Genomic DNA, 115,343 nt, shown 5'->3' with positions numbered 1-115,343 from the left:
GACAGAATTTACCTGCAACCTGGTTTCATTGAGATGGTGTTGCAATTGCATCAGAATAGCGTCACTGTTTTCCCTGGAGCGTTGTATCTCCCTGATGGTTTTTTCAATTTCATCAATTTCCCCCCGTATCTGATAGTACTCTTTTTCCGCTTCGTTAACGGCACTTTCTATGCGCTCCTTTTCGCTATACATTTCAATTAACTCATCCTCATCCGATTCAGAGGTTTCCAGAAGCCTTTTGATCTCTGATTCATTGCCTTTTAACTCCAACTGGTTTTTACCAATTCGTTCATAACTATTATTATAAGTATCCTTTTTAAAACCTATCTCCTGGGTAATGCTGTCGACTTTGTTTTGTCTTTGGTGAAACAGGATGTTTTCCTGGTTGTAGGCAGAGGATTTTTGATTAAGGGTGTCATTTTGGGCTGTGAGGTCTTCTTCTAAAAAATGAAGTCTTTCCTCGATATCCTTCAACTGATCGTTTTCTTGTTGTACCTGTGGCCTTAGGGTGGCTATTTCTTCTGACAGGCCTTCCAAACCTGCCAATATATCTTCTTTTTTGTTGGCATTGCTGCTGAGCATTTCTTCAAACTGTTCATGCTTGGTTTTGAAGGATATGTACTCTTCATTGATCCGGTTTATTGCCTGCTGTAAATCTTCGAGAAGGTCTTTTTGTGTACTTTCTTTCAGCTTCTGGCGCTCAATTTGCTTTTCTTCCAGACTTTGCCTGATCTTTTCAATGCTTGAAGACAACCTCTTAATCTCTTTGCTGAGTTTTTCCAGGTTTTTTGCCCTTCCGATTCTTTTTCCTTCAAAAAGCCCCACCGAGCCTCCTGATAAACTATGTTTTCTTTTGGTAATCTTGCCACTTTTTGTAATGAAAATACTGTCGTTATCACCAGTAATCAGGTCATATTCGCCAGGTACGATGTAAACATTATCCAGCATCCATGCGATAAGTTTTGCGTATTTGCTTTCATATTCGACAATTTCAGTGGCAGGTAAGGCATTGTTATAGATTTTTCCTGCTGAGGGATGAAAATCTTTAAAACTTTCCAGCACAAAAAAGTTGGCCTTTCCTTTGGCCGCCTCACTTAACAGATTGATCGCCTTGTTAGCTTCCTCAAAGGTATTGACGATATAATAATTCATGTAAGGCTCCAGGTAGTTTTCAATCGTGATGCGATAGGCGGCCGGACAAGTAAGTACATCGGATAATAATGGGAAGTTTTTCCCCCATTCCGCCTGCTTTTTGAGAAATTTGATCGCTTCAGGAAATCCTTCGAGGTTATCTACCAGCGACTTGGTCAGATTATATTCATTTTGCAGGGCATCCAGCTTACGGCCTTGCCCGGTTAACTCGTCTTTGATTTGGCCGATGGTTCTGTCCAGTGATTCCACCCTGCCCTGAAGGTCTTCTTCCTCGGCCTTTATCTTGTTAAGCCGGTCACTTTTTGAGGCCAGATCAGCAGCCAGTCTTGTGGCCCTTTCCTCAAATTCAGCAAGGTTAGCACTTTGTTGTGTCGTGTCAGTAGTTGCTTTTTCCAGCTCTTGTTTAAGCGTAGAAACCTGCATTTCTTTGATTTCCAGTGATTTAGTGATCTGATAAACGGCGTTCTGCTTGCTTTTGTAGAGGGTATTGATTTCGTTTATCTGCTCCTGGCTTTTGCTGCTGTTGATTTTATGGTGATCGTAATCTTCTTTTAGGGTTTCGAGGTTTTTTTCTGTCTCTCTAAGCAGCTTTTCTGCCGTTTCTTTTTCTGTTTCCAGGCTTTTAATACTAAATGCCGCTCTTTCGTTGCTCTTTTTGTCTTGTTCTATTTGCTCTGTGAGACGATCGCTTTTGTCGTTTAAGTAACGTAACCGCTCATTTTTGATCTTCTTGTCACTTTCGTATTGCCTGATTTTATTGACATGTTCATTTAACGTTTTTTGCCTTGAGGCCAGGGTTTTTTCCCTGGTAATCATAGACGCTTTGGACTTTTCTACCAATGTCTCCTTCTCGGTAATCTGCCTGTTCAGGCTGATTTTTTTATCATTTTCAGCTTCAGTCTGTCGATCGAGTTCAGACAGCCGTTCCGTATGCTTGCTAAAAGATTTTTTAGCATATTCAATGCTACAGTTTTTATAATCCTCTTTAATCTGAAAATAGCGCTCGGTTTGTTTGGCCTGGCGTTCGAGTGACTTCATGTTTTTTTCGATCTCAAAGAGCAAATCTGCGACTCTTTCGAGATCGTCGTCGGTGCTGGAAAGTTTTCTCAGGGTTTCTTTCTTCCTGACCTTGAATTTTGAAATGCCTGCTGCTTCTTCAAATAAGGTACGCCGGGAGTTGTCCTTGTCATTCAGAATATCGTCTACCATTTTCAACTCAATAATGGCGTAGCTGTTGGAAGATATCCCTGTATCGAGAAACAGGTTGGTAATATCTTTCAACCGGCAGGTAACACCATTCAGCAAATACTCGCTTTCCCCGGATCGATAATAACGACGGGTAATAGTTAGCTGTGAATACTCGGTAGGCAACAGATTTTTGGTATTGTTAAATGTCAGGGACACCTCGGCCATTTGCAGGGCTTTGCGATGCTTGGTGCCATTAAAAATGATGTTTTCCATCTTTTCGGAGCGTAACATCCTGGTTTTTTGCTCGCCCAGCACCCACCTGATGGCATCTACCACATTGGATTTACCACAGCCATTGGGCCCGACAATGCCTGTAATCCCATTATCAAAATTTATGATAACCTTATCACCAAAACTCTTGAATCCCTTTATCTCTAATTTGATTAGTTCCATGCAGCCTTTTTTTTGCAAAGACAACAAATTTAAAATTATTTTATGAATTTGTTTCCCGGCCATTCAGAATAAATTTCCACTACCTGAAAACATAAACTGTCAAAATCGTGATTGTCATATTTTTATAATCGAAATAATCATAGTACATTTAACAGTAATTATGGATGATTTATCGACAATATTTTATATCATCGTAGCGATCATATATGTGATCTATTCAGCTATGAAAAGGGGAAAGCCAAAAAATTTGCCCCAAAACGGCCCGGATTCGCCGATTCCCGGTGATTTTGGAGAAGTAACCCAGGAGTCCCCACCGGGGAAAACCCAACGCCGTCCAAACTTTGAAGATCTGCTCAGGGAGTTTACTCAGCAGCAGGAACCGGAGGTGAAAGAAAAGGAAATAGCCGAAGAAGAGATTGACCAACCCGAGCCATTCTTCGAAACGGAAAGACCATTTGTTGCAGAAAGCAAGAAATCATCGGTTTATGATGAATTCCAAAATGTTGAAGTAAGTGAAGTGGATGTGCTTCGAGCTCCCTCCGTTTTTAAAGCCCAGGAGGACTACAACGGGAAGGATACAAGCAGGCTGGGTGTCGACATCAGGGAAATGTTGAAAAATCCCGATGGATTGAAAAAAGCCATTCTTCTTAACGAGATTATCAGGCCAAAATATTTTTAGTGGTTTTGGGGAAAGGTGACAACAACTGATGGGAGGGAGCCACCGGGATCGACAAACCTGGTTAACCAAGGCTAAATGTAATTGGTATCACCATCCTGACATTTACAGGAATACCACGTTGCCTTCCAGGTATCCAGTTTTCCGCATTTTGAATTACTTTTTTGGCTTCCTCATCGCAACCGGCTCCAATGCCTTTAATGACAGTTACATCGCTTAAACTACCGTCTTTTTCTACCACAAATTGCACAAAAACTTTTCCTTCAACACCCTTACGACGGGCCCCGGTTGGGTATTTAAGCCTTTTTCGTACGTAATCATAAAATGACTCCATACCATCCTTGGGAAAGGGCTGCTTCTCAACGATTGTAAAGACCTCATCCTTGACAAGGGAAGTCTTTTTGATGCTTGTTCCGGGCTTAGGGGATATTAAATCATGCATATCATTGTCTTTCCCTGGTATATTTCCAATTTCAGGAGGCCTGTCAGTATCCTGACCGGGCAGAGATGCATGTTCAGGCGATTCTTTGGAAGACAGGAGGTCCTTATAAGGGTCTTTATGAATGCTTTCTACGAGCGCCGGTGGTAAAAAGCTGCGGTAGACCAAATCAGAGGCCGCCCCCTGGTTAACACCCACCCCCATAATAAGTGTAAGTGACACGACCAGAGGTAATGCCATCAACAATTTATATAAACGGGTTTTTTTCCCATTCATTTTAATCATATCGATCCGGCGGTAGGCCTGCGATTTGTTAAAATAACTACCCATTGACAAATCCATTCGCTTGAATAGCTGCCTGACGATCAACTGGCCGTAGTGATAACCGTCAACGGTTTTGAGTACAAGGTTATCAGCGATGAATTCGTGGGTATCGGTAATGGATTTTTTGTATAACCTGATCAACGGATTAAACCAAAACAGCGCCCCGAGTATTTCGAAATAGATAATATCGTAGCTGTGCTTCTGTCTGATGTGGACCAATTCATGGTTTAAGATCTGCGATCTTTCCTGATCGGTAAATTCAATGCTGTTATCCCAGAACAAATATTTGAAAAATGAAAAAGTTGGCAATTTTCCGTCTGTATTGATCAGGTAGCAGTCTTTCCAGTACTTTATGTTGCACCTGTTGTGGGCAATAATCCTTTTTATCGCTAAAACCTGGATTAAAAACCTTCCAAGGAAAAGCACCACCCCGGTAAAGTAAATACCTGATAAAATTCCAGCCAGGCTAACATCAAACCAACGGGCTACTCCTTCGGAAACAAAGGTAATTTCCGGCAGATATATCACAGGGATTATGCCGGCTTGCTGCCATAGGGATGAGCCGAATAACCAATAAAAATTTACCAAAGGCAATGATAAAGCCAAAACAGAGGAAACCAGTAAGTAGGCCCTGTTGTATTGAAAGCAGGTTTCCCTCTTTAGAAAAACAAAGTAAAAACCATAGAAGATCAACAGGCAAAATGCCGACTGAAAAACATAGTTAATGACACTATTCATTTTTTTTCTTTTTTAGGTCGTCTTCCACTAATTTCATCAATGCTTCCACTTCATGGATATCCATATCATTGGATTTGGCAAAAAATGACACCAGACGCTGAAAGGATCCTTCAAAATAGTTGCCTACAAAGTTCTTCAGATAGAAGTTCTTATATTTGTCTTTGCCAATCAAGGGAAAGTATTCATGTGTTTTGCCATAGGCTTTATAGCCTACAAACCCCTTTTTCTCCAGAATTCTGACAATGGTGGAAACAGTATTGTAGGCAGGTTTTGGTTCCTCCATTTTTGCTAAGATGTCTTTGACAAACCCTTTTTTTAATTCCCATAGAATCTGCATTACCTGTTCCTCTGCTTTGGTGAGTTCTCTCATAGTTAAAGGTTAACGGCTTAACGTAAAATTAAAGATAATATTTATCTGAAAGAATTAAGCATCGTCTAATTTAAAACCGATAGGGATTACCATCCTGACTTTCACGGCCTCGCCGCGTTGTTTCCCCGGGATCCATAAGGGAGAATTTTTGACAACTTCCACCGCGGCTTCGTCACAACCTCCACCAATGCCTTTGATGGCTTCTACATGGGTAATCTCTCCAAAGTCGTTGACAACAAACTGTACAAAAACCTTTCCCTGGATGCCTTGTTCCCTGGCCGACCTGGGATACTTCAAATTTTCGGTGACGTATCGGTAGAAAGCACGCATGCCTACTGTCGGTGCCGGCGGTTCTTCAACAACTGTGAAAATATCATCTACATCCTTCAACATGGCCATATCCTTTTGTGTAATGCCAATCGTGGCAATAGCCGCAGCCATTCTCGCCCTGTCGTCGATGGTGATTTCCTCGATCGACTGCTTTTGATAATCACGTAAAATGAAAACGGCCCGGGGAGGGTCACCCTCCTGCAATTCGGTGACTTGATAGCTGTGGGCATTGTACTTTTTCATGATTTCGTCAATCACGAATTGTGCTTGCTGGTTTTCGTCATTTTTTTCAGACCATTCATCATTGATTTTTTCCATGCTGCTAAGTGGTTCATCCTGACAGGCGGTAATAAGCAGCAAACAAATGATAATTGAGCAGATAGTTTTCATGGCTAATGTTTTTAATGATAAAGTAAACTACCTTACAAACATAAAACTAATAATTTAGTTTTAAAACTAAAATCATAGTTTTGTTCTTAAAACTTTAGTTGAGGTAGACAAATCCTGCAATCCTTTGTAAAATCAGTCCTGGGTAAAAGCAAAGCTGATAATATTAGCGCCCATTTTTAAGGCTTGCCGCCTTACTTCTTCAGGGTCGTTATAAATAGATTGGTCCTCCCAGCCGTTTCCGAGGTCACTTTCATAGGAATAAAAACACATCAGCCGGCCTTCGTACATTAATCCAAACCCCTGGGGAGGTTTTCCGTCGTGTTCGTGGATTTTGGGTAGGCCTTCGGGAAATTTAAACCGCTGATGGTAGATGGGATGGTTATAAGGAAGTTCAACAAATTCCAGTTCGGGGAATACCTTTTTCATTTCTAACCGGACAAACTGATCCAGCCCATAATTGTCATCAATATGCAAAAAACCACCGGATAGCAGATATTTTCTCAGGTTTTGAGCCTCACTTTGAGAAAAAACCACATTGCCGTGACCAGTCATATAGACATAGGGATAGAAAAAGATTTCAGGGCTTCCGACGTCTACTACTTTATCCTGTTCCTGTATGCTGGTTTTGATGTTTTCGTTACAAAAGGCAATCAGATTGGGGAGGGCAGTTTTATTGGCATACCAGTCACCACCACCATTATACTTTAATTTGGCAATCTGAATCGAGCTTCTTTGTGCCTGGGCAACTTCAGAGATTGCCAGCATGATGAAGACAGTGATGAGCAAGCATTTCTTCATATGGAAAGTTTTAAAAATCAATACGAACCACACGCAAGATAGTTGATTTTTTTTCACTTATTACATGAAATAAAGATAGTATGGTTCTTCAAACTTACAATCTTCAAAGGTGCTGGCCTGGGTATTTTGAAATAATATTTATTTTTGTTTTATCTTTAGAATTATTATTATTATTTCTTGTATAAAATCCAAAGCCCATAAACCGAGTTTTACCTGGAGTTTCACGTAATTTATGCCGGATTTCTGTTGGCAAAAACCAAATTCATGGAAAATCCGGAAAATTTGATCAGGAAAAAATAAGATCTTAGAAAATTTTATATGGATCAATCAAAAAAGTGCACATTTTCGGTAGTGGTTCCGGTTTACAACAGCGAACGGTCGCTGGAAGAGTTGTATCAGAGGCTTTCAGCTACCTTCGAAAAAATGGGAGCGTCATTTGAGGTCATTTTTGTCAATGATAAAAGTAGTGACACGAGCTATGCCGTGCTAAGGAAAATCCACAAGCGCTATCCTGAAAACACGACCATCATAGATTTGCTGAAAAATTATGGGCAACACAATGCCATTATGTGCGGTTTTAACTACAGCCGTGGCGCGTATGTGATCACGATCGATGATGACCTGCAAAATCCCCCGGAAGAAATCCCCGCTTTATTTAAAAAACTGGAGGAGGGTTATGACGTGGTCTTTGGAATTCCGGAGGAAAAAAACCACAAAGCTTATAAAAACCTGGGAAGTTTGATGATTCGAAAGTTGAACCGGAAAATCTTTCATCTGAAAGACAAAATGAGCTTTTCCAGTTACCGCATAATACGAAGAGAGGTCGTTGACGAAGCCAAAAGTATTAAAACACCATTTCCTTATATCTCGGGAATGCTTTTGACAATAACCACCTCGGTGACCAATCATAAGGTAGAGCACCTGGCCAGGAAATACGGCCGGTCAAATTACAACCTGGCTAAATTAATACACCTGTCGTTTAACCTGTTAATAAATTACTCCTCCATACCGCTCCGGATAGTTGCAGTTTTTGGCTTTACGATTTCTATCATTTCATTAATCATTGGTTTGGGCTACATTTTCAAGCAACTGTTTATCGGCAAAGCCCCCGAGGGATGGACCACGCTGATCGTCTTTATTTCTTTCTACAATGCCCTGTTTTTAGTTTTCTTTTCTATTCTCGGTGAATACATTTCAAGGTTGCTCAAAGAGTCTTCAAAAATCAGTCAATTTGTGGTAAGAACAGTACATTATCGAAAGGGATCGTCTGATCCACGTCAGGAAGTGGCTTCTTCGCAAATAAATGTAATTGACGAATGAAAAAAATCTTGATATTGGGAGCGGGTGTCTATCAACTTCCTTTAATCAAAGCTGCTAAATCCATGGGATTAGAAGTGGTCGTTACCAGTGTAAAAGGTAATTATCCCGGATTTGCGCTGGCTGACCGGATATATTTTGAGGACACCACCGATGAAAAAGAAATATTTAATATTGCCAGGAAAGAAAAAGTCGATGGCGTTTGTACCTCAGGAACCGATGTGGCTATGAAATCACTGGGCCTGGTGGTGGACGAACTGGGATTGGTTGGCCCATCCTATCAGGCAGCAATGGCCTCTTCTGACAAGTTGGTCATGAAGTTACTTTTTCAGGAAAATGGCATTAAGAGTGCTGAATTTAGAAAAATCAGTAATTTACATGAATCCTATGAGGCATTTGATGCTTTACAAAAGCCCGTTATATTCAAGGTACCGGATAGCTCGGGTAGCCGGGGGACAATAAAAGTAGAGGATAAATCTGAGATTCCTGAAGTCCTCGAGAAATTAAAACAAGTGACTGCCAAGAAAGAATTTATTGTAGAGGAGTTTATTGAAGGAATAGAGTTTGGCGCCCAGGCGTTTGTACAAAACGGTGAGATTTTGTTTGTCTTGCCCCATGGTGACATGTTGCACCAGGGAAAGACTGTGGTGCCTGTGGGGCATTACATGCCATTTGAGATGTCCCTGCCAGACCTGCGTGAGCAGATGGAAAAAGCTGTCAGGGCATTGGAAATGGATCATTGTGCCATTAATGCAGACCTGATTTTAAGAGACGGAGAGATTTATTTTTTGGAATTGGCGGCAAGGGCCGGTGCGACCTGTTTGCCTGAATTGGTTTCCATTTATTATGACATCGACTATTATGAATTAATCATCAGGGCTGCTATGGGAGCGCGTATCTCTCAACAGTTTTGTGGAAATCAGGTTTGCGGAGCAGAAATTCTAAAAGCCCCTAAGTCAGGGATTATTACACAGGTGGATCTGAAGGTGGAACCGTCTGACAAGATAGTAGACTGTTCGCTGGACTATGAACCGGGTGATAGCGTGAATAAATTTGAGGTCGGGCCCGACCGGATCGGCCAGATTATTGCTAAGGGAGACAGTTTGGAAGAAGTATTTAAGACCCTTGAAAAAGTAAAAAAACAAATCCATTTATCCATTCAATGAGTTAGATGAAAATACCTTTTAACAAGCCGTATTTTACGGGAAACGAAACCAAATACATTGAGCAGGCAGTAAAATCCGGCAAAATATCCGGGGATGGTATTTTCACCAAAAAATGTCATGAATTCTTTCAGGAAAGATTTGGGTTTAAGAAGGTTTTGCTGACAACCTCCTGCACCGATGCGCTGGAAATGGCGGCTATATTGATCGATACCCGTGCAGGGGATGAGGTAATCATTCCTTCTTATACTTTTGTTTCTTCAGCCAATGCTTTTGTGTTGAGAAATGCCAGAATTGTGTTTGCCGATAGTAACCATGAAAACCCTAACCTCGATATCAGGCAGATCGAGCCGCTTATCAATGAGAAAACAAAAGCCATTGTGGTGGTTCATTACGCCGGTATGGCCAATGATATGGAGAAAATCATGGAATTAGCCCAAAAACACGGATTATATGTCATAGAAGATGCCGCCCAGTCCATTGACAGCTATTATTTAGAGCAGCCTCTTGGTAGCATAGGTGATCTGGCTGCGTTTTCATTTCATGAGACCAAAAATATTATTTCCGGCGAGGGGGGAATGTTGGTTATTAATAATGATAAATTCATGGACCGGGCAGAAATTATCAGAGAAAAAGGTACTAATCGCTCCGCATTCTTTCGCGGTGAAATTGACAAGTATGGTTGGGTCGATATAGGTTCTTCGTTTTTGCCTTCCGACGTCACAGCGGCCATTTTATTTGCCCAACTGGAGAATTTGGAAAATATCCAGCAAAGGAGAAAAGAAATCTGGGAAAATTACTACCGGGGTTTATCAGCCCTGGCAGAAGAAGGTTTTATCAAATTACCGGTAATTCCCGAATACGCCACCAATAATGCGCACATGTTTTATATGCTCTGCCGTACGGAAAAGGAGCGTAAAGGCCTGATAACTCACCTGAAAAAGAAGGAAATATTGGCAGTTTTTCATTATTTGTCCCTGCATAAGAGTACCTATTTCCATAAATTTCATGACCAAAGGCCGTTGCCCATGACTGATTATTACAGTGATCATCTTTTGCGCCTGCCATTTTACTATGATTTAAAGCAAAGTGACCAGGATTTGATTATTGATTTGATCTGCCAATTCTATCACAGTTGCTAAAACATCCAACAGACAACAAATGCAAGAATTATTCAAAAAAAAACCTTATTTGTCGGTAGCGCTGGTATTCTTTATTGTCTACATTTTTTCGTTAACATTCGTGTATGTCGAAGGTGATGATGCTTCTACCGTAGCTTATCATGCCTTGGGAAGGGATGCTGATTTTCAGGAACCCTACAGTCCATACCATGGCATGATGGATTTTGTGCTTGGCTTTTTGCCGGCCCATGAGCCCTTGCTGAGGTATGTTTCCATTACCTTATCGGCAATTTCAGCCCTGATTTTTGTAATACTATCGCTGAAACTGATTGCCGCCTGGGTTCCCGGGGAATCACATAAAAATCTTGTCTATTTCATTCCGTTGTTACCGCTGATAGCGCCTGAATTGTTGTTTTTCGGCCTGATTTATATGCCCTCTACTTTGGCGATGTTGCTGATTCTGACCGGGCATTTAATGGCCAGGCAGGCTTTTAGCGAATCTGATCAAAACCCCTGGAAGTTCATCCTTTCCCTGCTTCTGTATGGCTTGGGTGCATCTTTTCGCTGGGATGTGGCCATTTATGGCATTGTCATTTTTGCGGATATCTTTTTTGTTGTATGGAATAAGCAACAATGGAATTTTCCTAACCTGCTAAAACTAGGAATATGGTCCGTACTGGCCATTGTTTCCGTAATCCTTTTCATCTATATTTCAGGATACCCACCTACCAGGATCGTTGAGGTGATTACCTGGGCCAAGGATTATCTGGGGGCCAAAGAAGGTAGCACTTTCAAGCGGATTGGCGTATTAATTTCATTGCTGACGCCCGCTTTCCTCTTTTGTTTGGGGGTTGGATTGATCAGGTTGATTGCTGAAAAAAAATGGCCGTTTGTAATTCTGGCTGTAGCCGGCTTTTTGCCAAAGATTTATCTGGGCTTCACCTATTTACCAAAAGCGCTTATCATGGTGTTGCCTGGTTTGTTTCTGGTCGTCTATTATGGTTTTGATTTCATTTGGAAAAAAAGCGCGTCCTATCTGAATTATGCGGATGGAAAAGTTGCCGTGGTTAAAATGCTGTTTTTATCGATAGTGGCTCTTCCCTGGATTGTGGGGGTTAAAATCAACACAGGCACTAGTTCCAGGGGTCCTGGGTTTGAAATCAGTTATAAAGAAAACTCAGATTTTGATAAAACCAAATCGCTCGACACCAACCTATCCATTAGTGGTATAAAACCGGGGGTGTTCTCAGGAGGCTTTCCCATCCCAACCCCTGAGGGGCCACGACCGGTGTGGGGTTATGGTGCCGTTTTTATGGGTGGCTGGCGTGCTTTGGTGAAAGGTATAGATAATGAAAGGGACCAGGTGATTTTGTTATCACAGCAAGAAAACCTGCCTGTACTGCAAAATAATGACTACAAATTGGTGCTCGTCAACCTGTTACGTAACGGATATGTTGAACCCAGGCCTGTTTTTGAGCATGATCTTTACAAAGTCAGAACCTTAAAAAAAGACGATTCCACCATGCAGTTGTTTCACATTAAGTCACAGGAACTCAACCATCAATCAACCTTGCTACAAATCAGTGAAATGATTGGCCACCGACAATTTATTTGCTGGTTTTTATCTGGTTCGGACATCATCGGCTTAAAAAATACCTATCCGGGGCAGGTGCAGATCCTTGGGCCCTTCTCAGCCAGATTTGATCTTAGCAGCCTGAATTAACTATCATGTTTTCAATTATTTATGGAATAATGGCTTTATCCTTACATGAAGGTTAATATATTTTCTTTAAATTATATAATATCCTAATTTTGACTGGCTTTTTTATGGCCGGATAGTAAGTCTGATTTGTATGCTACTTGAATACTTTCATTTCACCAGATACATCAAGCCGACCTGGTACTTCAATCTCAAACCAACGAAGGGAAATACCCCTTACTGGCTTGAATACAATCAATTAGAGGCTAATGAAAAAAGTATTATCGAATATGACGGTACCTTTGACAGCCATAGTGCCACACTGCTTGACGCGGCTTTTCAGGCGTGGAACAGAGGTATAATGTCCCATCAACCTCAAAAAGCGCTTACACGGGAAAAGTTAGTTGACAAGCCCAGCCTTACTGATAATTACAGGTTTGTGCGAAAGTATTTTAACCCGGCCTGGTCATTATACATTCTGTTTTTGAGGTTAATAACCTTCCATAACCCATTCAAAGAGTTGCCGGCTTTTTTTAAAGGTGCCAAAACAAGCAAGACCCATCTGTTCAGTCCGTTTCACAAGCATGAAGGTTACTTATCATACAAAGCCCGTATTTTAGAACAAAAACCTGGTGTCAGTATTATTCTCCCTACTTTAAACAGGTATAAATACCTTAAAGATGCCTTGCTGGATCTGGGTAACCAAACCATTCCACCCCATGAAATCATCGTAATCGACCAAACCGATAACCCCGATAAGGCCTTCTATGATCAGTTTCCGCAATTACCGCTCAAGCTGATTTTTCAGGATCAAAAGGGGCAGTGGCTTGCCAGAAACAGGGCCATTCAGCAATCGGTTGGTGATTATATACTCATGTTTGACGACGACTCCAGGGTTGATCCTGACTGGACCGCTGAACATTTGAAAGGCCTGGAGTATTTTAATGCGGATATTTCCGCAGGGGTATCCTTATCGACTGTAGGAGCTGCCATACCTGAAAACTACAGTTATTTCCGCTGGGCTGATCAATTTGATTCAGGCAATGCAATGATCAAAAGAAACGTGTTTGAAAAAGTGGGCCTGTTCGACCGCCAATATGACGGGCAGCGAATGGGTGACGGTGAATTTGGTTTACGGGCCTACTTGAATGGATTTTTAAGCATTTCGAACCCTTATGCCAAAAGAATTCATCTCAAGGTGCCAAGTGGAGGCTTAAGGCAGATGGGCAGTTGGGACGGCTTCAGACCCAAAAAGCTCCTGGCCCCGAGGCCTATCCCTAGTGTATTGTTCCTCTTTAGAAAATATTTCGGAAAAAAACTGGCGATTTATTCCCTGTTGAATTCAGTACCCCCCTCCATTATGCCCTACAAATTCAAGCGAAACAAGTTCATGCTGCTGCTTGGGGCAATCATCAGCATCTTTGTATTCCCGCTGGTTCTGTTTCAGGTCAACAAATCCTGGAAATTGTCGTCCAAAATGATATTTGAAGGAGATAAAATTGAATGGCTCAGCTAACGCATTCCCTTAAAATCCTGCAGGTCATTGATCGTCTCGATGCCGGAGGTGCCGAAAGGGTGATGGTCGACCTTTCCAATATACTATGCAGAAACGGACACCTGGTAACTACGATAGCAATTTTAGATCATGGACTTCTTGGAAATGACCTGGACAAGAACATTACAAAGGTGGATCTTAGGCGCACTTCACGGTTCAGTTTCCGGCCCATGAGGACTTTAAGCCGCCAGGCAAAAAATCATGATATTCTCCATGTTCATATGCGCCATAATTTGAAATATGTCTGGCTGGTTAAAATGCTGTTTCCGTTTAAGGCCAAAATTATTTTTCATGATCATTATGGAAAAATCAATGTTGACCAGACTGTTCCAGTCTCGCTAAAATGGGCTCTGGGCAAGGCTATCTATATCGGTGTAAGCAAACAACTGGCTGACTGGGCCAGGGAGAAAGCCGGACTGCCCTGGGATCAGGTGTTTTATTTGTCCAATATTATCATCAGAAAAGATGTGAAAACGCCTTCAGTTCCGGAAAGCGAAGGTATAAGGCTGGTCATGGTATCAAACATAAGAAAAGAGAAAAATATTGAGTTTGCCATAAAAATAGCTAAAAAGTTATCGGAAAACGGAGAGACAAATTTAACCATCTATGGCCAGATTGTGGATCGGGGCTATTATGATCAGTTGAAAGGCACCATAGAAGGTTTGGGAATAGCCGACAGGGTCAGCTTTGTACATGATTGTATGGATATACAGCCTGAATTACACCGGTACAACCTCGCTATACACACAGCAAAATCCGAAACCGGACCCCTGGTGCTTATTGAATATCTATGCCAGGGATTGCCATTTATCAGCTTTCGAACCGGTGAAGTAATCGATCAACTAAAGGAAGAGATTCCGGATTTCATTACAGACAATTTTGAAGCAGATGCCTGGATACAACGGATCAGACACCTACAATCCATGAACAACAGGGAGGAACTGGTTAATCTGTACAGAAAATATTATTCCGCTGAAAACTACTATCGACGATGCATGAAAATCTACGAAAAAAGCCTGACCTGTTGATTGTATCGGATACGCCTATGTGGCAGGTGGATGGTAAAAATCTGGCATTTGAGCCCGTGGTCAGGGAGATAGAGAATTTTTATCCACTTTTCGACAAGATTACCTGGATAGGCTTTAAACACGAAAAAAATAAGATGCGGGATAGTGCGGTAACACTGAAAAATGCCCGTGTAAAGTTTGTATTTCTGAATAATATTGGTGGAAAAAGTTTAATCGGCAAGTTGAAAATTCTCTTGAAAATCCCTGTTTACTTTTACCGGGTTTACCACCATATTAAAAAACATGATGTCATACATGCCAGAGGGCCTTCCATTCCGGCTTTTTTTACTTTGATGATTGCTGATTTTATCACCAGACCGGTGTATTGGTACAAATATGCCGGTAACTGGGAGCTTGAAAACCCACCGTTATCCTACAAATTGCAAAAAGATTATCTCAAGAAGCATAAAAAAGTAATAGGAACAATTAACGGCTACTGGCCCGGACAGCAAAAGCATTTGATCAGCTTTGAAAACCCTTGTTTTACCGGCCGGGAATTGCAACAGGCAAAGGAAACAGCGATTTCCAAATCATTTTCAGGAGACTTGGATTTGTTGTTTGTTGGGCGGATTGAAGAACGAAAAGGCTTTGACCGGTTGCTAAGTGCTTTGGCGGACTTCAAACCGGGGTCAGGTCTGGGTACCGTCTATTTTGTTGGTGGGGGGATCAAAAAAGCGCATTTTGAAAAACTGGCGGAAGAGATGCTGGCTATCGATTATGTGTTTACCGGTCCCCTTAAGCGTGAAGCGTTGAATAATATCTATAGTAAGGCACACATTTTTTGTTTACCTTCCCTGTCAGAAGGTTTTCCAAAGGTGCTGGCCGAATCGGCGTCCTTTGGTTGCATACCGGTTGTGTCTGATTTGTCCTGCATCGGCCAGTATATCATACATGGCAAAAACGGGTTGTTACTGAAGGAGATTTCTCCTGAGGAAATCAGGGAATGTCTGGTATGGATACTTGCGCATAGGGAAAGTTTAAAGGCTATGTCACAGCGTGTTAACGGAATCACGGATAAGTTCACCTACGAATACTATAATGAGCGCATCCGGAATGATATTTTAAGCCATCTGGCTTAATTATAAGAATTAAAGTTATTACACCTTACAATTTTTATTAATTTTGAAAGTGTAATTATGAGAGAAGTTTGCAGGAAGTAATCTCCTGTAGTTTTGAATATTGTATTCGATGCAAGAAAACAAATTTCAGACGCTGATAATATTGGCCCTCCATGCCGTGATGGGCTATGTATCGATTCAATCTCCTCTGTTTTGCATGATATGGGGTGTTGCCATTCTGGTAATTGGCCTTTACGTGATTCTCAAAAACAATAATGCCAATAATGAAGCAGCCCTTTATGCTGCCTACTGGGTAGGAATGGAGATTTTGTTGCGTATGAATAAAGGAAGCCTGACCTACGAAAGCGGTAAGTATGGCGTAATTATACTTTTAGTAGTGGGACTTATGGCGGAAGACCGTCCATTCAGATTTCCAAGGCATTTTCTGGTGTTTTTTCTATTGTTACTACCTGCACTTACGGTAATTGAATTTGAAAGTGCCAGCAGGGCCAGGAAAGACGTATTATTTAACTTATCCGGGCCTTGCAGCCTGGTGGCTTCCGCGGTCTATTTTTATAAAAGGGAAATGACCCAGGCCCAGCTAAACCAACTATTTTTATTTTTTATTATGCCCATATTCGCCCTGGCCGTGGTACTGTTTTTCAAAACCCCGGACCTGAGCGAAGTGACTTTTACACTCAATTCCAACAGGGCACTATCCGGTGGTTTTGGCGCCAATCAGGTTTCGACAGTGCTTGGGCTGGGGATATTTATTGTGGGACTTTCGCTGTTTTCCGGATATAGGATGACGGGTTTCAATGTGATCGATGTTGGATTGGTGGCCCTTTTTGGCATAAGGGGCCTGCTGACCTTTTCACGAGGTGGTATAATCACCGCCATAGGTGCCCTGTTTGTGGCCATATTTATCTTTGCCACCAAAGCCAATAACCCTCAGTTGGTCAAAAAACTATTTGTTACAGGCATCTTCGTCATACTTGCCGGATTGATAGTTTTCAATTATACGAATGAACTTACCGGGGGCTTTTTGAAAAGGCGCTATTCCAATGAGTCGTCTGTGAATGGGAAAAAAAGGGATTTTACCACCGGCAGATTAAAGATATTAATGTCCGAGCTGGAAGCTTTCGGCGAATATCCGATTCTGGGGGCTGGCATAGGTATGGGGAAATATTACCGTGTGAAACATGGAAGCAAAGCCCTGGCCTCACATACAGAGTTTAGCAGACTGCTGGCCGAACATGGTCTTTATGGACTACTGGCCCTATTGATACTTTTATTTAGTCCACTTGTTTATTACCTGCAAGCCAATGACCTGTCAAAGCCTCTGGTGGCGGCATTTACCATATTATGTTTTTTAACAATGACCCATGGCGCCATGAGGTTAGCCATGCCGGGGTTTTTATATGGTCTGATTTTCATACATTTACTACCGTCAACGGATGATTCTTTACATCGGGAACAAACTTAGCCGCCATGGTTTTACCCCTACCAATGTCGAGACTTTGGGTCCCAAACTTCAGGAGCATTTTGAAGTTTTACTGATTTCTGACAAAAAGAACAAAACCCTAAGGTTTTTCGACGCCATTTTTACCACCGTTAAGTATCGAAAAAAGATCAGCCTTGTTTTCATTGACACTTACAGCACCAGCAATTTTTACTACACACTGGTAGTAGCTGTTTTATGCCAGTTTTTTAAATTACCCTACATTCCGATTTTGCATGGCGGAGGTTTGCCCGGCCGTTTAAGAAAATCGCCTGTATTAAGCAAACTTGTTTTTAAAAAAGCAACCGCCAATGTCTCCCCTTCCCATTATTTAATGGAAGCCTTCGGAAATCATGGATACCCCGTAGAATACATTCCTAATTATATAGATACTGAAAAATATCCTTCTGCCGTCAGAAGCCATCTAAGACCATGTCTGCTGTATGTTCGTTCCTTTCATAAAATCTACAACCCTGAAATGGCCGTTAAAGTGCTGAAGGAACTAAGTATCGATTATCCGGAAATTGAACTCTGCATGGTGGGGCCGAACAAGGATGGTAGTAAAGAAAGGGTAGAGCAATTGGCTGATAAACTGGGAGTTGGCGATAAATTGACCATTACCGGTAAATTGAGTAAAGAAGCGTGGATAAAACTATCTGACAGGTACGACATCTTCATCAATACCACCGATTTTGACAATTTGCCGGTAAGCATCATCGAGGCCATGTGCCTTGGCTTTCCTATCGTATCTACCAATGCCGGAGGTTTGCCGTATTTGATAGAAGATAATGTTGACGGCATGCTGGTAAATGTTGGTGACAACCTTGCCATGGCTACCTGTATCAAAAGGCTTTTGGAAGATGCGGATTTTGCCGGAAATATGTCCAAAATGGCTATCCAAAAAGGTAAATCCTTTGATTGGAAGCACATTAAAGGACAATGGGATAAATTGATAGGCCGTGTTGCCTTAAAGGATAAGTTAAAAGTATTATGATGTCATGAATATATTTGAGCTGACATTGAAATTTCAGGGTTTTGAATTGGCCAGGGCTGAAAAACTCCTGCAATCCATTCTGGACAAATCATCATCTGATTTGTACGAGTGGCAGGAAAAAAAGAAGTGGGAAATATTCAGCCATCACTATGATCACAACCCTTTTTACCGTAAAATCATTGGCCCCGAAAAACCTGAAAAATGGGAAGATGTTCCCATATTAAACAAAAAGGATCTGCAAAAACCGATAGATGAAATGATGGCAGCAGGTTACAACCGGAAAAATGTTTACCTGTCCAATACATCCGGATCCTCAGGCCATCCGTTTTTCTTTGCCAAGGATAAATTCGCCCATGCCCTTTCCTGGGCTTTGATCAAGCATCGATTCAGCCAGTACGGCATAGGCCTGAATTCATCGCAGGTTAGATTTTATGGTATCCCTTTAGACAAGAAGTCTTACCTGGCCGAAAAGTTAAAGGACCGGCTGTCAAACCGGATACGATTCCAGGTATTCGATTTATCAGAAGAAGTGTTGCATGAGTTTGTTAAAGTTTTTAAAACCAGAAAAATAACCTATATCTATGGCTATACAAGCTCAATTGTTCGTTTTGCCAGGTACCTCATGGAAAAAGGGACCATCTTAAAGAAGATTTGTCCCACCCTGAAAGTTTGCATTGTCACTTCAGAATTGTGTACCGATGAAGACAAGCGACTGTTGGAGGCTGCATTTGGCATACGGGTTGCTATCGAATATGGCTCATCGGAATTAAGCGTGATGGGTTTTGAATTTCCGGACGGCCAAATGATTTGCTCTGATGAAATTACTTTTTTCGAAAATGTGCCTGAATCGAATGGCACCACCCGTTTACTTTGTACTTCACTCTTTAATCGAGCTTTTCCGCTTATCAGGTACAGCATAGGTGATTCGGTAGACTTTGATTTCAACGCGGAAGGCCGTAAAATCATTACCAGGATCAATGGCAGGGTGAACGATTTCGTTAAATTGCCCTCAGGCAAGGTAGCGGCAGGATTCACTTTTTATTATGTTTCAAGGAGTATTCTGGAATCCACCGGCTGCTTACGAGAATTTGTGGTGAGGCAGACTAAGCTCGATACCTTTGTTCTGGATGTAGTAGCTACTGAAAAACTTTCCGAAGAAGAGATCAAAGACATCAGGGAAAAAATGGAAATGTACCTGGAACCGGGCCTGAAAATTGAAATTAACTATGTAAACGAAATTGCCCGAAAAGCCAGCGGCAAAATTCAGCACTTTTACTCTGAGCTTGAAGTTTAAAATACTTTTGGATGAAGACTTTGTTAATATGCCATAAAGATTCGCTTTTATCCTATCGTGGTATTGCCTGCTGGTTAAATGCTTTTTCAGACCTTGCGGGTATTGTGGTGATCGAGGAGAAAAAGCATAAAAAAATGGACAGGATAAAGAAAGAAATGAAAAGAAGCGGGTTGGGAGGGTTGATTGATGTCTTCCTGTTCCGGTTTTATTACAAATTTACCCGTCAGCGTACCGATCATCGCATTGAGCAGTCTATACTTGATCAGGTGAAAAAAGCGTATGGGGAACCTGATTTTGACAAGATCGATCAAATTACTGTCCAAACACCGAATGCCAGGGCGGCTGAGGCGTTTATCAAAGGCAAACAGCCTGACTTCGTGATAGCCAGATGTAAGTTTTTGCTGAAGGAAAGGGTTTTTTCTATTCCGGAATTTGGTACTTATGTATTTCATCCGGGTATTTGTCCGGAGTACCGAAACGCCCATGGTTGTTTCTGGGCAATTATGAACAAAGACTATGAAAATGTTGGTATGACCATGCTTAAAATTGATAAGGGAGTGGATACCGGACCTATTTTTGGATATTTCAGTTATGACTATGATCCGGTAAAAGAGTCACATGTCACGATTCAAAGCAGGGTGGTTTTTGATAATCTGGAAGGGATCAAAGACAAGTTCACGGAGATTTACAACGGTACAGCCCAGCCGTTGGTGGTAGATAAGAACAGAAGATCAAATATCTGGGGCCAGCCGAGGCTCACTAATTTTTTGCGGTGGAAATGGCAAAAAAAATAGAGACAGGATCATGAAAATCACTTCGCTACTCTATCACGACGTCATTGAGAACGGAAACTTCCGGGAGAGTGGTTTCAATGGTAGCGGGCCTGATTCCTATAAACTGGATTTACCGGATTTTAAATCCCATCTGGAGGTCTCAGCCCCAAAGCTGTCAGGACAGGCTGCCAGGTTTAATGAATTTGTGAAGGCCGGACGTGTTGATGCGGAAGTGTTAAGGTTGATTACCTTTGATGACGGCGGGGTAAGCTTTTTAACCCGCATCGCGCCTTTGCTGGAAAACTATCAGGCCACAGGCCTATTTTTTATCGCTACCGGATTTTTGGATACCGATGGTTTTCTAACCAAAGCGCAGGTCAAAGAACTGCATAACCGGGGTCATATTATCGGCTCCCACTCACATTCTCATCCAAAAATTATTTCTAACCTGTCATACAAAGAGCTGCTGACCGAATGGACAACCAGTAAAAATATGTTAGGCGACATAGTGGGAGAGGAGATACTTACCGCTTCTGTGCCGGGGGGATTTTATTCCGGACAAGTGGCACAGTCTGCTGAGGAGGCAGGTTTTAAGGTGTTGTTTACCTCCGAACCTACCAATAAAGTGGAGATGGTGGGCCGTTGTTATGTGGCCGGCCGGTATAGTATCAAACAAAATGACCCTCCGTCAAAAGCAGCAAAAATAGTCAATCATGACCTGTTTTTCTTTGCAAAGGAATTTCTTTACTGGAATCTGAAAAAACTACTGAAAAATTCTCTTGGGAACAATTATTTAAAATTAAGGGAGAAACTTTTAAGATGACACTAAGTGTAATATGTCCGTGCTTTAACGAGGAAGCATATATCAGGGGATTACTGGAGTTTTTTATTTCAGCAAAACCTGTGGAAAAAGAGTTAATACTTGTTGATGGTGGTTCCCGTGATAAAACAAAATCAATTATTCGGGAATACCAGCAAAATCACCGCAACATTTATTTACTCGATAATCCTGAAAAAATTGTTCCCTATGCGCTGAACAAAGCCATTCCTTTGTGCAAAGCTGATAAAATTGTCAGACTGGATGCACATACCAAATACGCACCCGATTATTTTGAAAAAATCATCGAAACATTTGAACATGTAGAGGCAGATATTGTTGGGGGCCCTACAAGAACAGCGTGTAAAGCCCCCTTTCAGTGTGCAGTGGCCTATGCGATTTGTACGCCTTTTGGGGTAGGAAACAGCCAGGTGCACAATGTGACCTACGAAGGATACAGTGATTCCGTCACTTTTGGCTCCTGGAAAAAGGAAATATTTACCGAAGTGGGCATGTTTGATGAAAGACTGGTAAGAAACCAGGACGACGAATTTCATTACCGTGCCAAAAGCAAAGGTAAAAAGATCTATCAAAACCCAGCCATCAAGCTGTGGTACTATCCAAGAAGCAACTTAAAGGGTTTGTTTAAACAATACTACCAATATGGCTTGTTTAAACCGATGGTACTGAAAAAAGTAAATTCGGAAATCAAGCTTCGCCATCTGATTCCCAGTTGTTTCCTTCTCTATTTTATGTCACTTCCACTTGCCGTTATTTCACCGTTATGGTTGATCCCATTGGCCTTATACCTGTTGCTCGATGTCTTTTTTTCCCTGCGGGCCAAAGGAGGTCTGAAGGTGAAACTGGCAGCTTTGCTTGTGTATCCTGCATTACATGTTTCTTATGGGGCTGGCTTTTTAAGGGGGTTTTTCAGAAAATAATGCCGGTCTTATGAGGCAAACACCCGCAGGGCCACTTTCATCGAGTTTTTAAAATTTACACATGGCAAATTTAGATTTTACTTAAATTTTATCTGTCTATCCCCTATACTTGCGCTGTATAAGGTGAGTGAAACATTGAAGACCTAAAAAAAAATATATGATTCCATTTTCCCCGCCGTATGTAGACCAGGATGTGATTGACGAGGTGACTGATTCCCTTAAATCAGGCTGGATCACTACGGGTCCGAAAGTAAAAGCGCTGGAGCAAAAGATTGCAGCATTTGTAGGTATCGATGATGTACTTTGTGTCAACTCCTGGACCAGCGGTATGATGCTCATGCTCCGCTGGTTTGGAGTGGGGGAGGGGGATGAGGTTATCGTACCTGCTTATACCTATAGTGCCACTGCGCTGGCGGCCATGAATATAGGGGCTAAACCCGTAATGGTTGATATTAAGGATGATTTTAACATCGATGTTGACAAAATCCGCGAAGCGATTACAGAAAAAACCAAGGTTATTGTACCAGTAGACATAGCAGGTTGGCCCTGCGATTACGATGCCATTAATTCCCTGGTGCAATCACCGGAGATTGTCGGTAAGTTTCGCCCAGTCCATGAAATACAGAAAAAATTGGGCAGGATCCTGGTAGTGGCCGATGCCGCACATTCAATTGGCGCCAGCTACAAGGGCAAAGCGTGCGGACGTCTGACCGATGTCACGATCTTTTCACTACATGCTGTGAAAAATGTCACTACCGCTGAAGGCGGAGCGATCTGCCTTCATCTGCCAGCGCCTTTTGACAATGGGGAACTTTACGATTTCCTGAGGGTTTTTTCCCTTAACGGTCAAACCAAGGACGCATTTACCAAAACGAAAGCGGGCGGCTGGCGTTATGATATTGTGAGCCAGGGACTGAAAGTCAACATGCCTGATGTTTGTGCAGCTATAGGGCTTGTTCAGATTCAAAAATATGATGAGCTGCTGCTTCAGCAAAGAAGAGATGTTTTTGAGCATTACAACAGGCTTTTTGCTCTCTTCTCATGGGCTGTTCTGCCACCTTTCCGGGAAAATGCTACCTTATCTTGCTGTCACATCTATGCTTTGAGAATCAAAGATATCAGTGAGGAGCAAAGAGACGCGATCATTGAAGCTGTTTCATCCAGGCAAATTGCTGTAAATGTACATTTTGTCCCCATGCCTATGCTGTCCCTTTTTAAAGACAAAGGTTACGAAATCGGTGATTATCCCAATACCTATCAGCAATACAAAGGAGAAATCTCCCTGCCAATTTATCCCCAGTTAACCGGAAAAGAGGTCGAGATGGTAGCAGGAGCAGTAGTTAATGCATACAATACAGTGATATGTTAAAAAGGTTGTTTGACATCGTATTTTCGTTATTACTTATCGTACTCTTGCTTCCTTTGTTTTTGGTGATGGCCATTTTAGTGAAGATAGAATCGAGGGGGGGCATTTTTTACCTGCAAACACGGGTAGGCAGACAAAACCGGGACTTTAAATTGTTCAAATTCAGAACTATGTATGTCGATGCCGATAAGAAGGGATTACTTACAGTAGGGCACCGCGATAGCCGTATTACCAGGGTTGGCTACTACCTGAGAAAATATAAGATCGATGAACTACCTCAGCTTTTCAATGTTTTATTTGGTGATATGAGCGTGGTTGGACCCAGGCCGGAAGTTAGAAAATATGTGGATATGTATGATACAAGACAGCAAAAAGTGGTGATGGTCAGACCAGGAATTACCGACTTTGCCTCTATTCAGTATGTAAATGAGAATGAATTGCTCAAAAATGCAGAGAATCCGGAAAAGCTTTATATAGATGAAATAATGCCTGCCAAGCTGGAACTTAACCTGAAATATATTGAAAGCAGGCATTTCTTCAAGGATTTAAAAATTATTTTGCTAACAGTCAAAGCCATATTCACCTGAAAATTTAGTTTATCATTTGATCATTACCATGTACCGGAAAGTGTTTAAGCGACTTATGGATTTATTGATGGCTTCGCTATTAATCATCATGCTTTTGCCTGTTTTTGCAATTTTGGTGGTAGTTAATTACTTTGTGAATAGAGGAAGTGTTTGGTTTGTGCAACGCAGGATAGGGCTGAACGAAAAGGAATTTACGTTGTATAAGTTCAAAACCCTTTTAAATAAAGGCACAATCAAAGGCGCAGTCATAGAAGACCCGCTCACCCATAACCCCATGATAATGACCCGTTGGGGCCGGTTTATGAGGGCCTACTCGCTGGATGAAATTCCGCAATTGATCAATGTTGTGCGCAATGACCTTAGTTTTGTGGGGCCTAGACCATTGCTTCCGGAATACCTGGGTTACTATGATCAGCGGGAAAGAAAAAGGCATCAGGTCAAGCCAGGCATCACAGGGTTGGCCCAGGTGAAAGGGAGAAATATGCTTGACTGGCCGGAAAAGCTGGCTTATGATGTGAGATATGTTGAAAACATTTCATTTTTACTGGACATGAAAATATTAGCCGATACTATGTTGCAGTGGTTCCGGCCCTGCAAAGCAACGCTTGAAATATCACTCATCGACTACATAAGGCAATCAAAACAAAACATAAAACAGTTTTGATCCGGATCCCGATAGTATTTACCATGACCACCGGCAGTAATTTGGCTGTTAAAAAGTTTATCACCAATTTTCATCCTTTATAAATAACTGGAATGTCAGAATTCAAAATAAAGCTTGTTCCCCCTGATATCGATGTTGAAACGTTAAGGCAATTACCTGATCTTTTTGCTGAAGTTGTGACCGATCCCGGCAAATCGCTCCGGAGATTTGAAGATTTGTTATGTGAAAAATTGGGTGTTTCCCATGCTTTAGCCGTAAATTCCGGTACCTCCGCGTTACACCTGGCTTTACTTTCGCTTGGCATTAAAGCCGGTGATGAGGTATTGTGCCCTTCTTTCACTTTTGCGGCTACCATCAATGCCATTTCCTATGTAGGCGCTACCCCGGTGATTATTGACTCTGAGCCCGATACCTGGAACATGAACCCGGAGATGGTCGAACAAGCATTAAAGGCACGCTTTAAGGTAAATAAAAAACCACGGGCACTTTTACTGGCCCACACCTATGGGATGCCCGCTAAACTGGATGAAATCGTTAAAATTTGTAAAGCCCATGAAATCCCATTAATAGAAGATGCCGCGGGATCGTTGGGGGCACAGTATAAGGACCGGTACCTGGGAACTTTCGGTGATGTGGGCATTATTTCATTTAATTACAACAAGATCATTACCACCGGTGGTGGTGGAATGTTGTTGACAAATAACCCGCATCTTAAAGACCAGGCATCTTACCTAGCTACCCAGGCCCGTTCTTCTGCACCTTACTATGTTCACAATGAGGTCGGTTATAACTATCAGATGAATGGTCTGGCTTCGGAGCTAGGCATTCTGCAGATGGATTCACTGGATACCCGGATTGCCAAAAAACGGCTTATATTCAATAACTACCGGAAAGCATTTAGCGCATATGAAACCATAAATTTTCAGGAAGAAATGCCCGGTTTTTATTCAAACAGATGGCTGACAACCATAATTTTTGACCGGTACGATACGGCGGGAAGCCTAAAAAATTACCTGGAAAAGAATGCTGTGGAAGCCCGGCATTTATGGAATCCAATGCATCGACAACCGGTCTTTGAGCATTTCCCCGGTTATATCAACGGACAGTCCGAAAAGTTATTTAAACATGGTCTTGCCCTACCCTCGGGTACTGGTTTGACTGAGGCCCAACAGATCCGGATAATCGAACTTGTGCAACATTTTCTAAAAACTTCATAATATCATAATATGGACTTTTACTATTTTTATTATAATTTTTTGGTTATTTTGCAGCGTTGAATCAGTAAAGTCTGCTTATGCCTGATTGCTTGTTCATCGCAATTCAACAGATTACAGGTTAAATATTTATAGCTACAAACACGGTTTATTCAATAAATATTTGTACAGACAGTAAAATACCAAAGTAAGGTTTTACAGGATTATTCAGCAAAAAAACAACTGATATGTGGTAATCTGGCAATGAATTAATAATGCATGTATAAAATTATACAAAGTCTTAGGATTCTTCCGAGGTGGATTATCTTACTCATTGATCTGGTTATCCTTTTCTTTGCGGTACTATTCGGTTATTTGCTAAGATTCGATTTCGACCTTAACCGGCTGATTTATGAAAATTTCTGGCACGGTGCCCTGTTATTTATGTTCAGCGGTGCCCTGTCGATATTTATTACCAAAAGCTATGCCGGCATTATTCGATTCACTACGATACAGGACGGCTTAAGAATTGTCTATATGGCCACTATGGCCACTATGATTACCCTGATTGTCAATTTAATCTATCTTAATTTTGACATTTCAATAATTCCCAGGAGTGTTATTATCATAAGTTTTTTTAATACGGTTATATTCCTGTTCTCCTACCGGCTGGTGGTAAAATACATATTTTCCTATTTTACCAATTCGATACACAAAAGGTTAAACATTGTCATCTTTGGGGCTGGTCAATTTGGGCAGATTACCAAACAGGTGGTAGATCAGGATACCTCGTCAAATTCGAAGGTTGTGGCCTTTTTGGATGATGACCCCAGGAAGATCGGTAAGGCGATCAATGGGGTAAAAATTTATAACCCCAGAAAAGATCTGGCCCAGTTGGTTTTGAAGCTGGATGTCCATGAGTTAATTATTGCTTCTTCCGAGATTTCCCTTGAACGTACCAACGAAATTGTGGACCGGTGTCTGAAACTGGATGTAAAGGTCAGAAGTGTTCCTCAGCCGGATAAATGGGTAAAAGGCGAATTAAGTGTAGGCCAGATCAAGGAAGTAAAAATTGAGGATCTGCTAGGCCGCGATTCAGTGGAGTTGGATAATGTACACGTACGTGAGCAATTGAAAGAACGCCGGGTGTTGGTTACGGGTGCCGGAGGATCCATTGGCAGTGAAATTGTCAGACAAGTGATACGCCATGATCCCGCGACATTGATTTTGCTCGACCAGGGAGAAACGCCGTTATATGAAATTGAAAGGGAAGTCAGGGCCTATAAGGGCAACATGGATATTTATGTAGTTATCGGTGATGTGAGAAATAAAAACCGGATGGAAACTGTTTTTGATCGATTCAAGCCCCAGGTCGTCTACCATGCTGCCGCCTATAAGCACGTACCTATGATGGAAAATAATGCCACCGAAGCTGTTTTGTGCAATGTACGCGGAACCAAATGTCTGGCTGATCTCGCGGTGAAGTATCATGCAGAGAAGTTTGTGATGATATCTACTGACAAAGCGGTTAACCCTACCAATATTATGGGCGCTTCAAAAAGAATCGCGGAAATATATGTACAGTCACTGAGTACCTTTCTTTTGAAAGAAAGTAATAAAAGAACCGCATTTATTACGACCCGGTTCGGAAACGTTTTGGGCTCTAACGGGTCAGTGATACCACTTTTTAAAAGACAGATAGCCAAAGGCGGTCCGGTAACGGTTACCCATCCGGAGATGACAAGGTATTTTATGACCATCCCTGAAGCCTGCCAGCTTTCATTGGAGGCGGGAGCCATGGGTGAAGGGAATGAGATTTTCATCATCGACATGGGCAAGTCGATCAAGATAGTCGACCTGGCCCGAAAAATGATACAGTTGTCCGGTAAAGAGCTTGGCAAAGATATTGAGATTGTCTTTACTGGTTTAAGAAATGGTGAAAAGCTGTATGAGGAATTACTCAACAATAAAGAGAATACTATCCCGACCCATCATCCGAAGATACTGATCGCAAAAATCAGGGAAGAAGATTATCAGGAAGTAAAATTCAAGGTAGACGAGCTTATCCGGATTGCCCGAGGTGGGGATGAACTGGAAATGGTTAAAAGAATGAAGCAAATTGTCCCTGAATTTATCAGTAACCAATCCAAATACGAGGAGTTAGATAAGAAAGTCATCGATCTTTAGCGTCTGTTTTGTTGCCCTTACAAGTTTCCTGATATTAAATTCCGGTGAGCTATGGTAGCAGAGGCCTTTGTTACACAACGTTTTCGACAAAATCCTTTGTGTCTTGGTGCCTCCGTGGTGAAAAATGGTTAACCACGGAGGCACCAAGACACAAAGAGTCACAGAGGTTTTTGCCTTACGAACCTGATGCGCATTTCACCTCTGTGATTCACCAGTTCACCATGGTTATTCTACGACTCGGAAAAAGATCCGGACCGATTCTTACGGAATCTTCGTTTTGTCGGATGTACTAACATGGTGTCATTTAAAATCTGATGACGAAATGAAAAAATACTTTACTATTCCGGTAGCCTTATTACTATTGAACATGGGTCCTGCACTGGCGCAGAATCTGAATCCTCCGAAAGATGGTGCTGCTATTAGGTTAGTGAACAATAAGATAGAAGTTTCGCCTGCAAAAGAATATACAGTAGATATCTGGTTGGTGAAATCCAAAAGATATGCAAGCCGTGAGTTTGGAGGGTTACAGGCCAGGGGACCTGAGGGAGTTAATGTTTCCTTTGAGCCCAAAGATAAGCATAAGGATGTATTTTCTATGAAAATCAAGGTGGCTGAGGAGGCCTCGCGTGGAAAATTTACAATGATGATCAAGGGCATGGGTGAGAACTCGCAAAAGGTGAAATCCTCTGTAGTTTCTCTTGTTGTTTCAGCAGGCACCATGGTGGGCGTAGAGGAAAACTAAAAACGGATTTCTTCAAGAGTCATAATTATTAAATTATTCTGTACGTATAATTATAATTAAAAAGTAATCCCTGATTGCCAGGGATTACTTTTTAGTTTATGGCGATTTGATTACGGTTTCAAATGACGTACTTTTACAGTGTAATGAAGCGTTCCCTTAAAAAATATAGCATCAGGCTGGGGGTATCGATCCTGATATATTTGTTTTTTAAGATTACAGCAGCCCAGACACCGGGAGAGATGACCACTTATAATTTGAATTCAGCCATTCTCTCTGTTTTGACGGTTTTAGTGGTCTTAGTCATTTGGGAAGTCTGTGATTTGGTGAGCAATTATTTTGTGAAAAAGTACCCTATTGAAATTGTCAGCAATAAACGGCTGATTCAGCTTTTTACCACTATAACTATTTTTACTTTTCCTTTGGTTGTTTTATACATTTACTTTGAAAATTACTACATCAAAGTCTGGCTGGCTTACATCGAACAAAGTAATATCAGCACTCAATTTTGGTCTGAAACCACCAAAGCCTTTGTTATAACATGGCTTGTCATAGGATTTAAAGTTTTCGGACTTTATATCAATCACTCTGCCCAGGTTGAGCGCGACAAGGCGCACATGCAGAAAGAACTGCTTCGCTCCAAATATGAAAGCTTAAAAAGCCAGCTTAACCCGCACTTTTTATTTAACAGCTACAGCGTGTTATCCACTTTAATCCATCAGGATCCGGATCTGGCATCAGATTTTTTGAATCAGCTTTCCAAAATGTACCGGTACATTTTGAACAATAAGGAAAATGAGATGGTTAGCCTAGATCAGGAATTTAAATTCCTTAATTCTTACTTATTTTTGCTTAAAACCAGGCATGAAGAGGGCATTGTCATAGAAAACCAGGTAAAACTGAATACGGCCAGATATTTCGTGCCCACCCTGGCCCTGCAAATGCTGATTGAGAATGCTATCAAACATAATACATTTTCGGTGGAGCGCCCTTTGCTGATCAAGATTTTCAACGAAGGGGAAGACTATCTGGTAGTAAGCAATGAAATCAGAAAAAAGGACGGCACGGTAAGTTCTACCAAAGTAGGACTGGAAAACATTTGTAAACGGTATAACATTCACTCGGAAAAACAGGTGGTGGTTAACCGGAATAATAACTTTTTTACTGTAAAATTACCAATTTTACCTTCTCTTAATACGATATGACGGAAATTGTGATTGTAGAAGACGAACGATTGACGGCAGAAAGGCTCCGGTCCCTGGTTTTGTCATGTGATGACGATTTCAACGTAGCGGCCATGTTGCCATCTGTTAACAAGGCCAGGGAATGGTTCCGTGGTAATTCTCCACCGGATTTGGTTTTTCTCGATATTCAGCTTAGTGACGGGACATGTTTCGATGTACTGAAAAGCATTGACTCTTCACCGCCGGTCATTTTTACGACAGCCTACCACGAATACGCCATGAAGGCATTTAAGTTTAACAGCATTGATTATTTGCTCAAGCCTATTGACAAAGAAGAATTGCAAAAGGCAATTAACAAATTCAAATCTTTAAATCCGGTACAATTTACAGTCAGGGACATAGCGTATGATAAATGGAATAACATTATTTCAAATAACCACAAAAGGCGTTTTCTGGTTAAACTGGGTGATCAATACCAGAACGTGGATGTGCAAGACATAGGATTTTTTCAATATGAAGAAACCTCCACTTACCTTGTAACCTTTCATGGAAAAAAATTACCCATTGATTATTCACTGGATCAGTTGGAAGAGTTGCTTAACCCCATGGATTTCTTTCGCGTAAACAGGCAGTTTTTGGTTCACATCAACGCCATTAGCCAAATCAACACTTATTTTAACAGCCGTTTACTGCTAGCCCTATCACCGCATAGCACCCAGCAAGTGATCGTCAGCCGCGACCGCGTCCCCGACTTCAAAAGATGGATGGATTGTTGAACGCGTAAAAATGAAAATAAAAATGGAAAGTGAGCCCCACCACTCAAATTTTTCATTTTCATTTTCATTTTTATTGCTAACTTTCTCTGATTTGTCCGGTTCCTTGGATGGTCCATTTTTCGGTGATGAGCTTTTCGAGGGCAAATGGTCCGCGGGCGTGAAGTTTTTGGGTAGATATTCCAATTTCCGCCCCCAGGCCAAAAACACCGCCGTCTGTGAAGCGGGTGGACGCATTGGTGTAGACGGCTGCCGCATCTACTTCATGAAGAAACCTTTCCAGGACTGAAGTATCTTCGGCGATAATGGCTTCCGAGTGTTTTGAAGAATATTTTCTAATGTGGGCCAACGCTTCATCCAAATTTTTCACCACCTTGACAGAACATTTGAAATCCAGAAATTCCCGTCCGAAATCTGACGCCACGGCAGGTTGCAGAAGTTCATATCCGGCATGCTGCAAAATAGTGAAGGCAGTAGTATCGGCAAAAATCTCTACGTTGTTTGCGCTCATGCCTTCTGCGATCATCGGTAAAAAGGCCGCTGCCACCTCTTCTTCCACAAGGATGGTGTCAAGCGCATTACACACCGATGGGCGGGACACTTTTGCATTGATGACAATTTCCCTGGCTTTATCCAATTGTGCAGTTCCGGAGACAAAAGTGTGACACACACCGGCACCGGTTTCAATGGTAGGTACTTTGGAATTGTCCCTTACAAAATCAATCAACTCCTGGGAACCTCTCGGTATGATGATATCTATAAACTTTTCTGCTTCCAGAAGTTCCTTGACAAATTGACGGTCAGTGGGCAGTAGTTGAATACAATCGGCCGGTATACCGTGATGACTTAAGGCATTGTGGATTAGTTCTACGAGGATTTTATTCGAATACAAAGCATCTGATCCACCTCGCAGCACCGCGCAATTGCCTGATCGCAGACAAAGAGCGGCAACATCTATGGTGACATTGGGTCTGGATTCGTAGATAATGCCGACAGTACCCAGGGGGACGGTGACTTTTTGAATGCGTAATCCATCTGAAGTAGTGGTTTCATATAACAACTTACCCGCAGGATCGGGAAGGTTGGCCACGTTTTTGAGTCCGGTGATGAGGTCATCGATGCGGTTATCGTTAAGCACCAACCGGTCTTTTTTAGGGTTGCCATCGTCCATTCTCACCACATCTTTAGCATTTTCGCTAAGAATGATATCGCGATGCTGATCAATTTCCAGCGCCAGCGCCAAAAGTATATCCTTTTTGGTTTGATCCGATGCTTTCTGAATGGCAGAAGCAGCCGAGATAGTTTTTTCCAGTAAAGGAATGATCGTATCCTGTGTTGTCATCATTTGATTAAAGGGTTTACAACAATACAATGTCCGGGCCGGAGGCTATTTCAAAGGTATTGTCTTTGATTTTTTCAATAATTTCCTTTGAAGAAATGCTGGCCCGGGCTACGGCCAATGAATTCCCCTGCCCATTCTGAATTTCAAAGATTTCGCCCTTTTCAAAATTCTCAATAATTTTAGTCACAGATATTACCCTCAGGCTTGTGCCTTTTAACAAATCGGTGACTCCCTCTCCCGCGATTTGAACCTTGCCGGTTACCAGATTTCCACTGCTCAACCACTTTGTTCTTACATCGGGTGAAATGTCTTTTTGAGGATCGAACAGCGTTCCTGTATGATCTTCCAGCGCTTTAAGAATGCCGTTTTCAGTCTTTACACCAAAAATAGTGGTTTTTATCCCCATTCTGGTAGCCAATCTGGCAAATGTGAGCTTCGATACCATACCGCCCAACCCCATCGAACTGCGTTCTTTGTGTGCGAGAGAAAGTATTTGCTCATCTATCTTGTCAATACGCCTGATAATTTTGTTGTCCTGATCCATGAGTCCGGGCACGGAGGTTCCAAATAATAAATTGGAGGCCCCAAAGCCAACGGCAATCAGGGTGGCAAGCTCATCGTTGTCGGAAAACTTCAATTCAAGGTTGCTGACTACGTCATTTTCGTTGGCTATCGGTATAATGTCGTTGGCCCATAGTTCTTCAAAAGTTTCCCTGAGTTGATTAAATTGTGTCGGGTTTGAAAAATGTTGCCTTTCGCAAAGGCTTTGGGCGATGGCCATGTCGTAGGGCGCAAAAAACTGCGCATACTTATTCAATAAAAGCGGGTTACCGATCGCTGCGGCTGCCTTCCTTTCCGTAATTTTTCCCGAATAGTTTTTAAGCAGGTTTTTACCGGTGCCAACCGCCCCGGAAGAAACTATCGCTATGCGGTATCGATGGTGAATAATGGCTAACTGCCTGACAATATCAACCATGGTTACCTGGTCAAGATCACCGTTGTCTTTGGTGATTGAAGCAGTGCCTATTTTTAATACCAGGATGGGTTTCTTCATCGCTTACACATTGAATGAATCGGCAATTTCTTTAAAAAATTATAACTTTCCATAAAATCTCCACATTTTTAGTGATTTTTCAATTTTAGATACTGATATTTAACATTATGGCAAATGGTAATTTCCCTAGGGTTACTTTTTCAGTTTTATTTTATTAATTTAATAACGCTATGGAGATGGAAGGGAAACAGATAACCTATTGAGATTTACATTAACACATAATTTTCAGCGGCAGCTATGAAATTTATCAGGCCGGCTTCTTTGCCATCGACTTGGTCAGTATTAACCATTATTTTTCTGGCCGCAATATTTTGCTACTATTATTTTGTGGAAGTGAAACGCAAGGAGGACTACCTTGTTGGCAGGAATTTCCGGGTCCTGAAGCGGATAAATGATAATTTAAGTAAGGCCAATGAAAATGTCATTAAAAACGCCCGCAATATTTTTGATTACAGTTGGTCCGAAACAGGAGGGACAGTCCATGTGGATAGTCTGGCTAATTTATTCAAGGCCTATGGAACCGATATCACCGACCCATCATTCCGTCCGCTTTCCCCGGAAGATAACGACGCTGCCGGCCGTGTGAATCAAAGTAACATCATTTTCTATAACAATAAGTATTATCTCGATTACGGTTTGCCAACCCGGGCAGGGGATTTATCCGATTATGAACTGTCCTTCCGGTTTCCTTTTCAGTCCCTGATCGATCAATCAATGGTGAAAGATGTTTTTCAGGAGTTTTTGGTGATTTACGGTGATAAACTGATCTATAACGCAATTCCCGTTATTCTTAACAAAAACAGACTCGACTCCCTTTTGAGCAATAACACCTCCAGGTTGTCCCTGGGAGGCAGGGATTACAAATCCTTTACACAACCTTCTCTGATGAAAATTGATGGACAGGAGCTTTATCTGGTAGGGTTGGCCGATATGAAAAGGTTTAACAATGAAAAATACAGTATTTCTGTTTATGCCGTCATTATCATTTTTTTTATTTTGTTTTTACTGGTATTGGGGTATCCTTTTTTTAAACTCCGGCTGATTGGCCCTTTGGAAAGAATAATCCAGGGTGATGTGGTTCAGGCGCTGATTTCTTTTGTGCTGGGATCATCAGTATTAACCATTTTTGTCATCGGTATTTTTGGACATTATGAGGAAAACCATGGCCATGTATCCAAAGAGTTACAAGAACTTTCAGCACAAATCAAAGATAGTCTGGATTTTGAGCTGAAACATGAGATTCTTCCGCAACTGGCTGACATTAACAACCAGTTGAAGGCCGCCGGCACCCGTCCGAACCTGAATCTTGACATGCTTGACCCGGGTAATTTTGGATATAAAAACCTCGAGTTAATATTCTGGATGGACCAAAACGGTTTTCAAAAAGAAAAGTGGTCTGCCACCTCGTTAAAAACACCCTATATCGATGTAAGTCAGCGCGATTACTTTAAAAGAATTGCCGATAGCAGCTTTTGGATAAAAGGGGGATATCCGTACTATCTGCAATCCATAAAATCATGGAATACCGGGAAAAACTATGCCGTTGTATCCACCCCTTCCGGAATCCCCGATTTACCGGTCAGTGCCGTCACTGCCGAATTACATGCTTTAAACAAGCTCTTGTTGCCACATGGATTTGGATTTGCCATGATTGATGAAACAGGCGAAGTATGGTTTCACTCGGATGAACATAAAAATCTACAGGAAAACTTTGTTGAAGAATGTGACCAGGATGAAAACCTGCTGGCACTGCTTTTTTCCGGAAGATCAGGCCAGATAAATGCAAGATATCATGGAGCCAATACTTTCATGCAGGTGGATCCGGTAAAAGATACAAGCCTGACTTTAATAACATTTGTAAATACAGATTATTACCGCGCCCCTTTCGACCAGATCATCAGCCTTACCTTTTTGCTGAATCTTTTTCTTTTTGTCTTTATCTTCTTCTTGTTTTTTATCAGCAGAATTGTTGATTTTTATCCCCGCAAACTGGCCGGTAATTCGTTTGATTTTACACTTTTCCGACCCATGGTCAACAAATCATTCCGTTACATTTTTGGTATAGCCATCAATATATTCAACCTTTCGATGCTGATTTATCTCACGCGCATATTTTATGCCGATCCGGCGGTTGTTATATTTTTACTGGTCATCTCCTGCCTGTACCAGGTCATGTTTTTATATTTTATCATGAAAAAAGACGCTTTTGCGCGCCTGTGGTTGTACAGAAAATTTTTTCCTGATAATAAAAACCTGGTTTATGATGACCAGATTGACGGATTTTTGATTGTTGCGAGCGGTTTGATTATAGCTGTCAACGCTTTTGCTTTTTTTTTCTCATCCAAGATATCACTACGGCCGTCAAGCTGCTGGCCTATCAGGGTATGCAGGGACTGTTTTTTATCACCATGTTCTTTGAAAACAGAATGCCCAAAATAAAGTACCGGTACCTGAAACTGGTCTTCAAAAATTATCAACTTAACCACAACCTGTTTTTTGTATCCAGTATCATCTTCATCAGTGTATTTCCTGCCTACCGATTCTATCAGATTGCCCATGACTATGAATTGGACCATTTTATCAAACATGCACAAATTCAGTTAGCCAAAAATATTGACAACAGAAATTTGTGGATAGAGAACAAATTTTCAAACCGTAAAGGGATATCAAAGACCGATCTGGAAAAATTCAAGCAAAGAGGTATGTTTGTCAAGGGCTTTTATAAAACCGAACTTATCGACCAGCTACCCCGTCAGTCACAATTTGTGAGCACAACTGGTTTTGATGCGGTTTTTTCTTTTTTACGTATCCCATATCACAGGATTATCAAAGACACCAAATTTTTGAAATTACACAGCGACTCTTTGCGAAGTCTGGCAACTTTTTACCTTTTCCGGGAATCATTGACCAAGCCTGGGAATTCCCCCCTCAGGACCGGGGGCCGGAGGAAAAAGTCATCCTTAAATATGTGTCACACAATCATATAACCGATACGTTGACCCTTGCTTCTACGCCCAATAAGATACATTTTTCAGATATGCGGATTTTCGATTCCTACATAATAATGATCGCATTGGTACTTTCCGGAATTATATTTTTTTCTATCTTGTTTAAGTTCGGCCTGAGAAGGTTTCTTGGCATGGATATCAGGCAGAACCGGTTGTCCAGCAAGTTTGACACAGCGCTTGTCGGAAACTGGTTTGAGCATAAAAACCTTTTTATGGTGGTTCCGCCTTATACGAGAAAAGAAACCCTCGAGTGCAAGCTGACCCAATGGGTTTCGGCCAATGTTAAAACAAGAAAAGACAGCTCCGGACCGGCTTCTATCACATCCATAGACCTGAACGCTCATCCTTCAGGGGAGCAGTACGATACGCATATAGAAGAAATAGAGAAGTCGGTAAACAAAAAAAACATTTTTATGCTCTATCATCTGGAATCCGTCATCCGTCATCGGACTGACAGGGATTTACTGATGGATTTTTTGGAAAAGCTTATATACCATCACAATGTCGCTGCCGTGGTGATTACCTCTTCTCATCACACCAAGAAGATACAGGAATTGATTTATGAGTCGGAGAAATCTGAGTTGGGGGAATCTGAAGTGAAGCTTCGCTTTGCAAGGTGGAAGATAATACTGAGCGGATTTTGGAAAATATATTTGCCTTTTCAGTCAAAGGCAAACCGGAAGTATAAACGGCAGACAGAGCCTTTGGTATTGGCAAGTCATGATTTGCTGGAATACGAACTGAGCGCGGGCGAGTACCTGGAAACTATCAAGAGTAGTTTGGGGCAATCCAATTTATACAGAATGGAGTCTACTGTAAATTCGGAGCGGCAGACCGTATCCTTCAAAGAAGATATTATCTTAAAAGTGCAAAGTCTGGCCGATAATTACTATCATGCCCTTTGGTCCTCGTGTTCTAAAGCCGAAAAATATGCCATGTACGATTTGGCCGTTGACGGGCTGATTAACACAAAAAACCGGGAAGCCATTTACATGCTGATGAATAAAGGGATTTTAGTGAAAAGGGGTACCCTGAAGTTCATGAATGAAAGCTTCAGGAATTTTATCCTGACTATTATTAATCCGGACGATGAGTTTAAAATGCAGATGGAAATCAACAGGTTAGGGACCTGGTCCAAGTTTCGTACCCCTATCTTGCTAATCATTGTTGGAGCGGCATTTTTTATTGCCTTTGCCCAGGAGGCATTATTTAATAAAATCCTGGCCGGGCTGACTTCTGGGCTGGCGCTGGTGCCATTGATGATGAAATTAAATACGTTGTTAGGTATTCCTGCTGCAAAATCTGATAAGCAAAACTAAATGATGTTGCGTAACACCGTACTGAAACGCTAAGAATACAGGGGTAGGTGGAATCCCCCTGTAACCGGCAACCCGAGCCCCTCTAAAATCTCCGCTTATGCTTCATTTTCATCACCTCCTTATACATCTTTCCCATCGCCTTGTCCTTTTTCCTTTTGTTCGCTTTACTGGCTTCAAATCGCTGTGATTCCCTTTGCAGCTTTCCATAGTTTTTCAAGGACAGCGCATCAAGTTGCCCTTCTTCAATGGCCTGCAAAACGGCACAGTCAGGTTCATCCGTATGAGTACAGTCCGTGAAACGGCAATTTTCAGACAAACTGTCAATCAGCCCGAAGGTTTGCCCGATGCTTGCCGCATCCTCTGTCACACCAAGCTCACGCATGCCTGGGGTATCGATGATGAGGGGGCCATTGTGAAGTACAAACAACTCACGGTGGGTGGTGGTGTGTTTCCCTTTTTGGTGTAAGCTGCTGATTTCACTCGTTTTCATCACTGCTTGTTGCATCATTGCATTAATTAAACTCGATTTACCGACCCCTGAAGAGCCGACCAGGCAGTAAGTTTTTTGTGGTTTTAAACTTTTCAATAAATCTAAGGCTCCATTTTTGACAACTGTTGTAGCGGTCATCAGGGGAACACCAGGTAATCGTCGGCCCACATGCGAGATAAGTTCGTTAAGTTGATCACCGGATAAAAGATCAGTTTTGTTAAAGACCAGAACCGGCCCGATATTTCCCGCGTGACAGATAGAAATGTACCTTTCCAGCCTGTTCAAATTGAAGTTCTGGTCAACCGATTGAACAATCAGGGCATGGTCAATATTTGCAGCAATAAGCTGTGAATCACCGGTACGTTGAACGGCCTGCCTTTCCAGTTTGCTATACCTTGGCAGCACCTGATAAATGAGATACAAATCATCGGAGGCGATCAGCAACACCCAGTCACCTACTACAGGTAAATCAGTTTTAGCTGATGCACTATAACGAAGATTTCCGGTGATCACTGCTCTTTTATTTCCCTCCCGGGTCAAGACGATGTAACTGTCTTTATGCTGTTGTGCCACCCTGCCTGCGGAAAACTCTTCTAAATTATTTTTTTTGATATATTCGATAAATGCCTGGTTAAAACCCAGGACGAATAAATTATTCATGGGTATTTATTTGTTATCGATAGTAAAAAAAGAAAAGTGTAAGTGAGTCGCGCAAAGATTACTATCAGGCATGTGCATGCCCTTAAGCCCTGGACAGGTGATGAATCTTTGCTAGGCTACAATTATGTAGCTGGCAAAGGTGAATCGATATGAAAATTTATCTTTATACATAAAATATAAAACTAAAGTCTCTAACGGGAAAATAAAAAAAATGTTTTTGGTTTTCATTGCTATTTTTTCCGAGATGCATAATCGGTAAAATAGTTTTTAAAATCTTACGTTATATAATATTTTTAAAGCTGTTAATAAGGTAAACTATCATTCTTATTACTTAAACTATGTTGACATCGTATTTTAGGATATTTGATTTATTCAAGGTTAAACTAAAGCCATTTCTGTATGCTGTCATTGTTCTGACAGGCGCTCAGTGTCATATCGCAATAGCTCAGGAGAAGGAATCACCGGCTTACGACCGTGAACTTTATAAACCCCAATTTAAGCCCATCGACAAAACCAAAGTTGAAAGTGGTACTGAACTGGTCATTAAACTGGAGGCGTCCAATAAGATGAAAACGAGCCTGTACTATTCTTTTTCCTGGGATTTTGGCGGGGTCATTGACCAGGAAGAGAACCTGTTTAAATGGACGCCGGGCTCTGAGGATACAGGCATATATCCCATTATTTTTACAGCAAAAGATCCGGTAACAGGCCAGGAGACCAACCAGCCTGCTATAGTTGAGATCATTGAGAGGCGCTATGAGCCCTCTCTGAAGGTGATTTCAAGCTCTAAATCGCTGAAAGGATTTATCACATTGGATGAATTGGAAGAATTTGCCTTGATTATTCAGGCGAGCGACAGGAATCAAAGGGAGCGTTTATACCTTGATTATTTTATTAACAATAAACCAAAGCTGCATCTTCCCAATGCTACTTTTGAGGTAAATGACCGCAGAGCTACTTTTATATGGAGGCCGGACAATGATCAGGCCAAGCAACGGACATTTAACATTACTTTCCAGGTAAGAGATGAAACGGATTTGATATCGAGAATCAGCTATCAGGTGCTGGTGAACGATATCGATCACCCTCCTGTATTCAGAAATCCGACAAAAGACTATTACATCGACGAAGGTAAACAGCTTACGTTTTCCGTCAAGGCCACTGATCAGGATGATGATGCCATATTTTATGACATACAAACCCCCGACATCAAGCGCGGTGATTTTAGCTTTAATCACCAAACCGGTAAGTTCCAGTGGATGCCTGACTTTTCGTATGCCAAAGCCAAAACGCAGTATGATTTGGTTTTTAGTGCTTCTGATGGTATGTTAACAGACTTCGATACCATCAGTATCAGGGTCGATCCCAAAAACTACCCACCGAAAATAGAACCGATGGCTGAAAAAGTAGTGAAGGAAAATACCGCGCTGGTCATTAAGCTGGATGTAGAGGATTTGAATGGAAATGAAGATCTGATACTTACGGCAGAGGCTGAATTCGATGGCTTTGAGTTTGATGATGAAAAGGGGATTTTTTCGTGGAAACCGCCCTTTTCTTTTGTTAATGGTTTTGATAAAAGAAAGGTTACTGTAAAGTTCACTGCTTTTGATGGTCAGGCAGAAGATGTAGAAAGGGTGACCATAACCGTTTATGACCGGGAAGACCCGGAGAAACTGATAAAAAATTACCAGGCCAACCTGAGACTGGCCCAGGATATGGATATAAGAATTTCGGAGATCAATCGACATCTGGAGACCAAGGTCAAAAAGAAAAAATTCTGGAATACCTTTTTTGACGTTTCGACCGTGGTGCTTGGCGCTTTTACAGGGGTGGCCAGTTCATCTCTGGTAGGTGACTCCTTTCGCCAGACTGCCGCGCCGATAGGCTCAGCTATGACTACATTGATAGGCTTGAACGCAATACTGGATAAAGAAAAGGCTAAGCCATCCGAATTAAATTGGAAGATGATTACTTTGCAGACAGATTTAAACCGGTCGACCAGCGCTATGATGAGGAAGTATGGTGAGGAACCTTCGCCAGAGATTACGGATAGTTCAGAGTTCAAAAAGGATCTCAGTGAATTTGAAAGGACGGTAACTTCTAACGAAATTGAAAAAGATAAGCTGGTAGTCGAGTATACGAAACTGAAAGGAAATTAAAAGGGGTTGTCTCAAAAGTGAGATGGCCTTTTTTAACACCAAATATCCTTTTGTTGGATACAGGTTGAATGTTTTTTTTTCTCAAGATATGAGTAAAACACCCTTTGTTTTCTATCGATTCTCAGTGAGATTTTAACCAAGCAAAATAATATTTGGCAAAAAAATTAGAGGCTCCCCTTTTGAGACAGCCTCTTCTTATATTTTAATTGATCAATTTAAATCCTACACTGAGCGTTAACAGTCTATTCCGCTGATCGGTTTGGAAAGTTTGTCCGAATACTGTCAGATCATCGCCAAAGGAGCTGAGGTTTCCTTCCCATTTAAGATCGAGCACCAACCGGGAAATGTCTACTCCAAACCCTACCTGGTAACCAATTGTAGCATCGTTATAACTCGACTTCACGTCCTGGGTTGCCCCGCTAAAATCTGATTTGGCATCGGCACTTAGCAATAAACTTGCCGTAGGTCCGGCCTGGACTCTGAATATTTTAAGAATTTTGGTGCCAAACATGACCGGAATGTCCAGTTTATTATATTCCAGATCAACCACCTGATTGGTAACATTGGCCCCATTTTCCGAAATCTGCACCTGGCCATCTACCGAGGTAAACAAGGCCTCCGGCTGTACAAAAAATCCTCCAAGAGAAAATCTCGTAAAAACTCCTGCATGAAATCCCAACTGGGCGTCCCTTTCTTGGATAGCATCGATGTTATCCGAAAGCTTTAACTTGGAGGAGCTTAATCCGATCCTGGGTCCTATGGTAAAAAACTGACCGTAGCTTATGCTAGTGATCATTAAGGCTATTATTACTAAGGCTAATTTTTTCATTGTTTTCATTTGTTTATTTGCCGTTTGGTTGATATTACGTTAAATCGTTTTAAATATTGTAAACTATAATCAGCTTTTCCAAATTCAAAAAGTGTGCCTAAATACAATATCTATGATGTGCAAACCGCCCCAAAGGTTGCAAATTAATACAAAAAAAAATGAATAAAGTTCAAAAAACAATAATTCTTCCCCCTATTCTTTTTTCAAAAAAAAATAAAAAATCGCCTGTACCCTTGATATTTTAGTAAGGAATTTGCCCATTTTCAGAATCTGAATCCCAAATTGAGGCGAACATATTGATGATCTGTACCGCCCCTGACTTCCCGGGAAAGCAGGTGATAACTGATCGCCGCGCTAACCCTCCAGGTGCTCCACTGTACACCATATTTACCATGATAAACCCAGGGAACGGCTTGCCGCGTATGGGGACTTTCATTTCCGATCCAGTTTCCTTCGATTAAGCCATTGTAGTAAACATACTCAATGGCTGCACCCGCAAAAAGATAAATCTCTGATTTTTTCGCAAAAGGTCCATTTTCCAGATCACCACCGGAAAAGGTCGAAAGATTGAGAGGCAGGAATTTTCCGACCCTGACCAGGCCTTCTTGTTTCACATTGGCTGACAAAGTGCCAAGATTTAATTCCGATGTGGATATGAAATTCATGATTTTTGTCTCGAACCATTGTCTGGCATGCTGTAAATGCAAATTAACTACAGGGCTGTTAACAATCTGATTTTCCCACCCCCTCGGTTTGAATACATCGATCTGCCGGTGCCACCATTCCTGCAAATTTTGTCCCCCGGCCCATGGTCCTGAAACGCCCAAGGTTACATCTGCCTGAATAAACTGATTTTTGGGAATAAAAAGTCTCACCCCCCCGGATAGTGTCAAGGTAGAAGCATAGGGCCGGTCGTGCCGCTGTTTGTCGTAAAAAATGATCTCAGAGGGTGTATAAATCTTGTGTTGAAGACTACTGACCAGTATAGCCTTTTCAACCTGCCCGATTAAAAAAAAATCATTGATATGAATAGTACGATTCCATTTTAAAATAATTCCGTTGCTGTAGTACTTATCTGTTGCGGCAAAATTAAACCGGTCATTGTCAACCTGCGCGGCAATTTGATGGGTAGGCGCGTGCTGCCCATACAGCCCTGCAGGCCTCAAAAAGTAAACTAAAACAACGCAAAGAATTAATGACCTGATCATAAATCTGCTTATCACATAAAAATGGTAATGATTTACAACAATTTCATTTAAGATAATTGTTTATTTTGGCCCGGGTAATGTATCATTGAAGATAATTGCAAAAGAAATTGAAAATTTGACTGCTGAAAATCAATTAAGGGAGCTTTTGAATAAAAGGGAGTTAAAAGGTAATATAAGGTCGCTGACAACGACCTATTCCCTGATTGATTTTTTTTCCAACGATTATTTGGGGCTGGCCGGAAGCCAGGAGCTGTGGCAAATGATCAGACAAAACTACGATGCACTCGGCTCCAAAAAGAACGGTGCCACGGGGTCGAGGCTATTGTCAGGGAATTCAGCTTATTGCGAAGACCTGGAAAGTTACCTGGCCTCAATTTTCAAAGCCGAGGCCACCCTGCTTTTCAACTCCGGTTACAGCGCTAACCAGGCTGTTTTATCCTCCGTTCCTCAAAAAGGAGATACGATTATTTACGATGAGCATATTCATGCCTGTATCAAAGAAGGGGCCAGGCTGAGTTTTGCCCGGCAGTATTCATTTAAACACAATGATACAGTTGATTTGACGAAAAAACTTGACAGATCGGAGGGTAATATTTTTGTCGTGGTGGAGTCGGTTTATTCGATGGATGGTGATGCGGGGCAAATACAAGAAATTCTGGCAGTTTGCAGGGCATACGGGGCCAGTCTGATTGTGGATGAAGCCCATAGCACAGGGGTTGTGGGAGCAGGTGGAAATGGTCTTGTATGTAGTTTGGGGCTGGAAAAAGAGGTTTTTTTGCGCATATACACTTTTGGCAAAGGCATGGGGGTATACGGAGCCTGTGTGGCCGGGGCACAACTGGTAAGAGATTACCTGATTAATTTCGCCAGATCCTTTATATACACGACAGCCCTGCCGGCCCATAGTCTGGTGAGCATCCGGTCGGCTTTTGATTATCTGCAGGATCATCTCGTATTGCAGGACCAGCTTCATACTATTGCAAACTACTTTGACCTGAAGGCCCGGGAACACTCTTTTAAGAACTCCGGAAATTATTTCCTTTGCAACAAAAGTGCCATAAAGGCCTTGATGGTACCTGGTAATCACAAAGCCAAAGCGTTGGCCATGTCCCTTCAGGCCGAAGGATTTAATGTCCGGCCAATACTATCGCCTACGGTAAAGGCGGGTGGAGAAAGGATCAGGATTTGTTTGCATGCTTTCAATACCAAAAATGAAATTGACCAATTTTTTAATGTATTATATAAAAATGCTTTATGAGTAAATATTTTGTTAGCGCCATAGGAACAGACTCCGGAAAGACGGTGGTAAGTGCCATTATCAGCCAGGCTTTAGGGGCTGATTACTGGAAACCCATTCAATGCGGCTTTCCTCGCGATCTGGACACAGTACGTATGCTGGTACAGGACCCCCGTAGTACTTTTCATGAAGAGCAATATTTGCTGAAAACTCCGGCTTCACCACACGCCGCGGCGAAAATAGATGGTGTCGAAGTAGCTGTTGACCATTTTAAATTGCCTTCGACTGACAATAACCTGGTTATAGAGGGTGCCGGAGGATTGCTGGTACCTTTGAACGATGATGAAAACATAGTAGATTTAATTATCAAATTTGACGCGGAACTGGTTTTGGTATCTGATCTGTACCTGGGGAGTATCAATCATACACTTCTGAGTGTCGAGGCTTTACAAAAACGAAACCTGAAAGTAAAGGGGATCATTTTTAATGGTGAGGAAAACAAAGAAAGTGAGTCGATCATCTTAAAACGGTCCGGTTACAACTGCCTGTTAAACATTGCCAGAGAAGATAAAGTCAATCCGAATATGGTGGGGCGCTATGCCAGAAAGCTAAAAGAAAAATGGGAAATCTGATTCAACGGGATAAAAATGTGGTATGGCACCCATTTACGCAATGGAATGCCGTGCCGGACCCAATCCCGGTAGTAAAAGGGGAGGGGGTATATTTGTACACAACAGACGGCAAAAAGATCATCGATGCCATTTCTTCGTGGTGGGTAAACATTCATGGTCACGGTAACAAGACAATAGCAGAAGCAGTAGCCAGACAGGCTGCCACACTGGAGCATGTTATTTTTGCCAATTTCACCCATGAACCTGCTATTGAGCTGGCAGAAAATGTTTTATCCATTCTGCCGCCGGAGCAGTCAAAGGTTTTTTACTCTGACGATGGTAGCACCTCTGTAGAAGTCGCCCTCAAGATGGCTTTTCAATACTGGTATAACCAAGGAATAAAAAAAACCAAGGTTATCGCTATCGATGGGGCTTATCATGGGGATACCTTTGGCAGCATGTCTGTAGGAGACAGGGATATTTTTGTGGAACCATTTGCCCCTTTTTTGTTTGATGTGGAAAGTATTCCCTTTCCAACGCCGGATAATGAAGATCAGGTGCTATCGGTATTTGAGGATATTCTCCGGTCGGGAAATGTGGCTTCTTTTATTTTTGAACCGTTGCTTCAGGGTTCCGGGGGAATGAGAACCTATGATCCGGGAATGCTGGACAAGTTGATTGCCATGGCCAAGGCCAATGATGTGATTTGTATCGCCGATGAGGTTTTAACCGGTTTTGGAAGAACAGGTAAGCTTTTTGCCAGTCTTTACCTGGAGCACAAACCGGATATTTTTTGTTTGTCAAAGGCATTAACCGGAGGTACATTGGCGTTGGGTGTAACCACCTGCTCACAAAAAATCGTAGAAGCTTACCGGTCTGAGGAAGCGGCAAAAACCTTTTTTCACGGTCATTCCTTTACTGCCAACCCGATTGCCTGTGCTGCTGCCAACGCCAGTTTTAAACTACTGATGGAAAAAAGCTGTCTGGATAATATCCAAAGAATAGCCGCACAACATGCGCAGTTTAACGAATGGTTACAAACACAGCCGGGCGTGAAAGCTTCAAGATGCCTTGGAACCATGCTTTCCCTTGAAGTGCAAACACCGGGTGAGACTTCGTACTTTAATGAAATCAGACATCGTGTGTTTCCTTTTTTTGTTGAAAGAGGTGTTTTATTAAGGCCTTTGGGCAATGTCATTTACATTTTGCCACCTTACATCATTGAAAATGAAGAGCTTGAGTATATCTATGATGCGATAAGGCAGTTTTTGGCAGACCTTCCGTAAGATGATTGTGCATGTTTTATCCGTCTGATTTAAGGGTTAATTTTTGAAAATTCCGGTGATTTAACCGCTTGCTTTTGTCCCAGCCCACCCAGATGTGGGCTGTCTTTTAAATATTGCATGCCTGAAAATTTTATCGGCACTTTTTCGTACCGATAGGTGTCTTTGAGTGTTTTGGTAAAGTTATTGTCTCCCATACTTACGTCGGCGTCTTCCATGGTCAACTGACAGGGGTGTTCATACCCTGAGGCATGGGTGATCTCCAGCATTTCCTGTTTGAGGGTTTTGATGTAATTGGCAAAACGTTCCGATTTCAGGGTAACATCAATTCCTGATTGTAACCATTTGCTTTGGGTGGCGATTCCCGTAGGACAACGATTGGTATGGCAAACCTGGGCCTGGATACAACCGATCGACATCATAGCTTCCCTGGCAACGTTAATAAGGTCGGCCCCCATGGCCATGGCCATCAGGGCATTGGCCGGGAAGCCAAGTTTGCCCGAGGCTATGAAAACCGTACGCGCTGCTATACCACGCGCTGCAAAAATCTGATATACCTGGCTAAAAGCGTAGACAAAAGGAAGTGCGACATGATCGGCAAATGAAGGCGGTGCCGCACCCGTTCCACCTTCACCCCCGTCTATGGAAATAAAATCAGGGCCCCTGCCTGTTTCTTCCATAATTTCTGCCAATTCTTGCCATTTATCAAGTTTTCCAACGGCGGATTTTATACCAACGGGCAAACCTGTGTTTTGCGCGATGTTCTCAACAAAGTCCACCATTTCAGGAATGGTTGAAAAGGCCGTGTGATTCGCGGGGGATAAAACATCTTTTCCCATAGGTACTGTTCTTATCCTGGCGATTTCCTTAGATATTTTAGAAGCGGGCAATACACCTCCCTTTCCGGGTTTGGCGCCTTGCGACAGCTTTATTTCAATGGCTCTCACAAACGGGTTGTTTTTAACCAGTTCCACCATTTTTTCTATCGAAAAATTTCCATGCTCATCCCTTACCCCAAAATAGCCTGTCCCCATATGAAATACCACGTCGGCACCATTTGAATGGTAGGGTGATAACCCACCTTCTCCTGTATTGTGGTAACAGCCTGCCTTTAACGCCCCTTTGTTGAGTGAGTCTACCGCCCGTGCCGACAGCGAACCATAGCTCATGGCCGAGATATTTACTACCGAGTAGGGTTTATAAGGTCTTTTACGTCCATTTTCCAGGCCCATCACCTTAGCACAAGGTATAAATGACTTGTCATGGAAATTCGGATGATTTTCCCCCACATGAAAGGGAATCATGCTCGGATTGATAAAAACATGGCCTGGCGCATGAATATCCTGATCTGTCCCGAAACCCTCATAGTTATTTTGCTTTTTGGATGACGCATAAATCCAGGACCGCTGGCTGCGGTCAAAGGGTAATTCTTCGCGATTATTGGCTACAATATACTGACGCAGCTCAGGGCCAATTTTTTCCAACATATAACGGATATGACCGACCACGGGATAGTTGTGACTGATGGTATGTTTCTTGTTAAAAAATACATCCCTTACTGCAATTAAAACCAATACTAAGATGACATAACCCCACCAGGGAATCATACCAAAGATATTTAAGTATATTTCCATACAACGAATAATTAGTCTTTTGTTCCGGCCAATGCCGGAATCCCTATCATGAAAACCGTTCCACTGTGCGTTGAACTTTGTACGTGTATGGTACCATTTAACTTATGAACCACTTCACGCACTATATACAACCCCAGCCCTGAGCCATCTGAATTGAAACTCCCCCGGTAAAACATATCAAAAATGTTATCCAGGTGTTCTTCCTTTATGCCTTCACCATTGTCCTCAACTACAATATCTACCTCCCGGGAGTTTCCTTCGACCGTTATTTTCAGAAAAGAATTGGTCTCATCCCTTTTCCGGTATTTAATGGCGTTGGAAATGATATTACCGAAAACAAGCATTAACCTGCCTTTATCGGAGATAAAATCCCCCTCCACATTGACACTAACTACTAAATTTAAGTCTCCGGCCCCATCCATGTATCGGCGCAAGGCAAAAGACTCATTAATAATGCCTTTAAAATCGATAACATCTGAATCGATCTTTTTGTTTTCATTGATGGAAAAAGCCAGGATATCTTTTATGTAGGAATTTAATTTACCAACACTCCATTCAATTTTTTCTATGTATTCGGTAGATTTTTGGTCATTCAGGTCCAGTTTCATCAGATTGACCAAACCTAAGATGGAAGCAACGGGCGCCTGGATGTCATGAGAGATGCTGTATGTAAGTTTGTCAAGTTCAAAGTTCTTTTTATGAAGTTCTTCATTTTTGGCTTCCAGCTTTCTTTGTGCATCCTTCAACATGGTTATGTCCATGACGGTGCCATTTAACCCAATGATTTTATCGCTTAAACCATTATAAGTGGGCTTTATTTTCACCAAAAGGTTTTTATGCTCATTCTTTTTGTTCATAGCCCTTACTTCGAAGGTGTATATGACCGGTTTATTAACAGCCTGAGAAAAAGTATCCGTTACCAGTTTCCTGTCCTGAGGATGGATAAACTCCATAAATTCTTCATATTCGGGAATTTTGTCATCTTTTTCAAGGCCAAAAATTTTTCTTTGTTCATCTGACCATTCAGTAACCTGCGATTTGAAGTCATATTTCCAGTTTCCAAGGTTCGCCATTTTCTGGGCTTCGCGGAGTTCCGTACCCTGAGCCTGTAGTTTTTTCTCCGTGGCGATTTTCTCGTCGAGTTCCTTTTTTAAGGCAGCGGTTTTGGCCTTTACCACTTTTCTTAATGTTTGAATCCAGAAAACCGAAAGAACCAGTAAAAGGAGCAATGACAAACCTACCCATTTAAGGATTTTAACTGCGATGGAGTCATCCTTTTCCCCAAACCATTTGACATAGATTTTAGAATATCTGCCTGATTTCTTCAGTATTTCCAATCCCAGGTTAATATCCCTGATCAGATCCAACCTGCCTTTGGCGGTGACAAACGACAATTCCAGGGGAAATATAACCGGTCCTACCGGTGACAATTCAACCCGGTCACTTTCAGCGATAAACTTGTGGGCCCGATAGCCACTAACCAGGGCATAATCGAAGTTTTCCCTGACCAGCCGGTTCAATGCCTCCTGTTCGTTCATGGCCGTAGCTACATTTAGTTGCAGTTCGCTTTTCCTCAAAAGATCTTCCAGAAGCGAACCGTTTTCCACAATGACCGAGGCGCCGACGATGTCTTCGATTTCCTCAATTTTTTTTTGATTATCCATTGTTATCAACTCGTGAGGAATTACCGCGTGGGAATTGGCAAATTCAAACTTTTCGCTCCTTTCACTGGAAAAAAACATATCTGTGACATCGATTGATTTTTCGTACTCGAGCCTGTGTTTGGTTTCTGACCAGTCGTTCAGTTTAAACACAACCTTAAATCCCATCTCCTCCCCAATGGCAGTAAACAGGTCTATATGAAAACCGTCGGGTTGTCCTTTTGCATTGATAAATTCATAGGGCGGATAAGATTTGTCACCGCCATAAACCACAGTTTTACCGTCTTTTTTTTGACTATGAACGGCATATTGAATACTCATCAGAACTATTAAAAGGCATACCGTTTTGGTTGGGTCGAGGTAATACATACGATCGCACTTAAATAATAGCTTTTGTTACAGAATCCTTGTTGTAGTTTTTTGCTACTACTGAAATTAAGGCAAAAACTTGTAAAAGAAAAACCTCTGCCAACGGCAGAGGTTTTAAAATCATGTGGGTTGTTGTTTTTACCCTGTTATTTTTCCAGAATTTTAAACTCTACTCTTCTGTTCAACTCCCTGCCATCGATTTCATCGTCATTGCTCACCATGGGCCTGTCTTTTCCATAGCCGATAGTTTTCAGCCTGCTTCCGTCAATTCCATTTTCTACCAGGAAGTTATACACTGATTGAGCCCTTCTTTCAGACAACGCCTGATTATACTTTCTGGTACCAATATTATCGGTATGACCGGAGATTTCAATTTTCATGTTTTTATTTTCTTTTAACAAATTAGCAAGCCTGTTTAATTCCGGCGTGGACTCGGATTTCAGGGATGCTTTGTCAAAATCGAAAAATATATTGTTGAGCCTGATGGTAACCTCTTTTTCGATAGGAACCAAAATAAGGTTCTGTGTAATTTCAGCGTATTCGGTAACGTTTTCAAGGTCTACATTCTCATTAATGGCCACATAACCGGCAGCTTCGGCCAGGTATCCGTATTTTTCCCCTGAAGGTAAAAGTATTTGGTACTCCCCGGTCACCGGATCGGAGTTTACAGTGCCTATTTCTTCTCCATCGGGAAGTTTCTCATAGAAGATCCGGGCGCTGATAGGTTTTCGGGTTTTTCTGTCATATACCTTTCCTTTTACCAGTATGACCGCTGTAGGTCTGAACAGGTCAGGCATATTGATGGAAAAAATATCTGCGTCGTTTTCTGATACACTTCGTGAAAAATAGGCATTTTCCCCCTTGGGATCAATATTGAAAAATACGTCATCACTGACAGAGTTAATTCCCGGCCCGAGATTCTCAGGTTCGGACCAGTTTTCCCAGGTATCATCCAGTCTTCTTGCCACATAAATATCTGCGCCACCATAGCCACTATAGCCCTTTGATGAGAAGTAGAGGGTTTTATCATCCGGTGCTAAAAATGGAGACGATTCTTCGCTGGCACTATTTACATTGTCTCCCAGGTTTTTAGGTTCCGTCCAGATTCCGTCGTCTTTCAAAAAGCTTACATACAAATCCCTGTCGCCTTTTGTGTCTTTTCGGTGCACCGACATCATCAGGACTTTTCTGTTGTTTGCCAGGTAATATCCAACCCTCGGTGAGAGGTTGTAGTCGTTTTTGATTTCCAGGGCCATCGGTTCCTCCCATCCCTCACTGGTTTTAGTACTGACCGAAACCCCGGCTGTCATCTTTCCGCTTTTTCCGTACCTGTTTCCAAGAAGCAAAATGGCGGTATTTCCATCAGGGGTAATGGAAGAAATAAAGTTAGGGCCGTCATTATTAAGCGGGGCGCCAATGTTTTTTGCTACTCCCCATTCTCCTGTCGTCTTATCTTTTTCGGCATACCAGATGTCTTCGATATCGTCTGCACCGCCTACATTTTCAGGGTGATTTTGCCGGCTGAAATATAGCAAATCCCCTTGTGGTGAAATCAGGGGTTTAATTTCTTTGTAAGGGCTGTTGACGTTTTCACTCAACCGCTCTGATCTTAACTCAGTATTCAACCCTTCGGGCAGATTCAGCTCTATCCTGATAGGCTCCTTTGAATCACTGATACCCACAGCGTCGATACTGTTGTACCCTTCGACTTTTGAGCAATCCATTATTATTTTCAGGGCATGCACCTGGTAAGACGTCCGGTCGATGAAGATATTCAATAGTCTTCTTGAAAGGTTGATCGGTGCAGGCAGCAGGGAAAATACAGAGTATTCTTTATTGTTTTCGTCGTACAGCAAGACCTCACTTACGGCACTTGGGTTGAGGGATTCTGCAATCGCTATTTGTTGCACCCTGATTGGCGTATCAAACCCCACCTTAATGAATTCGACTTTATCCGGTTTTTTAGGGAGCCATGCATTGGGGTTGTCTCCTCCTTCGGGGTAAACGTTAGGTTTGTGAAGTATTTGCGACGCAGCATATTCGACCGGGGATAACTGCGAGCTAAATTCTATTACCTTGGTAGCCCAATGCACGGTAGGTATTTTTTCCTGAGCCCTAGCAAAGTGCATGATGACAAGGCAAATAACAAAAAATGTAATTTTTCCTTTCAACATGTTTCTGTCTTTAATAATAGTAACAATTAAGTCTATTTATCCGAAAATTAAAAATATTGACAAAAATTCAAGATTCATGAAGTCTGCAAATATTACATCATAAGGTTATTAATTCATATTTAACCTGGTTAACCCTTCACCTGAATTGCAGTACCTCGATCATTACTATCGACATCAAAGATTAATATCTTGATAAACAATAGATTTAAGTAGAAATCACAGGTCGAAAATACAGCTATTAATCTGAACAAAATATGAACAATATTTGAACAAAACTACCAAAAACCGTGAAAAAATCTTTGCACGCACAGAATTTTATAGGCTGCCTTTTGTTAACGGACTGATTTTTAGCTGTCGATAAAGCCAGGGCTTTTTATAATTTCAAGATAAATCAACCATAAAACGGTTAAAAATCACATAAAATTGATCCTGAAATGCCGGTATTCTCTGTGCCTATGGGCGAACCGGCAGGTATGACAACGGGTTTTGCAGTTCGCTGATACTCAAAATCGTTGATGTATTTTTCAACAATGGCTTTCGTATGTTTTAAGAAGGCAAACTGGTTTAAGTCCGGGTTTTTCCTGATTTCCTGGCTCATCCATTTATTCAGGTCGTCCAGTTTCAAATAACAGATCGCCCGGGTTTGGTGAGTAGCGGCTTCGTCGATAGCCAGGTTGATTAAATGTTTGATAACCAATTTATTCACCATCCTTTGGATCTCACCACTCAAACCTTCGTCCACACCCGCTTTCAGGGTTCTGTTAACAATGTCGTCAACCAGTTCAGAAAACCCTGGCAAATTTTCATTTCTGCCATTGTATTCGATCATCCTGGCGGCGCGATGGGGGTGAAGCAGCAGGCCGAGTACCCGTTCCGCTACACTTTCAGCAGCAGACAATGGATCGAAAGCAGGGCCTGTTTTGGCATCGAATGTTTCCCGGTTACGGCTGTAACCGAGCGGCCGGGGAGGGATTTGACTGATGATATTCTCTGAAATTAACAGGGATTCCGGCTTCAATGTACTTAGTACCGCGTAAATAGCTTTTTTTTGCTCGATTGCCGGAATCATCTCCGTGATTTGTTGCCCATCATTCCTTAATGCATAGGTGTAATTCAGTCCTCCTATGAGCTTTACCGCTGCTTCTATCTGATAGCGATGCATCAGGTAAACCGGTACCAGGACTTCTTCCAGTGTAGCCATGGGATCACCGGATTTAATATTGCTTGAAGAGAATTTTTCAAGTACGGCTTTTCGCACATTCATGACCCTGTTTAATTCATCGGCCGCACTGTAACCGTTGTCCCATAGATGGGCGTAAGGGTGGGCACCCCCCTGAGGTCTGGCATCCTGATCGGATATAAATAAAATTCCTTCGCTGCGGGCCTTATCGAGTATTTGTTTTAACCGGGATTTTTCATCGGTTTTTTTAGGGAAATCCTGGTATCCGTAGGCAATGGCAACTTTGTCCCAGGCCCCTATTTTGTCGTCGTAGGCTTCACTTACATCTACATGGCCGGCACTGTCTAACCTGACATAGGGGTGAGGGTAGTCCATCACCGAGCTTCTGTCATTTACACTTGCAGCGAAATTGTGGGCCAATCCCAGGGTATGACCGACTTCATGGGCTGACAATTGTCTCAATCTGGCCAAAGCCATTTCCCGCATGGCTTTTGGAACAGGTTTTCCGGTTTCATAAGGTGTGAGTAAACCCTGTGCAATCAAAAAATCCTGCCTTACCCTAAGTGAGCCCAAAGTGACATGTCCTTTAATGATTTCTCCTGTTCTGGGATCGCTGACCGAGTTGCCGTACGACCAGCCGCGTGTCGCCCTGTGAACCCATTGAATCACATTGTACCGGATATCGAGTGGATCCACGTCTTTTGGGAGCATCCTGATCTGAAATGCATTCTTGTATCCTATATCCTCAAATGCCTGGTTCCACCAACTTGCGCCTTCAATTAAAGCCGATTTAATGGGTTCCGGGGCACCTCGGTCAAGATAATACACGATTGGCTCCATGGGCTCACTTACTTCTGCCTCCGGATTTTTCTTATTCAACCGGTGCCTGTTAATAAATCTTTTAACAATGTTTTCATGAATCGGGGTGGCAAAATCCATATAAGATATGCCAAAATACCCGGCTCCCGGTGAAAACTCCCTCGGTTGATAATCATCGTCCGGCAGTTCTATGAAGCTGTGATGTTGTCTTACGGTAATGATATTGGGAGTAGGTACCACCTGGCGGACATAATTGCCGGCAGCATTTCCGGAAAATGTCAGTATGGCCTCGAATTCCGAATTTTTAGGAAAGGCCTTCGTACGAGGCAGGTACATGGCGCTTTTGCTTGCATCGGGTTTGTAATCTCCCTGACCCGTATTTTTGAGCCTACCGGTTACCCCGTGGGCATCTCTCATCAGAAAAGCGCTGGCATCGACCAATAGTTTACCGTCCTGTTCAGCCTCAATTTTAAAACCCCACAATACCGACTGTGCAAAAGCTTCCTCCACTGCCTGTCTTTCGTCAGGATTGTCACTGATGGCACGGTAATCATAATTAGGCTGAACCAGCAAAAGCTTATTCCCACTCCGGAAGAACCTTACTATCCGGGTATTTCCCAACTGGCCCCTGTCAAGGCCAATATCATTGGAACCTACCCCCGCTGAAAGAGCATTCACATACAAAAACTCCTGGTCAAACTTGTCGACTTCCAACCATACGGTTCCATTTTTATCATCCCAATAGAAGTTAAAGTAACCTTCGTACTTCGCCATGCCCGTAACCTTTTCTTCAATGGTACCAACGGTGACTTTTTTCTTCTGGGCTGATGCTAGTATTGAGCAGAACAAAAAGAGTAAAAAAACAGGAAATCTTTTTTTCATACTTGTGGGATACCTTCGCTCGTACATGTATCTGAAACCAAATATAATAAAAAAAAAATCACATTTTTCATAACAGAGGCTATTAGGATCACTGGGAAGAATTGTCAATTTACAATAGACAATTGGTTTTTGGGGGAGGTAGGGAGTGTGGGGGGAATGTGAGGCGTATTTAGCAACTATAGGTGGTAGCACAGAATCAATCATGAATCCTGCAACTCCTCTCACCTACCTGACACCTCTCACCTCTCTCCTGACTCCTGATGGAGGTGCTACTTTTCCCTGAGCCAGGTTTGAGATCTTCCGATCCAGGAAAAACCTATGTATCCACGGACGATGAGGTTATCGTTTTCGACCCATATTTTGCATTTATATACTTTTCCGTTTTGTGGATCGAGGATGGTGCCACCATCCCATTCGTCCCCGTTTTTTTCCAGGTTTTTAATTATTTCCATGCCCAGGATTTTTTGATCTTTTCTGGGATCATCGTCATCGCATTGGTCACAGACCGCGCCCTGTTTTTTTGGGTCTGTAATTTTGACAATTCTACCAAATACTTTATTGTCTTTTTTAAAGATTTCGACCACCGATTTTTTTTCACCCGTTTCATCATCGACAGTTTTCCATTGGCCCAGTATCGACTCCTGACCGTAAGTCCGGGAAATTATTAGTGACAGCAGGAGGCATGTCCAGAATACTTTAGTCATAAAAAAAATTTTTATCAAAGTAACAAAAAAAATTTTAATTAGATGCGTGTGACTATCAAATTTTGGCTTATTTACTGGTAAGCTATTGTTGATGAGGTAATGATGAAAATGGGTATGACCCGTGCCCCCTCGAAGGCAGAGCCGTCAGTTTAAGAAAAAATATCTTATGGCGCGAGCGTCCGGGGCTGTTGCACAACTTAAGAATATGCCTGTATTTATTTTACCGGCGAAAACCGCTGTGTCTCTTTGTGCCTTGGTGCCTCTGTGGTCAAAAAAGGAACACCACCAAGTTACCAAGGCACAAAGAGCTTTGCCGAAAACGTTGTACAACAGCCCCGGACGCTCGCGCTATTAATTATTTTTGTATGTGTTTAAGCAATTGAGTATTATATACCTGCAAGGGTTTGGGCTGACAGATATGCCCTCGAGAGGGGAGTCAAGTAATGCTGAGCTCCGGTGAAGGGACTAGTCATCCTATGATTTATTACCATGACTTCCGGTGAAGTCTGTTGAATTCAGAAGAAAATATTGTGTAAAAGATTTTGTTAACCGGTTGTTAACCAGTTTCTTTAGTCACTAATGTTTCTTTCGGCCGGAACGATTTTAAGGGCTTCGGTATTTTTTGGGTTTGGTATACTTTGTTCCGAAACCTGCCTTTCGGTTACTTCTTTTTCGTTGGTTAACGAAGTGTGATGCCCGGAGTTAACAGAAATGTGGGGAGCGATAATTAAGGCTACGATAGACATCAGCTTGATTAAGATGTTCATAGAAGGACCAGAGGTGTCTTTAAAAGGATCACCAACAGTATCTCCTGTAACAGAGGCTTTATGGGCCTCGGATCCTTTGTATTCCATTTTACCATTTATTTCCACCCCTTTTTCAAAAGATTTCTTGGCATTGTCCCAGGCACCGCCGGCATTGTTCATAAACATTCCCATTAAAACCCCTGAGACAGTCACTCCGGCTAACAATCCCCCGAGAATTTCAGCCGAAGAAGCATCATTAAAAACATCTCTGAAGCCAAAGCCCACGATCAAGGGTACAATCAGGGCGATCGCACCCGGCATAATCATTTCCCTGATAGAAGCCCGTGTCGAAATATCGACACATTTTTCATATTCCGGTTTGGCCTTGTACTCCATGATACCAGGTATTTCTTTAAATTGTCTTCGTACCTCATTCACCATATCCATAGCGGCCCTGCCGACAGCGGCGATGGCCAGGGACGAAAATATAAACGGAATCATTGCGCCTACAAATAGAGCGCCAAGCACAGGTGCTTTATAAAGGTCGATGGTATTAATACCTGCAATTCCCACAAAAGCAGCAAATAGAGCCAGGGCTGTCAATGCTGCCGAGGCGATGGCGAAACCTTTACCCGTGGCCGCTGTGGTATTTCCTACGGCATCGAGATTATCGGTTCTTTCTCTTACCTCTTCGGGTAAACCGCTCATTTCGGCGATACCTCCGGCATTATCTGCAATAGGTCCAAAAGCGTCGATCGCCAATTGCATAGCCGTAGTGGCCATCATACCGGCAGCGGCGATGGCAACTCCATACAACCCGGCAAATGTGTAGGAAGCAACAATTCCTGATCCCAAAACAATAATTGGCAATACGGTAGATTCCATTCCCACGGATAGCCCTCCGATGATATTGGTAGCGTGACCGGTGGAAGATTGCTTTACAATGGAGTTGACAGGTCTTTTGCCCATGGCTGTGTAATATTCGGTAATAATACTCATCAAGGCCCCCACAACCAGCCCTACCACTATTGAATAGAAAACATCCATGCTTGTAAACTCATACCTTCTCATGGCAAGGTTTTCCGGCAACATCCAATTTACCAAGAAAAATGAGGCAATGGCAGTTAATACAATGGATGACCAGTTACCCAGGTTTAAAGCATTTTGCACACTGTCGGTTTCATTTTTAACCTTTACAAACCATGTTCCTATGATAGAAAACATCAGACCTATGCCTGCGATGAGCATTGGCAGCAAAACCGGAGCTATTCCACCGAAGTTATCATCGGATACAATTTCCCGGCCCAATACCATGGTAGCTAAAATTGTGGCCACATAAGAGCCAAATAAATCCGCTCCCATACCCGCAACATCGCCTACATTGTCACCTACATTGTCTGCAATCGTCGCAGGGTTACGGACATCGTCTTCAGGTATGCCGGCTTCCACTTTTCCAACAAGATCGGCGCCTACGTCTGCGGCCTTCGTGTATATACCGCCACCGACACGTGCAAACAAGGCTATACTTTCCGCACCCAGGGAAAACCCGGCAAGGACTTCCAGGGCTTTTTCCATTTCCCGGCCATTTACCGCACCCCCCTGGCTGGTAACGTATACATTGTAAAATACTATGAATAAACTTCCCAATCCGAATACGGCCAATCCCGCAACACCGAGTCCCATTACACTCCCCCCGGTAAAAGATACTTGCAATGCTTTTGATAAACTCGTCCGTGCCGCCTGGGTCGTTCTCACATTGGCCTTGGTAGCGATATTCATGCCGATCCATCCTGCAAGTGCTGAAAAGAAAGCACCGATAACAAACGAAATGGCAATAACAGGGCTCGAGGTCTCTACTGTTGTACCGGAATAAGCCAACAAAATCCCGGCAATGATAACGAAATAGGTAAGAACTTTCCATTCCGCCTTAAGAAAGGCCATGGCCCCGCGGGCAATATAACCTGCCAGTTCTTTCATATTATCGTCACCGGCATTTTGTTTTGACACCCACAGTGATTTTATAACCATAATTACCAATCCAACAATGCCAAGAGCCGGAATCAAGTAAATCAAATTTTCCATATTGTTCGCTTTGCTTAAAAGAATACTTTTTCTCTCAAAAATTAAAAGAGCCCACCTGGAGTGGGCGCAATCAAAAAACTTGCGCAAAGATAGGATTTCAACTTTGATTATGAAATAAAAAATGTCAAATCTCCTGCATATTTAGTCAGGAAAACCCATAAACTCGTCTAACAATCGGATGAAAGATTTGATTTCCAGGAAAATAGCTACGGTAAAGAGACTTTCCTGCACATTTATTCCCGCAATTTATCCAATAACCTGTTTAGATCCGCCAGCTCACTGTTTGAAAGGTTTTTGGTGAGCTCATTTAGTTTAAAACTGATCTCATCCATTTTCTCAAGAAGCGCCAAACCCTGCTCCGATATGGTAATCTCCGCGGCCCGCCGGTCATTCACAGATATATTGCGATTGATTAACTGTTTGACCCTGAGCCGCTTTACTATCCGGGATGCATCTGACATTTTATCAAGCATTCTTTCTTTTAATAGATTGATGGTCGCCGGTTTTGGGTATTGCCCCCTCAGAATACGTAAAACATTGTATTGCTGCCTGGTGATATCATAAGCCTTGAAAAAGTCATTCATTTTGGCAATTATATAATTGTTGGTATACATAATGTTGATAACTGCCTTTTGATTTTCACTTTGAAATTTGGGCTGGACTATCTCCTTTTCTAAGCTTGTCATGACTCAGAGTATTTAAATTAGGTTACCGGACAAAGTTGTCCGGCATGAATTTTCCAGCAATATACAGATATTTTATTTACTGTTTATAAAATCTAAAAACTCCTGTCTGGTTCTTTGTGCTGTAAATTTACCACTAAAGTGTGCCGTTCCTGTGGTGCTGCTGGTATCACCTACACCCCTGGAAGAAACACATAAATGGGTAGCATCGATGACTACGGCTACATCTTGTGTTTTGAGGGCATCTTTCATCGCATTGGCAATCTGTACGGTTAGCCTTTCCTGCACCTGTGGTCTTTTGGCGTAGTATTGTACAATCCTGTTGATTTTTGATAGCCCAATCACCTTACCACTGGAAAAATAACCCACATGGGCTTTACCATATATAGGAACAAAATGATGTTCACAATTTGAATAAAAGGTAATGTCCTTTTCAACCAGCATTTCATCATATTGATATTTGTTGTCAAAAAGCGTAATGCTTGGCTTATTGGAAGGGTTCAGCCCACTAAAAATTTCCTTAACATACATTTTGGCTACACGATCAGGTGTGCCTCTCAGGCTGTCATCATTGAGATCCAATCCCAATGTTTCCATAATAGCTTCAAAATGTTTGGAGATTTTCTTTATTTTGGTTTCATCATCCATCTCAAATGCGTCATCCCTCAAGGGTGTATTATAGGAATTCACGAACTGTATTTCGTCTGCCTCAACATGATCTCCTAAGCTCCTAATTCGCGGGGAATTCAACGAAATTTCTTTCTGTTTCATATAGTTTGATTTTTAAATCGTGTTTTGAATCGATTTTTGGTCTGAGAATTTTCCATATCACCATAGCGATGTTTTCGGCAGTGGGGTTAAGGTTTTTAAATTCCTCAGTGTCTAAATTTAGATTTTTGTGATCGAATCTGGCCACGATGTTTTGTTTAATAATGTCGCTCAGCACCTTCATATCCATGACATAACCCGTTTCCGGATCAATTTCACCTGTAATTTGCACGATCATGTCGTAATTGTGGCCGTGATAATTTGGGTTATTGCACTTGCCAAACACCTGTTGATTTTTGTCATCAGGCCAGGCAGGGTTATGTAATCTATGCGCAGCGTTAAAATGTTCTTTTCTGAATACTGAAATTTTCATACTCCTCGAAAACGTTTTGACTGGCAAATTGTTTGTAAAACTTGCATTTTATTGTAGTACTTAACAAACTTTGATACCTGTCGGGTTCTAAAAAATTAAACGAATATAAATGTAATTGGATGATTTGCCAAGATTTGCCAATTTACCGGGGTATTGTGGACCAGTAATCATAGTGTAGTCATAGTATGACTCGAAGTCATACTATGACTATAACGAAGTTAGTTCACCCTGTAAAAAACCAAAAAACATTCCTTTCGTTAGCAAACTAACTATTTAAAACCTAAGTTTGCCCACAAAAATTTAAGTTACATCCTGAAAAAAGATATTGCGGTTTGACTATTGAAGAGATTAAAGAACGTATTTTGTCCTATAAGGCTGCCGGCAAGAAGATTTTTACCACTTCTTCCTTTCAGACACATAGTATTGTATTGCTGCATATTATCAGTGAGACAGACAACAGCATTCCGGTTTACTTTTTAAATACGGGCTATTTATTTCCTGAAACATTGAAATTCAGGGATCAGATCAGGGATATGCTCGATCTGAACGTTGTAGATTTACAATCTGTAATTCCCAAATCCATGCAAAAGGACCGGGATGGAAAATTATTCTTTGTTTCTGATCCGGATCATTGCTGTTCCATTAACAAAACCCAACCCCTGGAAAGCATACTAGCTTCACATGATATCTGGATCAATGGTGTAAGGGCTGATCAAAGTGCGGCCCGTAAGGCGATGAAGGTTGAGCAGTCTGCCCCCTTTGGTGTTACGAGGTTTCATCCTATGTTGGAATGGAATGCGAAATCCGTTTATGAATACAGAAAAAAACACAATTTGCCCAGCCATCCGATGGCGTTAAAAGGATATTTCAGCGTAGGATGCGAACCCTGTACGCGCAAGATCGATCCTGCCATGCAGGAGCGTGAAGCCAGATGGTATGGCATGCATAAAACCGAATGTGGATTGCATACGGAATTAATCAATAAGTAAGGCACAAAGGGGCGCAGCGGTTTTTGCCGATGAAAAAATACAGGCATGTTCTTGAGTATTGCATCGGCCATTTTCGGCTTGCGCGATTTCTTAATTTTGGGTGTGTCGAGGGGGATTTTGTCGGTAGAATATTGATAATTAAAAAGTTACATTTTATTATATGAAAGTTCTAATTACAGGTGGGACAGGTTATCTGGGAACGGAATTGGTGAAATTGTTGACAAAAAATGCCTTGATCACCGAAATAGTAGTTTATGATAATCTGAGCCGAAATAATTTTAATCTGTTTTTGGGACATAAAATGGAAAACCACGACAAAGTCAAGCTTGTGATTGGTGATATACTGGATTCCAGGTTGCTTAAGAGACAACTGAAAGGCGTGAGCGTGGTTTATCATTTGGCAGCCAATGTTACTACGCCTTTTTCCAATACGGATCCGCATTTTTTTGAGCAGGTAAACCACTGGGGAACAGCGGAGTTGGTTTATGCTATTGAGGAGAGTGAAGTAAGCAAAGTGGTTTACACCAGCAGTACCTCAGTCTATGGTGCCTCGAAACAGTCGGTAAGCGAGGATTCCATCCCTAACCCCAGAACATTTTACGGCATATCCAAAATGAGGGGTGAGGAGCACATTATGCGGTTAAATGACCGTCTGGACACCTATATCTTACGCTGTGGAAATGTTTACGGCTACAGCCGGAGTATGCGTTTTGATGCGGTCATCAACAAATTTGTATTTGAAGCAAATTTTAACCGCCGGATTTCGATTAACGGCAAGGGAAATCAATCCCGCTCTTTTATCCATATTGATAAGATTACCAGGGTTTTGAATGATATAATTTTCAGCCAGGTACCATCCGGAACCTACAATATAGTGGGCAAAAACCTGGCAGTACTGGATATAGTCGATGTATTAAAGGAGATTTACCCCGATCTCGAATTCAGCTTCGTGAATCAACACCTGAGCCTCAGGGAAATTAAAGTAGACCCCCACTCAAAACTCGACGCCTTCCTAACCATCCCCCACGACGGCGACCTCAAAAATGACCTAATAAACTTCAAAGAAAGATTCTCCTTCTAATTTTCATTTTAATTAATTTCCCCCCTTCCGCCTGTATTCGACAAACGCATAAGGGTACTTATTCTTTTCATCGGGCTCAAATTCTTCCCTGGCCACTTCTAACCATTTATTTGCGTCAATTTCCGGAAAAAAAGCATCTCCGTCAAAGGTAGATTTGATTTCCGTAATAAACATTTTATCAGCCAGCCCGATAGTCTTTTCATAAATTTGAGCCCCACCAAGAATATAGACCTCCTCCTGACCTTCGGCTGCTGCAATCGCAAAAGCCTGATCTATGTCATCTACCACCCAGCAACCATTGGCCTCGAATGTCGGATTTCTGGTGATGATGATCGTCGGCCTTCCGGGAAGGGGTTTGTTCCCGATGGAAGCAAAGGTTTTGCGGCCCATAATGACCAATTTTCCCCGTGTTTTATTTTTGAAAAATTTCAGGTCGGCCGGCATGTGCCATACCAGGTCATTGTCTTTGCCAATTACATTGTTATCTGATTTAGCAGCAATAATTGTTTTTATCATAGTTTGTTACCTCTTAGAAACGCCTCGGTTTTCATCCGTTTTTTTCCCTCGACCTGCAATTCACAGACTTCTATGAGCTGGTCAGCGGTTTTGAAATAAAGATGATTGTCTTGTGTTACATAATCACCCGGCCGTATCAGGTTTAAACTTTTCCGGCTGATTTCACTCTTGTATATTTTGCATATTGTGTTTCCGATATGGGTCCAGGCGGCAGGATAGGGTGATAAACCCCTGATGAAATTATGGATTTCCCCGGCCGTTGATTGCCAGTTGATGCGGCAGGTTTCTTTAAAAATTTTCGGTGCCTTTTTTTGGGTTGCTTCCAAATACTGTGGTTGGCTGACATAATCGTTTTTCTGTATGGCTTTAACTGTTTTAAGCACCAGTTGAGCCCCCTTATGCATAAGCCTGGTGTAGAGGCTTCCTGCGTCGTCTTCCGGAAATATAGTTTCTTTTTCCTGAAAAATGATATCGCCAGTATCTATTTCGTGCCTTAGGAAAAAGGTGGTAACGCCTGTTGCTTTCTCGCCGTTGATAATGGCCCAATTGATCGGAGCCGCACCCCTGTAGTCAGGCAGCAGGGAAGCATGCAGGTTAAAAGTGCCTATTTCAGGCATATTCCACACCACCTCAGGCAACATTCTGAAAGCAACCACCACTTGCAGGTTGGCCCGGTAGCTTCGGAGCAACGAAACAAATTCAGGGTTTTTGAGGTTAGTTGGTTGCAGTACCGGTATATTCCGGGACTGGCTGTAGGCCTTTACGGGTGACACAGCCAGCTTTTGACCGCGGCCTTTGGGTTTGTCTGGTGCGGTAATGACGGCAACAATGTTAAAGCCATTTTCTACCAAAACCTTTAAGCTAGGCACCGCAAAATCGGGAGTGCCCATAAAAATAATTCTCAATTCCTGCATGCCATCAACTTTCGGGATATAATAAATATTTTTTCCGGATTTTTTTATAGATTTCCAACTCCTTCTGCCAGGTTTGCCTTATTTCTTCTTCTGAAAGCCCTGCGATTATTTGCTGTTGCAACTTGTCATTTCCTGCAAGTCTGGTGAATGATTTGATAAAAAACTTGTCTTTCTCCGGAAACTTGTTGTACGCGTCGATCAAATAAGACAACGTAAAATCCAGATTCCCTTTCTTATTTCTGAGATCTATCCCCCAGCACAATTGGTTTTCCAGTTTCGGATACTTCGACACACCTTCTATGCTTCTTGGGGTAAATGAAAATGAACCGAATACCGGATCCGGATAGCCTATTACCTGAAAAGGGAAATCAGTACCACGGCCAATGCTCATAACCGTTCCTTCAAACAGGCAAAGGGTAGGGTACAATCTGGCAGCCTGGTCATTAGGTAGATTTGGTGATGTCCGGATTGGCAGAGAATAAGGCTTTTGGTGGTTATACTCACTGCATTTGATAACAGTTAACCGGCATTTTGCGCCATTTTCCAACCACCCTTCACCATTGATCATTTGGGCTAATTCACCCACCGTCAGGCCATGAACAATCGGTATCTCGTGCATCCCCACAAATGTCCTGAACTGCGGATCGAGTACCGGACCATCAACATAGTGGCCGTTAGGGTTTGGCCGGTCAAATACCATTAGCTCCTTACCAAATTCGGCGCATGCCTCCATGATGTAATGCATGGTGCTGATGTAGGTATAAAACCGCGCCCCAACATCCTGTATATCAAAAATAATAACGTCCACGTCTTCCAACATTTCCTTTGTAGGCTTTCTGGTTTTTCCGTACAACGAGACCAACCGAAGGCCTGTTTTTGGATCGGAAGTATATTCCACTTTTTCACCATCTGCCGCCTCACCCCTGAATCCATGTTCGGGGGAAAATATTTTAACAATCTCAACCCCCTTCTGCAACAGCGTATCCACCAGGTGTGACGACCCCACCAGGGAAGTTTGGTTAACAGTGAGTGCAATTCTTTTGTTGGCAAGTGCAGAAAGGTATTGGTCAAAATGGGCAGCCCCAACCATAATAGGTTTTTCTGCCGGTTGCCCGGAGTCCTCCCGGGCGGTGTTACTTTCCACCTGCCCGCATTGCGTTAGAAGAAATATCAAAAATAGGTTTAAGAAAGCAAGTTTGATTTGCATAGCATTAAATTTTCAACCTTTATAATTATGTTTATCTTTGCGTCGCTCATTATTGTTCAAAATTAATCAATATTTGAATCTCTCATATTTTATATCCAAAAGAATTAATAGGGCGCAATCAGGCAGTTTCTCGGCTATCATCTATAAAATAGCCATAGCAAGTGTAGGAATTGGCCTGGGGGTTATGATTATCTCCTTTTTAATCCTTGGAGGGTTTAAAAAAACTATCATCGAAAAAAACTTTAGCTTCTCGGGCCATCTGAATATCACAAAATTTACCTTGGGAGGGGGAAGTTATGAGGAACAGCCTATTTCCAAGGAAAGTGCGTTTTTTAAAAATTATCGACAATATGAGTTTATAGACCATTTACAGGTGTTTAGCTACAAATTTGGTTTGCTCAAAACCGAAGAGGGTGTTTCCGGTGCCTTGCTTAAAGGGGTTGGTACTGATTTCGATACTACGAGGTTTAATAAAAATCTGGTTGAGGGGTCTTTTATAAAAAGGAATGATTCGTCCTATTCGACTCAGGTTGTCATTAGCCGCATGATGTCCAGGAAATTGCGATTGCAGGTAGGGGATGAAGTGGTGATGTATTTCATTCAAAAACCACCAAGACCCAGGAAGTTGCTCGTAAGCGGCATCTATGATTCGGGGCTGGAGGAGTTCGATGACTCTTTTATCATCGGGGATATTGCTATGATACAACGGTTAAATGGCTGGGAACAAGATCAGGTGGGGGGCTTTGAGCTTTTCATCAAGGACTTCGAGCAGCTCGCTATGGCCAAAGAAACTATTGACCGTGATCTGGACTTTGACCTTTATGCCCACCAGATTACCGATCAGTATGTCCTGATTTTTGATTGGTTGACATTAATCAACCGGCAGGTTTATCTATTTATTGGCCTGATATTATTTGTCGCCTGTTTTAACATGGCTTCAATCCTCCTGATTCTCATCATGGAGCGCACCCAAATGATCGGCGTCCTGAAAGCCCTCGGAGCAGACAACCTGCAAATCAGAAAACTATTCATTTACAATGGGGTGCTAATTGTCTTGAAAGGTTTGCTGATCGGAAATATTTTAGGCATTGGGTTAGCCTTTCTTCAATATCAATTCAAGCTCATACCCCTCGATTTTGAGAATTATTTCATGCATTACGTCCCCATCGAATGGAACTGGGGGGTAATTGCAGCACTGAATGTACTGACTTTGGTAGTGGTTTCTGCTGTGTTGATCATTCCTTCGGTAATCATTTCAAGAATTCAACCAATCAAATCCATCCGTTTCGATTAACTAAAAACTGTCAACTCAGGCTATGTAAAAACAACAATGTTCCAAACATTGACCAGATTAAATGCTATTTGTTAATTCCCCCCTCCCAACCTGAGAATATTTTTTAAACCAACTCCTGATTTTCATCTGAATGACTCCGAAAATAGCTTCTTTGATGATGCCCTTCGACATTTTTGAAGTGCCTTTTGACCGGTCGGTAAACGTAATGGGCACCTCCTTGATTTTGAAGCCGTGTTTCCAGGCCAGAAATTTCATTTCGATCTGAAAGGCATAACCGATAAATTTGATTTTGTCCAGTTCAATAGTCGCCAGCACGGCCCTTTTATAGCATTTAAAACCTGCGGTAGTGTCATTAATCGGCATTCCGGTAATCATTCTCACATACCTGCTCGCAAAATAAGACATGAGCACCCTGGTGATAGGCCAATTGACCACATTGACACCGGTAATATACCTTGAACCAATGGCCAGATCATACCATTGTTTTTCACAAGCCTCTTTTAATCTTGGCAGGTCGGCGGGATTATGTGAAAAGTCCGCATCCATTTCGAATATGTATTCGTAGTCCCTGTCCAGTGCATAATGAAATCCAGCGATATAGGCAGTGCCCAGGCCCTGTTTTTTTTTTCTTTTGAGCAGGTGCAGGCAACCTTCAAATTCAGGTTGTAGTGACGCCACTATTTCCGCCGTCCCATCCGGGGAGTTATCATCTACGATCAGGATATGATATGAACCCCCCAAAGCAAAAACCTCTCTAATGATCGCTTCTACATTTTCTTTCTCGTTATAAGTGGGAATAATAACTAATGAATTGCTCACGCTCGCTGTTTAAAAAAATTAAATGGCAAATTAAACAAATAATTGTAATTAATGTTTGATTTTGCAAAACATTCGATTTCAAAGGGCGGTGGTGGATAGTTAACTTTTGTGGGTGTTTTTTGATGAAATTTTAACATCTTTGCAAACCCAATAATTAACTATAGATTTTGGAGACTACATCTGTTACAGCTATTAATTTTTCCCTTAAAAAGGCCATTTTCGATGCCTTTAAGGAAGTATTTGACCACGAGTTGTCAAACGGCGAAATAGCCCTCCAACCTACACGGCGGGAGTTTGAAGGTTCACACACCTTTGTGGTTTTTCCGTATTTGAAAATTACCCGGAAATCACCGGAAGAGTCCGGGACACTCCTGGGAAGTTATTTGGTGGATAACACTGACATCATTAAAAGCTTTAATGTCGTAAAGGGTTTTCTGAACCTGGAATTGGAAGACAAGCTGTGGATTGAAGTGTTTGGCCAGATTGCGGCCCAGCAAAACTACGGAATACAAGAACCAACCGGCGATGAAGTAATGGTGGAATATTCATCTCCCAATACCAATAAACCTTTGCACCTGGGCCACCTCAGAAACAATTTTCTGGGTTATTCGGTGGCAAAAATTCTGGAAGCCAGGGGAAACAAGGTACACAAAGTGCAAATCATCAACGATCGCGGCATCCACATCTGCAAATCGATGGTTGCCTGGCTGAAGTATGGCAATGGTGAGACACCTTCCTCGGCCGGAATTAAAGGGGATAAACTGGTTGGCAACTATTATGTAAAATTCGATCAGGCATACAAGGCACAAATTGCCGAATTGGTGCAGGCGGGCCATGACAAAGAACGGGCTGAGAAAAATGCCCCTATTTTGCTGGAGGCCCAGGAAATGTTGAGAAAATGGGAGCAGAGAGAGCCGGAGGTTTACCGGCTTTGGGAGACAATGAACGGCTGGGTATACAATGGCTTTGAGGCATCGTATAAAGCGATGGATGTTAGTTTTGACAAATTATATTATGAGTCGGATACTTTTTTGCTTGGAAAAGACGAGGTGCTGAAAGGACTGGAAAAAGGTATTTTTTATAAAAAAGATGATGGCTCCGTATGGGTGGATTTGACAGATGAGGGACTGGATCAGAAGATTCTGCTGCGATCTGATGGTACTTCGGTATACATGACTCAGGATATCGGTACAGCCATTTTAAGATTCAGGGATTTTCCCAAAATCAAGAGCCAGATATATACGGTGGGTAATGAGCAGGAGTATCACTTTAAGGTACTGTTTTTAATTCTTGCCAAACTGGGATATGAGTGGGCCAAAAGCTGTTACCATCTGTCTTATGGCATGGTGGATTTGCCTTCGGGAAAAATGAAATCGAGGGAAGGCACGGTGGTGGATGCCGATGATTTGATGCAGGAAATGGTTGATACCGCTGCTGAAAGAACCAAAGAACTGGGCAAAATTGACGGATTTACTGAAGAACAGGCCGCAGCGCTCTATGATGTGATTGGGCTAGGGGCGCTTAAATATTTCATATTGAAGGTGGACCCCCGGAAAAGAATGCTTTTTAATCCTGAAGAATCCATTGATTTTCAGGGAAATACCGGCCCATTTATCCAATACACGTATGCCAGGATTGCCTCCATCCTCAGAAAAGCGGATCAGCTATCAATCACGGGCAAACCGTACAAAATATCCGTATTACACCCTGTTGAAAAGGGGGTAATCATGATGTTGAATGATTTTCCTGAAAGGCTGAAGCTGGCGGCCCAGGAATATGCCCCATACATCATTGCGCAATATGTTTACGATCTGGCCAAAGAATACAACCGGTTTTATGCCGAAGTTTCTATCTTTAACGAAGAAAATAAAGATGCTTTGTACTTTAGGGTTGCATTTTCAGAGGTGGTGGCCAGAACAATAAACACGGCAATGGGGTTGTTAGGTATCAGGGTACCTGAAAGAATGTAAACAGGTTTAGCATTTGTATTAAATAAATTATCAGTGGGAAAGCCTGCAAATATCAAATCCTGGATTTCAGCATTCAGGCTAAGGACGCTGCCATTGGCCTTGTCCAGTATTGGCATGGGAAGCTTTCTGGCTGCTTCCATCCAGCGGTTCAATGTCATCGTTTTTCTTTTGAGCGCGATGACAACGATATTTCTGCAGATTTTATCAAATCTGGCCAATGATTACGGGGACAGTGTCAACGGGGCAGATCATATCCACAGACAGGGGCCTTCACGCGCTGTACAGTCGGGGCATATCTCACCGGATGCCATGAAAAGAGGAATTATGGTTTTTGTGATGCTTTCCCTGGCCTCCGGTATTTACCTGTTGTACATAGCGCTGGGATGGAACCTGAGGACTTTTGTCTTTTTTCTGGTGGTAGGTTTGGGAGCTATCCTGGCGGCAATGGCCTATACCATTGGCAGAAAACCGTACGGTTACATGGGCTTAGGCGATTTATCGGTGCTTTTATTTTTTGGAATTGTCGGTGTAGCAGGCTCTTTTTATCTTCATACAAGGTTTATTGGCTGGGAATACATCTTGCCTGCTTTGAGTTGCGGGCTTTTTAGCATGGCAGTGCTGAATGTGAACAACATACGTGACATCGAATCAGACAAGCTGGCAGGAAAAATGTCGATTCCTGTCCGGATAGGCAGGAAAAAGGCTGTGATGTACCATTGGGTGCTGTTGATTTCAGGAATTCTTGCGGCTTTGATCTTTACCTCGTTAAATTTTAAATCTTATTTTCAATTGTTGTTTTTGATCACGATTCCTTTATTACTGAAAAATGGCGTAGCAGTTGAAGAAAATACGGAACCCCGTCAACTGGATCCTTACCTTAAGCAACTGGCCCTGACTACCTTGTTATTTGTTTTGACCTTTGGGTTCGGATTGCTGATTTAATCATGAACAAGACTTGCAAATTACCAGGAATTGATTTAAGATGATTTTGATCATTTCCGTTGATCAATTAATAATATATTTTTCGATGCAAAATTAAACGTAAACTTAATAATGGACAAAATATTAGTACCCATTGATTTTTCAGAAGAGTCTTACCATGCGCTTGATTTGGGCTATCAGATGGCCAGGAAATCAAATGCAAGACTCATATTACTGAATGTGATAGAACATCCCACCGGCCAAAATTTCAGTGCCACAGGCGATTCCATGCCCAGGGATTTTGAAAATAATGTCTATATTTTACAACTCATTAAAAAAGTTAAATCCGATCTTACCAATATCGTTGAAGATCCTCAATACAGTGATATCGATATCCGCTTTGAAATTCAGGTCGGCAATCCGTACCGGAGCATTGCATCCACTATTGCGGATCATGATGTCGAACTGGTGGTAATGGGCACTAAAGGATCGAGCGGTCTGGATGAGCTATTGATAGGCTCTAATGCTGAAAAGGTGGTGCGATATGCCAAATGTCCGGTAATTACCGTCAAGAGTAAGGTAAATATTACAGATATAACCAACATACTGTTTGCCAGCAGCTTCACCGAAAACAATGACAAGATCATCGATTACTTAAAAAAATTGCAAAAAGTTTTTGTTGGAAAACTTCATCTGCTAAAAGTCAACACCCCCAACAATTTTGAGCGGGATAAGTTGAGCAACAACCTGATGCAAAAATTTGCCAATGATTACCAGTTGGAAGATTATACCCTGAATATTTATAATGAACTTTCCGAGGAAGATGGGATTTTGCAATTTGCATCGGAAAAAGATGTCGATATGATTGCCCTGACAACACATGGAAGAACCGGTTTGATGCATCTGTTGAGTGGCAGCATCGCCGAAGACATTGTAAATCACGCCAAACGGCCCGTTTGGACTTTGAATATTAACAGATAGATAGTATCATTAAGCTTTATTGATATATTGTCTGATTATGAGTAAAAAAAATAATCGTAAAGGTAGATCCGGAGTGGTTTTTTCAACCAATCCGGATTTTGACTATACCTATGAATCTGAGATGGAGGAAGCCACTTTGCCACCGGAACGGCAAAACCTGAGCGTTATGTTGGATAAAAAAAAGCGTGGCGGCAAGCAAGTTACCCTTATAGAGGGATTTACAGGCACCAATGAAGATTTAAAAGCCCTTGGGAAAATGCTGAAATCGAAATGCGGCGTAGGCGGAACAGCCAAGGATGGCGAGATTTTGATTCAGGGTGATTTTAGAGACAAAATTTTACAGACACTGCAGGATAATGGTTATCATGCCAAAAAAGTGGGTGGTTGATTTGTATTGTATAAAATAACATTATATTTGCAGTCAAATGAGTGAGCTGAATAGATATCCTACCTTTTTTAAACACGATTTAATCGTAATTGCTCGCCATGATCGTCATTCCTCGTAAGAGGAATTCATCGTATATATCGTCAATGATTCACAGGAATATACTGTTCGGTTTGCTAAACCACCGATAATCTTTTATTACAATCTATCATAACATGTCTGAAAAAATTAAACTAGCCATACAAAAATCAGGGAGATTAAGTGATGATTCGCTTAAATTAATCAAGGAATGCGGGATCAACGTTAACAATGGAAAAGGCAAACTCACGTCCATAGCCGGTAATTTTCCGATGGAATTCCTTTTTTTGCGGGATGATGATATACCGGGATATGTAGCCGATGGGGTGGCTGATCTCGGAATTGTGGGTGAGAATGTGGTGTTGGAAAAGGAAAAAAATGTCCAGGTAATTAAAAACCTGGGATTTGCGCGTTGCCGGCTTTCGCTGGCGATACCGAAGGACAGGGAATACACGGGTATAGCATACTTTGACGGTCTTAGTATAGCTACTTCTTACCCCAAAATTTTGGGCCGGTTTCTGGAAAAAAACAACCTGAAAGCCGATATCCATGAAATAAGCGGTTCGGTGGAAATAGCACCGAATATCGGGTTGGCTGAAGCAATCTGTGATTTGGTAAGTTCGGGAAGTACCTTATTTACCAATGGGCTGAAGGAGGTAGAGGTACTCATGCGTTCGGAGGCATTATTGATTGGCTCACCTGAGCTTAATGCCCGCAAAAAGGAGATATTGGACCGTCTCCTGTTCCGGGTCAATTCGGTACAAACCGGGGAAAAGAACAGGTATATCCTGCTTAATGCCCCCAATGCGTCACTTGACAAGATTATTAGTATTATCCCGGGCATGAAAAGCCCGACTGTTTTGCCTTTGGCGATTGAAGGCTGGAGTTCCGTTCATTCGGTGATTGGCGAGGGGGAGTTTTGGGAAGTGATAGAGCAGTTAAGGGCTGCAGGCGCACAGGGAATATTGGTGGTACCGATTGAGAAGATGGTGATATAATTTGAAAAAAACGTTATGATGCAAATAATAAAGTTTCCGGAAAAATCCTCATGGGAAAACCTGTTAAAAAGACCTGTACAGGACGAGAGAAAGCTGGCGGCGCTCGTCGAGCCTATTTTAAAGGAGGTGAAAGAGGAGGGAGATGATGCGTTGATCCGGTTGAATAAAAAATTTGATGGATACGATTCCAAGGAACTGATTGTTGCCAAAGAGGAAATCGACCAAGCGGAAGATGCCCTGAGCCATGAGCTGAAAATGGCCATTTTGATGGCAAAGGATAATATTTCCAGGTTTCATGAAGCCCAGCAGCAGGAAGAGCTAAAGATAGAAACAGCCCCGGGAGTTTTCTGTAGCAGAAAAAGTGTAGCCATTGAAAAAGTGGGGCTTTACATTCCAGGCGGAACCGCACCACTCTTTTCCACGGTTTTGATGCTGGGAATTCCAGCCGGGATCGCAGGTTGCCATGAAGTGATACTATGTACGCCCCCCGGTAAAAATGGTGAAATTCACCCTGCTATTCTTTACACAGCCCGGTTGGTAGGTGTTGATAAAATTATTAAAACAGGTGGCGCACAAGCCATCGCGGCCATGGCTTACGGAACAGCTTCCGTGCCACGTGTTTATAAAATATTCGGGCCTGGTAATCAGTATGTTACCATAGCAAAACAATTGGTGAACGCTGAAAACACAGCCATTGATATGCCCGCAGGCCCTTCTGAGGTGGCTGTTTTGGCTGATGAAAATGCCATCCCCGAATTTGTTGCAGCAGACCTGTTATCACAGGCCGAACACGGCGTTGACAGCCAGGTGATACTGGTGAGTACTTCCGAAGCAGTCATAGAAAAAACAAAGCTTGCCCTGGCCGCACAATTGTCCCGTCTGCCAAGAAAGAAAATTGCTGAAGAATCCCTGAACCATAGCATGGCCCTGTTGGTGCACAACCAGGAAGAGGCTTTGGCATTGCTGAATCAATATGGACCGGAGCATTTGATCCTGGCTGTGGAGCATGGTATTGAGGTAGCCAAAAGCGTCACCAACGCAGGCTCGGTTTTTATCGGCAATTTTTCACCCGAAGCAGTGGGTGACTACGCCTCAGGTACTAACCATACCTTACCTACCAACGGATTTGCCCGAGCCTATAGTGGCGTGTCTTTGGACAGTTTTGTTAAAAAGATCACCTTCCAGCAATTAAGCAGGGAAGGTATTAAAAGCATTGGAAAGGCAGTGGAGCTTATGGCCGAAGCCGAAGAGCTCATGGGCCACAAAGAAGCCGTTTCCGTACGCCTGAAATACTTAAATGATGAGGGTGATGTTTAATGTACATAATATTCTTCGCAGTCATCTAAAGGATTTAGTGCCCTATTCCTCGGCCAGGGATGAATTTTCGGGCCGGGCCAGCATTTATCTCGATGCCAATGAAAATGCCCTTGGCTCGACTGTCAGTGAAGCTTATAACCGGTATCCCGATCCCTATCAACACAGGGTCAAAGAAAAGCTGGCAGCAATAAAAGGCGTGGAGCCCGGGCAGATTTTTTTAGGCAACGGAAGTGATGAAGCTATTGATTTGTTAATCCGGGCTTTCTGTGAGCCTAAGGAAGACAATATCATGATTTTTCCCCCAACTTATGGCATGTATAAGGTGTCTGCTGCGATCAACAATATAGAGACTGTATCGGTACCTTTAAAGCCAGGTTTTACTATAGATGAAAACCGGGTTTTTGATCATATCGATCCTCATACCAGGTTAATCTTTATATGTAATCCCAACAACCCGACAGGTAATTCCCTGGACGAGGGGCCAGTGATTAATTTACTGGAGCGCTTTTCCGGCTGTGTGGTGGTAGATGAGGCCTACATCGACTTTGCACAGCACACAAGCTTCATCAGGTACCTTGAAAAATACCCAAATCTGGTGGTGATGCAAACCTTTAGCAAAGCCTGGGGACTCGCGGCGCTGCGATTGGGCATGGCATTCGCCCATGTTTCAATTATCGATATCCTGAATAAAATCAAACCGCCTTATAACATCAGCGGGCTGACCCAGGAAAAAGCCCTGGAAGCCCTCTCCAATGAGTCTTTAAAAAACAGGATGGTCGAAGCTATCCTCAAGGAACGTACAAGGTTAATCGACCAATTGGCAGGACTCGCTTTGGTGAAACACATTTATCCTACAGATACCAATTTTGTATTGATCAAAGTAGATGATCCCCAGGGCGTGTATCAGTATTTGTTGAAAGAGTCGGTAGTGATCAGGGATCGTTCAACGGTGCATTTATGTGAGGGGTGCCTGAGGATTACGGTGGGCACAGGGGCTGAAAATACTACGTTAATACAAAAGCTGGCGGCGTATACCGGGTAAGGAATACCGGATTTGTTTTATTTTGTCATATTTGAAAATGAAAAAAGTGTTATTTATTGACCGGGACGGTACCATTATTGTCGAGCCGGTAGAAGACGAACAGGTTGACTCCCTGGAAAAGCTGGCATTTTTGCCTAAGGTTTTGTCCAACCTTCGCAGGATAGCAGAGGAGACGGATTTTGAATTGGTGATGGTTACTAATCAGGATGGTCTCGGTACGGAGTCATTTCCGGAGGAAACCTTTTGGCCGGCTCACAACAAAATGTTGAAAACGCTGGAAGGAGAAAATGTCCACTTTTCCGCGGTCCACATTGACAGAACTTTTCCCCATGAAAATGCACCTACCAGAAAACCTGGCACGGCCCTTTTGCAGGATTACCTCAAGGGGGATTATGATTTGAAAAATTCCTTTGTGATCGGTGACAGGCACTCAGACCTTGAACTGGCCAAAAATCTAGGTTGCCAGGGCATATTCATAGGAGAGGGGACGAATAACGACGCTTCACTGGTTAGTACCGATTGGGACGAAATCTACCGTTTTCTCAGGCTACCTCCCAGAAAAGCCACTGTTACCAGGCAAACGAAGGAAACCAATATTCACATAGAACTCAACCTGGATGGCAGTGGCCAGACAAAAATCAGCACTGGTTTGGGTTTTTTTGATCATATGCTCGATCAGTTGGGTAAACACTCGGGTAGTGATTTGAACATTACCGTCGAGGGTGACCTGCATATCGATGAGCATCATACCATTGAAGATACCGCCCTGGCTCTGGGTGAAGCATACAGGCAGGCGATAGGCGCTAAAAAGGGCATTAAGAGATATGGATTTTTATTACCTATGGATGATGCCCTGGCTCAGGTCGCTATCGATTTTGGCGGAAGGCCCTGGATGGTATGGGATGCGACGTTCAAACGTGAAAAAATAGGGGAGATGCCGACCGAGATGTTTTATCATTTCTTCAAGTCTTTCTCAGATACCTCGCGCTCCAATTTGAATATCAAAGTATCAGGCGATAACGAACATCACAAAATAGAGGCGATCTTTAAGGCGGTAGCCAAAGCCATAAAAATGGCTGTATCGAGGGATATAGAGCACATGGATAGCCTGCCATCGACCAAAGGAGTACTTTAAACGCGTAGCCGGTTTTTAAATTGTGATGGGCTCATATTATGTCATTTTGTCGCAATTCTGCTGTTGGCAATATAATTGTCTTTAATTAAGCATGGCAAAGTTTAGCGAAATAATAAATAAAGATAAGCCGGTGCTGATTGATTTTCATGCGACCTGGTGTGGGCCTTGCAAGATGATGGCTCCGATGCTGGAAGAACTAAAAGGCAAGGTGGGGGATAAGGCTTCGATCATTAAGATCGACGTGGACAGAAACCCTGACCTTGCCACCAAGATGGGAATCAGAGGGGTACCCACCCTGATGTTATACAAAAATGGAAAGGCATTATGGAAAGGGTCGGGGGTAAGGCAGATTTCGGAATTGGAAGCGTTGATTAACGCAAACCTGTAATGGCAAGGGGCTGTTAGTCTAAGATAGCATGGCTGTTACACAACGTTTTCGAGAAAACTCTTTGTGTCTTGGTGCCTTTGTGGTTCACCATTTTTCACCACGGAGGCACCAAGACACAAAGAGGTGCTAACCTATATGGTCAATGAAGGAGTTGACATAGTAAAGGGTAAGCGTCGGGATTAAATTTTTATGTGCCATCTATTAGTTTGTCCAATGCCTGCCGGGCAAGTAAAAGTTTTTGTTCTTTTTCCAAAACCACGGGCCTGGCGACCCGTACCTTACAATCTACCGCTGGGCAGCGTTCGCATGTCTCATTTACCTCGCGGATAGCAATCGTTTCATCGTTGAAAAACTTAATGGTCTTTTTCAACTTCGGATTAACCATCAGTCCCAGGGATATGCTATAATTAACATCCTTAGTGCCGGATTTTGGCAGCGCCATTGCAATGATCAAATATTCATTTTTACTGCCAATATACTGTGATTTTTGGATAGCAGCCAGCGGGCGTTTGTATGCATTGTTTTGCTTTAATGCCGAAAGGTCGTCAAATATCGTCAATGACACCCACCTGCGGCAGTAATGTTCGTTGAGCACGGTAGCGTGGGGGTTATGAAGGCCGGCTAAGTGCATCTCTTTGCTTAAATTGATGTCATTTTCTCCTTCGATTTGACTGAATCGCAAAAAGAACAATTGCTTCAAACCGAAATACCTGGGGATTAAATTGGTTAACCGGTGCATGAACATTTCAGGGGTGGCGTAGTAGTTCGCAACCATGGCAGAAAACTTTTCTTCCGACCAGTGGGGCTCATTTAAAAACAATTTCAGATCCTTCACCAATGCATCTTCCTGAATGATAATCGCACTCGAAAAGTAGGAAACCTTGAAATTATTGAGCACCTGGTCAAAGGATTTTACCTCGATGGCAGGGGTCGAGTAATCCCTGGTTTTAAATTTTAGCCATATATAACCCAGCTCTTTACCGAATATAAATGCGCGTTGATTGGGGGTAAGGTTTTCATTCATAATCAGCAGGGGGCTTTTGCCGGGAATAAGCACGGCACGCAAGTCCTTGAGATGGCTATGATTGGATTGCAGATTGAAAGATATTCTGTAACCATACTCATTTTCCAGGATCTTTTGCAGGTGCTGCCCCGACAATTTTTCACTTTGAGACACGTGGTGCGATTTCAAGAACTGCCGGGCTTCATTTTCCAGGTCTTCAAAATAGTTTTCATGCATTTCCTGATAAGACCGCAAAACGGCATGATAAAAGTTTTCTACTCTCAGACCATAATTCCGGCCTATCTTTATCAGCGTGCTTACAAGGGCGTTGAGTTTGGTAGGCGCGGTGGAAAGCAATTCCAGCAGGTATCCGGTATCGACCCCAAAGACATCTAGTGGCAGTTCATTAATAATATTGGAGCGAATCAGGTCAGCAATGGGGGCGAGTTTTTTGCCCAACTGCAATGAAACCATCCAATCATAACTTACCTCAAAAATCTCTGCCAATAGCGCTATTTTATCAGCTTTGGGGTATTTTTTGCCTTTTTCAATTTCATTGAGATAGGAGACCGAAATTCCTGACTTTTTCGATAATTCACCCAGCGAAAGCCCATGATCGAGCCGTAACTGCTTCACTTTCAGTCCAAAAATCAGCTTTAAATTCTGTTGTAAAGACATTTTTTTGGTTTTAAGAGATGAATAGTTGTACCTGCGAAAATGATTTTTTCGCGAAAATATAAAAATAGCGAAAAAATATGAACAGCGAAAATTCGCTTTTTTATTTTTTTCGCTGATATTAATTTTGTGTCTGTACTTCGAAACAAAATTTTAATACCATGACAAGACAAGAGAAAGTTAATAAGATCATCGGCGATTGGCACCATAATCCAAGATGGAAAGGCATTGAAAGGCCGTACTCGGCATGGGATGTTGTGAAACTTCAAGGCACAGTGGATATTGCCTATACCCTGGCAGAAAACGGTGCCAAAAGATTGTGGGAATTGTTAAAAAAAGAACCCTTTGTGGCAGGGCTTGGAGCCCTGACCGGTAACCAGGCGGTGCAGGAGGTACAGGCGGGCCTGAATGCTATCTACCTCAGCGGCTGGCAGGTTGCCGCAGATGCCAATTTAAGCGGTAACATGTATCCTGACCAAAGCCTGTACCCGGCCGACAGTGTGCCTAATGTGGTGCGAAGAATTAACAACGCTTTGTTAAGGGCCGACCAAATCCAGGCCTTGAATGAAGAGGCAGATATTCACTGGATGGTACCTATCGTCGCCGATGCGGAAGCCGGATTTGGGGGGAACTTAAATGCTTTCGAGTTAATGAAAATGATGATCGAAGCCGGTGCCGCGGGCGTTCATTTTGAAGATCAGCTTTCATCTGCTAAAAAATGCGGACATTTAGGTGGCAAAGTATTGGTGCCCACACAAGAAGCTATCAATAAGCTGGTTGCGGCCAGGTTAGCTGCCGATGTACTCGGGGTGCCTACCCTGTTGATCGCCAGAACAGACGCTGACGCAGCCAATTTGATTACCTCGGATGTCGACCCCAGAGACCACAGGTTTATAAAGGAGAAGCCCAGGAGCAGTGAAGGATTTTTCCATGTGAGAAACGGGATTGAGCAGGGTATCGACAGGGCCATTGCATACGCCCCTTTTGCCGATTTAATCTGGATGGAGACCTCTAACCCTGACCTCGGCTACGCCAGGGAGTTTGCCAGTGCGGTTCATGAAAAATATCCTGATAAAATGCTGGCCTATAATTGTTCTCCATCCTTTAATTGGGCCAAACACCTCACCGTAGCGCAAATGGAAATTTTCAGGGAGGAACTGGCTGAAATGGGCTATAAATTTCAGTTTATCACTTTGGCAGGATTTCATGCCCTCAATACCAGTATGTTTGAACTGGCCACTGCCTACAGAAAAAGGGGAATGGCCGGGTACTCCGAATTGCAGGAACGGGAATTTGACCACCAGAAAAACGGTTTTAAGGCAGTGAAACATCAATCATTCGTAGGTACCGGATATTTTGACGAGATTCAAAACACCATAACCAACGGAGCTGCTTCAACCACTGCGTTGGAGGGTTCTACTGAAAAAGAACAGTTTGCATAGTCTGTAATTGAATAAAGGCGGCGGTGGCCTCTGAGGTTGCTGCCGCTAGACCTTTTCTTCCTGCAGGGAAGGTAATTGGATTTTTTCAGTTAAACTTTCTTCAAGTAAATCCGCCCAGGTTTGCATGTACAAGACCACATCATCCCTTACATTATGTCTGAGATGACGTTTTGAGGACGTTATTTTTTTTAAAACAAGGGGGTCTGACAATTTTTCGAGATGTCCGAGATCCTGAATATCCAGACCGGCTTCCAGCATCTGGCTGATAACAAGGTCGAGGGGCTGGCCACTATTGACGCAATAATCCATGCTTTGCTCAGTCCAGTCACCGTATTTTCGCATGGCGTACTCATGGATTTCGGCTTTTGAAAGCTTTGTTATTTCCTGGGCCAGGTGACCACAATTACAGGAGCCCATGTGTCCCCATTGGTACTTTGTGCCTCGCCGGATCACCCTGGCGGCCCTTCGGATAGCAGAGATCAGTTCAAGGTTTGCTTGTGCCATAATCTTAACTTTATTCATTAAACCGGGAAACCCTAAAATAGTTCTTTTTTCTGTTCTTTAATAAATCCTATTTTGATTTTTATATCACAATTTTGATATTTGGCCTACAATAATCAAAAAGATAATTATGGGTAAAGGTGACAAAAAGACCAAAAGAGGCAAAATTGTGAAAGGCAGCTTCGGTGTAAGAAGGCCCCGCAAGAAAAAAACCTCCGGTGGCGAACAAAAGGGAAACGAAAATAGTGACAAGAAACAATAAAGTTAAATAAAACATTATCTAAAGGGCTTATCCCGGGACCTATGAACAAGTTTTATTTTTTAAATGGGGAAATCCTGCCTGCTGCCGATACAAAGCTGCATATTTCGGACCTGGGCATTCTAAGGGGAGTAGGCATTTTTGACTTCTTCAGAACCTGCCGGGGAAAGCCTGTTTTCATTGAGGACTATATCGCCAGATTCATACGTTCAGCCAAAGGGTTTAATTTCAGCCACCCCTACCAAAGTGATCGTATTGTAGAGGAAGTGCATCGACTGATCGCATTAAATGGTTTTACAGAATCAGGCATTAAGTTGGTAATGACGGGAGGTTTTTCCGACAATGGTTTTGATCCGGGTGACCCTAATTTTATTATTTTGGTGGACGAGTTTATCCCGCCAAATCCTGAATACTTTGAAAATGGTGTAAAACTGATTACCCATCGACATGTCCGGGAATTTCCACATGTAAAAAGTACTAATTATTTAACAGCACTGATGATGGCGCCCAAGTGCAAAGCGTTGGGGGCCATTGACGTTCTGTATCATGATGGAACATGCATTTCCGAGGTTTCAAGAAGCAACTTTTTTATAGTAAAAGACGGCAAAGTTATTACGCCCGGGGACAATATTCTGATGGGCATTACCCGTGGAAAGACTTTAGAACTGGCAAAAAAACATTATCCGGTAGCGGAAAGGCGTGTGGAACTCAGCGAAATTTTTAAGGCCGATGAAGCTTTCATTACAAGCAGCACAAAAAGGCTCATGCCAGTGATTGACATTGACGGGTCAACGATCGGCGATGGCCGGCCCGGAAAGACCACAAAGCATCTTGAAGCTTTATTTAATGAATTTGAAAAGGATTATATCGACTTAAATAGCAGGTAAATGGTCATGATAAATGGTTATTCCTGCAGTAGTGCCCTGCTGTATGCCTTGTAGTAGTTATTGGCAAATGTTTTCCAGTCAAATTTCTCCGAAACATCTTCTGACCGGTTCCGCATATTGATTCTGTCCCTTCTTCCCTTCATCACAAAAGAAAACAGGAAGTTGGCAAGCTGGCTTGCAATGCTGGAAAAGCTTTCGCCTTTTCTGTTGACCACATAAATGCCGGCCTCGAGGTGTTCCGGGATATATTTCAATACGTAATCACCAAAGCCTGTCAGGTCGCTGGTAATGGCAGGTACCCCGCTGGCCAGGCATTCCAGGGGTGTATAGCCCCAGGGTTCATAAAAACTGGGAAATATGCCGAGGTGACATCCCCGCACAAATTGTCCGTATTCCATACCAAAAAGTGGATTCATCGGAGAAATGAAATCCGGATGATAGACGATTTTGACTTTGTCTTTCTTCTTGTTGTTCAGGTTTCTGGACTTCAGGAAGTTGAGGATCTCATCGTTTTCTTCATTAATCAACTGGTGTGTCGACAGTAAGGGTAAGGACTCCTTTTTCCAGGATTGTAAAGTTCTTCTTAGTCTTAACTTCCAGTAATCTTCCACCAGGTCGTTGATCTCCGGAAGTTTTTGGTTTTCATTGGCTACTGTTTTATAAAAGAGTTTATCACCGATCTCTTTCTCAATTTTCTCACAGGTTTGTCGCACCTCCCTTAAAATACCCATTGACTCCAGCGCCTGGGGCCTGATATGATTACATGGTTTTTTTGTGATAAAAAACATCACAACGTTTTTGTCGAAGTCTTCTTCTATCAACTTTTTGTTGAGCTTGCTCAGCGCCTCGAGTGTCAGGTCAAACCCCTTGTTATGATATTCGTAACGCCCTGAGGTGAAGAAATAAAGGGTGTTGTCCAGGTCAAATGTATAGTGTTGAAAGAAATGGGCCATTACAAATTCGTGGATTTCCTCCTTAAACTGCTGATGAATGTTTTGCACTTCATGCAGAATAGAGAATCTTTCAATATTTAAACCATTAGGAAGGATTATTTCCGGCTTTCTACCCAAAAAGTACTGACATTCCTTGGCGGTAATTTCACTGACTGTGGTGCAGATATTGGCCGTATTGGCTGCGTTTCTTTCTATCCGTGCCTGTGGTTCAATGGCGTATTTTTTGGCTTCTTCAAGCCAGTTAAAGTTTTTGAGCTGCTCATAAAACTGATCATTGTTACCCGAAATATACCGCCCGAGCATGGTAGCATGTGTTGTGAAGATGGTTTTAACATTGGGGTTTTCTTCCCGGATATCGGGCAATGTCGTAGCACTCATCCATTCATGAACGTGCCAGAGCACCGGTCGTTTTGTTTTTTTTTGACTTTGACAAAATTCGTGTGCCAGTAAACGTAACAAGTAACCAAACGCTATCACTTCATTGAGCAGCTTGTCACCATGATGGCTTTCAATCCGGTATTTCTCCCATAACCTGTATTTTTCAGCCTCCAGCCATTCTCCTTTAATTGCCGGATTCAGTAAGATAGCCTGAGGCCTTCCTGCAATTAACCACTTGCCGTAATGTGCATCGACACCTATCCTTTGCAGTTTTTTAACAACACGGCCATAAGGGGTATTCATATCCTTCAGCGGTTCAAATTCAGCCTCAGCATGGTATTTGAAATAAGGACCGATCAGACAGTAATTTTCATTCCATATATCTGAGATTTCTTTGGTCTTGGTTTTGATAACGGTATAGATACCCCCTACCTGATGGCAAACCTCCCATGCGGCCTCCATCAGGTAACAATCCTCGGCGTTGTGACTGCTTTGTTTTCTTTTGTTTACTTTCCGGTTTGCATTTAGGGTAGTAGGTGTCATTAAGCAGGGATTAGAAATTTATATGTCTTTAATTTAATAAACATTCGTAAATAAACATTGATTTTGGCCACAAATATAAAGCTAACAGCTATATGAATGGCTTGTTATCTGAGAATTATCTTAAAAAACAATGGAGAAGTTTTTGGTAATTAAAAATGGTTGATTATTATTGCATTCAAGATGCAAGATTTAACATTACAAAAAGGTTATTGGTGGTGGCACTTTGCTGAATGGTCGGTAAAGTGGATAAGATAGCTTTATAGTAATTAAAAATATCACTTAAGCTCGCTGTTCACAGTGAGCTTTTTTTTTGGCAGTAAAAATGAGTAAACCTTGAAACCATATCCCTTAAATACCAGGCACAAAAACTTCCTCGCAGATACCATCACGCCGGTGAGTATCTATCTTAAGTTGCGCGATAAGTATCTTAACCCGATTTTACTTGAAAGTTCTGATTACCACGGTAATGAAAACAGCTTTTCCTATATCTGCTGTGAACCTATCGCCAGTTTTGAGGTAAGCAAGCAACACATAAAGATGGATTTTCCTGATGAAAAGGTAATTTCCATGCCTATTGAAAACAGGCATGAAGTTATTAACCGGTTGGACGAATTTAACAAGGCCTTTCAGGCGGCGACTAATGGCTATGGCTTTATCAGTAATGGCCTTTTTGGTTACATGGCCTACGATGCCGTGCAATACTATGAAGAGGTGGACCTGGATAACACAAAAGAGCGGGTCGATGAAATCCCGCAGATTGTTTACCGGGTGTATAAATACGTCATCGCCGTTGATCATTTTAAAAACGAATTACATATTTTTGAGCACCAATATGCCGGTGATGTGAAGGAGAGCGGTATTGACAAAATTGCTGCCTTGATCAATAACAAAAACTATCCCGGATATACCTTCATCACCAATGGAAGCGAGGTTTCCAATTACACCGATGAGGAGTTTTTGGAGATAATCAGCAAAGGCAAAGCGCATTGCCACAGGGGAAATGTCTTTCAAATAGTACTCTCCCGGCGGTTTGAGTCCACTTTCAGTGGTGATGAATTCAATGTTTACCGGGCGCTGCGGTCGATCAACCCTTCCCCGTATCTGTTTTACTTTGATTATGGGAGTTACAAGATATTCGGTTCTTCGCCGGAAGCGCAGATTGTGATTAAGGACAGGAAGGCTACTATTTACCCCATCGCAGGCACTTTTAGAAGAACAGGAAATGACCAGGCAGATGCGGATCTCGCGAGAAAGCTGTACGATGATCCTAAAGAGAATTCAGAGCATGTGATGCTGGTAGATCTGGCACGGAATGATTTAAGCCGGGCCTGCGGGGATGTGGAGGTAGAAACATTCAAAGAAATCCAGTACTATTCTCATGTGATCCATTTGGTTTCAAAGGTGGTCGGTGAACTGCAGGAAGACATTTCGCCAGCCAGCATTGTGGCTGACACCTTTCCGGCGGGAACGTTGTCGGGGGCACCCAAACATATGGCTTTGCAATTGATAGACAGGTATGAAAATGCCTCGAGAGGGTATTATGGTGGGGCGATTGGATTTATGGGGTTTAACGGGGATTTTAATCATGCCATTATGATCCGGTCATTTTTAAGCAAAGATAACAAATTGTATTACCAGGCCGGCGCCGGTATTGTGGCCAAGTCAGATGTTAAAAGCGAATTACAGGAGGTGCACAATAAACTGGGGGCCCTAAGGCAGGCAATAGATCTGGCCAAAGAGATATCCGGTTGATAAGCATCTGTTTTCAGGACGAATATTTCAAAGAAGGCGGTAAGATAAATTATGATGAAACTGTTAGTGTTAGATAATTATGACTCATTTACCTACAACCTCGTTCATATTATCAGGGAACTGGGTTATAGCCGTAATATGAGTATTTACAGGAATGATAAAATTACCCTGGAAAACGTAGGTCGATACGATAAAATATTACTGTCACCGGGGCCTGGTATACCTGAAGAGGCAGGTATCATGTCTGGCCTGATCAGGGAATACGGGACTTCCAAATCCATCCTGGGTGTTTGCCTGGGGCACCAGGGCATAGCTGAAGCATTTGGTGGGGCAATATTTAATATGCCGGTGGTTTTGCATGGTGTGGCCGATAAAACGATCGTCACTGATGAAACCGAGCCGATTTTCAAGGGCCTGCCAAAGACTTTCATGGCCTGTCGTTATCACTCCTGGTCAGTGGTGCCGGATTCTTTGAACGGGGATCTGCATATCACCGCTGTCGATGAAAAAGATAACATTATGGCATTGTCGCATCGTAAATTTGATGTAAAGGGTGTGCAGTTTCACCCGGAATCCATATTAACTGAACATGGTGTCACCATTATGCAAAATTGGTTGGAATTGTAAAATGTCTGTGGAACATTTCGGGAACTATGTTAAAGACATGAGAAGCTACAGCATAACAGGTGGTTGCGATGAGAAAATAGTAGGTAGGGACGGTCTTTTGGCCGGCGCCAGGTTAGAGGCGCGGAGGCACAAAGGTGATTTGAATTATACCTGGTCATAGCATGGCTTGAAGCCATACTATGACTTCAAGAAATTTGATATATGAAAGAGGTTTTAAACAATTTATTTGAATACAAATCGCTCGATAAGCAGCAGGCAAAGCAGATACTGATTAACTTAGCCAAAGGCGAGTATAATCGAAGTCAGGTGGCGGCTTTTCTGACGGTGTACCTGATGCGCAGTATAACCGTAGAGGAACTGGAGGGATTCCGGGACGCCATGCTGGAGCTGTGTATTCCGTTGGAAATTGATGATTATGAGGCCATTGACCTGTGCGGCACCGGGGGTGATGGAAAGGATACTTTTAACATTTCAACCCTTTCCTCCTTCATTGTGGCCGGCGCCGGGCAAAAAGTGGCTAAACATGGAAACAACGGTGTTTCCTCCGTTTGTGGTTCTTCTAACCTGCTGGCACACTTCGGTTATCAGTTCACTAACGAAAAAGACAAGCTCCTCGAGAGTCTTGATAAGGCGGGTATATGCTTTCTTCATGCGCCCTTATTTCATCCGGCTATGAAAAATGTAGCGCCCATCAGGAAAGAACTAGGTGTCAAAACCTTCTTTAACATGCTGGGGCCGATTGTAAATCCCTCTTTTCCCAAAAAGCAATTGGTAGGGGTCTTTAACCTGGAGCTGGCCAGATTGTATGGCTACCTGCATCAGAAAACAGATAAGCGTTATATCGTTTTGCATTCGCTGGATGGATACGATGAGGTTTCACTTACCGGACCTTTCAAAATGTTGTCAAACGAAAATGAGAAGGTGCTTTTTCCGGGTGAACTGGGGTTTCAAACCTGGCCCCGGGAAGCTTTGTGGGGAGGGAAGACGGTGGAGGAATCAGCGAAGATATTCATGAAAGTTTTGCAGGGAGAAGGTACGGAAGCCCAAAACCAGGTGGTCACCGCTAACGCAGGCCTGGCCCTTCATTGCGGTATGTCGGTCAGCATGCAAGAGGGCATTGAGGCAGCTAAAGATTCGTTGCATTCAGGTAAAGCATTACAAACTTTTAAAAAATTACTGGAGGTTTAACCGAAAATAAAATTGATAAAAAATACCCAAATGGATATATTAGACAAAATACTAGCCCACAAAAAAAAGGAAGTAGATGAACGGAAGGGTTTGTTTCCGGTAAAGCTGCTCGAAAAAAGCATTTACTTTCCAGGCAAAACTGTTTCCCTCAAAAAGTATCTCAAACGGCCTGACCTGTCGGGGGTAATTGCAGAAATTAAAAGAAAATCCCCTTCCAAAGGAATGATCAATAAGCATGTTAGCGTCGAAAAAACATCTATCGGTTACATGCAGGCAGGTGCATCGGCCTTATCGGTGCTTACTGATTTTGAGTTTTTCGGTGGTACCAACGAAGATCTGAAAACTGCCAGAAAGTTTAACTTTTGCCCAATCCTGAGAAAGGAATTTATCATCGATGAGTATCAGATCATAGAAGCCAAGTCAATTGGGGCAGACGCTATCCTGCTTATTGCTGCGGCTTTGCCTCCTGACCGGTTGAAGCAACTGGCGGCTGCGGCACGGTCACTGGGGCTGGAAGTGTTGATGGAGGTACATAATGCAGAGGAATTAAGCGGGAACCTGCACGATGAAGTGGATCTGATCGGAGTAAATAACAGAAATCTGAAAACCTTTGAAGTAAGTATCGATACCTCCCGTAATCTGGCGGCGGCTATACCCTCACAGTATGTAAAAGTCGCAGAAAGTGGCATTAGTGCACCGGAAACTATTGTTGAATTAAAACAATTCGGATTTGAAGGTTTCCTGATCGGGGAAACTTTTATGAAATATAGCAGGCCGGAACTGGTCTGCCGCAGATTCATTGCGGCAGTAAACCAGGTAGATCATTCCGATACGGTCGTAAATTAAAATTTTAACTTTTCAAATGATGAAGCTGAAAGTGTGCGGTATGAAATACCCGGAAAATATGAAAGCCGTAATCAGGCTTTCACCGGACTTTTTAGGGTTTATCTTTTACCCGAAATCGCCACGCTACATGGCAGAAAGCATTAAGCCGGAGGATGTTCATGATATACCTTCTACTATCAAAAAGGTGGGTGTTTTTGTCAATGAGTCTGTGCCTGAAATTTCTAAAAGAATGAATGAATATGGCCTTGATCTGGTGCAACTTCACGGGGGGGAAAGCCCTGATTTTTGTAAGCAGGTAAAAGCTATGGGTGTTGGTGTGATCAAGGTATTTCACATTGATGCCAGCATAGATTGGGAACAGTTGAGAAATTACCAGCCGTTCACCGACTACTTTTTGTTCGACACAAAAAGTGAAAACTATGGTGGTACGGGAAAATCATTTAACTGGGAGGTTTTGAATGGCTATGACCTGGAAAAGCCCTATTTCCTGGGAGGTGGGGTAAGTTTGGAAAATATCGATATGGTTAAGAAAACCGGGAAAAACGGGCCTTTGGTGCTGGACGTTAACAGCAAGTTTGAAACAAAGCCAGGCCATAAAGACATCACTTTACTGACAAAGCTGACTGAGAAACTGGCCCTGGATTTCCTGCAAACCAAACCTTAAAGAAAACAAAATTTTATGCAGTATACAGTAGATCAAAACGGTTATTACGGCAACTTTGGCGGGGCATTCATTCCCGAGATGTTGTATCCGAATGTGGAGGAGCTCAGGCAAAACTACCTGGCTATTATGGAAGATACGTCCTTTCAGCAGGAGTTCGAGGCGCTATTGAGCGATTATGTAGGTCGTCCTACACCATTGTACCTGGCGCAACGGCTTTCTGAACATTTCGGCGCCAGGGTTTATCTGAAAAGGGAAGACCTCAATCACACCGGGGCCCACAAAATCAATAACACTATTGGACAGATACTATTAGCACAAAGGTTAGGGAAGAAGCGCATAATAGCCGAAACCGGTGCCGGGCAGCATGGTGTAGCTACGGCGACTGTCTGTGCTTTGATGGGTATCGATTGCGTGGTGTACATGGGGGAAGTGGATATTCACCGGCAAAAACCCAATGTGGAAAGAATGAAGTTGCTCGGGGCAAAAGTGGTACCGGCACTCAGCGGCAGCAAGACGCTCAAGGATGCCACTAATGAAGCCATGAGGCATTGGATCAACAATCCGGTTGATACCCATTACATCATTGGATCGGTTGTAGGGCCACACCCTTATCCTGATATGGTGGCCCGCTTTCAGGCGGTCATCAGTGAGGAAATGATCTGGCAGTTGGAGGCAAAAGAGGGCAGAAAGCACCCTGACTACATCGTAGCCTGCGTAGGAGGGGGTAGCAACGCAGCCGGCGCCTATTATCACTTTATGGATGACCCGGCAGTAAAACTTGTGGCCGCCGAGGCGGGAGGTGAGGGCATTAAGAGCGGCAAATCAGCCGCCACCACCTTCCTCGGGAAACCGGGGGTTTTACATGGCTCAAAAACGCTGTTGATGCAAACCCCTGACGGACAGGTGGTTGAACCTCATTCTGTTTCGGCAGGACTTGATTATCCAGGTATAGGCCCTTTACATGCCCACCTGTTTGATGCCGGAAGGGCCCGCTTTATAAGCATTACTGATGCCGAGGCCATGAAAGCCGGCATTTTATTATGTAAACTGGAAGGCATCATTCCCGCAATCGAGTCTGCGCATGCGATTGCAGCACTTAACAAGATGGCGCTCACAGATACCGACGTTGTGGTAATAAATCTTTCGGGCAGGGGGGATAAAGATCTGGAAACCTATATCGGGTGGGGCGGGTATTGACAGTTTAGCAGAGACATGGGTCTCGTAAAAATTTCAAAAAATGAAGACAGCAATTCAGGTAAATAACAGAATTAATCGTTTGTTTAAGCATAAGCACCGGAACATCCTGTCGGTTTATTTTACCGCCGGATACCCCGGGATTGACGATACCAGGCCCACCATTGAGACCCTGTCCGCATGTGGGGCGGATTTAATCGAAATCGGCATACCCTTTTCAGACCCCGTAGCCGATGGCCCCACTATTCAGGCAAGCAGCCAGGCGGCCCTTGACAATGGTATGACGCTGACTAAACTTTTCAGCCAAATAAAGGATATCAGAAAATCGGTGGACATCCCTTTAATCCTGATGGGTTACGTGAATCCTATACTACAGTTTGGTTTGGAGGAATTTTGTAAAAATGCCAGGTCAGCCGGTATTGACGGCCTCATTATCCCCGATTTACCCATGCAGGAATACCTGGAACAATACAAGGTTTTGTTCGATCAAAATGCATTACACAACATTTTTCTCATTTCCCCTCAAACCTCTCCTGAGAGAATCAGGCTAATAGATGAAAACACTGACGGATTTATTTACATGGTTTCATCGGCCAGCATAACCGGTGCAAAGTCGGGTATTACTCCTGAACAGGAGCGTTATTTTGAGCGGATAAATGCCATGAATCTAAAAAATCCAACCTTGATAGGATTTGGAATTTCCAATAAAGCCACTTTTGACAAAGCCTGTGCATATGCACGGGGCGCTATTATAGGAAGTGCCTTTATCAAATCTTTGGACAAGGAAAAAGATTTGAAGGGGTCAATTACTGATTTTATGCATACGATTAAGTGATAGTTTACTATGATAAAATTATAGTTTATATAGTTTGTAGTACGGTTTAGTCATAGTATGGCTTTGAGCCATGCTATGGCTGTTTGGAATCATGCTTTTGGCAGGACATTTTTAGACACCATAAAAAAATTAGACCATGATCATTCAATTTAACAAAAATGCAGCGCCTGATCAGAAAGACAAGATCATTGAGAAGGTGGAAAGCCTTCGGTACAAATCAACCCTCGTATCCACTCAGGAAGGTGACTATCTTGTAGGCACCGGCAAGCGGGAATTTGATATCCGGGAGCTGGGGCATTTTCCTGGTATAGACGACATTCATATTGTTTCAGATGACTACAAGCTTGTATCGAGAAAATGGAAGGTAACACCCACCCGCATAGATTTAGGGGATGGAGTTTGCATAAAAGAGGGGGGATTGGGCATCATGGCCGGGCCCTGCTCAATCGAAGGTGAGGAGCAGATTGCCAAAACCATTGATCATTTGACGGGGAACGATGTGAAAATCATGCGGGGAGGTGTCTACAAACCCAGAAGTTCACCTTATTCCTTTCGGGGAATGGGCATAGCAGGGCTTAAAACGTGGTACGAACTGGCAAGCAAGGCAGGAATTAAAATCATTACCGAGGTCATGCAGGTTTCCCAGATTGAAGAAATGTACGACTACGTGGATATCTACCAGGTAGGGGCCAGAAATACGCAAAACTTCAATTTGCTGGATGAACTGGGAAAAGTCGATAAACCGGTAATGATAAAGCGCGGAATATCCGGAACCATTGATGAACTGCTGTATTCGGCTGAGTATGTTTTTTCAGCCGGTAATGAAAGGCTTATCCTTTGTGAAAGGGGGATTCGCACTTATGAAAGGGCGAGTCGTAATACGATGGATCTGAACGCCATCCCTATTTTAAAAGAAAAGACGCATTTACCTGTAGTGGCAGATCCTTCACATGGTATAGGCATCAGGCATCATGTCGAACCAATTGCGCTGGCCAGTATTATGGCGGGAGCCGATGGCATCATTTATGAAACCCACGAAAAGCCCGAAGAAGCTTACTCGGACGGTCAGCAGACCCTGAATTTCGCAGAATCAAAACAATTGATCAGAAAGATGCGACAGGTAGTTGATTTGAGGGAAAGATTGTGACCGGTGACAATGAAACCAAGGAAACATTAACATTTTATTAATTTTTTTAGAATAACTTTTGATTTATAAAATGCTTTGTTAGTTTTGTACCGATGAAAATCATAAACACAAAATATTACTTTTACTACCACTACTTTAGAAACCTGGCGTTTCGAACCGGTAAAAGTATGTTTAAGTTAGCATAGAAAAATTTAAATAAGATATACAGAGCCTGGTTCGGAGAAAGAGCCAGGCTTTTTTATTATAACAAAAGTCACCAAGATAAAACTTGTGAAATGATTATACCGCAGGCAAACAGGTTAAACAATGTCAGGGAGTATTACTTTTCAAAAAAGCTTGAAGAGATCCGTAATATGAATAGCAAAGGCATGAATGTTTTGAATCTGGGAATAGGGAATCCGGATTTAAGCCCTTCACGGGAAACTATTCAGGCTTTACATGAATCTTCACGCCAACCGGCAAATCATGGCTATCAGAATTACCGGGGCATTACCGGGCTGCGTGAGGCGATCGCCAGGTGGTATCTGAGGATTTATGGTGTAAGGTTAGATCCCATCAGTGAAATTTTGCCGTTGATAGGTTCCAAGGAGGGCATCATGCATATCTCGATGGCATTCCTAAACCCCGGTGATGAAGTTTTGGTACCCGATCCGGGCTACCCCACCTATAAATCTGTCAGTGAATTGGTTGGGGCCAATATCAAAACCTATGAACTGGATGAAAGCCAGCATTGGCTGATCGACCTGGAACGGCTGAAAAAGGCTGACCTGAGCAGGGTAAAAATCATGTGGCTCAACTATCCCAATATGCCAACAGGCGCGAAGGGTAGCAAGGTGTTATTTAGAGAACTGGTCGCTTTGGCCAGAAAGCATGAATTTCTGATCGTCAATGACAATCCCTATAGCCTGATTCTGAACGACGACCCTCAAAGCCTTTTGTCCGTCGATGGGGCCAGGGAAGTTGCGCTTGAATTGAATTCCCTTAGTAAATCCCATAACATGGCCGGCTGGCGGCTGGGATGGGTAAGTGGCCACCGGGATTATATTAACACCATTCTCAGGTGTAAAAGCAATGTTGACTCGGGCATGTTCCTGCCCATTCAACACGCTGCCATCGAAGCACTTAAAAACCCCGCATCATGGCACCAGGAGCAAAATCAGGCCTACGCCCACCGCCGGAAGTTAAGTTGGCAATTGCTCGACCTGCTGGGTTGTACCTATGATGCATTCCAAACCGGACTGTTTATCTGGGCAAAAATTCCGGACAGTGAACCCGACCTGAAATCATTTGTTGATACATTGTTGTATGAGGCGAAAGTTTTCATCACGCCGGGCTTCATTTTTGGCTCCCGGGGTGACCGGTATATTCGCATTTCGCTTTGCAACAAGGAAGAGGTGGTTGAAGAAGCTATTAACAGAATAAAAAAGCACATCCATCAAAATAAAGCCAAAGTCATATGAAATTATCTAAGAAACTTAACGGTCGCAGATGTAAGAAGCAGTTGACAAAAGCCCTTCGTGTCTTTGTGCCTTTGTGGTTTGCCTTTTCCACCACAAAGGCACAAAGACGCGAAGAGGCACGGAGTCGTAGAATAACTTCAGCGAAACTGATATGAAAGTCACCATTGTAGGCATCGGATTAATTGGCGGCTCACTGGCCCTGAGTCTGAAGAGAAACGGTTTTGCATCGGAGATCATGGCGGTGGATAACAATGAAACACACCTCAAGAAAGCCCTGGCATTAGGAATAGCCGACGAAGTTATGTCTCTGGACCAGGCCTTACCGAAATCAGATATTATCATATTGGCGATTCCTGTTGATGCTGCCATAAGCCTTTTGCCAACCATACTGGATCAAATTGAGGGCGAACAGATCGTAGCAGATATGGGTTCCACCAAAAGAGATATTTGCAGGGAGGTGACCGGTCATCCCAGGCGTGGCAGTTTTGTAGCCTCCCATCCCATTGCCGGCACGGAGAATAGTGGCCCGGAAGCCGCTTTCGCTACCTTGTTTTTGGATAAGGTAGGGATTATATGCGATAAGGAGTTCAGTAACCCGGAAGCCCTTACCGTGATAGAAAAGCTGTACAAAAGCCTTTTTATGAGGTTGACATACATGGACGCTTCAGAGCACGATCGTCATATAGCCTATGTATCACATCTCTCACATATTACCTCATTTACACTGGGTTTGACCGTGTTAGAGGTAGAAAAAAACGAAAAGAACATATTCGATATGGCTGGTAGCGGTTTTGCTTCTACCGCCCGGCTGGCCAAGAGCTCGCCGGCCATGTGGGCCCCCATATTTGATCAAAATGCCGAAAACCTGTCGAAAGTTTTGTCCGCTTACATTAAAAACCTGGAGTTGTTCAAGGAATTGATAGACCAGGGCGAGCAGGACAGGGTTTTTCAACTGATGGAAGAAGCCAATGATATAAGAAGAATACTGAATGGTATTGAGTTAAACGAGAACAATAAGATTAAAATTTAGATATTATGAAACCGAATTTGAAAACCGTCCCAATGAAAGAATGGGGCCTGGGGCTCGATGATTTTTGCGTCATCAGCGGGCCCTGCAGTGCGGAAAACGAGGACCAGGTAGTGTCTACCGCCAAGGCTGTTGCCGAGAACGACAGGGTAAAAGTATTAAGAGCCGGTATTTGGAAACCCAGAACAAGGCCTAACTCTTTTGAGGGAGTAGGAGAAGTCGGGCTGAAATGGCTCAATGCGGCAAAGGAAGCTACGGGATTGCCTATAGCTACCGAAGTTGCCAATGCGCAACACGTTGATGTTTGCTTAAAATATGGTGTCGACATTCTTTGGGTCGGTGCCAGAAGTACTGTTAACCCGTTTACCGTGCAGGAAATAGCAGATGCCTTGAAAGGGGTGGATATACCTGTAATTGTTAAAAATCCCATAAACCCTGATCTTCAACTGTGGATAGGGGCGCTGGAAAGAATTAATCAGGCAGGGATTACCCGGCTAGCTGCCATTCACAGGGGGTTTTCTTCTTTTGAGAAAACACCATTCAGAAATGTACCCATGTGGGAGATACCCATTGAATTGAAGCGGCTATGCCCGGAAATTGAGATTATTTGCGATCCCAGCCATATTGCGGGTAACCGTGACATCATACCTTTTATCGCCCAAAAAGCCATTGATATGGATATGCACGGGCTGATGATCGAAAGCCATATTCAGCCTTCTATCGCTTTGAGTGATGCCAAACAGCAACTGAAACCGGCCAATCTGGTGAAATTGGTCGCGGAATTAAAATTACGCCATCCCGAATCACCCAATAAAGAATTTGAAAACCTGCTGGATGAATTCAGATCAGAGATCGATGAGTTGGATGAACAATTGATCCAGAAATTAAGCGTGAGGATGAATATTTCGGAGAAAATCGGTGAATACAAAAGGGATAACGACGTCACTATCCTGCAGGTGGATCGCTGGAATGACGTCATCAAACGCCGGGTTAATATGGCCAAAGCCCTGGGTTTGAGTGATACTTTCATGAACAAATTTCTGGCTATCGTGCACGAAGAATCAATTAGAAGACAAACTGATGTAATGAATAATGCTATGGTTAAATAATTATCATTATCTTTCCCGAATAAACAAACAGGCCTGACATCTATGAAAGTCGCCATCATCAGGTATAATGCCGGTAATGTACAATCAGTAGTTTATGCTTTAGAGCGATTGGGGGTCACACCTTTGTGGACCGATGACCACGAAGTGATAAAAAACGCGGATAAGGTCATTTTTCCCGGACAAGGAGAAGCCAGTACAACTATGGCCTATTTGCAGCAGAAAGGGCTTGACAGACTGATTGTCAACCTCAAACAACCGGTGCTGGGCATTTGCATAGGCCTTCAGCTAATGTGCCGCCATTCTGAAGAAGGGGACACAAATTGTTTGGGTATCTTTGACCTGGAAGTGAAAAAATTCGTGCGCCCTGATACGAAAAACGCCCATGACCAATATAAAATACCTCATATGGGCTGGAACAGGTTGGAAAATTGTCAGGGAAAAATATTTTCTGGCTTAAACAATCCTTATGTTTACTACGTTCATAGCTTTTACGCGGCCATTGGAGCAGAAACAGCAGGAACTACAGATTACATTCTGCCGTTCAGTGGGGTTTTGCAAAAAGAGAATTTTTATGCTGTGCAGGCCCATATTGAGAAAAGTGGTGATGACGGACAGAAGATGCTGGCCAATTTTTTAGAACTTTAAGGATGAAACTTTATGTCTAAATTTTAATCATGCATATTATACCTGCGATCGATATTATCGACGGCAAATGCGTTAGGTTAACACAAGGTGATTATAGCCAAAAAAAGGAATACAACAGCGATCCACTGGAGGTAGCCAGGAAGTTTGAAGATGCCGGTGCCAGGCGGCTGCATTTGGTAGATTTGGATGGGGCCCGGAAAAAGCAAATCGTCAATCTGAAAGTTCTTGAATCCATTGCCTCATACACCGAATTGTCTATCGACTACGGTGGCGGAATTCAATCCGAGGCCGATCTGAGAACAGTATTTGGCGCAGGTGCCAGCCAGGTGACTGGTGGTAGTATTGCTGTCAAAAATCCGGAACTGTTTGAAAGCTGGCTGCAAAACTTTGGAAATGAACAGATCATCCTGGGTGCTGATGTCATTGATAAACATATCGCCATTGATGGCTGGCAGGAAAAAACTTCCATCGGCCTGCATGTGTTTTTGGAAGATTACGTACAGAAGTCGGTTAAATATGTGATTTGTACGGATGTCAGTAAGGATGGCCTGTTACAAGGCCCTGCTATGAACCTGTACCGGGAAATTCTTAATTATTATCCTGAGATTCATTTGATCGCCAGCGGCGGTGTATCCACCCTCGAAGATGTCCATGAACTGGCAGGAATAGGTGTGGAGGGTGTAATTATTGGCAAAGCCTTTTATGAGGGCCGAATTGAACTTTCGGATCTGGAAATATATTTCAACAAATAATCCATGATGATGGAAATTAGTAGCGACCTGGAAAAAATTATTGAGGAGACAAGTGCAAGACTATCTTCCATGGATAAAACCTCGCTGGATCACAAACCCTCTCCGGGCAAATGGTCCAAAAAAGAAATATTGGGACACCTGGTTGATTCGGCTGGTAACAACCTGCATAGGTTTGTGAGAGGTCAATATGACGCGAATATTTAACTAACCTCAAACATGGATTTATTTAACATTTAAAGAAGTGCTTACCAAAAGAATTGTACCCTGCCTGGACATTAAAGATGGCAGAACCGTTAAAGGGGTTAATTTTGTCGAGTTGAAAGACGCCGGTGATCCTGTTGAGCTTGCCGCTATTTACAGTAAACAAGGGGCTGATGAATTGGTTTTTTTAGATATTACCGCCACAGTTGAAAAAAGGAAAACGCTTGTTAACCTTGTAAAAAGAGTGGCAAGGGAAGTTAACATCCCGTTTACGGTAGGAGGGGGTATTGGCAGCAAGAAGGATGTTTCAGCCTTGTTAGGCGCCGGAGCAGACAAGGTATCTGTCAATTCCGCCGCGGTCAGAAACCCGGGCTTGATCAACGAACTAAGTCAGGAATTTGGCTCCCAATGTATTGTGGTAGCTATTGACTCAAAATATATAAATGGGCAACACCTGGTTCATACACATGGCGGGAGAACACCCACCGAAGTGGAAACCATCGGTTGGGCCCTCGAAGTGGAAAATCGTGGCGCGGGGGAAATTCTGCTGACTTCTATGGACCACGACGGTACCAAAGGCGGCTTTGCCAATGAACTGACTGCAACAATTTCCGACCTTTTGACAATCCCGGTTATAGCATCGGGTGGAGCAGGTGATATGGGGCATTTTACAGATGTTTTTACCACCGGAAAAGCCGATGCAGCATTGGCTGCAAGTATTTTTCACTACAAGGAAATTGACATCGACAAGCTAAAAGTAAAGTTGAGTGAAGATGGTATAACCATGCGGCTTTAACTTTGCAGTAATTAATGTATTAGAATAAAAATGGATATCGATTTCGAAAAAGGGGAAGGCCTCGTGCCTGCTATCATTCAGGATTTTACCACCCAAAAGGTTTTGATGCTGGGTTACATGAACAGGGAAGCATTGGAAAAAACCCAAACGCTGGGCCAGGTAACTTTTTACAGTCGTACCAGGCAGCAGTTGTGGACCAAAGGTGAAACTTCAGGTAACTTTCTGGAAGTGAAGGAAATACTGGCCGATTGCGATCAGGATACGCTCCTTATCAAAGTCCGCCCGACCGGTCCGGTCTGCCACACCGGTGCCGATACCTGTTTCAAAGAAGATAACAAGGATCAACTTCATTTTATCAACTATCTGAAAGGAATCATCAAAGACAGAAAACATAGCACGGACGAAAAATCATACACTAAGTCTTTATTTGATAAAGGCATTAACAAAGTGGCCCAAAAAGTAGGAGAGGAGGCTGTAGAGCTGGTGATAGAAGCCAAAGATGATAACAAAGACCTCTTCAAAGGCGAAGCCGCCGACCTGTTATTTCACTACCTCGTCCTACTTGAAGCCAAAAATGTCGACTTCAACGAGATAATCGAGGAATTAATCAAAAGACATAAATAGTGTGAGTTTGGGTTTGGGTGTGAGTTTGAGGATGGTTTGAGTGCTCTGTTGGGGCAAAATAGTGGTGGTGGACCGTTAATATTGATGGTTATTTTTTCTTTTTGGAAATTTGGTGGGTATAGCATAAATTGTTGAGGGTTTGATCTATGCACAGGCATTTTTTATATTCGGATTTTGTTGAAATAAATTTAAACGGGTGAAAATTTATTCTTATCCGGTTCTTGTTGTTCTGGCTGGTATGGTGGTTTCATGTGTTGAGTCCTCCAAAAAAATGGCCGAAAACAGCCGGCCTAATGTTATTATTATCTTCACTGATGATCAGGGGTATCAGGATGTGGGGTGCTTTGGGTCGCCTGATATTGAAACGCCGCACCTGGATCAGATGGCCAGGGAAGGAGTTAGGTTAACGGATTTTTATGTGGCACAGGCGGTTTGTTCGGCCAGCAGGGCTGCGTTGCTGACGGGATGTTACCCAAACAGGATAGGCATTCATGGTGCGTTGATGCCTAATCATCCCGGAGGTCTCAGTCTCTCCGAAACTACGCTGGCGGAAATGTTGAAAGCCAACGGTTACCGCACCGCTATCTATGGCAAGTGGCACTTGGGTGATGATCCTCAGTTTATGCCCAACAACCAGGGCTTTGACGATTATTTTGGCATCCCTTACTCCAATGATATGTGGCCTTTTCACCCGTGGCAGGGGACTATATTTAATTTTGACCCGCTTCTTTTATATGAAAACGAAAAAGTAGTTGATACACTGGAAGATCAATCTATGCTTACCACCCAAATTACCGAAAGAAGCATCGAATTTATTGAGTCCAATAAAGACACGCCTTTTTTTCTTTACATAGCCCATCCTCAGCCTCATGTGCCTTTATTTGTTTCAGACAAATTTAAGGGAAAATCAAGGAGAGGATTGTATGGAGATGTAATCATGGAGATAGACTGGTCGGTCGGACAGATCCTTGAAACGTTGAAAGACCATGGGATCGATGAAGAAACGTTGGTTATTTTTACCTCGGACAATGGCCCCTGGTTGTCATACGGTGAACATAGTGGCAGGGCATTACCCTTGAGAGAAGGCAAAGGCACTGCGTGGGAAGGTGGCCAAAGGGAACCCTGCATCATGCGGTATCCTGGTAAGATTCCCGCCAACCAGACAATTTCAACCCCTGTAATGACCATTGATTTGTTGCCTACTATTGCAGGTCTAACCGGCTCGCAGCTTCCGTTTAATAAGATTGACGGGAAAGACGTTTGGTCTGTTATAACCGGCCAGTCATCGGAAAGCCCGCATGAAGCCTATTTTTATTATTATAAAACCAATGAATTGCACGGTGTAAGATATGGGGATTGGAAATTGTATTTTCCCCATAGCTACAGATCACTAAATGGGCGGGAAGGTGGCAAAGACGGATTGCCGGTGGAGTATGAACAAAATATAATTACGGAAATAGCATTGTATAATTTAAAAACAGATATCGCTGAAACCAACAATGTCGCCTCAGACAATCCTGAGATCGTTGAGAAAATAGAAAAAATAGCAGATCAGATGCGGCAGCGGCTGGGGGATAAGCTTCGGAATATGGAGGGAACAGAGGTGAGGTCGGCCGGTAGTATTTAAAAGGTTTTATTCAACAATCCGGGAACCGGGCCACGATTAAAAACTGAAATTCCCCCAATGATCTACCGGCCAGTTGGTGAATGGGTCGGCTAATTCATCCAATAGCAGGCAGAACGCTGCCCTGGTCATTGGTTCGTGCTGCCTGAAAGCGCCCATCCCATATTTCTTCCAAACCCTGCTGGCTTCTGTCAATGGTAGTTCCCGGCCCATGTTACCTTTTTCATCTGATCCTAATTGCATCAGATTTTGAATAATCGCCAACGCCTCGCCACCGGTCAAGACCTGATCTTTGCTATTTAGGCTTAATTCGGGGGCAATGTCATTAAGCCCTGTTTGCAATGCGGTACGGGACAGCAGACTGTCCGGATAAAATAAAGTTTGATTTTCCCACCCTGCATTTTTTCCTTCCCCTCTTAAAATTCCGGTGGCACCAATTTTTTGAATGGCTTTAAAAAACTTGCTGTCCGGGTTAACATCCAGGTAGGGTAAAAAGGTAAGCATCAAAATCCAGTAAAGCTTGCCGGACGTCTCTTACCGGTACTTCGGCCGGTTTGAGCCCTGTATCCACTGCCAAAGCAGCCAGGGTAACCGCGGCCTGCCCAATCAACATACACACAGGCTGCTTTACATTAACCATCCCACTAAGTTATTACTAAATATTGAGGCATCAAACCGGATTAACCCGCGATGGTTATTCATAGAATTCGCTAATCTCCTCCAAAGGCCTGCGCTGCAGTCTGGGTACATAAACGTCTTCGGCAGGATAACCCACAGGGATCAACAAAAATGGCCTTTCATTGTCTGGTCTGTTTAAAATTTTTACTAAAAAATTCATTGGACTGGGTGTATGTGTTAAGGCTACCAAACCTGCATTGTGAATGGCAGTTAGCAGAAATCCAGCAGCCAGTCCTACAGACTCATTCACATAGTAGTTATTGGTTTTTTCACCTTTTTCACTCCATTCATAAGCCTTTTTAAAAACAATGATAAGCCAGGGGGCTATTTCCAGGAATGGTTTGTGCCAGTCCGTGCCTAAGGCCTGCAGGTCTTTCAGCCACCTTTCGCTCATCCGGCCGTGATAGCTTTCATATTCCTCTTTCTCAGCAGCTTTCCTGATCTCCTTTTTGATACCCGGGTTAGATACGGCACAAAATCTCCATGGTTGCTTGTGGGCACCGGATGGGGCTGAGGAGGCTGAGAGAATCAGGTTTTCTATCAATTCACGGGGAACCGGCCTGTCGGAAAAGTCCCGGACCGTCCTTCGTCGATCCAGCCATTGGTAGTAATCCCGGCTATGCTGCAAAGCAACAGCGGGCTCGTAGGTCTTTTTCTCATAGAGCATATATTCAAACCCATTGATCTCCTTGACTAGTGGTTTTGTCATACGTGTATTTATTGGTTACTTCCGTTTATTGATTACACAGTTGTAGTAGTTAGTGCAATGGATTGGGTTAACAGTTTGCCGGGGACATCACTATTTAGCTATGATCTTTATTAAGCTTCCTTTTTTGACATTATCTGTTAACTTCATACTGTTCAATAATGCTGTCTTTTCAAGCATATTGCTTTTTACATTATATGATTTTAAGGCTTGTTCTACTGTTCCGTTGGATTTTACGGTTTTCACCCTCACACGATCGGGCTTTCTATTTAGTTTGGCCGGATCAGTTAGTTTTTTGAAATTTTTCATGGTATTGATAAATACCGGGGCATAACTGCTGTAGTCTTGTCTTGAAGAAACACCATAAAATTTGTATATGTAGTTGTCATATTTAATCAGGTATGTCAAAAACCTAAGGTTCGTACCTTGATCTGTCAGCATGGTCATGGCGGGTAGTCCGTTCACTGTCGTTTTTTTAGATTCCAGAACCTTTATGGAGTCCATCTTTTGGACGGCTGCCGCTGCTGCTTCCAGTGTTTTTTCTTTGGCCAGGCTAAATATGATTACTGCTTTACCGTTTTCAGGCGCGATCTGTACCTGCTGAGGGGTGTTTACTGTTTTCCACTGTGCCGGCACGGGAAACTCAAATTTCAACTCCGGATGATAAAACACATTGTTTTCAAAAAAACCTTGTCTTGGGTCTTCACCGAAAACCAATCCATCTATCATCTTCAGGTACTGATTCCTGTTTGTTTTCAGGTTACTGACATTCAATTTGGTTTGCCATTCCCTGGCTAACCGGCCGACGTTTTCAAACCTGTCTGCGGGATTAGGGTGGGTAGATAAGAAATCAGGTACTCTTTCCGAACCCGATTGCTGCCCCATTCTGTCCAGTGTTTTAAAAAAATTAGCCATTTCTTTAGCATTATACCCTACCCTGGTAGAGTATTCGACGCCTAAACGGTCAGATTCCGTTTCATCTTCACGGCTGAATTTTAAAAAAAGCAGTCCGAGACTTTGAGACGCCGCGTCTGAGAACTGCCTGAATTCCTTGGAGGCTACCATACCCACCACAAATAAGCCCTGATAAAATAGTTGCTTGCTGTATTGTTTGGCGGAGTGCCTGGCAGTCACATGGCCGATCTCGTGGCCCAGCACCCCGGCAAATTCGGCCTCGTTATTGAAATGGGCAAGAATTCCCCTGGTAAAATAGACATAACCACCGGGCACAGCAAAGGCATTGATAACCGGCGAGTCCAGAATGCGGAATTTAAAGTCGAGATGGGAACGATGCGAGATAGCCGCCATCTCCTTCCCTTTAACATTAATGAAGTTCTGTAACTTTTCATCCTCATACAAGCCAAAATAAGCGATTACGCCCGGATCACTCTCCGCTCCCATAGCCAATTCCCGCTCTTCGGATATCAACATTAAATCCCTTTTCCCTGTTACCGGGTTAACAGCACACGAATTAACAAATAATAATAGAACCACACTAATGGTGATGTTTACAAAGGTCCTGGTTTTCATATCTCCTTTTTTAATCAATTTCCAAATTCTCCGGTAGTCATACAGTGTTATTAGACGGGTATATCTTATAAGTGGTTAAACAGGTATTCTGACTGGTTATAACTTCATGCTTAACGAGCGGTTATCTTTATTTATTTTCATATTTAAACTGCGAAACCACTTTTTTTCCCTATATGAGTATTGAATCATAAACCTGCACCCTTTCCCACAGCGCCGCGGTATCATCAATAAATTTTTTATGAAGTCCGTCTTCCTGATACGCGTCGTGATCTTTTTTGTCCTCGAAAGACACAATCAGGCAATAAGTATATGAATTATCCACTACACTCCGGTCTGTACCGGCAGGTGTACCCACATGGGTGGATCTGATGTAGTCAATTCCTTTGATAAAGGTATTCAGGTTATTCTCAAATTGCTTTCTTTCCTTTTTATTGTCCGGATTTTTAAGCCAAAAAAATACTACATGCACGAAATTACCGTGCTTTTGCAAACCGGTGGCCGCGGCGTGCACGGAAAGGGAGCTTAGACCCAACAAACCACCAAAGGCGGTAAGTCTTTGCAGAAAAGGTCTTCTTCTCAGGGAATTTTTTTTCATGATTTCTGATGTTTCAATAAAGGGCAAAGCTAGCCATAAATGTAATAAATAAAAAGGAGTGGCCCGGAAGTGATGTTTTATGTTAACCTGTAAAATTTATAATTTACAGTACCATGGCTTGTACGGAGCAGACAATCATACAGGTAAAAACAATCGTTGAATTAGCCAGTGTGTTTGCTATCGGGAAAAAGGTGTTTGTGAAGGAGCAGGGTATCAGCGAGAAGTTGGATTTTGACACCTATGATCACAAGGCTTCACATATAATTGGTGAGCTGCGGGGAGGAGCCCGCAGCTATCGGAAGATTATTAATTGAAAACAATCGCGGACATATTTCCAGAATTGCTGTCCTTAAGGGTTTCAGGGGCCATGGCCTGGGGCAAGTGATTGTCGAAAGTCTTGAAAAACTGGCCCGGGAAAAAGGACGGCATGCAGTTTATCTATTTTTGTTAAGTTATTTCTTTATTGCTACTATTTAATTACTTTTTTGACTCCAATTGCTTAATTCGCTTTTCCTGTTGAATAATGTAAAGCGTTAATTCTTCAATTTTTTGTAAGAGCTTAGCTTCCATCTCCCCTAGATTCACGCCGTTTTCAGCCACTTCCTGAGCGGAAGGAATTTCAGGTAAATGCTTATTGACTTTGATGAATTGCTCGACCTCGGCAATAGTTGGAAGATCATAATCATCCTCAAATACAAAGTCTGACCAGCCGGTTTCAACTTTGACTTCTTTAGCGCGGATTTTGCCGTTAACGGCTAATCTATAGGCACCTGGGGTAATAGTACCAATACCGACATTGCCATTGGCATCGATTAAAAACCTGGTTGCCGATGTATTGATATCTCCAAATTGCATGCCACCGTCATCTAAAACGTGCCATTGCCAGGTTCTATTGGCCACACTGTTTTCTAAAACTATAGATGAAGCCCCAGGAGCATTGTACGCCCCACTTCCGGAAATTGTAAGTTTATGAGACGGTGTAATAGAACCAATACCGACATTGCCATTGACGTCGATTAAAAACCTGGTTGCCGATGTATTGATATCTCCAAATTGCATGCCGCCGTCATCCAAAACATGCCACTGCCAGCTTCTATTGGCTATGCTGTTTTCCAGAATTACACTAGATGCAGCAGCGCTATTGTAACTTCCTGATCCATTGATCTTTACTGTTCCGGTAGTGGGATAGCTATTTTGACCATAACTCCCAAATAAGACTGTAGTAAGTACCAGGAAAACGCAAGATGCGATTATATTTTTCATGATAAGTTAAGTTTAATGACGATTTATCTTTAGACGAATATTAATTATGTTTTAACTTTTTCGTTGTTATTTATTGAACTTTCAGATCCCCTATTTAGCTTATTTGCCCACGCTGAGATATCATCACTTACAATACATTTACATGAATATCCGGATGCTAGGATTAAAATGAGTATCTCGGATAAATCTACTGTAATTGGGTGACATATGATGTCACTCTATAAAATATTTTAAGATATCGTTGTTACTTCCTTTAACCCTGAATTATGCATTAGAAAGATATGAGAAGGTTGAAAAATGGATAACTTCACGAAATAGAGTTATTTTCGGTTATGAAACTTATCTCCCAAAAGGTTAACCGCCCGCTTGAATATTCTGACAAAAAAATAACGCCGTATGCACGCATGAGTCTGATGAAGCGATATGTAGATCAAACAGGGATCAGAGATTTTATGTCGCCCTTAGATCTGCCTGAATAATTCCAGGAATTAAATAAAAGGGCCTTTTCATATGATTGTTTGTTTAGTTTGTATTATAACCCAAAGGCCGGAGAAAGTCACAAAAGCTTTCCCGCTTCAGGTTATTTTTTATGCAAAAAATGAGTTATCTTACATGAAGGGATTTTAAAGCCTAAAATATAAATACTTTAAAGCCAGAAGATTATGGATTATTTAGCTAAAAAACAGTAAATTTTCTGCTAAAATCTTGCATATGAAATTTTTTTACCTTATTATTGTATTATTCTCATAAAAAATTGAATTAATAAAATACAATTTAGGCATCTTTAGTTAAGGGACGGAAATAAAGAGATGACCTTGTCTTTTACTGTAGAATTTATTTGAAACGCTAAAATTTGACCGAAATGAGTTATAGAAATCCGTCCTTCAACATTTTAAAAAATATTCCCTTCATCAATCTGATATTGATATTTGTACTGTCCGCAGGATTGATAAGCCCTGATGTTATCGCTCAGGATGCCTCTGAAGAATTGAACTGGACCACTTTCAGCAACAAACAAAAGGCCCGGAATTCAGAAGGAGAGGTGAGGGAGAATACTGATTATGTGCTGGTGACCTACGATAAGGAGTCTATCCAGTTTATTTACCCTGAGCGCAACGATCTGGTAATTAAATTTCCGGTCTCGTCGAGTTATAAAGGCATTGACGACATCATTCTGTACACCAGTGAAGAAGGGATCTCCAACATTCGCGTAGATGAGGAAAGAAATGTTACGGTCTATTATGAAGACAAAACCATTATTTCTTTCGAAACAGACCTCTATTTTTACTGGACCGACCAATCTAAAAATGATTCCACGACAGTAGTTGATCTAAACAGGAGGGAAGGCAGATAATACTATTCGATTTTCTCTTTCACTTCGCTCAGGTAGTAACTGTCAGATTCTTCATTGTATTTGTATTCATAAACAAGTTTGTTTTCTGCTCTGAACAAAGACCTCGAGCCCTTAGCAAAGGCCTTCATCTTGTTGAATGAATGGCTGTTAAAAAAAGAGGGCAGGGCCTCGAATTTGGCAATCGGCAGTACGTAAAACTTTTTGCGGTTGTAAACTTTGGGAGGATAGACCCAAGTTAAATAGTAACCGGCATCCTTGATTTGGCTGATACTGTCCTTTTTGATTAAGTTGACCTGCAATATTGCGCCACCATCCCTTGGACTGGTACGTTGGTTAGAGATAAAATTTCCCAGAGAATAGGCCACAAGGTGTGGATTTTCATGCGACTTATGAAATTCCATTTTTTGTACCACATGTGGGTGGGAACCAATAATTAAATCGGCACCATTATTTTTACACAAGTTGTAGAAATCGATTTGATACTTACTTGGATACTGCTTGTATTCCAGGCCCCAATGCATAAAAACAATGATATGGTCCGGTTTCATTGCCTTTGCCTTGGTCAAATCCGCGATGATGGTTTTTTTTGAAATCAGGTTTACAATATTCGGAAAAGTGGCCGGTATACCGTTCGTAGCATAAGTATAATTGAGTAAGGCAATCCTGAAGCCGTTTTTTTCAATGATCATTGGGTATTCCCTAGCCCTGCTTGCGGAATCGATAAATGTGCCTGTATGCCCGATTTCCAGGCTATCCAGCACCCTGATGGTTCGTTCCAAGCCTTGTTTTCTCCGGTCACACGAATGGTTGTTGGCAGTGACCATGATGTCAACACCCGCATTTTTCAAGGCCACAGCCAGTTCATCAGGTGAGCTGAACTGCGGATATCCTGCATAAGGCCACCCTGCCAGTGTAACCTCCAGGTTCGCGATGGTTACATCTGCTTTCGACAGCACCGGAGCGATGTATTTAAAGCAGCTATCGTAATTATACTTGCCCGTATTATCGTTAAAAGCTGCATTGATCTGCGACTGATGACCCATGATGTCGCCCACAAACAACAGGGACAACTCCTGCTCATGATGTTTTATGGACAACGAATCCTGGCTATGAACATGGAAAATAAACAGGAAGGTGCATATATATATGATTGATTTTAGCATGGGTGCTTTTATTAAAATCTGTAAATAGGACAAAGCAAATATTGTGCTTGAAATATAGCCATTTATTTACCGTTAGCCGGAACAAAAGGCCCTTATTCATTACGCCATACAGAAATCCGGCCTTTACCCCGTAAGCCTTGCCACCGCTGCCGTAGCTAAAGCTGTGATGAAAATAAGAGCCCGATATTTTGATACCATGACTGTAAGACATGGTCACGTGCGAAAAGTTACAACGGTCGCTTTCTATTCCCTGCACCTGGCAACCGGCGGCGTATCTGAAATGGATATTACTGGTTTGGCCTGCGGTAGCGTCGTTTCTTTCTATCTTCAAACAGCTTATGGCCACTTCAGTATCCGGAAAATCGCCGGCAATGCCGGCGTGCTCCCAGTTAGCCCTGCGGTCAGGCGGCAGAATTTGGCTCAGGACACTGCTATCACGGAGCAACAGGGCAATGTATAATGTGATATGTATGAAGATTTTGCTCAATGGCTTTTTTGTAAAAAACACTACGTGTGAGGTAGTAGAACCTAAATACAAAGCTAAAAAACATGAATTCTTCTTTGTGAAGTTGGTCAATTTAAATTCTATCCTTTTATCTTTGCACTGCCATGAGAAGAAGTCATGTATTGTTACTACTAGCCATCGTGTTTTCCGGGTGCGGGGATCGGGAATTGAGCCGTAAGGCTAAGTTTTTTTATAAGGCTAATGATCATTTATATGCGAGGGAATATAAGGAAGCCATAGAATTCTACACAGAAGCCATCGATGTCGATCAAAATTTCAAAGACGCCTACAATAACCGGGGCATTGCGTACTTCGAGCAGGGAAAATATTTTGAAGCCATCGGGGATTACTCCAGGGCTATCCTGATCGATTCGGCTTATATCGATGCCTATTTTAACAGGGCTAATGCCTACATTCAGAATGGAAAATGGGAAAGGGCGTTGAAAGATATGAAACAGGTGAGCCGTGTTTATGTGGATTCGGCAGAGGTTCATTTTAATTTCGGGATTATTTATAACAACCTGAGACAATACAAAAAGGCGTTGGATGCCTTTGGGAAGGCCATGGAAACCAATCCGGGCAATCCCGAGAATTTTATCAACCGGGCGGCGGTACATTATCAAATGAAAGACTGGGAAAAAGCCAGAGCGGACATAGATGCCGCTTTGCAAATAGATGCGGAGCATGGCTACGCTTACAATGTACAGGGGCTTATTTTTGTGGAAGAAAAAAAATATCAGGAGGCATTGTCCAGTTTAAACAGGGCTTTGGAACGGGAGCCCAACAATCCGTTTTTTCTCAACAACCGTGGTTTTGCCTATCTCGGGTTAAATCAGTTGGATGAGGCCGAGGAAGATATTAACAAGAGCATTATCCTGGATTCGGATAATCCCTGGGCCTACCGTAATAAGGGGATATTTTACCAAATGAAAGGCGATCATGAAAGCGCGATCAGGCTTTTGAGCCAGGCTTTGGAGATGGATGAAAATGTGGACCGGGTTCATTTTTATCTGGGAATTTCTCACGAGCAACGTCAGGAAAAAGACAAAGCATGCCAACATTTCCAATCCGCCCTTGACGCAGGCGATAAAGAAGCGGCTGAACGTTACCGTAAGGAGTGTCTTTAAGACGTCCCCGCCTCTTTCCGTCGGAGTCAATTATGGGTTTACGAGAAACCATACTCCCTGAAATCATCATCAGCATTTTACAACCAGGATTGCAACTGTTATAGATAGGCGTTTTAAAGTAAATCTTTTGTGTCTCGGTGGCTTTGTGTTTCCCTTTTTACCACCAAGACACAGAGACACGAAGAAAGACACCAAGAAGATCCGATCTGTTACCTGACTCCTCTCCCCTCACCCCTCAACTAGGTATCATGATCCTGAACGTAGCCCCCTTGTTGTTTCCCGCGCTCTCAGCGCTGATGGTTCCCTCGTGTTTTTCTATGATCTTTTTTGTCAGGTACAGCCCCAGGCCATTAGTAGGTTCCCCTTGTGTACCTCTTTTTCTTTCGGGCGTAAACCGTTCGAAAAGAACAGCGGGGTTATCCAGGCAAAATCCAATACCCTCATCCTCGATACTGATTTTCACTGAATCTCCTCCGTTACTGGCGTTCAGGTATATTTGATCGCCTTTTTTGGAGAATTTTATGGCATTGTGCAGTAAATTGGTAATTACCTGTGAAAAAGAATAGGGCTCTACCTTTACTTCTAGCTGAGGGGGAATGTTTTGATTGATGGCTAACTGTTTGTTTTTCAAAGAAAGTTCAAACTGAGCCAGTGACTCAGCGAGAAATTTTGAAAGATTTACGATCACCTTTTTGGGAGGTTTATGGCTTTGATTTTCTTCATTAAGCAACGATAATATGGATTCCATCAGTTTCAATTGGTGATAGCCAAACTCCTCTGCTTTGTCGCAATAATACCTGGCCTGTACACTTTCGGGTTGTGATTTGATTAGCTTTAACAAACCTATGATAGAAATCATTGGACTCCTCAGGTCATGAGAAAGCATTGCTGTGAAATCATTTTTTTCTGTAATCAGTCTGTTGGTAGATTTTGCCGTTTTTTTAATGTCCCTCATGATCAATCCCACCTCATCCGGGTAGTGAGTAGGCAGGTCCGGAATTTCATCGGTTTGATTATACCTGGTCAGCTCTTTCTGTGCCATATCAATTGGAAAGGTTAGCTGGTTTAACAGCCATACAATGATGATAATGCCAACGAGTGTAAACCCCAGGATGAGAAAAAAAGTGTCGACAACCGCAATGTGACTATGACGAAGGAAAATTAAATAAATGCTTATCCCAGTTAATGGAGTAACCACTCCAATGAGGCTGGCAAAAATGATTTTGTAAACATATTTATTGAGAAGATTGCTTTTGGATAAAAAATTGTAAACCCACATTGGAGATTGTATTAATTTAAACAAAGTACATTCCAACCGTAAGCCCCTGTTATCACAATTTATCAAAAGTACAAAGTAACCAGTGTAAAATGTGTCAGAAAATATACTAAAAAGTACTTCGGTGTTTAATGTTTCCTTATTGAAGTAAATGCATATTTCCCGGTTCAAACAGGGTACCTGAAAGTGTCATTGTAAGAATGTAAGCCGACATTGTCCATTCAAAATGTTCGAATATATCGATAACCCGCAAGTTTTTAATCAGTTATAAAATAGAAATTGAATGAAACGATTAGGGCTGAAATTCTATTTTCAATTTTATTATTTTCAAAAAATTGTTAAATTATTGCGGATTTTTAATCTGAACCAAACCGATAAAACCTATGAAAGCCTTAAAAATTATTGGAATAATTCTTTTGGTGTTTTTCGTGCTTATTGCAATAGCCATTGCAGTTTTGCCTTCAAAAGCACACGTAGAGCGATCTATAGTGATCAATTCTAAACTTTCTCTGGTTTATTCACAGTTAAACAGTATGAAAAAGTTTAATCGATGGTCACCCTGGGCTCAGATTGATCCGAAAACGGAATATGAGTACGAAGGCCCGAATGCCGGTGTCGGTTCTAAAATGAACTGGAAAAGTGATCATAAAGATGTAGGGAGTGGCAGTCAATGGATTGTCGAGTCCATTCCGGATCAACTGGTAAAATCAAAAATCCTGTTTGGAGAATTTGAAGATACCTCTGAAGCTACATTTACCTTATCGCCCGAGCATAGATTTTATATTTGACCATGGAAAGGCTAAACCGGATAAAAGAAATATTGGTAATTCAGGGAAAAACCCAGACCTGGCTGGCTGAGCAATTAGGAAAAAGCCGGGAGGTTGTATCCAATTATGTTAACAATAATACACAACCTTCGATCAAAACACTAAAAGCTATGGCGGCGATTCTTGACGTTGACATCCGCGAATTGCTGGTTCCTACCAAGTCTTAAGAAGTTTGACTTCAGCCGGAAACATCTTACTGTAAAATTTTTCAAATAAAATTAATCCCCTTTTAAACCTTTTGGTAAAGCGGTGGTCAAAGGGTCGTATCAAAAAAATGATACCGGTGTGAAACCAGCAGGTTGTATGTGTGATAAAGGGTAGTAGTAAGAAGGTATTAATTGAAGACGATCTTCCACCCACTTTTATATTTGTTTAGAAAGCGACGTGATTGATTGTGTCGCTTTCTTTCGTTTAGCTTTAAATAGAACTACTTTAATTGCTAATTGACAGTTGACAATTGATAATGGACAATTATTTTATGGTACCACCCTTGGTCCCGCAATTATGAAATCATCGCATCCTCTCATCATTAAGGCCCTTAACCCTGTATCTAGAACAACTGCAATCCGGAACCCGCAACTCTTTCACTTGAAGTATATCCCCTGAAAGCCCAGGCACCTCTCTCCCCTGACCCCTCTCCGATGATCTTTGTCATTTTTTCAATTGACAGAAGTCATCTAAAGAATACCGGAAAATCAGGTCCTTTGCAAGCGATATAAGTTTTGACAAAACCCGGGTCATACGTGGGCACGGGATACTAAAAGATAGATTGGATGGCTACCGAGGATCTCATTCAAAAATACGACGTACCGGTTCCCAGGTACACCAGTTACCCGACGGTTCCCTACTGGGATCAGGGGGAATTTGATAACCGAAAATGGATGCAGGTGGTGCAAAGGACATTTGAGGAGTCAAATAGCGGAAAAGGAATCAGTTTGTATATTCACCTTCCATTTTGTGAGCGTCTTTGTACATATTGTGGCTGTAATAAGCGTATTACTAAAAATCATGCGGTAGAAGAGGGATATTTGAATTCCATTTTAGACGAATGGAGGCTTTACAGGGAGCATTTTAAGGAAAAGCCCGTGATCAGGGAGCTGCATCTTGGCGGAGGGACGCCTACGTTTTTCAGTCCGGAGAATTTATACAAGCTGATAACCCAACTACTCGAAGGATGTGAACTTCATCCGCAACGGGAATTGGGTTTTGAAGGCCATCCTAACAATACGACTTTTGCGCACCTGAAAACCTTGTTCGATTTGGGATTTGAAAGAATGAGTCTGGGTATTCAGGACTTTGATGAGCGGGTACAAAAAACCATCAACAGGATTCAACCCGTTTCAAAAGTTATTGAGGCGACCGAATCGGCCCGAAAAATCGGCTATAAGTCCATCAATTTTGACCTTATTTATGGTTTGCCATTTCAAACAAAGGCAAGTATTGAAAATACCATGGATCTGATCCGGCCACTCAGACCTGACCGGATTGCTTTCTACAGCTATGCCCATGTTCCCTGGAAGTCGCCCGGGCAAAGAGGCTATTCGGAAAATGATTTGCCGGGAAACATAGAAAAAAGGGCACTCTACGAGCTGGGCAAAAAAAAGCTTACTGAATTTGGTTATTACGACATCGGCATGGACCATTTTGCCCTTCCGGATGACGACCTGTTCAAAGCTGCAAAAAATAAATCCCTACACCGGAATTTTATGGGTTACACAGTCTGCAATACTGATCTCCTGATTGGACTAGGGGCTTCATCTATCAGCGATGCCAAATATGCTTACGCACAGAACCTGAAAAAGGTGGAAGACTATCAGCAGACCATATCAGATGGCAAATTGGCCACCGTAAAAGGACATTTTCTCACGGCTCTTGATCTCACCATCAAGAACTTTTTACTTGAAGTATTATGCAGGGATGAAGCTGCCTGGACGCCGTTAATGGCAACTTCCTTTAATGAAAATACCTTGGAGGTATTGAAAATAATGGAGCGGGAAGGATTGCTGACAAAATCATACGCCGGCATAAAAGTAACACGTCCGGGCAAAGCTTTTGTCAGAAATATATGTGCTGTTTTTGATGAAAGGCTTCATCGGAAAGAAAACAACTCATTGCAGGTTTTCAGCAAGGCAATTTAAATTACTTTTGTGGCCTCAATAAGACTGGATATCATTTTTACTCCATTCCTTTTTCCGAAAAAATACATTGAAAAAATTTTATAGGTAACCCTTACCTGGAATTCCTATCAATCATCTTTCAACCGATATCGGACTATAAAATGTTGTTAATTCGATAAGAAACTTACTCACCTTATCTCAGGATGCTTCTGATCATCCGGTATTTTAACTAATTCTTTTAAACCTGAAACTTACCGCTCACCGAGAATGAATGTCGATTTACCTAAAAATTTTGGCAATTGTGGCTGTTAGGTACTTTTTGGGCAGTTGTAAAGAATTTTTGGAGGGCGATTATGAAATCAGTACATGTTGATATAAAAAAAGTTTCCGGAACCTTTTTAACGATCGTTATTTTTCTGGTCGTTGTCAGCACTGCTGCGATTGCGCAGGAAGCAGGAAATTGTGCCGATGGGATTGACAATGACGGTGATGGTTTGATCGATTGTTATGATTCGGATTGCTCCGGATCTGTTGATTGTGACGGCTTTTATTTTGGAGGTTCTACTTCAGGTTGTCAAAGTACGCCGACTCCGGGCGTACCTTTTACATTGACCAGAATTTGGGACACAGATGCCGCCATGTATCCGATGGATCAACGACAAACGGTCTTAGTGGCAGATATGGATGGTGATGGCATTCCCGAAGTAATTGGTAAGGATGATAATGGCAGAATTTATATATTCAACGGCGAGGATGGCACGCTGCAAACTTCTATTAATGGCGAAAATACAGATGTTTTTCTGGATGCCCCTGCCATTGCAGACGTAGACGGAGATGGTACCGCGGAAATTTTCATCACCAGTAGAAACAGGGAATTGGTCAGATATGAACATAATGGTACGCAAACTTGGATTAATACTACGGACCTGGTGGGATATAATGCTACTTATAGCAATCAATGGACACCGGAAATAGCGGATTTTAATGGCGATGGTACCCCTGAAATTTATCTTGGCAACCAGATTTTTGATTCTGCACTCGGTACTAAAATTGCGGATGGAGGTTCAACCAATAGTATTGGAGCCTTCTCAACCGGAAATACCAGAAATGATAATGAGCCCTTTTCTGTAGCAGTTGATATACTACCCGATGCGAGTTGTGCTAACTGCTCCGGACTGGAACTGGTAGCAGGAAATCAGGTATATTCCGTGGATATTGGCACCGGCACCATGACTATAGAGGTTACGGCATCACCGGCTACTTTAGGCGATGGTATGACTAGTATCGTGGACTATGATTTAGATGGGGATTTGGATGCCGTGATTAATGATGGAGGCGATATCTACGTTTGGGATGTACAAACAAGTGCTCAGTTAGGGGCTACTGTTACAATCCCCGGTACGAATTTTGGCGGTCATCCGAATGTTGCGGATTTCGATAGTGATAACAGACCGGAGATAGGTGTTTCGGGTAAGAGTATATATATGGTAATCGATGATTTTGCATCGGGAATGTCCACATTATGGACTGTTACAGCGAATGATAACTCCCAACGTACCGGAAGTACGGTATATGACTTTCATGCTGACGGTTTTTTTGAGGTGATCTACAGAGACGAAGATAGCTTGTATGTATATGATGGAACCGACGGTTCCAAAATGGGTTCGATTTACTGTGCTGCCGGAACCAGAATGGAGTATCCGGTTGTAGCGGACGTTAACGGCGACGGAGCGGCAGAAATTGTTTGCTCCTGCCAGGATACACCTGGTCCTAGTAATTCGGGCAGTGATTTCATCTCTTTGTTCAGGGCAACTGATTACCCATGGGTTTCTGCCAGAAAAGTATGGAATCAGCATAATTATTTTGAAGTAAACATAAAAGATGATTTAACTGTCCCCACAGGTTTGCAACAGCATCACCTCGTCCCCGGGTCAAATAACTTCCTGGCGCAATCCACTTATCGATTAAGCAACGGTACAGCCTCTCTGTCTGCTCCGGATGCCACAGTGACCATTACCACACCGGTCGATAAAACCAATTGCGGGCCGGCCCCTTATCAAATTGATGTGACCGTAGACATCACTAATAGTGGTGATTGGCCATTACCGGCCACAACGCCGGTCTCTTTTTATAATGGGGATCCTTATGCGCCGGGGGCAACTTTTATGTTCGTAGGAGAACTAGGGTCGCAGCTTGAAGCTGGTAATACAGTCTCCGTTACGTATACAGTTCCTGAGCAACATGCGGACTTTGACCTGTATGTATTGGTCAATCACAATGGCTTGGACCTTCCCCCAGCCGCACCGGATTATGTGGAATCGCATGTTGGAGAGTGCGATTATTCCAACAACCTGCATGGGCCATTATCTATCACAGATTGTCAGTCGCCTCCTATCGGCGTAGACGCTTCGGTGATTTTAGATGAAAATAGTGCCAATGGTACCAGTGTTCATACCGTGGGTGCCAGCGATCCCGATATTGGGGCTACCTGGACATTTAGCATTACAGGTGGTAATACAGGAAGTACATTTGCTATTCATACAAATACCGGAGAAATAACTGTCAACGATAATACTTTGCTTGATTTTTCTGTTTCCGTGTTTACCTTGACGGTAACAATAGAGGATAATAACGGATTAACTGATGATGCCACGATCACCGTTAACATTGATGATGAAGCCGTTTATTCAGTTAATGCGGCAAAAAATGAAGATAACTATAGTAACGGTGATCAACTGGCCAGTGTAACTGACGGAAATGGTGCAATCACCAGCGCGGTGATCGCTTCTGGAACTTTACCTGCGTGGATGAGTTTGAATGCGACTACTGGTGAGATTACGGTGAACGATGCGACACAGGTAACCGATGGTATTTACGCAGTAGATGTTACGACGACTGATGCGGATGGT

General features: G+C 42.5%; 105 protein-coding genes (1 of these 105 running past the window's edge). 70 read left to right on the top strand and 35 right to left on the bottom strand.

The features are described 5' to 3' along the window. A protein-coding gene (smc, locus tag AC04NP_RS18075; protein WP_482861301.1) for a chromosome segregation protein SMC crosses the window boundary here: on the bottom strand, nucleotides 1–2,793 show its 5' portion. It extends 744 nt beyond the left edge of the window; the window shows 2,793 of its 3,537 coding nt (coding positions 1–2,793); the start codon lies at nucleotides 2,791–2,793; the stop codon falls past the left edge of the window. Nucleotides 2,794–2,953: 160 nt separating this feature from the next. On the opposite strand from smc, the gene AC04NP_RS18070 reads away from it, so the two are divergent. Then, nucleotides 2,954–3,472, top strand: coding sequence for a hypothetical protein (locus AC04NP_RS18070; protein ID WP_482861299.1), 519 nt, complete (start codon nucleotides 2,954–2,956; stop codon nucleotides 3,470–3,472). A 61-nt stretch (nucleotides 3,473–3,533) separates the two neighbouring features. Here AC04NP_RS18070 and AC04NP_RS18065 read toward each other — a convergent pair whose 3' ends face one another. The 4 genes from AC04NP_RS18065 to AC04NP_RS18050 form a co-directional block, all read right to left on the bottom strand. Then, complete coding sequence (locus AC04NP_RS18065; protein ID WP_482861297.1) at nucleotides 3,534–4,970, bottom strand: TonB family protein; 1,437 nt, start codon at nucleotides 4,968–4,970, stop codon at nucleotides 3,534–3,536. Then, entirely contained in the window at nucleotides 4,963–5,340 is a 378-nt protein-coding gene (locus AC04NP_RS18060; RefSeq protein ID WP_482861295.1) for a BlaI/MecI/CopY family transcriptional regulator, read from the bottom strand. The genes AC04NP_RS18065 and AC04NP_RS18060 overlap by 8 nt, the downstream gene beginning before the upstream one ends. A 54-nt stretch (nucleotides 5,341–5,394) precedes the next feature. After that, nucleotides 5,395–6,060 carry an energy transducer TonB gene (locus AC04NP_RS18055; protein ID WP_482861293.1) on the bottom strand — a complete coding sequence of 222 codons (666 nt, stop codon included), beginning with the start codon at nucleotides 6,058–6,060 and terminating at the stop codon, nucleotides 5,395–5,397. A gap of 132 nt (nucleotides 6,061–6,192) precedes the next feature. Beyond that, on the bottom strand, nucleotides 6,193–6,858 hold the full coding sequence (locus AC04NP_RS18050) for a DUF4159 domain-containing protein (RefSeq protein WP_482861291.1): 666 nt from the start codon (nucleotides 6,856–6,858) through the stop codon (nucleotides 6,193–6,195). A gap of 318 nt (nucleotides 6,859–7,176) precedes the next feature. Between AC04NP_RS18050 and AC04NP_RS18045 the strand changes: the two genes are divergently transcribed. The 21 genes from AC04NP_RS18045 to AC04NP_RS17945 all read left to right on the top strand — a co-directional run bounded on the left by AC04NP_RS18045 (nucleotide 7,177) and on the right by AC04NP_RS17945 (nucleotide 30,854). Further along, complete coding sequence (locus tag AC04NP_RS18045) at nucleotides 7,177–8,178, top strand: glycosyltransferase family 2 protein (RefSeq protein ID WP_482861289.1); 1,002 nt, start codon at nucleotides 7,177–7,179, stop codon at nucleotides 8,176–8,178. After that, on the top strand, nucleotides 8,175–9,341 hold the full coding sequence (locus tag AC04NP_RS18040; protein ID WP_482861288.1) for an ATP-grasp domain-containing protein: 1,167 nt from the start codon (nucleotides 8,175–8,177) through the stop codon (nucleotides 9,339–9,341). The genes AC04NP_RS18045 and AC04NP_RS18040 overlap by 4 nt, the downstream gene beginning before the upstream one ends. Before the next feature lie 5 nt (nucleotides 9,342–9,346). Continuing rightward, nucleotides 9,347–10,480, top strand: a complete 1,134-nt coding sequence (rffA, locus tag AC04NP_RS18035) for a dTDP-4-amino-4,6-dideoxygalactose transaminase (protein WP_482861286.1) — start codon at nucleotides 9,347–9,349, stop codon at nucleotides 10,478–10,480. A gap of 19 nt (nucleotides 10,481–10,499) precedes the next feature. After that, nucleotides 10,500–12,182, top strand: a complete 1,683-nt coding sequence (locus AC04NP_RS18030; protein ID WP_482861285.1) for a hypothetical protein — start codon at nucleotides 10,500–10,502, stop codon at nucleotides 12,180–12,182. A 130-nt stretch (nucleotides 12,183–12,312) separates the two neighbouring features. Beyond that, nucleotides 12,313–13,674, top strand: a complete 1,362-nt coding sequence (locus AC04NP_RS18025; protein ID WP_482861283.1) for a glycosyltransferase family 2 protein — start codon at nucleotides 12,313–12,315, stop codon at nucleotides 13,672–13,674. After that, complete coding sequence (locus AC04NP_RS18020) at nucleotides 13,662–14,741, top strand: glycosyltransferase (RefSeq protein ID WP_482861282.1); 1,080 nt, start codon at nucleotides 13,662–13,664, stop codon at nucleotides 14,739–14,741. Before AC04NP_RS18025 ends, AC04NP_RS18020 begins: the two co-directional genes overlap by 13 nt. After that, nucleotides 14,705–15,859: a glycosyltransferase family 4 protein gene (locus AC04NP_RS18015; RefSeq protein WP_482861280.1), complete on the top strand. Its 1,155-nt coding sequence runs from the start codon at nucleotides 14,705–14,707 to the stop codon at nucleotides 15,857–15,859. Before AC04NP_RS18020 ends, AC04NP_RS18015 begins: the two co-directional genes overlap by 37 nt. 109 nt (nucleotides 15,860–15,968) lie before the next feature. Beyond that, nucleotides 15,969–17,324 (top strand): O-antigen ligase family protein, encoded by a 1,356-nt coding sequence (locus tag AC04NP_RS18010; RefSeq protein WP_482861279.1) that lies wholly within the window; start codon nucleotides 15,969–15,971, stop codon nucleotides 17,322–17,324. After that, entirely contained in the window at nucleotides 17,296–18,333 is a 1,038-nt protein-coding gene (locus tag AC04NP_RS18005; protein WP_482861278.1) for a glycosyltransferase family 4 protein, read from the top strand. The genes AC04NP_RS18010 and AC04NP_RS18005 overlap by 29 nt, the downstream gene beginning before the upstream one ends. Before the next feature lie 4 nt (nucleotides 18,334–18,337). Beyond that, nucleotides 18,338–19,627, top strand: a complete 1,290-nt coding sequence (locus AC04NP_RS18000; RefSeq protein ID WP_482861277.1) for a phenylacetate--CoA ligase family protein — start codon at nucleotides 18,338–18,340, stop codon at nucleotides 19,625–19,627. Between the two features lie 11 nt (nucleotides 19,628–19,638). Further along, nucleotides 19,639–20,421 carry a formyltransferase family protein gene (locus AC04NP_RS17995; RefSeq protein WP_482861275.1) on the top strand — a complete coding sequence of 261 codons (783 nt, stop codon included), beginning with the start codon at nucleotides 19,639–19,641 and terminating at the stop codon, nucleotides 20,419–20,421. Between the two features lie 10 nt (nucleotides 20,422–20,431). Next, nucleotides 20,432–21,223, top strand: a complete 792-nt coding sequence (locus tag AC04NP_RS17990) for a polysaccharide deacetylase family protein (protein WP_482861274.1) — start codon at nucleotides 20,432–20,434, stop codon at nucleotides 21,221–21,223. After that, a complete protein-coding gene (locus AC04NP_RS17985) occupies nucleotides 21,220–22,158 on the top strand; it encodes a glycosyltransferase family 2 protein (RefSeq protein ID WP_482861272.1) in 939 nt (312 codons plus the stop codon). Before AC04NP_RS17990 ends, AC04NP_RS17985 begins: the two co-directional genes overlap by 4 nt. Nucleotides 22,159–22,315: 157 nt before the next feature. Beyond that, a complete protein-coding gene (locus AC04NP_RS17980; protein ID WP_482861271.1) occupies nucleotides 22,316–23,527 on the top strand; it encodes a DegT/DnrJ/EryC1/StrS family aminotransferase in 1,212 nt (403 codons plus the stop codon). Then, nucleotides 23,521–24,111 (top strand): sugar transferase, encoded by a 591-nt coding sequence (locus AC04NP_RS17975; RefSeq protein WP_482861270.1) that lies wholly within the window; start codon nucleotides 23,521–23,523, stop codon nucleotides 24,109–24,111. The genes AC04NP_RS17980 and AC04NP_RS17975 overlap by 7 nt, the downstream gene beginning before the upstream one ends. Nucleotides 24,112–24,139: 28 nt before the next feature. Then, nucleotides 24,140–24,775, top strand: a complete 636-nt coding sequence (locus AC04NP_RS17970; protein ID WP_482861268.1) for a sugar transferase — start codon at nucleotides 24,140–24,142, stop codon at nucleotides 24,773–24,775. A 92-nt stretch (nucleotides 24,776–24,867) separates the two neighbouring features. Continuing rightward, complete coding sequence (locus AC04NP_RS17965) at nucleotides 24,868–25,992, top strand: aminotransferase class I/II-fold pyridoxal phosphate-dependent enzyme (protein ID WP_482861267.1); 1,125 nt, start codon at nucleotides 24,868–24,870, stop codon at nucleotides 25,990–25,992. Nucleotides 25,993–26,247: 255 nt separating this feature from the next. Continuing rightward, nucleotides 26,248–28,155, top strand: a complete 1,908-nt coding sequence (locus AC04NP_RS17960; protein WP_482861265.1) for a polysaccharide biosynthesis protein — start codon at nucleotides 26,248–26,250, stop codon at nucleotides 28,153–28,155. 322 nt (nucleotides 28,156–28,477) lie between these two features. Beyond that, on the top strand, nucleotides 28,478–28,897 hold the full coding sequence (locus tag AC04NP_RS17955; RefSeq protein WP_482861263.1) for a hypothetical protein: 420 nt from the start codon (nucleotides 28,478–28,480) through the stop codon (nucleotides 28,895–28,897). A gap of 122 nt (nucleotides 28,898–29,019) precedes the next feature. Further along, nucleotides 29,020–30,099 (top strand): sensor histidine kinase, encoded by a 1,080-nt coding sequence (locus AC04NP_RS17950; RefSeq protein ID WP_482861262.1) that lies wholly within the window; start codon nucleotides 29,020–29,022, stop codon nucleotides 30,097–30,099. Further along, nucleotides 30,096–30,854, top strand: coding sequence for a LytR/AlgR family response regulator transcription factor (locus AC04NP_RS17945; RefSeq protein ID WP_482861261.1), 759 nt, complete (start codon nucleotides 30,096–30,098; stop codon nucleotides 30,852–30,854). The genes AC04NP_RS17950 and AC04NP_RS17945 overlap by 4 nt, the downstream gene beginning before the upstream one ends. 76 nt (nucleotides 30,855–30,930) lie before the next feature. Here the strand turns inward: AC04NP_RS17945 and AC04NP_RS17940 are convergent, their stop codons facing one another. Together AC04NP_RS17940 and proB are read right to left on the bottom strand one after the other, a co-directional pair. Further along, the gene (locus AC04NP_RS17940) at nucleotides 30,931–32,193 is read right to left on the bottom strand and encodes a glutamate-5-semialdehyde dehydrogenase (protein WP_482861344.1); all 1,263 of its coding nucleotides are present in this window, start codon (nucleotides 32,191–32,193) and stop codon (nucleotides 30,931–30,933) included. A gap of 16 nt (nucleotides 32,194–32,209) precedes the next feature. Next, on the bottom strand, nucleotides 32,210–33,247 hold the full coding sequence (proB, locus tag AC04NP_RS17935) for a glutamate 5-kinase (protein WP_482861260.1): 1,038 nt from the start codon (nucleotides 33,245–33,247) through the stop codon (nucleotides 32,210–32,212). 237 nt (nucleotides 33,248–33,484) lie between these two features. On the opposite strand from proB, the gene AC04NP_RS17930 reads away from it, so the two are divergent. The 3 genes from AC04NP_RS17930 to AC04NP_RS17920 are packed head-to-tail and all read left to right on the top strand — an operon-like array spanning nucleotide 33,485 to nucleotide 37,574. Next, on the top strand, nucleotides 33,485–35,686 hold the full coding sequence (locus AC04NP_RS17930) for a cache domain-containing protein (protein WP_482861259.1): 2,202 nt from the start codon (nucleotides 33,485–33,487) through the stop codon (nucleotides 35,684–35,686). Then, nucleotides 35,674–36,234 (top strand): hypothetical protein, encoded by a 561-nt coding sequence (locus AC04NP_RS17925; RefSeq protein ID WP_482861258.1) that lies wholly within the window; start codon nucleotides 35,674–35,676, stop codon nucleotides 36,232–36,234. The genes AC04NP_RS17930 and AC04NP_RS17925 overlap by 13 nt, the downstream gene beginning before the upstream one ends. Then, a complete protein-coding gene (locus tag AC04NP_RS17920; RefSeq protein WP_482861257.1) occupies nucleotides 36,216–37,574 on the top strand; it encodes a hypothetical protein in 1,359 nt (452 codons plus the stop codon). Before AC04NP_RS17925 ends, AC04NP_RS17920 begins: the two co-directional genes overlap by 19 nt. An 82-nt stretch (nucleotides 37,575–37,656) precedes the next feature. Here AC04NP_RS17920 and rsgA read toward each other — a convergent pair whose 3' ends face one another. Next, complete coding sequence (gene rsgA / locus AC04NP_RS17915) at nucleotides 37,657–38,724, bottom strand: ribosome small subunit-dependent GTPase A (RefSeq protein ID WP_482861256.1); 1,068 nt, start codon at nucleotides 38,722–38,724, stop codon at nucleotides 37,657–37,659. A gap of 338 nt (nucleotides 38,725–39,062) precedes the next feature. Between rsgA and AC04NP_RS17910 the strand changes: the two genes are divergently transcribed. Then, nucleotides 39,063–40,883 (top strand): hypothetical protein, encoded by a 1,821-nt coding sequence (locus tag AC04NP_RS17910; protein ID WP_482861255.1) that lies wholly within the window; start codon nucleotides 39,063–39,065, stop codon nucleotides 40,881–40,883. Nucleotides 40,884–41,085: 202 nt separating this feature from the next. On the opposite strand, the gene AC04NP_RS17905 is transcribed toward AC04NP_RS17910, so the two are convergent. Continuing rightward, the gene (locus AC04NP_RS17905) at nucleotides 41,086–41,712 is read right to left on the bottom strand and encodes a porin family protein (protein ID WP_482861254.1); all 627 of its coding nucleotides are present in this window, start codon (nucleotides 41,710–41,712) and stop codon (nucleotides 41,086–41,088) included. Nucleotides 41,713–41,975: 263 nt separating this feature from the next. Beyond that, nucleotides 41,976–42,920 (bottom strand): lipid A-modifier LpxR family protein, encoded by a 945-nt coding sequence (locus AC04NP_RS17900; RefSeq protein ID WP_482861252.1) that lies wholly within the window; start codon nucleotides 42,918–42,920, stop codon nucleotides 41,976–41,978. Between the two features lie 85 nt (nucleotides 42,921–43,005). Between AC04NP_RS17900 and AC04NP_RS17895 the strand changes: the two genes are divergently transcribed. From AC04NP_RS17895 to bioA, 3 genes are read left to right on the top strand one after another with little or no spacing between them, the layout of a single operon-like run. Further along, entirely contained in the window at nucleotides 43,006–44,178 is a 1,173-nt protein-coding gene (locus AC04NP_RS17895; protein WP_482861250.1) for an aminotransferase class I/II-fold pyridoxal phosphate-dependent enzyme, read from the top strand. After that, nucleotides 44,175–44,789, top strand: coding sequence for a dethiobiotin synthase (bioD, locus tag AC04NP_RS17890; RefSeq protein WP_482861249.1), 615 nt, complete (start codon nucleotides 44,175–44,177; stop codon nucleotides 44,787–44,789). Before AC04NP_RS17895 ends, bioD begins: the two co-directional genes overlap by 4 nt. Beyond that, complete coding sequence (gene bioA, locus AC04NP_RS17885; protein WP_482861248.1) at nucleotides 44,777–46,054, top strand: adenosylmethionine--8-amino-7-oxononanoate transaminase; 1,278 nt, start codon at nucleotides 44,777–44,779, stop codon at nucleotides 46,052–46,054. The genes bioD and bioA overlap by 13 nt, the downstream gene beginning before the upstream one ends. A 29-nt stretch (nucleotides 46,055–46,083) precedes the next feature. Here bioA and AC04NP_RS17880 read toward each other — a convergent pair whose 3' ends face one another. From AC04NP_RS17880 to AC04NP_RS17840, 9 genes are all read right to left on the bottom strand, one after another. Continuing rightward, nucleotides 46,084–47,685 carry an FMN-binding glutamate synthase family protein gene (locus tag AC04NP_RS17880; RefSeq protein WP_482861245.1) on the bottom strand — a complete coding sequence of 534 codons (1,602 nt, stop codon included), beginning with the start codon at nucleotides 47,683–47,685 and terminating at the stop codon, nucleotides 46,084–46,086. Between the two features lie 11 nt (nucleotides 47,686–47,696). Beyond that, nucleotides 47,697–49,667 carry a transporter substrate-binding domain-containing protein gene (locus AC04NP_RS17875; RefSeq protein WP_482861243.1) on the bottom strand — a complete coding sequence of 657 codons (1,971 nt, stop codon included), beginning with the start codon at nucleotides 49,665–49,667 and terminating at the stop codon, nucleotides 47,697–47,699. Nucleotides 49,668–49,861: 194 nt separating this feature from the next. After that, on the bottom strand, nucleotides 49,862–51,889 hold the full coding sequence (locus tag AC04NP_RS17870; protein WP_482861241.1) for an OmpA family protein: 2,028 nt from the start codon (nucleotides 51,887–51,889) through the stop codon (nucleotides 49,862–49,864). A 406-nt stretch (nucleotides 51,890–52,295) separates the two neighbouring features. Continuing rightward, the gene (locus AC04NP_RS17865; RefSeq protein ID WP_482861240.1) at nucleotides 52,296–54,770 is read right to left on the bottom strand and encodes a zinc-dependent metalloprotease; all 2,475 of its coding nucleotides are present in this window, start codon (nucleotides 54,768–54,770) and stop codon (nucleotides 52,296–52,298) included. A 269-nt stretch (nucleotides 54,771–55,039) separates the two neighbouring features. After that, complete coding sequence (locus tag AC04NP_RS17860; protein ID WP_482861239.1) at nucleotides 55,040–55,474, bottom strand: DUF2147 domain-containing protein; 435 nt, start codon at nucleotides 55,472–55,474, stop codon at nucleotides 55,040–55,042. A 569-nt stretch (nucleotides 55,475–56,043) separates the two neighbouring features. Then, the gene (locus AC04NP_RS17855) at nucleotides 56,044–58,302 is read right to left on the bottom strand and encodes a sodium-translocating pyrophosphatase (protein WP_482861238.1); all 2,259 of its coding nucleotides are present in this window, start codon (nucleotides 58,300–58,302) and stop codon (nucleotides 56,044–56,046) included. A 233-nt stretch (nucleotides 58,303–58,535) separates the two neighbouring features. After that, nucleotides 58,536–58,988, bottom strand: a complete 453-nt coding sequence (locus AC04NP_RS17850; RefSeq protein ID WP_482861237.1) for a MarR family winged helix-turn-helix transcriptional regulator — start codon at nucleotides 58,986–58,988, stop codon at nucleotides 58,536–58,538. Nucleotides 58,989–59,060: 72 nt separating this feature from the next. Next, nucleotides 59,061–59,756: a GTP cyclohydrolase I FolE gene (folE, locus tag AC04NP_RS17845; RefSeq protein ID WP_482861236.1), complete on the bottom strand. Its 696-nt coding sequence runs from the start codon at nucleotides 59,754–59,756 to the stop codon at nucleotides 59,061–59,063. Beyond that, a complete protein-coding gene (locus tag AC04NP_RS17840) occupies nucleotides 59,716–60,126 on the bottom strand; it encodes a 6-pyruvoyl trahydropterin synthase family protein (protein ID WP_482861234.1) in 411 nt (136 codons plus the stop codon). The genes folE and AC04NP_RS17840 overlap by 41 nt, the downstream gene beginning before the upstream one ends. A 332-nt stretch (nucleotides 60,127–60,458) precedes the next feature. On the opposite strand from AC04NP_RS17840, the gene AC04NP_RS17835 reads away from it, so the two are divergent. Together AC04NP_RS17835 and AC04NP_RS17830 are read left to right on the top strand one after the other, a co-directional pair. Further along, on the top strand, nucleotides 60,459–61,115 hold the full coding sequence (locus tag AC04NP_RS17835) for a phosphoadenylyl-sulfate reductase (RefSeq protein WP_482861233.1): 657 nt from the start codon (nucleotides 60,459–60,461) through the stop codon (nucleotides 61,113–61,115). Between the two features lie 160 nt (nucleotides 61,116–61,275). Next, nucleotides 61,276–62,196, top strand: a complete 921-nt coding sequence (locus AC04NP_RS17830; protein WP_482861231.1) for an NAD-dependent epimerase/dehydratase family protein — start codon at nucleotides 61,276–61,278, stop codon at nucleotides 62,194–62,196. 12 nt (nucleotides 62,197–62,208) lie between these two features. On the opposite strand, the gene AC04NP_RS17825 is transcribed toward AC04NP_RS17830, so the two are convergent. From AC04NP_RS17825 to AC04NP_RS17815, 3 genes are read right to left on the bottom strand one after another with little or no spacing between them, the layout of a single operon-like run. Further along, nucleotides 62,209–62,712 carry a dihydrofolate reductase gene (locus AC04NP_RS17825; protein WP_482861229.1) on the bottom strand — a complete coding sequence of 168 codons (504 nt, stop codon included), beginning with the start codon at nucleotides 62,710–62,712 and terminating at the stop codon, nucleotides 62,209–62,211. Further along, the gene (gene fmt / locus AC04NP_RS17820) at nucleotides 62,709–63,626 is read right to left on the bottom strand and encodes a methionyl-tRNA formyltransferase (protein WP_482861227.1); all 918 of its coding nucleotides are present in this window, start codon (nucleotides 63,624–63,626) and stop codon (nucleotides 62,709–62,711) included. Before fmt ends, AC04NP_RS17825 begins: the two co-directional genes overlap by 4 nt. A 4-nt stretch (nucleotides 63,627–63,630) precedes the next feature. After that, nucleotides 63,631–64,833, bottom strand: coding sequence for an exo-beta-N-acetylmuramidase NamZ family protein (locus AC04NP_RS17815; RefSeq protein WP_482861226.1), 1,203 nt, complete (start codon nucleotides 64,831–64,833; stop codon nucleotides 63,631–63,633). Nucleotides 64,834–64,906: 73 nt separating this feature from the next. Between AC04NP_RS17815 and AC04NP_RS17810 the strand changes: the two genes are divergently transcribed. Then, complete coding sequence (locus AC04NP_RS17810) at nucleotides 64,907–66,127, top strand: ABC transporter permease (protein WP_482861225.1); 1,221 nt, start codon at nucleotides 64,907–64,909, stop codon at nucleotides 66,125–66,127. A 57-nt stretch (nucleotides 66,128–66,184) separates the two neighbouring features. Here AC04NP_RS17810 and AC04NP_RS17805 read toward each other — a convergent pair whose 3' ends face one another. Beyond that, complete coding sequence (locus tag AC04NP_RS17805) at nucleotides 66,185–66,946, bottom strand: polyprenol monophosphomannose synthase (protein WP_482861223.1); 762 nt, start codon at nucleotides 66,944–66,946, stop codon at nucleotides 66,185–66,187. Between the two features lie 167 nt (nucleotides 66,947–67,113). Between AC04NP_RS17805 and argS the strand changes: the two genes are divergently transcribed. The 9 genes from argS to trxA all read left to right on the top strand — a co-directional run bounded on the left by argS (nucleotide 67,114) and on the right by trxA (nucleotide 76,161). Beyond that, nucleotides 67,114–68,916, top strand: coding sequence for an arginine--tRNA ligase (gene argS / locus AC04NP_RS17800; protein WP_482861221.1), 1,803 nt, complete (start codon nucleotides 67,114–67,116; stop codon nucleotides 68,914–68,916). A 33-nt stretch (nucleotides 68,917–68,949) separates the two neighbouring features. Then, nucleotides 68,950–69,858: a 1,4-dihydroxy-2-naphthoate polyprenyltransferase gene (locus AC04NP_RS17795; RefSeq protein WP_482861220.1), complete on the top strand. Its 909-nt coding sequence runs from the start codon at nucleotides 68,950–68,952 to the stop codon at nucleotides 69,856–69,858. Between the two features lie 111 nt (nucleotides 69,859–69,969). Further along, a complete protein-coding gene (locus AC04NP_RS17790) occupies nucleotides 69,970–70,818 on the top strand; it encodes a universal stress protein (protein ID WP_482861219.1) in 849 nt (282 codons plus the stop codon). Nucleotides 70,819–70,855: 37 nt separating this feature from the next. Then, nucleotides 70,856–71,206, top strand: coding sequence for a translation initiation factor (locus AC04NP_RS17785; protein ID WP_482861218.1), 351 nt, complete (start codon nucleotides 70,856–70,858; stop codon nucleotides 71,204–71,206). A gap of 212 nt (nucleotides 71,207–71,418) precedes the next feature. Then, on the top strand, nucleotides 71,419–72,279 hold the full coding sequence (hisG, locus tag AC04NP_RS17780) for an ATP phosphoribosyltransferase (protein ID WP_482861217.1): 861 nt from the start codon (nucleotides 71,419–71,421) through the stop codon (nucleotides 72,277–72,279). Nucleotides 72,280–72,294: 15 nt separating this feature from the next. Further along, nucleotides 72,295–73,596: a histidinol dehydrogenase gene (gene hisD / locus AC04NP_RS17775; protein ID WP_482861215.1), complete on the top strand. Its 1,302-nt coding sequence runs from the start codon at nucleotides 72,295–72,297 to the stop codon at nucleotides 73,594–73,596. Beyond that, entirely contained in the window at nucleotides 73,589–74,638 is a 1,050-nt protein-coding gene (gene hisC, locus AC04NP_RS17770; RefSeq protein WP_482861213.1) for a histidinol-phosphate transaminase, read from the top strand. Before hisD ends, hisC begins: the two co-directional genes overlap by 8 nt. A gap of 37 nt (nucleotides 74,639–74,675) precedes the next feature. Further along, the gene (hisB, locus tag AC04NP_RS17765; RefSeq protein WP_482861212.1) at nucleotides 74,676–75,773 is read left to right on the top strand and encodes a bifunctional histidinol-phosphatase/imidazoleglycerol-phosphate dehydratase HisB; all 1,098 of its coding nucleotides are present in this window, start codon (nucleotides 74,676–74,678) and stop codon (nucleotides 75,771–75,773) included. Nucleotides 75,774–75,864: 91 nt separating this feature from the next. Then, the gene (gene trxA / locus AC04NP_RS17760) at nucleotides 75,865–76,161 is read left to right on the top strand and encodes a thioredoxin (protein ID WP_482861211.1); all 297 of its coding nucleotides are present in this window, start codon (nucleotides 75,865–75,867) and stop codon (nucleotides 76,159–76,161) included. A gap of 187 nt (nucleotides 76,162–76,348) precedes the next feature. Here trxA and AC04NP_RS17755 read toward each other — a convergent pair whose 3' ends face one another. Next, nucleotides 76,349–77,842: a helix-turn-helix domain-containing protein gene (locus tag AC04NP_RS17755; protein WP_482861209.1), complete on the bottom strand. Its 1,494-nt coding sequence runs from the start codon at nucleotides 77,840–77,842 to the stop codon at nucleotides 76,349–76,351. A gap of 158 nt (nucleotides 77,843–78,000) precedes the next feature. Here AC04NP_RS17755 and aceA point away from each other — a divergent pair, with 158 nt between their 5' ends. Then, nucleotides 78,001–79,281: an isocitrate lyase gene (gene aceA / locus AC04NP_RS17750; RefSeq protein WP_482861207.1), complete on the top strand. Its 1,281-nt coding sequence runs from the start codon at nucleotides 78,001–78,003 to the stop codon at nucleotides 79,279–79,281. A 45-nt stretch (nucleotides 79,282–79,326) separates the two neighbouring features. Here the strand turns inward: aceA and AC04NP_RS17745 are convergent, their stop codons facing one another. After that, a complete protein-coding gene (locus AC04NP_RS17745) occupies nucleotides 79,327–79,785 on the bottom strand; it encodes a hypothetical protein (protein WP_482861206.1) in 459 nt (152 codons plus the stop codon). A 127-nt stretch (nucleotides 79,786–79,912) separates the two neighbouring features. Here AC04NP_RS17745 and AC04NP_RS17740 point away from each other — a divergent pair, with 127 nt between their 5' ends. After that, on the top strand, nucleotides 79,913–80,044 hold the full coding sequence (locus tag AC04NP_RS17740) for a 30S ribosomal protein THX (protein ID WP_482861204.1): 132 nt from the start codon (nucleotides 79,913–79,915) through the stop codon (nucleotides 80,042–80,044). A gap of 41 nt (nucleotides 80,045–80,085) precedes the next feature. Beyond that, nucleotides 80,086–80,928 carry an aminotransferase class IV gene (locus tag AC04NP_RS17735; protein ID WP_482861203.1) on the top strand — a complete coding sequence of 281 codons (843 nt, stop codon included), beginning with the start codon at nucleotides 80,086–80,088 and terminating at the stop codon, nucleotides 80,926–80,928. A 17-nt stretch (nucleotides 80,929–80,945) separates the two neighbouring features. On the opposite strand, the gene AC04NP_RS17730 is transcribed toward AC04NP_RS17735, so the two are convergent. Next, nucleotides 80,946–82,802, bottom strand: a complete 1,857-nt coding sequence (locus AC04NP_RS17730) for a glycosyltransferase (RefSeq protein ID WP_482861202.1) — start codon at nucleotides 82,800–82,802, stop codon at nucleotides 80,946–80,948. A gap of 333 nt (nucleotides 82,803–83,135) precedes the next feature. Here AC04NP_RS17730 and AC04NP_RS17725 point away from each other — a divergent pair, with 333 nt between their 5' ends. From AC04NP_RS17725 to AC04NP_RS17640, 18 genes are all read left to right on the top strand, one after another. Continuing rightward, entirely contained in the window at nucleotides 83,136–84,554 is a 1,419-nt protein-coding gene (locus AC04NP_RS17725; protein ID WP_482861200.1) for an anthranilate synthase component I family protein, read from the top strand. Nucleotides 84,555–84,608: 54 nt separating this feature from the next. Further along, entirely contained in the window at nucleotides 84,609–85,181 is a 573-nt protein-coding gene (locus AC04NP_RS17720; protein ID WP_482861342.1) for an anthranilate synthase component II, read from the top strand. A gap of 1 nt (nucleotide 85,182) precedes the next feature. Next, nucleotides 85,183–85,341 carry a hypothetical protein gene (locus AC04NP_RS17715; RefSeq protein WP_482861199.1) on the top strand — a complete coding sequence of 53 codons (159 nt, stop codon included), beginning with the start codon at nucleotides 85,183–85,185 and terminating at the stop codon, nucleotides 85,339–85,341. A 41-nt stretch (nucleotides 85,342–85,382) separates the two neighbouring features. Continuing rightward, nucleotides 85,383–86,369, top strand: coding sequence for an anthranilate phosphoribosyltransferase (trpD, locus tag AC04NP_RS17710; RefSeq protein ID WP_482861198.1), 987 nt, complete (start codon nucleotides 85,383–85,385; stop codon nucleotides 86,367–86,369). A 30-nt stretch (nucleotides 86,370–86,399) separates the two neighbouring features. Next, nucleotides 86,400–87,215 carry an indole-3-glycerol phosphate synthase TrpC gene (trpC, locus tag AC04NP_RS17705; protein ID WP_482861197.1) on the top strand — a complete coding sequence of 272 codons (816 nt, stop codon included), beginning with the start codon at nucleotides 86,400–86,402 and terminating at the stop codon, nucleotides 87,213–87,215. Between the two features lie 16 nt (nucleotides 87,216–87,231). After that, nucleotides 87,232–87,879: a phosphoribosylanthranilate isomerase gene (locus tag AC04NP_RS17700; RefSeq protein WP_482861195.1), complete on the top strand. Its 648-nt coding sequence runs from the start codon at nucleotides 87,232–87,234 to the stop codon at nucleotides 87,877–87,879. 15 nt (nucleotides 87,880–87,894) lie between these two features. Further along, a complete protein-coding gene (gene trpB, locus AC04NP_RS17695; protein WP_482861194.1) occupies nucleotides 87,895–89,076 on the top strand; it encodes a tryptophan synthase subunit beta in 1,182 nt (393 codons plus the stop codon). 40 nt (nucleotides 89,077–89,116) lie between these two features. Continuing rightward, nucleotides 89,117–89,908 carry a tryptophan synthase subunit alpha gene (gene trpA, locus AC04NP_RS17690; protein WP_482861193.1) on the top strand — a complete coding sequence of 264 codons (792 nt, stop codon included), beginning with the start codon at nucleotides 89,117–89,119 and terminating at the stop codon, nucleotides 89,906–89,908. 136 nt (nucleotides 89,909–90,044) lie between these two features. Continuing rightward, nucleotides 90,045–91,055, top strand: coding sequence for a bifunctional 3-deoxy-7-phosphoheptulonate synthase/chorismate mutase (locus AC04NP_RS17685; protein WP_482861192.1), 1,011 nt, complete (start codon nucleotides 90,045–90,047; stop codon nucleotides 91,053–91,055). A 275-nt stretch (nucleotides 91,056–91,330) separates the two neighbouring features. Beyond that, nucleotides 91,331–92,515 carry a pyridoxal phosphate-dependent aminotransferase gene (locus AC04NP_RS17680; RefSeq protein WP_482861191.1) on the top strand — a complete coding sequence of 395 codons (1,185 nt, stop codon included), beginning with the start codon at nucleotides 91,331–91,333 and terminating at the stop codon, nucleotides 92,513–92,515. A 151-nt stretch (nucleotides 92,516–92,666) separates the two neighbouring features. Next, complete coding sequence (locus AC04NP_RS17675; RefSeq protein ID WP_482861190.1) at nucleotides 92,667–93,545, top strand: prephenate dehydrogenase; 879 nt, start codon at nucleotides 92,667–92,669, stop codon at nucleotides 93,543–93,545. 5 nt (nucleotides 93,546–93,550) lie between these two features. Continuing rightward, the gene (locus tag AC04NP_RS17670) at nucleotides 93,551–94,651 is read left to right on the top strand and encodes a chorismate mutase (protein ID WP_482861189.1); all 1,101 of its coding nucleotides are present in this window, start codon (nucleotides 93,551–93,553) and stop codon (nucleotides 94,649–94,651) included. Between the two features lie 42 nt (nucleotides 94,652–94,693). Continuing rightward, on the top strand, nucleotides 94,694–95,296 hold the full coding sequence (gene hisH / locus AC04NP_RS17665) for an imidazole glycerol phosphate synthase subunit HisH (RefSeq protein WP_482861188.1): 603 nt from the start codon (nucleotides 94,694–94,696) through the stop codon (nucleotides 95,294–95,296). Between the two features lie 29 nt (nucleotides 95,297–95,325). Further along, on the top strand, nucleotides 95,326–96,048 hold the full coding sequence (gene hisA, locus AC04NP_RS17660; protein WP_482861187.1) for a 1-(5-phosphoribosyl)-5-[(5-phosphoribosylamino)methylideneamino]imidazole-4-carboxamide isomerase: 723 nt from the start codon (nucleotides 95,326–95,328) through the stop codon (nucleotides 96,046–96,048). A 3-nt stretch (nucleotides 96,049–96,051) separates the two neighbouring features. After that, nucleotides 96,052–96,252, top strand: coding sequence for a DinB family protein (locus AC04NP_RS17655; RefSeq protein WP_482861186.1), 201 nt, complete (start codon nucleotides 96,052–96,054; stop codon nucleotides 96,250–96,252). Between the two features lie 37 nt (nucleotides 96,253–96,289). After that, entirely contained in the window at nucleotides 96,290–97,045 is a 756-nt protein-coding gene (gene hisF, locus AC04NP_RS17650; protein ID WP_482861185.1) for an imidazole glycerol phosphate synthase subunit HisF, read from the top strand. A 30-nt stretch (nucleotides 97,046–97,075) separates the two neighbouring features. Next, complete coding sequence (gene hisIE, locus AC04NP_RS17645) at nucleotides 97,076–97,669, top strand: bifunctional phosphoribosyl-AMP cyclohydrolase/phosphoribosyl-ATP diphosphatase HisIE (RefSeq protein ID WP_482861184.1); 594 nt, start codon at nucleotides 97,076–97,078, stop codon at nucleotides 97,667–97,669. Nucleotides 97,670–97,865: 196 nt separating this feature from the next. Next, the gene (locus tag AC04NP_RS17640) at nucleotides 97,866–99,296 is read left to right on the top strand and encodes a sulfatase family protein (RefSeq protein ID WP_482861183.1); all 1,431 of its coding nucleotides are present in this window, start codon (nucleotides 97,866–97,868) and stop codon (nucleotides 99,294–99,296) included. A gap of 36 nt (nucleotides 99,297–99,332) precedes the next feature. Here the strand turns inward: AC04NP_RS17640 and AC04NP_RS17635 are convergent, their stop codons facing one another. From AC04NP_RS17635 to AC04NP_RS17615, 5 genes are all read right to left on the bottom strand, one after another. Then, nucleotides 99,333–99,797: a hypothetical protein gene (locus tag AC04NP_RS17635; RefSeq protein WP_482861182.1), complete on the bottom strand. Its 465-nt coding sequence runs from the start codon at nucleotides 99,795–99,797 to the stop codon at nucleotides 99,333–99,335. Further along, nucleotides 99,766–99,933 (bottom strand): FAD-dependent oxidoreductase, encoded by a 168-nt coding sequence (locus AC04NP_RS17630; protein WP_482861181.1) that lies wholly within the window; start codon nucleotides 99,931–99,933, stop codon nucleotides 99,766–99,768. The genes AC04NP_RS17635 and AC04NP_RS17630 overlap by 32 nt, the downstream gene beginning before the upstream one ends. Before the next feature lie 54 nt (nucleotides 99,934–99,987). Continuing rightward, nucleotides 99,988–100,680 carry a nitroreductase family protein gene (locus AC04NP_RS17625; RefSeq protein ID WP_482861180.1) on the bottom strand — a complete coding sequence of 231 codons (693 nt, stop codon included), beginning with the start codon at nucleotides 100,678–100,680 and terminating at the stop codon, nucleotides 99,988–99,990. Nucleotides 100,681–100,770: 90 nt separating this feature from the next. After that, nucleotides 100,771–102,207 carry a M48 family metalloprotease gene (locus AC04NP_RS17620; protein ID WP_482861179.1) on the bottom strand — a complete coding sequence of 479 codons (1,437 nt, stop codon included), beginning with the start codon at nucleotides 102,205–102,207 and terminating at the stop codon, nucleotides 100,771–100,773. 169 nt (nucleotides 102,208–102,376) lie between these two features. Next, on the bottom strand, nucleotides 102,377–102,802 hold the full coding sequence (locus tag AC04NP_RS17615) for a Dabb family protein (protein ID WP_482861178.1): 426 nt from the start codon (nucleotides 102,800–102,802) through the stop codon (nucleotides 102,377–102,379). Nucleotides 102,803–102,915: 113 nt separating this feature from the next. On the opposite strand from AC04NP_RS17615, the gene AC04NP_RS17610 reads away from it, so the two are divergent. Both AC04NP_RS17610 and AC04NP_RS17605 read left to right on the top strand, forming a co-directional pair. Further along, complete coding sequence (locus tag AC04NP_RS17610) at nucleotides 102,916–103,116, top strand: hypothetical protein (protein ID WP_482861177.1); 201 nt, start codon at nucleotides 102,916–102,918, stop codon at nucleotides 103,114–103,116. Beyond that, nucleotides 103,070–103,279 (top strand): GNAT family N-acetyltransferase, encoded by a 210-nt coding sequence (locus AC04NP_RS17605; protein WP_482861176.1) that lies wholly within the window; start codon nucleotides 103,070–103,072, stop codon nucleotides 103,277–103,279. Before AC04NP_RS17610 ends, AC04NP_RS17605 begins: the two co-directional genes overlap by 47 nt. Here AC04NP_RS17605 and AC04NP_RS17600 read toward each other — a convergent pair whose 3' ends face one another. Beyond that, nucleotides 103,280–104,065: a hypothetical protein gene (locus AC04NP_RS17600; RefSeq protein WP_482861175.1), complete on the bottom strand. Its 786-nt coding sequence runs from the start codon at nucleotides 104,063–104,065 to the stop codon at nucleotides 103,280–103,282. Between the two features lie 862 nt (nucleotides 104,066–104,927). Here AC04NP_RS17600 and AC04NP_RS17595 point away from each other — a divergent pair. Then, nucleotides 104,928–105,419 (top strand): hypothetical protein, encoded by a 492-nt coding sequence (locus AC04NP_RS17595; RefSeq protein ID WP_482861174.1) that lies wholly within the window; start codon nucleotides 104,928–104,930, stop codon nucleotides 105,417–105,419. Nucleotides 105,420–105,421: 2 nt separating this feature from the next. Here AC04NP_RS17595 and AC04NP_RS17590 read toward each other — a convergent pair whose 3' ends face one another. Then, a complete protein-coding gene (locus tag AC04NP_RS17590; RefSeq protein WP_482861173.1) occupies nucleotides 105,422–106,582 on the bottom strand; it encodes a CapA family protein in 1,161 nt (386 codons plus the stop codon). Then, nucleotides 106,527–107,069 (bottom strand): hypothetical protein, encoded by a 543-nt coding sequence (locus AC04NP_RS17585; protein ID WP_482861172.1) that lies wholly within the window; start codon nucleotides 107,067–107,069, stop codon nucleotides 106,527–106,529. The genes AC04NP_RS17590 and AC04NP_RS17585 overlap by 56 nt, the downstream gene beginning before the upstream one ends. A 122-nt stretch (nucleotides 107,070–107,191) precedes the next feature. On the opposite strand from AC04NP_RS17585, the gene AC04NP_RS17580 reads away from it, so the two are divergent. Continuing rightward, nucleotides 107,192–108,214, top strand: coding sequence for a tetratricopeptide repeat protein (locus AC04NP_RS17580; RefSeq protein ID WP_482861171.1), 1,023 nt, complete (start codon nucleotides 107,192–107,194; stop codon nucleotides 108,212–108,214). 235 nt (nucleotides 108,215–108,449) lie between these two features. Here AC04NP_RS17580 and AC04NP_RS17575 read toward each other — a convergent pair whose 3' ends face one another. Continuing rightward, nucleotides 108,450–109,493: a HAMP domain-containing sensor histidine kinase gene (locus AC04NP_RS17575; protein WP_482861169.1), complete on the bottom strand. Its 1,044-nt coding sequence runs from the start codon at nucleotides 109,491–109,493 to the stop codon at nucleotides 108,450–108,452. A gap of 380 nt (nucleotides 109,494–109,873) precedes the next feature. Here AC04NP_RS17575 and AC04NP_RS17570 point away from each other — a divergent pair, with 380 nt between their 5' ends. The 4 genes from AC04NP_RS17570 to AC04NP_RS17555 all read left to right on the top strand — a co-directional run. Next, on the top strand, nucleotides 109,874–110,278 hold the full coding sequence (locus AC04NP_RS17570; RefSeq protein WP_482861167.1) for an SRPBCC family protein: 405 nt from the start codon (nucleotides 109,874–109,876) through the stop codon (nucleotides 110,276–110,278). A 2-nt stretch (nucleotides 110,279–110,280) separates the two neighbouring features. Further along, nucleotides 110,281–110,484, top strand: a complete 204-nt coding sequence (locus AC04NP_RS17565; protein WP_482861166.1) for a helix-turn-helix transcriptional regulator — start codon at nucleotides 110,281–110,283, stop codon at nucleotides 110,482–110,484. Nucleotides 110,485–111,090: 606 nt separating this feature from the next. Continuing rightward, nucleotides 111,091–112,455, top strand: a complete 1,365-nt coding sequence (gene hemN / locus AC04NP_RS17560; RefSeq protein WP_482861165.1) for an oxygen-independent coproporphyrinogen III oxidase — start codon at nucleotides 111,091–111,093, stop codon at nucleotides 112,453–112,455. A 332-nt stretch (nucleotides 112,456–112,787) separates the two neighbouring features. Next, a partial coding sequence (locus tag AC04NP_RS17555) for an FG-GAP-like repeat-containing protein (RefSeq protein WP_482861164.1) occupies nucleotides 112,788–115,343 on the top strand: 2,556 nt, incomplete at its 3' end.

Source organism: Agaribacillus sp. DX54, assembly GCF_056858335.1.
This window is presented reverse-complemented; position numbering and strand designations above follow the sequence as displayed.

What these genes read in the sequence shown, in the direction of transcription:
- hisIE (WP_482861184.1), top strand. Translation starts at nt 97,076, where the DNA reads ATGGATATCGATTTCGAAAAAGGGGAAGGCCTCGTGCCTGCTATCATT.
- hisC (WP_482861213.1), top strand. Translation starts at nt 73,589, where the DNA reads ATGTTTAATGTACATAATATTCTTCGCAGTCATCTAAAGGATTTAGTG.
- AC04NP_RS17785 (WP_482861218.1), top strand. Translation starts at nt 70,856, where the DNA reads ATGAGTAAAAAAAATAATCGTAAAGGTAGATCCGGAGTGGTTTTTTCA.
- AC04NP_RS17580 (WP_482861171.1), top strand. Translation starts at nt 107,192, where the DNA reads ATGAGAAGAAGTCATGTATTGTTACTACTAGCCATCGTGTTTTCCGGG.
- AC04NP_RS17925 (WP_482861258.1), top strand. Translation starts at nt 35,674, where the DNA reads ATGCCCAAAATAAAGTACCGGTACCTGAAACTGGTCTTCAAAAATTAT.
- hisB (WP_482861212.1), top strand. Translation starts at nt 74,676, where the DNA reads ATGAAAAAAGTGTTATTTATTGACCGGGACGGTACCATTATTGTCGAG.
- AC04NP_RS18005 (WP_482861278.1), top strand. Translation starts at nt 17,296, where the DNA reads ATGATTCTTTACATCGGGAACAAACTTAGCCGCCATGGTTTTACCCCT.
- AC04NP_RS17850 (WP_482861237.1), bottom strand. Translation starts at nt 58,988, where the DNA reads ATGACAAGCTTAGAAAAGGAGATAGTCCAGCCCAAATTTCAAAGTGAA.
- rffA (WP_482861286.1), top strand. Translation starts at nt 9,347, where the DNA reads ATGAAAATACCTTTTAACAAGCCGTATTTTACGGGAAACGAAACCAAA.
- hisH (WP_482861188.1), top strand. Translation starts at nt 94,694, where the DNA reads ATGAAAGTCGCCATCATCAGGTATAATGCCGGTAATGTACAATCAGTA.
- AC04NP_RS17995 (WP_482861275.1), top strand. Translation starts at nt 19,639, where the DNA reads ATGAAGACTTTGTTAATATGCCATAAAGATTCGCTTTTATCCTATCGT.
- AC04NP_RS17855 (WP_482861238.1), bottom strand. Translation starts at nt 58,302, where the DNA reads ATGGAAAATTTGATTTACTTGATTCCGGCTCTTGGCATTGTTGGATTG.
- AC04NP_RS17565 (WP_482861166.1), top strand. Translation starts at nt 110,281, where the DNA reads ATGGAAAGGCTAAACCGGATAAAAGAAATATTGGTAATTCAGGGAAAA.
- AC04NP_RS18000 (WP_482861277.1), top strand. Translation starts at nt 18,338, where the DNA reads ATGAATATATTTGAGCTGACATTGAAATTTCAGGGTTTTGAATTGGCC.
- AC04NP_RS17865 (WP_482861240.1), bottom strand. Translation starts at nt 54,770, where the DNA reads ATGAAAAAAAGATTTCCTGTTTTTTTACTCTTTTTGTTCTGCTCAATA.
- AC04NP_RS17910 (WP_482861255.1), top strand. Translation starts at nt 39,063, where the DNA reads ATGTTGACATCGTATTTTAGGATATTTGATTTATTCAAGGTTAAACTA.
- AC04NP_RS17610 (WP_482861177.1), top strand. Translation starts at nt 102,916, where the DNA reads ATGGCTTGTACGGAGCAGACAATCATACAGGTAAAAACAATCGTTGAA.
- AC04NP_RS18055 (WP_482861293.1), bottom strand. Translation starts at nt 6,060, where the DNA reads ATGAAAACTATCTGCTCAATTATCATTTGTTTGCTGCTTATTACCGCC.
- AC04NP_RS17965 (WP_482861267.1), top strand. Translation starts at nt 24,868, where the DNA reads ATGTCAGAATTCAAAATAAAGCTTGTTCCCCCTGATATCGATGTTGAA.
- AC04NP_RS18050 (WP_482861291.1), bottom strand. Translation starts at nt 6,858, where the DNA reads ATGAAGAAATGCTTGCTCATCACTGTCTTCATCATGCTGGCAATCTCT.
- AC04NP_RS17730 (WP_482861202.1), bottom strand. Translation starts at nt 82,802, where the DNA reads ATGACACCTACTACCCTAAATGCAAACCGGAAAGTAAACAAAAGAAAA.
- AC04NP_RS18020 (WP_482861282.1), top strand. Translation starts at nt 13,662, where the DNA reads ATGGCTCAGCTAACGCATTCCCTTAAAATCCTGCAGGTCATTGATCGT.
- AC04NP_RS17970 (WP_482861268.1), top strand. Translation starts at nt 24,140, where the DNA reads ATGTACCGGAAAGTGTTTAAGCGACTTATGGATTTATTGATGGCTTCG.
- AC04NP_RS17830 (WP_482861231.1), top strand. Translation starts at nt 61,276, where the DNA reads ATGAAAGTTCTAATTACAGGTGGGACAGGTTATCTGGGAACGGAATTG.
- AC04NP_RS18070 (WP_482861299.1), top strand. Translation starts at nt 2,954, where the DNA reads ATGGATGATTTATCGACAATATTTTATATCATCGTAGCGATCATATAT.
- hemN (WP_482861165.1), top strand. Translation starts at nt 111,091, where the DNA reads ATGGCTACCGAGGATCTCATTCAAAAATACGACGTACCGGTTCCCAGG.
- AC04NP_RS18065 (WP_482861297.1), bottom strand. Translation starts at nt 4,970, where the DNA reads ATGAATAGTGTCATTAACTATGTTTTTCAGTCGGCATTTTGCCTGTTG.
- AC04NP_RS17940 (WP_482861344.1), bottom strand. Translation starts at nt 32,193, where the DNA reads ATGACAACACAGGATACGATCATTCCTTTACTGGAAAAAACTATCTCG.
- AC04NP_RS17740 (WP_482861204.1), top strand. Translation starts at nt 79,913, where the DNA reads ATGGGTAAAGGTGACAAAAAGACCAAAAGAGGCAAAATTGTGAAAGGC.
- AC04NP_RS17980 (WP_482861271.1), top strand. Translation starts at nt 22,316, where the DNA reads ATGATTCCATTTTCCCCGCCGTATGTAGACCAGGATGTGATTGACGAG.
- proB (WP_482861260.1), bottom strand. Translation starts at nt 33,247, where the DNA reads ATGAAGAAACCCATCCTGGTATTAAAAATAGGCACTGCTTCAATCACC.
- AC04NP_RS17755 (WP_482861209.1), bottom strand. Translation starts at nt 77,842, where the DNA reads ATGTCTTTACAACAGAATTTAAAGCTGATTTTTGGACTGAAAGTGAAG.
- AC04NP_RS17680 (WP_482861191.1), top strand. Translation starts at nt 91,331, where the DNA reads ATGATTATACCGCAGGCAAACAGGTTAAACAATGTCAGGGAGTATTAC.
- AC04NP_RS17745 (WP_482861206.1), bottom strand. Translation starts at nt 79,785, where the DNA reads ATGGCACAAGCAAACCTTGAACTGATCTCTGCTATCCGAAGGGCCGCC.
- AC04NP_RS17930 (WP_482861259.1), top strand. Translation starts at nt 33,485, where the DNA reads ATGAAATTTATCAGGCCGGCTTCTTTGCCATCGACTTGGTCAGTATTA.
- bioA (WP_482861248.1), top strand. Translation starts at nt 44,777, where the DNA reads ATGGGAAATCTGATTCAACGGGATAAAAATGTGGTATGGCACCCATTT.
- hisA (WP_482861187.1), top strand. Translation starts at nt 95,326, where the DNA reads ATGCATATTATACCTGCGATCGATATTATCGACGGCAAATGCGTTAGG.
- AC04NP_RS17960 (WP_482861265.1), top strand. Translation starts at nt 26,248, where the DNA reads ATGTATAAAATTATACAAAGTCTTAGGATTCTTCCGAGGTGGATTATC.
- AC04NP_RS17975 (WP_482861270.1), top strand. Translation starts at nt 23,521, where the DNA reads ATGTTAAAAAGGTTGTTTGACATCGTATTTTCGTTATTACTTATCGTA.
- AC04NP_RS17575 (WP_482861169.1), bottom strand. Translation starts at nt 109,493, where the DNA reads ATGTGGGTTTACAATTTTTTATCCAAAAGCAATCTTCTCAATAAATAT.
- AC04NP_RS18015 (WP_482861280.1), top strand. Translation starts at nt 14,705, where the DNA reads ATGCATGAAAATCTACGAAAAAAGCCTGACCTGTTGATTGTATCGGAT.
- AC04NP_RS17590 (WP_482861173.1), bottom strand. Translation starts at nt 106,582, where the DNA reads ATGCTAAAATCAATCATATATATATGCACCTTCCTGTTTATTTTCCAT.
- AC04NP_RS18040 (WP_482861288.1), top strand. Translation starts at nt 8,175, where the DNA reads ATGAAAAAAATCTTGATATTGGGAGCGGGTGTCTATCAACTTCCTTTA.
- AC04NP_RS17825 (WP_482861229.1), bottom strand. Translation starts at nt 62,712, where the DNA reads ATGATAAAAACAATTATTGCTGCTAAATCAGATAACAATGTAATTGGC.
- AC04NP_RS17675 (WP_482861190.1), top strand. Translation starts at nt 92,667, where the DNA reads ATGAAAGTCACCATTGTAGGCATCGGATTAATTGGCGGCTCACTGGCC.
- AC04NP_RS17860 (WP_482861239.1), bottom strand. Translation starts at nt 55,474, where the DNA reads ATGACTAAAGTATTCTGGACATGCCTCCTGCTGTCACTAATAATTTCC.
- folE (WP_482861236.1), bottom strand. Translation starts at nt 59,756, where the DNA reads ATGAAACAGAAAGAAATTTCGTTGAATTCCCCGCGAATTAGGAGCTTA.
- trxA (WP_482861211.1), top strand. Translation starts at nt 75,865, where the DNA reads ATGGCAAAGTTTAGCGAAATAATAAATAAAGATAAGCCGGTGCTGATT.
- AC04NP_RS17945 (WP_482861261.1), top strand. Translation starts at nt 30,096, where the DNA reads ATGACGGAAATTGTGATTGTAGAAGACGAACGATTGACGGCAGAAAGG.
- AC04NP_RS17790 (WP_482861219.1), top strand. Translation starts at nt 69,970, where the DNA reads ATGGACAAAATATTAGTACCCATTGATTTTTCAGAAGAGTCTTACCAT.
- hisG (WP_482861217.1), top strand. Translation starts at nt 71,419, where the DNA reads ATGTCTGAAAAAATTAAACTAGCCATACAAAAATCAGGGAGATTAAGT.
- AC04NP_RS17625 (WP_482861180.1), bottom strand. Translation starts at nt 100,680, where the DNA reads ATGACAAAACCACTAGTCAAGGAGATCAATGGGTTTGAATATATGCTC.
- AC04NP_RS17620 (WP_482861179.1), bottom strand. Translation starts at nt 102,207, where the DNA reads ATGAAAACCAGGACCTTTGTAAACATCACCATTAGTGTGGTTCTATTA.
- AC04NP_RS18010 (WP_482861279.1), top strand. Translation starts at nt 15,969, where the DNA reads ATGCAAGAAAACAAATTTCAGACGCTGATAATATTGGCCCTCCATGCC.
- AC04NP_RS17880 (WP_482861245.1), bottom strand. Translation starts at nt 47,685, where the DNA reads ATGGAAATATACTTAAATATCTTTGGTATGATTCCCTGGTGGGGTTAT.
- AC04NP_RS17985 (WP_482861272.1), top strand. Translation starts at nt 21,220, where the DNA reads ATGACACTAAGTGTAATATGTCCGTGCTTTAACGAGGAAGCATATATC.
- hisD (WP_482861215.1), top strand. Translation starts at nt 72,295, where the DNA reads ATGATGCAAATAATAAAGTTTCCGGAAAAATCCTCATGGGAAAACCTG.
- AC04NP_RS18045 (WP_482861289.1), top strand. Translation starts at nt 7,177, where the DNA reads ATGGATCAATCAAAAAAGTGCACATTTTCGGTAGTGGTTCCGGTTTAC.
- AC04NP_RS17635 (WP_482861182.1), bottom strand. Translation starts at nt 99,797, where the DNA reads ATGCTTACCTTTTTACCCTACCTGGATGTTAACCCGGACAGCAAGTTT.
- rsgA (WP_482861256.1), bottom strand. Translation starts at nt 38,724, where the DNA reads ATGAATAATTTATTCGTCCTGGGTTTTAACCAGGCATTTATCGAATAT.
- fmt (WP_482861227.1), bottom strand. Translation starts at nt 63,626, where the DNA reads ATGCAGGAATTGAGAATTATTTTTATGGGCACTCCCGATTTTGCGGTG.
- AC04NP_RS17875 (WP_482861243.1), bottom strand. Translation starts at nt 49,667, where the DNA reads ATGAGTATTCAATATGCCGTTCATAGTCAAAAAAAAGACGGTAAAACT.
- AC04NP_RS17600 (WP_482861175.1), bottom strand. Translation starts at nt 104,065, where the DNA reads ATGAAAAATATAATCGCATCTTGCGTTTTCCTGGTACTTACTACAGTC.
- AC04NP_RS17630 (WP_482861181.1), bottom strand. Translation starts at nt 99,933, where the DNA reads ATGGTTAATGTAAAGCAGCCTGTGTGTATGTTGATTGGGCAGGCCGCG.
- aceA (WP_482861207.1), top strand. Translation starts at nt 78,001, where the DNA reads ATGACAAGACAAGAGAAAGTTAATAAGATCATCGGCGATTGGCACCAT.
- AC04NP_RS17815 (WP_482861226.1), bottom strand. Translation starts at nt 64,833, where the DNA reads ATGCAAATCAAACTTGCTTTCTTAAACCTATTTTTGATATTTCTTCTA.
- AC04NP_RS18025 (WP_482861283.1), top strand. Translation starts at nt 12,313, where the DNA reads ATGCTACTTGAATACTTTCATTTCACCAGATACATCAAGCCGACCTGG.
- AC04NP_RS17670 (WP_482861189.1), top strand. Translation starts at nt 93,551, where the DNA reads ATGAAACCGAATTTGAAAACCGTCCCAATGAAAGAATGGGGCCTGGGG.
- AC04NP_RS17990 (WP_482861274.1), top strand. Translation starts at nt 20,432, where the DNA reads ATGAAAATCACTTCGCTACTCTATCACGACGTCATTGAGAACGGAAAC.
- AC04NP_RS17955 (WP_482861263.1), top strand. Translation starts at nt 28,478, where the DNA reads ATGAAAAAATACTTTACTATTCCGGTAGCCTTATTACTATTGAACATG.
- AC04NP_RS17900 (WP_482861252.1), bottom strand. Translation starts at nt 42,920, where the DNA reads ATGATCAGGTCATTAATTCTTTGCGTTGTTTTAGTTTACTTTTTGAGG.
- AC04NP_RS17870 (WP_482861241.1), bottom strand. Translation starts at nt 51,889, where the DNA reads ATGTTGAAAGGAAAAATTACATTTTTTGTTATTTGCCTTGTCATCATG.
- AC04NP_RS17655 (WP_482861186.1), top strand. Translation starts at nt 96,052, where the DNA reads ATGATGATGGAAATTAGTAGCGACCTGGAAAAAATTATTGAGGAGACA.
- AC04NP_RS17735 (WP_482861203.1), top strand. Translation starts at nt 80,086, where the DNA reads ATGAACAAGTTTTATTTTTTAAATGGGGAAATCCTGCCTGCTGCCGAT.
- AC04NP_RS17840 (WP_482861234.1), bottom strand. Translation starts at nt 60,126, where the DNA reads ATGAAAATTTCAGTATTCAGAAAAGAACATTTTAACGCTGCGCATAGA.
- AC04NP_RS17905 (WP_482861254.1), bottom strand. Translation starts at nt 41,712, where the DNA reads ATGAAAAAATTAGCCTTAGTAATAATAGCCTTAATGATCACTAGCATA.
- AC04NP_RS17950 (WP_482861262.1), top strand. Translation starts at nt 29,020, where the DNA reads ATGACGTACTTTTACAGTGTAATGAAGCGTTCCCTTAAAAAATATAGC.
- bioD (WP_482861249.1), top strand. Translation starts at nt 44,175, where the DNA reads ATGAGTAAATATTTTGTTAGCGCCATAGGAACAGACTCCGGAAAGACG.
- trpD (WP_482861198.1), top strand. Translation starts at nt 85,383, where the DNA reads ATGAAAGAGGTTTTAAACAATTTATTTGAATACAAATCGCTCGATAAG.
- AC04NP_RS17595 (WP_482861174.1), top strand. Translation starts at nt 104,928, where the DNA reads ATGAGTTATAGAAATCCGTCCTTCAACATTTTAAAAAATATTCCCTTC.
- trpB (WP_482861194.1), top strand. Translation starts at nt 87,895, where the DNA reads ATGCAGTATACAGTAGATCAAAACGGTTATTACGGCAACTTTGGCGGG.
- AC04NP_RS17615 (WP_482861178.1), bottom strand. Translation starts at nt 102,802, where the DNA reads ATGAAAAAAAATTCCCTGAGAAGAAGACCTTTTCTGCAAAGACTTACC.
- trpC (WP_482861197.1), top strand. Translation starts at nt 86,400, where the DNA reads ATGGATATATTAGACAAAATACTAGCCCACAAAAAAAAGGAAGTAGAT.
- AC04NP_RS17685 (WP_482861192.1), top strand. Translation starts at nt 90,045, where the DNA reads ATGATCATTCAATTTAACAAAAATGCAGCGCCTGATCAGAAAGACAAG.
- AC04NP_RS17570 (WP_482861167.1), top strand. Translation starts at nt 109,874, where the DNA reads ATGAAAGCCTTAAAAATTATTGGAATAATTCTTTTGGTGTTTTTCGTG.
- AC04NP_RS17715 (WP_482861199.1), top strand. Translation starts at nt 85,183, where the DNA reads ATGTCTGTGGAACATTTCGGGAACTATGTTAAAGACATGAGAAGCTAC.
- AC04NP_RS18030 (WP_482861285.1), top strand. Translation starts at nt 10,500, where the DNA reads ATGCAAGAATTATTCAAAAAAAAACCTTATTTGTCGGTAGCGCTGGTA.
- AC04NP_RS17700 (WP_482861195.1), top strand. Translation starts at nt 87,232, where the DNA reads ATGATGAAGCTGAAAGTGTGCGGTATGAAATACCCGGAAAATATGAAA.
- trpA (WP_482861193.1), top strand. Translation starts at nt 89,117, where the DNA reads ATGAAGACAGCAATTCAGGTAAATAACAGAATTAATCGTTTGTTTAAG.
- AC04NP_RS17720 (WP_482861342.1), top strand. Translation starts at nt 84,609, where the DNA reads ATGAAACTGTTAGTGTTAGATAATTATGACTCATTTACCTACAACCTC.
- AC04NP_RS18060 (WP_482861295.1), bottom strand. Translation starts at nt 5,340, where the DNA reads ATGAGAGAACTCACCAAAGCAGAGGAACAGGTAATGCAGATTCTATGG.